We start from the raw sequence: 115,343 nt of genomic DNA, 5'->3' as shown, positions 1-115,343 counted from the left end.
GCTTTGGAGCAAGCGAAAAAAAAGGGTTAAGTTTGTTAAGGATATCAAATTCCCTTTTCATGTCATGTGCTTTAGGCGGTAATGGACCAAAAGGGGGTCTTCTTAAAACAGCCTTCCATTCTCCTATGCTTATTAAGTAGGTTAAATTAGAATATCCAGCTGAAAATGGTTCTATTTGAAGTGGAGCATTACTTTCTACCAGTTTTTTACTGCGGAGGTATGTTTCAAGAACCAGCCAGTTTACCTGATCAACTTGTTGTTTATTTTGAAATTGCTGCTGGTTCATGTGGAACCTCCCTTTCTTTGAATTCTCTTAAGACTTGTTTCGCCACTACCATTCGATGAACTTCGTCTGCTCCGTCATAAATTCGGGCTGCCCTTGCTTCACGATAAAGACCTTCAAGAGGTGTATTTTGCGTTAGTCCATATGTTCCGAGTACCTGAATTGCCCGATCAATAACATTATTCAATACTTGTGCACCATAGAATTTGATTATGGAAATTTCTTTACGTGCTTGGGAACCTTGATCCAATTTCCATGCAGCTTGTAGGGTTAACAGCCTAGACGCTTGGATTTCTGCTTCAGAGTCTGCAATATAATTCTGGATTATTTGCGAGTCTGCAAGTGTCTTTCCTCCATCTTTTTTATTTAATGTGTAGTGAAGCATTTCATTTAATGAACGTCGTGCAACTCCTAACCACCTCATCGCATGTGTGATTCTTCCAGGACCAAGTCGCAGCTGTGCTAATTTAAATCCTTCCCCTCGCTTCCCAAGCATATTTTCTTCAGAGATGCGGCATTCATTAAATCGAACCTCACAGTGTCCTCCTGGATAGTGATCACCCAAAACCGGAACTTCCCGGATTATTTCAAATCCTGGATTATCTGTTTCGACGATGAATAGACTGGTTCGGCGATGCGGTTCTGCCTCTGGGTCTGTTACCACCATAGCGATACAGAATGCCGAGCCAACTGCGCCAGTGGTAAACCATTTATGAGCTTTGATAACCCATTCATTTCCATCTTTAACCGCTGTCCCTTGCAGCGTTCTCGGGTCTGAACCTGACACTTCCGGCTCGGTCATTCCAAAACACGAACGAATATCCCCATTAGCTAAAGGTCTAAGATATTTTTCCTTTTGTTCCGCTGTTGCAGCGTGAAATAATATTTCTCCATTTCCCGCATCCGGGGCCATTGACCCGAAAATATAAGGGCCAATCGGGCTTTGTCCGATTACTTCTGAAAGTAAACCAAGAGATACAAATCCATTTCCCATTCCTCCAAATTCCTTAGGAAGATGCGCGGCCCATAAACCCTTTTCTTTTACGATTTGTTGCAATGGTTTTAATATTTCCGCTGGTAAACCTCTATGTGGAATCATGTATTTCTCATTTGGGAACACATACTTTTTCATAATTTCATTTGCAACATCTATCATTTTTTGTTGTTCTTCGTTTTCCATAAAATTAAACACTTCTTTTTCACTCCTTCTTGAACACATTTTCTTATTTCAAATAATCGTAATAAAAAGCCTGGCCCTTTTATAACTTCACTCGGGTCAGGCCCTTACCAAGGTCCTACTAGTAGAAATATTATGTTTTAATCAATAATTAGTAGATTTACAAATATACGTTTCTAAAAAATTGATCATATCTTTAAATTCCCTGGGATTGATAAATTCTCTTTCCGTCCAACTAATTTTAATCCAATCCACTAATTCTGTTGGACTATTAAAATATTCTCCGCTGGAATCTGATTTCCTTAGCATATACCTTCCATTTTCTTCATCTAAGGTCACTTCACAGGGAAATGCATTATCATAACAACTCAAAAAGAATTCCATCCATATCCCTCCTTGCTCATAGACATAACTTTCAAATTCATACATTTTATTGGTGTTATTCCTTTTTTGTCCCTTACTATTAGTGCCGAATCATTCGTTCTGCCAAGGTATTTCGAATGAAGTTAGAATGGATGCCTAGAAAATGATCCTTTTATTCTCTAGATGATTAAGTAACATTCAAGCCTCCGCTCTTTTTTGATGATACGTCTTTTTTCTCCGGAATAGCCAAACTAACAATTACTCCCGCTAACAATGCTAAAACTAATGTAGCTCCACGAGAGGTAACAATACCCTCAAGAGGTGTATTAATCCATATGATGGTACTAATAAAGCCAGTGAGAAGTGCAGCAATAACTCCAGCACCGGACATACGTTTCCAGAAGAATGTTAAAAGAATGGCGGCGGCAAAACTGTTTCCAACACCTGCCCATGCCCAGCCAATCACCACGTAAATCAACGTTTTAGACATAAGACCGATGACTAAGCCAAATAAACCAACAATTGTTACTGAAAGACGCGAAATCAATAAGAGTTGTTTTTCCGTTAATGTCAGCCCCATAATCTTGTGTAAGATATCTTCACTTATAGAAGTGGATACGACTAATAATTGAGATGAAGCTGTTGACATAATGGCGGCAAGAATACCTGCTAGTAAAATTCCAACTAACCAGCCAGGGAGTAAATCAGTCAACATCATTGGCAGGATCATTTCAACGTTATCCACTTTTCCTGTTCCATACAATGTCAACCCTGTAATCCCAATTAAAAATGCCCCTCCATATGCTAAAACTCCCCAGAGAATCGCAGCATTTCTACCAATTTTCGCATCCTTTTCATTTTTTAACGCCATAAATCTTGCACTAATATGTGGCTGCCCTCCCAAATAACCCAGAGCCCATGAAAAGTTTGTATAAATAAGAAGACCAATTCCTACCCCTGTTAAGCCACCTGTCCAAGAGGACGCACCATTTCCAGCTTGAACAAGTGCTTCACTAATGGATAGGTCTAAAGAACCAATTTTAAACAAGGCAACAATCGGCAAAACAACGAGAGTGACAACCATTAAAATAGCTTGAATGGCATCCGTCCATACAACCGATAAGAAACCTCCTAGACATGAATATACGACGACAACAACTGCGACAATAAGGATTCCTACTATTGGTTTAATACCCATCGTTTGTTCTAAAGTCTGTCCTGTACCGCCAAATTGGGTCCCTACATAAAGAGTAAAGAAAGGAATGATGATTATTGCCCCAATCCCTCTTATTATATTTGCGTGTTTGGGAAATCTAGCTGACAAATAGTCTGGAAGAGTCAGAGCATTATACTTTATTCTCTCCTGCATAAATTTTTTAGCTAAAAATAACCATGAAATAATGATTCCAGCTAACATCCCGATAAACAGCCAAATACTAGACAGCCCGGTTGAAAAAGCAAAGCCCGTAGCTCCAAGCAGTAACCAGGCCGACGCTTCTGTGGATCTTTCTGAAAAAGCCAAGGCCCAACCGGGAATTTTATTACCCCCAAGATGGTAATCATCATATCCCAGCTCTTTACGACTAAAATAGATTCCTATCCCAATCATTGCAATAAAGTAAATAATTAGTTCAATTAGAACAATCATATCCATACCTTCTCGCCCCTTTTCCAAGTTTTCTTCATCGATCAAAAGACTTTTAATTTAAATGGATAGAATCCATAAATTCTAACTATTCATAATAATTTGAATATTTTATTTAGAATTATTGTTTTTTTGCGATTGAAAATCCAACTATGAGGTTTTCACCATGGGGCATTTGTATAAGATGAAACATCTATTTAATAGGAAAACAGATGTTTCATCTTGATTGATTATTGTTTATTCCAATTGGCCGGATATAAAGAAAATAGAAAGGTTCCTCTGGAAACAGCCTCATAAACGATAGGCGTCCCCTTTTCTATGAAAAATGAATCTCCTTCCTTACCTACAATGGTTTCTCCATTAGATTCAATTATTATTTCACCTTCGGTTACATACAATATTTCATCATAACGGACTGTCCAGGGAAATCTACACCTCTCCATCTTTACCATTCCGCCGCCAAGAGTGGGAGAAAGTTCATCTGTTACAAACCGAGCGATTTTCGCCCCGCCAGTTCCGATTGTTCCATCTAATGGTTCAAAAAAATATCCCTTTTCTTCTAATAATTTGACACCCATCAAATTCCTCCTTATTTACCAACCGCCATACGCAACCCAACCACCATCGACATTGTAAATGGAACCCGTTACATAACTCGATTCATCTGATGCTAGAAATAATACAACGTCTGCCACTTCTTTAGTCGTACCAAAACGATTTAATGGTGTACGTCTGATTACATCAGCATCCCCATATCCACCAGCTTCCTGATCAGTTTCATCCAATGGCGTTTTAATATAGGCAGGAGCTACACCATTAACACGAATATTTTTTTCTGCCCATTCTACGGCCAAGACTTTCGTTAACCCATTCATCGCAAACTTTGTTGAACTATATGCGGCTCTCATAGGGACACAAACTTGACCATAAACAGAAGTGATATTAATGATGGATCCCCCATTACCCTGCATATATTTAGCCGCTTCTTGGCAGCCGAAAAAGGTACCAGTCAGATTCGTATCAATAACAGTCCGCCAATCTTCTTCACTTAATTCAATGGAAGGGCCAATCCGGTTGACTCCTGCATTATTTACTAGGACATCTACCCCACCAAACTTCTCAACCGTCTTTTCCATTAGTGCAATAACTGATTGCTTATTGGACATGTCTGCCGCAATAGCATATACGTCGTATCCCTTTTCTTTAAGAGCTGCAGCCGTCTTGTCAGCTCGTTCTTGACTTCTAGAATTCACAACAACTTTGGCACCTTCTTGGGCAAATCGTTCCGCAATTGCTTCCCCAATTCCCATACTTGAACCTGTTACAACACAAACCTTATCTTTTAACCGCAATTTGATCACACTCCAGGCTTATTTTTTAATTAAAGATGGAAACTTGTTTCCGCAACTGTTTCGCCTTCCCAACACTTTCAATTCTTCTTTCTGCAAATAAATCGGCAGCTTTATAAGTCGGTATATTCTCTGTTTTTGAAATATGAATTAAATCGGTCATCGTCTCATAGATTCGATTGACAGCATTGATCCCTCTTTGTTCATTAAATCCACCTGGTTTGATTCGATCTGTATCAAAAATTGTCCCACCGGCATTGGCAATATAATCAGGAGCATAAAGGATACCTAATTCATCTAAGAAATTACCATGCTTCTCTTCAGTTAGCTGGTTATTGGCAGACCCAGCAACAATCGTACATTTTAACTCCTCTATCGAACGATCATTGATAACTTTTCCAAGGGCACAAGGGGAATAAATATCAACATCCAATGCATGAATTTTCTCTACTGACTCTATATTTGTTCCAAACTCGTCGGCTACTTCTTTAACCCTCTTATTATCAATATCTGCAATCGTGATTGTTGCTCCTTCTTGCGCAAGGTATTTAACCAGATGATACCCTACATTTCCAACACCCTGAACCGCAACTCGTACACCATCAAGACTATCCGTTCCAAGTTTCTCCTTAGAGCAAGCTTTTATTGCTTGGTATACACCAAGTGCTGTATAAGGTGAGATTTCTCCCGCACCGCCAAATTCTCGTGGAAGCGTAACAACATAGGGAGTTTCCGACCGAATCGTTTCCATATCTCTTAACGTCGTACCAACATCCTGACCAGTAATATATAACCCATTTAACCGATTGATAAAGCGTCCAAATGCCCTAAACAAAGCCTCACTTTTTTGCTTTTTGGGATCTCCAATTATAACCGCTTTTCCCCCGCCAAGATCCACTCCAGCTGCAGCATATTTATACGTCATACCCTTTCCAAGTCGGAGGGAATCCTCAATTGCGTCCCATTCGTTTTGATAGGTCCACATTCTTAAGCCGCCAGTTGCTGGTCCCAATGTTGTATCATGAATACAAACTACACCCTTCAGACCGGTATCGTTATCATTGAAAAAAAACAGATTTTCATAATTGTATTTTTCTAAGTATTCATAGATTTTACCTTCCATGTCTTCACCCCAAAATTATTGTTATAGTTTGCTAGATTTAAACAATTCTTGCTTTTAAATAGGAAAGTACATCACTTTCGATAATATTTTGTTGCTGGTATCTAGTCGTCTCTTTTTCATTCTGCCAGAGTACCCCAGCGGTAAAAGGATTTTCAGAAAGTAAGGAAACGAACTCTGGGCTTGTTTCCGCCGGACGATCCAGATAGGTAATTTTCTTTTTGTAAAAATCGTATCCCTGTGCTTTGTTAAAAACGACACACGGGCTAAAAACATTAATTAAGGAAAAACCATCATGTTGTATTCCTTTTATAATTAGGTCTTCTAACTGTTTTATGTCACCAGAGAAGCCTTGACCAATGAAAGAAGCTCCTGACGACCATGCTAAAAGCAGCGGATTTATTGGTTGGTCAAGATTCCCCTTGGGTGAAGTTGATGATTCATACCCTAATGGACTGGTTGGTGACGTTTGTCCCTTTGTATTTCCGTATACGGAATTATCCATTACAATATACGTGACAGGTAAATTTCTTCGAGCAGCATGAACTAGGTGTCCTACTCCAATTCCATATCCATCACCGTCACCACCTGCTGCAATCACCGTTAATTCTGGCCTTGAAGATTTAATCCCTAATGCAGTAGGTAAAGTTCGACCATGTGTAGTATGGATAGAATACCCCCCAAAATAATGAGATATTTTCCCACTACAGCCGATCCCTGAAACAAGCACAGAATTTTCTGGTCTAATATTTAATTTTGCTAAGGCACCTTGGATTCCCCTTAATACACCAAAGTCTCCACATCCAGGACACCATGTTGGTGAATTTCCATTTGAAAAATCCTTTGCAGTTAATGATGCTGACATTTTATCCCCCCTAATTTGTCAGATTACTAGTGATCCCGTTTAAAATGGTTAAGACTTCTTCACTAAATTCTTTATCTGTGTAGTGTTCACCATCAAATCTTAGCAGGGAATACACCTCTTTATTTGCTAACCCTGGTTCTAAAATGGTTCGTATTTGAGCTTTGGCATTATACTCTGCGACAACGATTCTTGCAGAATTTTTCAATGCTGCAGTCAATACTTCCTTAGGTAACGGAGCAAGTTGCCGTATTAGCAGCCCTTGATAATCGCCTGGATTGTCTTTAACAAAGTGTTCGATTAATTCTCCCATTGCGCCTGTACCAATAATGGTAATTGGAGCTTTTTCATCACCGACTCTTGTTAATGACCGATTGTAGTTTATGGAGTTCGCCTTATTTAACCTTCTGACATGCAACGTACTTCGAACTTTTTTGAAATCTGGCTCCATTAGTCCTCTTTCATCATGTTCATCCCCACTAGCTACATAAGCTCCACCTTTTACACCTGGAACAGTTCGTAAAGGGGGCGAACCATCTTTTGATTCAAATCTAATATAAGTGCCTTCAATTGGCGTTTCTAATATAGTTGCGCCTCTATCGATTACAACAGATTTGATAGCGCTTTCAATTTTTTCCCATGGAATGGATATTTTTCTAAGTGCAAGATCTAAATCTAAAGCAATAATCACGGGGCATTGATAATATTCTGAGAGGTTTAGTGCTTCTTGAATTGTGACAATACAATCTAAAACACTAGTTGGGGTGAGTAGGATACGGGCAAATTCCCCATGTCCTGCATTCATAAGGTGTAATAAATCACTTTGTTCGGTTTTGGTTGGCATTCCCGTTGATGGTCCTCCACGCTGATTATCTACTAACACCAGAGGAATTTCTGTTGCTGCTGCATAACCTAATCCTTCGGTCATTAAAGCTAAACCTGGTCCACTTGTAGCAACAAAAGTACGTTTACCCGCGTAACTGCATCCTACTGCTGCATGGATTGCCGCAATCTCATCCTCTACCTGGAAGACTCCTCCTCCTAATGGCGGCAGCCACTTTGAAAAGTTCTCCAAGATCTCCGATGCAGGAGTAATAGGGTACCCATAATAATGACGAACTTCTCCAGCAATTGCCCCAAGACATAAGGCATCATTTCCTGAGATAGTTGCATTTTTTATCCCAAGCGGTATCAGGGGCTCCTCGGATAAAATCGTTAATCCCAATTGATAACCTGCTTCAAATAAATCAGTATTTTTCCCTTTTTTAAATTTCCTTTCCACTTCAGAGGTTACCAGTTGATATGGAATTCCTAGATGTCCGCAAATAATCCCTAAAGACCAAACATTAAATCCAAGTTTAGGAGAATTACTTTGATGTTCACTTGGTATATTCCTTACATTTATTGGGCCAAATATCTTTGATTTATCCTTTAATCTAGGTAGATAACGATCCACACCCTCTTGATTCCAAACAACTGCCAAGTCGATGTTTTCTATTCTTGGTGGAGAATCAGTTTCAAATTTATCAGCAATATAAATCTCAAAAGCAGTATTTCCTCCACGAATAATGGTTGAAAAATCTCGCCAATTCCGATGAGTATACCCAAGAGTTTCAATAACTTTTGAAAGGATTTCTCCAGCGGTTTCAATCCCCTGCCCAGTTAATCCAAACAATGCAATACTTTTCAATAAATTCCCTCCCTTTGTTAAGAAAATATCTAGTCGTAATATATAATATCTGATATATTAGATATTAATACCAATAAATTTAATTGTCAATAATTTCTGAATATAAAATATATTTTGTTAACGGAGGGAATGATCATGATAAATGCTGCTTTCGATAACCGAAATTTAAATGAAAAAATTTATTACTTTTTAAGGAATAAAATTGTAAATAATGAATTAACGCCGGGAACAAAAATCGATTATAATGAAATTGCTAACGAGTTGGGAGTCAGTAAAACTCCTGTAAGAGATGCATTGCAACTTCTCTCACAGGATGGTTTAGTGGATGTTAAAAGCAGGTCTGGCACATTTGTAAGTCAGCCCAATGTAAAAGATATCGAGGAAATATATGAAGTTAGAAAAGCACTGGAAAGGCAAGCAATAAAATTATCAATGGCATATATGCCACTGCAAACTTTGGAAAGTATTTACCAAAATGTCTTGGATGTGGATCATGATATCGATACAGGGAACTTCGACTCCTTTTTTCAGTCCGATCGAAATCTCCACAAAACCTTCATAACCTATTCAAAAAACAGCCGCTTAATAAAAATGATGGAATCGCTAGAAGCACAAATAATCTGGATTGGTGTAATAATTGCTCACTCCCAGGAAAGACCCCGCCAGGCAAATAACGAACATAAAGAAATTCTTATTGCGCTTTTAAATTCAGATATTCTATTAGCTCAAAATTTAATGGAGGAACATATCGAAACCATTAAACAAATGACATTGAAGGATTTTATGTAAAAATATATATTATGGGATTAGGTAGTTGTTGATTTAAAGTCTTTCTTTTAAGTAAGATTCCACGTCAGAAACAAAGGACCTTTTTTGAATTTATTAAACTATTAATATTAGGAAAGGGATTAGATTTAAAACGAAATTCTAGCACTTCCAAAAAATGCCGGGCACCCTCCAGTAATTGGATAGTGCCTGACACTTATTTTCCATGAAATGTCCTCTAATAAATAACGATCACTTGTTCATTTCTCTCCGGTTTTGACTGTCCTAAACTTCTAATCCTGCTATTCCGATGCCGCCAGGTCCAGCATGGGTAGATATCATTGCGCCTGCTTGAATCCATTTTACATTTTTGAAACCTGTTTCTTTTGCAATTTCATCCATCCCCTGCTTGATTCTTTCATCAAGTCCGATAGAGTAAAGAAGATAGAGTTGTTCTCTATCAATTTCGTATTGATTTAAATAATCTCGCATGAGCTTTTCTGAAACGATATCCATTTTCCCACGATATTTTTTGGTTGAAACAAGCTTTCCATCAATTAGTTCAATACGCGGCTTTATTTTTAACAAAGCCCCACCGAGATAAGCTAGATTACTAACTCGCCCACCAGCTCTTAAAAATTCTAAACTCCCCGGAACGAAAGCCAGTCTTGATTTAGGAACCTTTGATTCAATCCATGCTACTAATTTAGCAGGATCAATTGAAGATTCATTCTCTAATAAGGTAACCGCATACATCACAATCGCCGTTAATCCACCTGTTACGTTCAAAGCGTCAATTAGAAAAATATCATCCAATTCTTCTGATGCGATGATTGCATTTTGAAAGGAAGAAGATGCCTTTGACGTATAACCAATATGTATGATGATACAATCTGGAAAATCATTTTTTATCTTCTTGAAAAATTCGAGATATTCATGGGAATTTGTAGACGTTGTAGAGGGTATTTTTTTTGTCCGCTCGTAATAGTCATAAATCTCCGTTACAGGTAACGAACCATCTAAATAATCCTGCCCATCCATAATCACATGCATCGGAACGACTTGGACATTATGTTTATCAGCTAATTCTTTTGGTAAATCCGCACCACTCTCTGTCGACAAAATAATTTTTCTCATAAATATCCCCCACTTCTAAATAAAAAGGCGTAATTTTACGTTTTCCACTTTTTGTTCTTCTCTACTATACATCAAAAGGTGGATAGGCTTCACTTATCCAGAAATATATATTAAAAAATAAAGCGCGAGGTGCCTTCCAATAATTGGATAGTGCCTGGCGCTTTTTTTGTAAGATTTGTAGTCTTATTCCTTTTTCTGCCGAAATAAATCAACCGATTTATACCCTTGTGATAAGATATCGACCATTTGTGCTTTTCGTTTTTCTTGTGAGCTCTGTTGTTTTGCAGAAAAGATATAGCGAGCCCAACCTCTTTGATAACCAGGTGTTAATCCCCTAAAAAATTTGAGTTCATTTGGATAATCCGTTAAAACAGCTTCTATATCTTTCACATTATCCTCATAATCGGCTACACACTGACTTGCAGCGGTTGATTTTTTGGTTTTCTTTTTCTCCCGCTTTAAACCAATGATCGTAAACACTTCATCCATACTGACCATCCGCGAAAATTTTAAATCGCTTTTTTCTACATATCCATCTTCGGCCACTTTCATAGCTGGAAAGATTTCATCTCTATGTACAAAGGTTTCATACCGCTTATTCCCTTTTTTTGGATAAGCAAAAAATAGGTATCCTTTTTCAAGTAATTGTTGCTCCTTGATGATGCTATCAGTATATTTCACCATTTCGTCAATCGTTTCTACAAAGATGAAAATAGCATCATGGCCTCCAGATAATGCCTTCTGATATCCATTAAATACATCATAATCACTTGGTTGATTAAGAACGGCCATATTTTTATACTTGTCAAGATTTAATTTGTTGATAATTGTCATAATCTTCTCCTTTACGTTAAGTGCGATTCATTAAAAACCATTATCCTTTGTATGCTTTCTGTAATTCCTCAAGATCAAATTTCTTCATTTTAAGAAATGCTTTCGTTACGCGTTCTAGTTGCTTAGGTGTGCCCTTGCTCATCATCTCATCCATCTCACTTGGCACAATCTGCCAAGATACACCAAACTTATCTTTTAGCCAGCCACATTGCTCTGCTTCAGGAACTGCAGAGAGTTTTTCCCAGTAAAAATCAATCTCTTCTTGTGTGTCGCAGTACACCATAAATGAGATTGCCTCGTTAAAACTGAATTTATGCTCGTGCGCGCTATCCATTGCGGCAAACCACTGATTTTCAAGCATAAAATCAGAGAACATGATCGTTCCTTCTTTGTCAGGTTCCATGCCTTTAGGGTAGCGGGCGATAAGTCCCTGCTTTGCGTTCTTAAATACTGATAAATAAAAACTAATCGCCTCTTCCGCCTTACCGCATTTATCACCGACAAACAAAAGTGATGGCACTATTGCAGGCCGCTCTTCACCTTCTGGATTGGTTAGGATTAACTGCCAGGACAAACCATACTTGTCCTGAATCCAGCCATACATCTCACTGAACGGATACTTACCAAGTGGCATTAACACTGATCCACCTTCGGACAATTTGTTCCAAACCTCATTTAATTTTTCTCCTGCGTCTTTTTCTCGCGATGGGTCAAAATTAACGATGAAAGATACAGACGGATTGATTTTGAAAAAAGGTCCTGCGCTGATTGACACGAACTTCTGCCCCCATAGCTCAAAAGTGATAATCTCGGAGTCGCCAGAGGGTGTATCGTGGATTGTTGTTACATCTGTAATTTTCGAGTCCGGGAATATGGCAGCATAAAACTCGGCTGCTTCTTTTGCCTCCTTGTCATACCATAAATGCGGAACGATTTTTTCATTTGTATTTGACATCGTTATTCCTCCTTTAATTTTCTGAACATTTTTATACGACAAGAATGGACCAAAAAAATACCTGTGAAATAAGTATAATCCAATTGCTCTGTATTATTAGAACAATACTTCACTTGTCTTAAAATTTCTCCCGCTTACTTTTTAAGATTAAACTGTTCTAACGGAATAAGACCAGTCTCATCCTCAATCGGGTTGCAGTCCTGCTTCTTTACACTATTTAAGTGGAAATTCAAAAGGTCAGGATATTCCTCTACTTCTTTTCTCCCCCTTTCACTAATAACATAGGTGCCTCTCTTAATTCTTTCAAACCAGCCATAATAGTTTTTAACTAGAATGGAGGAAGTTTTGTCTCCAGTTCCTAACTGAATTAAGGTTTTCGGAGATAACGGCCCGAAATGCCTTAAGTAACAAGCAATTTGAATACAATTCTCTTTATAAGCTGTCATTATTTTGGTCCGAGTGCTTCCGCCAACATTATAATCTGTACTTCGCCCATTGATTTCCTTCAAAACAGATTCTCTCTTTAACTTGCTTTGACCCCTGCTTTTGCCACGATTTAACGGTGATGGATGGAAGACTATTTCTGTCTTCGCCTGTTTCAATGGATTCGAAACCATAATTAACCCTAACTCAAGCCGTCGAATTAAATGGCATTTATCAGCCCACCGTCTAGAATTTAAGCGATACTTTGGTTTTGGGATTGCAATATATACTTGATCCGTTATACGCTGTCGTTTGGCAGCTTGTATGAGCAAATCAACGCTTAACGATAGTTTTAATTCAATCACAACTAATTCCTCAGCTTTAACAGCAACGATATCACAATCTTTTACTTCACCGTAAACCTCATAACCTTCCATTACAAAAAATGTTTGAATTGGTTTATATAAATCCATCTCTTGCAGCTTTTTTGTATCCGTCATTACACCATCACCATCCAATTCAAACCAACACACTTCCCAAAAATCGTTTTTAGAACCGATGAACTAGATTTTATAAATAAAATGTAACCTATAATTTGTTCTTGGAAAAGGATGTTCTTCTAATAAATTAATAAAATTTACTAATATAGATACATTGATCACGGATAAAGAGCCACCTCCTATATTTTTAGAAAAATCAGACGTTTAAATTGAAATCGTTACATTTAACAATTCAAATCGATAAAGGATAGATAAGGAAGTATTAAAAATAAGGAAAAGAGGTTAGAGAATGGTACGTGTTGGAGTGGTTGGTACAAATTGGATAACAGAACAATTGCTACATGCCGCAAAACGAGTTAAAAACTTTGAACTAACAGCCGTTTATTCCAGAACGAGTGAACGGGCAAATGAATTTGCAAATAAGTATAATGTTGAAAACATTTTTACGAATCTTGAAGAAATGGCCTCAAGTTCAATAATTGATGCGGTATATATCGCTACACCGAACTCCTATCATGCAAACCAAGCGATATTATTTTTAAAGAACCGCAAACATGTTTTATGTGAAAAACCTTTAGCAGCAAATGCAACAGAAGTAAAGAAAATGATTGAAACTGCAAAATTAAATAATATGTTATTAATGGAGGCCATGAAATCGACACTTCTTCCTAACTTTTAAATCATCCAAAACAATCTACACAAAAAATTGGCCAAATTCGAAAATTTTTTTCAAGCTATTGTCAGTATTCATCGCGTTACGATAAATATAAAGAAGGAATTGTACTAAATGCTTTTAATCCAATTTATGCAAACGGATCATTGATGGACCTTGGTACATATTGTATATATCCATTAATAGCATTGTTTGGAGAACCACTTGATATAAAAGCAACTAGTATTATGTTGGATTCAGGTGTTGATGGTGAAGGTAATGTGCTACTTAAAAATGAAGATTAAGAAGCAGTCGTTATGTATTCAAAAATTAGTAATTCTTACTTACCTAGTGAAATCCAAGGTGAAAATGGCTGCATGATTATAGATAAATTGCACACACCAGAACAAGTAGAGATCCGTTATAATGATGGTTCTATTGAACAATTAACAGTTGAACAACCGTATCCTGTAATGTATTACGAAGTAAAAGAATTTTTAGATTTAATCGAAAATGGAGAAACAGAGTCTTCAATAAACTCTTATAATAATTCATATAAAACAATGAATGTGATGGATAGAATAAGAGAACATATGGTCTTAATTATCCAAATGATAATCAGGGTAAATCTGATCTTATTTAAAAATGACAGGATGATGAAATGATGTTTGGTGGGTATGAATACGGTATTAAACCGGACTCATGACTGTCTTAAATTCTCTTCTTATTGGTATTGTATTAAGCGTCTATCGTAATGCTTATTATAATCTCTCCTCGTAAATTTGTTGCAATTGGACAAAATAGATGACGGGGCAGTGCGGCTAACACAATAGCACTGCCCTCATTTGAGGAATTAAATAAGAGAATTGAAGATTATATCCATTATTATAATAACAAACGGATAAAGCAAAAATCGGGAGCCATCGTGTTTTATCCCCCATAAAAACTCTTGGATGAACACAAACAAATCCCTTCCTTTTCAGATAAGCTTATTAAATGCTCTAAACATTCATTTTCTAAATTTTAACATATTGTTTTATCTATGGTTTAAATATCTGTGAATTTATTGAACTAACAAAGGCATTCGAGCCTTCGTACTTTAATCTAAAAGCCCATTCCCTATGTATTCAAAAGTATCTTTATTTGCATAAACAATCATATTATTTGGAACTGATTTACTTTTAGTAGGAAAATCAATCAAATACACTTCTTTTCCTTCATATGATTTGTCATCAACTTGAGTCATCATATTTTCATTCAGAGTAATTTTAGAAACCTTACCATCTTTCCAAGTACCATCAATCCATTCTCTTTGTTCTGAAGACAATTGCTTCCAAACTATTTCTCTGACATCATCTTCTTTGATAACCTTATTACCTTGTTCGCTAATATTAACAACACTTTGGTCAACGTTTTTTAAGGCTCCTTTTATTAACATTGATACTCAACAATAAAGTCCCTTTTAGTAAAAGTTCACAATAAATCACGAAATCATTAACTGGACTGCTTCGTCATAACAATAAGAAAAAAAGAGAGTGCCATTACCGCAGCAGTCCCCTTCTTATACTCTAGCCCCCGTTTGTTTAAGTGAAAATGTTCACAATTAGGAATCAATTTTATATCAAAATAGAGCCTTGTTTATTCATTGTTTACTTATCTAATTTTCGAATGTCCTAAGTATAACCACCTGCATCAGAGATAACCTACCTTATGGAGGTGCTAAACATGGGTCGAAAATTTGATCAAAACCTTATAAAATTGCTTTATTTCTTTGGTATTAGTTCCTTTATTTACTTAATTAAAAAACCACTTGCAAAGGACTGGCTCCTAGTTTTCTTTATAAAAAGTTATTATGCATCATTGGTCGATAAACTGGTTGTAAATAAAGGTTATGTTAAATATCCCATCCGATTTCCAAAACAAGTTAAAACAAGTGTGGTGTTTGATTACATAATTTTTCCAATTTCTTGTGTCTTTTATAATCAACTGACTAAGGATTCTCGCATCCTTCAGTGCCTTTTAAAAGTTCTGTATTTCAGTGTACCGATGACTATTACTGAGCTATGGCTAGAAAAAAATACACAGCTTGTTAAATATAAAAAGGGGTGGAATTGGAAAACCACTTTTTATTCGCTTTCTTTTTCCTTTTTATTGGTCAGATTTTCAATGTCTGTTATAAGACGTCTCTTCAATAATAAATACGATTTTTCTTAGATGGAGGTTCTTAATCAACAATAAGAGTAAAAAGGATCAGGCATTTCTTCTTTCTTTCGTATTATAAGTTCAACCAGATATTTCTGGTTGAACATTTTTCTTAGCCACTAGAAAAAAGACCGCAGCAGCAATCATCCTCAGCCATCACAATAAATGAATTTCCCCCACTTTATGAATATTCCAATCCTTTAAGATAATTTACCAATTTTAAAAAAAATTAAAGAATGTTTCCCTCCTATTTATGGAACAATACAATTGATTGTATTAACGAATAAGGAGGTTAATTAGAAATGGATAATCAAAAATTAGCCGATCATGAGTCATTGGATCTACATGAAGTTATTAATTTTAAAACCCTTTGCTTAGCGAAATCAAAACTAATGCAAGGACTGGTATTTGATCATGATTTGAGAGCATTAATGCAAAAAGATGTTGAACAATCCATGCAAGCGCTTGGAGAATTACAGGCAATTTATCAACGTGCACCTTTTGAAGCTCCTGTTCCTCAAAACCGGCCAACACCAATAATAAATTGAAAGGGAGGCAAATTCATTGAACAATGACTATTTAGACCCTATAAACTCGCTACACGTACCAGAGCTAGCAGATACCACATTTGCGATGGATCTACTTCTTCGTGCCAAAGAAGGTGTTCGCAATATTGCTGTCGCATTAACGGAGTCCGCATCACCTGATGTTAGAACCCTCTTACGTAACCATTTAATGCAAGGGATTGCCATGCACCAAGAAATTACAGAACTAATGATTGGTAAAAAATGGTTTCATCCATACGAACTAAGTGAACAATATCAATTAGACCAACTCTCTGCCAACAATACATTGATGATTGGCAAAATGAATCTATTCCCTGTTGAGACCAATAGAAAAGGTATGTTTGACCGGACACCTGATGAACACTAACACTGGAGGATGTAACCAATGAAGGCAGTAACGTATCAAGGTATTAAAAATGTTGTAGTCAAAGAAGTTCCAGATCCAAAGATTGAAAAACCAGATGACATGATTATTAAAGTAACGAGTACTGCTATATGTGGGTCTGATTTACATTTAATTCATGGCATGATTCCTAACCTGCAAGAAAACTATGTTATTGGCCATGAACCAATGGGAATCGTCGAAGAAGTTGGTCCAGGTGTGACTAAGCTAAAAAAGGGAGATCGTGTCATTATTCCTTTTAATATAGCATGCGGTGAATGCTCTTACTGTAAAAACCATTTGGAAAGCCAATGTGATAATTCTAATGATAATGGTGATATGGGTGCCTATTTCGGATATTCTGGTACGACGGGTGGCTATCCAGGTGGGCAAGCTGAATATTTAAGAGTGCCGTTTGCCAACTTTACTCATTTCAAAATTCCAGAGACTTGTGAAGAACCAGACGAAAAGTTAGCAGTTATTGCCGATGCGATGACTACTGGTTTTTGGAGTGTTGACAATGCAGGCGTAAAGGATGGAGATACAGTTATTGTTCTTGGCTGTGGTCCGGTTGGTCTTTTTGCTCAAAAATTCTGTTGGTTAAAAGGGGCAAAGCGAGTCATTGCCGTTGATTATGTCAATTATCGCCTGCAGCACGCAAAGCGCACCAACAAAGTAGAAATTGTTAACTTTGAGGACCATGAGAATGTAGGAAGTTACCTGAAGGAAATCACCAAAGGCGGCGCTGATGTTGTCATTGATGCAGTTGGTATGGACGGTAAAATGACTGATATGGAGTTCCTTGCGAGCGGGATGAAGCTTCAAGGCGGAGCATTAAGTGCGGTTATCATGGCTTCACAAGCAGTGCGTAAAGGCGGGACAATTCAAGTTACTGGCGTTTACGGCGGCAGATATAATGGTTTCCCTCTTGGAGATATTATGCAGCGAAATATCAATATCCGCTCCGGGCAAGCACCTGTGATTCACTATATGCCATATATGTTTGAATTAGTTTCGACCGGAAAAATTGATCCAGGAGATGTCGTGAGTCATGTACTTCCACTTAGTGAAGCAAAGCGGGGCTATGAGATTTTTGACACAAAAATGGATGATTGTATAAAAGTCGTGTTGAAACCTTGAGGAAGGAGGTATAAAAAATGAACTACGCCTTACATGAAGTTCTTGAGGTCCATGAGATGGCTGCATTTAAGACCACTTGTTTGACTAAGTCCAAAACGATGAAAGCGTTAGTTACAGATCAGCAATTAAAAGATATTATGCAGCAAGACATTGATGTATCTACGAGACAATTACAAGAATATGCTTCTATCCTTTCCAACGCTAAGCAGTAAATTAGGAGATGAATGAACATGAATCCAATCATTGAAACTTTAACGGGCATGGACGGACTATCGGATCAAATCGTTGCAATGGATTTATTGATTGCAGCTAAAAGTGGAGTTAGAAATTATGCCATGGCAGTTACGGAAGCAGGAACGCCGGAAATTAAAGAAATGCTCACTCGCCATTTAATGGAAGCTCTTGATATGCAGGAACAAATTTCCGCATATATGGTAGAAAAAGGATGGTACCATGCTTGGGATACAAACGAACAAATCAATTTAGATTTAAATAATATCAATACAGCATTGAACTTACCGCCTCTATACTAATAAAATAGGAGCAGTTTAACATTACCAATCTAAACTGTTCCTAATAAACCATTTATATTTAAAGGAGGGAAATATACAATTTCCCTCCTTTTGTAACGGCCATTTTCTTTTACATTTACAAATTTGAGGTCTTTTCTTTTAGGGTTAGAGCTAAATTAAGCCAATTACGACCTATTGGCTCCATGCTTACCTGTTCAAATTTTACAAAAAAATGAACCAACTATTTTTTATTATCAAATGGTAGGAGCAGGAAATTCATCAATTTTTATACGAAGTAAACTATAAGGTTTCTGTCGTAAGTCTTTTCCATAATGAAATCTAGCCTGCCGATGTAATTGGTTCACAATGACATACAAATATTGATCCGGACCAATTGAAAAAGTATCCGGCCACAAAATTCTCGGATCATGTGCGATTGTTTCCATTATGCCATTCGGCAATATCTTACGGATACTGTTGTTTTCATAGTCTCCAGCATAAACGGTTCCTTTTGCACCTGTGATCATCCCATCAGAAGCACCTTTTTCTCCCCAATACTCCACATGATATAGTAAATCCATGTCCGATATCGTTCTGTCTCTTAGGGCTTCTGTTGAGATCGAGAACAGATGACGACTGGTAAGTGGACAGAAAAATAAAATCTTTCCATCGGGAGAAATCGCTATACCATCAGACGCCAATCTAAAGGGAGAAGCCCCGCCATCTGGATTTCGATTCATCAAAATTTCACCTTCTACTTTCGGTAAAAAATAGGGATCCGGTGAAGTTGAATTTGCTCCATTTAACCGTCTAAACGCGTTTCCATTTTCTAAATCTACGATGATAATTGCTCCTGGTCCTTTGGAAGATGAATCGGTTATATATGCATAACCAGCTTTTCCAACACGAAAATCAAATCGGACATCATTCAGATAAGTTGTGGGCAGGACAACATCTTCTGTAAAGGTATATACTTTTCTTATTGTATTGGTTTTTAAATCAACAGCGACTAGTTTTGCCCCTCCTTTTATTGGTTCAGAAAAATTCGGTGCCGCTGTATCTAATATCCAAAGCGTTCCCCTTCCATCAGCAACTACACTTTGGACACTGATGAAAGTCATTGTGATATTCTCGGGGTTAACCAAATTGGTTTGTAAATTAGGATAAGGCTGCAATTTATCCTCAACAATTTCCGCCACCGTAAATTTAACATCGTCTCCCCATTTCGGAAAGCAAATGAAAAAACGACCGGTTTCTGAAACAGTAACACCTGTAGGCATAGCCCCATAAAATGCATAAACTAGTTCTAAATTACCGAAATATTTTTCACTAGGTAACATATGTTTCATAATATCCTCCTCAAGCATTCAAACTGGATATCTCCTATATATGATTTATATTTTTTCTAGTGCATGTTTCTTAAAAAGTTTTTCTATACGAAAAGATGATTGAATTGATTGTTTTCGAAATTTAATAAGTCTGTCAGAAGAAAGGAAACATTTTAATTTAAAGGTCTCCAGATGAAGTAGAATTCAATTAGCAGGTAGCGAAGTTCAATATTCCCGAATCAACGTTAAGCTGTTATAAATAAAATTTTCATCTTTTTAATGTCTTAATTTTAATCCATTATAAAACTAAAATAATGACCTAATGGATAGGAAAATACATATTACCGAACAAACATAAAAGAGTAAAGCCGTTTTAAAATTCCTCCTAAATTTAATACCGTAAGCACAAAAGAAGATAGCCGCCGCAAATTTGGAACAACTTCGCAAATAAGCATGATTTGAAAAAATTGAACTGCTTAAAATAATTGAAGTAAGGAAAGTTATAGAAATTAATATTTTGAACCACATAGGTTCATTCAGAAACACTTTAATCATAAGTTTTATCCGTTGCATGAGGTTACAGCTCCCCTCAATTAATATTTATTTAAGCATATGTCAATATTTAAAAAGTATCCCCTTTCAGCACCACGTGCATTTGATAGTCGTCCCCCACCTTTCTATATGGTTACTTATCTATTACCTGTCATTTAATATTCCTTATTCACTAAACTGAACCATTAGTAAAATAAAAAAGGCTGCAAAAGCAACCTCATCCTTATTCAACATTTACTACCTATTTACCAATTAAGTCGGTACCATATGAGTTATCTATCGCACACAGCCATTCGCCTTGTGGATTTTTCTTAAACACATATGTCGCCCTTCTATCCATTAAAAATTCGTTATCTTTTTTATCAGCATCAAGTAGGGTTTGGGAAATAACTAATACGGTATCACCAGTTTCTAAAATAATCATTTCTCCCTGTGTTGGTAAAAGGGAATTATTGAAGTAATTTGCAATTGCAATGAATGCTTTTTTTATTTCTTCTCTACCTCGTGCAATCATTCCAGGTTTTACAACTAAAATTGCGTCCTCGGTATAGTAGTTCATCAAAGTATCAAAATCCTCCTGTTTGATTGCAAGGTCGCACTTCTTAATAAAATCTTTCAATTCGTGTTCCATCAAAATACCCCCACCGAGATAACATTATCAATATAAACAAAAACCGGTTAAGCAATTGCTTTTCCTTTAACTTTTTTATACCTATAGTCTCCGTTTACATTAATTATTTGGATATCCATTCATATTGAATATCCGGTAAATTTTCTTCATTTTCGTGTCCTCTACCAAAGATTTCAAATCCATTCTTTTCATAAAATCGTTGTGCGTCTTCATTTACTTCAAATGTATATAATGTTAATCTCCCACTTGATTGTTCTTTTACCTTGTCAAGTAATGTTTGACCTATTCCGATTCCTTGATAATCAATATGAATATAAAGTTGGCTTATTTCCCTTTTAGTATAGGCAATCATTCCAACTACTTTGTCATCAATTAACGCTAAATCTATTTGATACTGCTTAGATAATATAATATTTAAAAAATAAATATGATTTTCAAAGCTATGAATTTCTTTCTGACCAATTGCCCGTTCCTTACTATCTAGCCACATTCCCACTGTCTGTTCAGCATATGTAGGATTATACTGAGTTATTATAAATTTGTGTTGGTTCACTACAATACCTCCTTAAAAGTTGTTTACGAATTTATCTGTTGTTTCCTGTCTTTAAAATTGATGAAATAATACACGCTGTGAGTATCTTATTTTGAAAAAATTTCTTTCTATCTTCTTTCAGTATCCTGCACAGATAGTTCAATACCTACCGTTTTCATTTCTATAATCAAGGCAATAATTCCTCTAAATAACCGGTAAGGAGGAATTATTATGTTATTATCAATAGCCTGGGAACTTTATGAATCGAATAAAAGAATTGAAGGATTCTCTCCCCAGACATTATCAATATTTATCTGATTTTCTCCGCCAACTCTAAAATAATTCCCTCTGGACCACGAACGTAGCATAACTTATAACTTTCTTCATATTGCTGTATCTCACTAAAGATTTCCGTGCCTTTCTTTTTCAATTTTGCAACAATAGCTTCAATATCTTCAACAGCAAAGCAAATATGTCGGATACCCAGCGTATTTGCAAAAGGTTGCTGAATATCTTTTTCATCTGACGGCGTATAAAATTTGACTAGCTCTATCCATGCCTGACCATCTGGCATCCCCAATCCTACACATGCCGTTTTAACATCATGAAGCCCAACTATTCTGTCCAACTGTTCTCCATCCAATTCCCATTCCGCTTGCACTTCAAGTCCTAAATCAAGAAAAAACGCTTTAGCCTCTGAAAGATCATTTACGTTTATACTCACATGATCTATTCTATTGATCTTCATATCTCATACCTCCTATGTTCCTGTTATTTTCAATACCTGTATTCGTGTAAGGTTTGTTTGAAATTCTAATTCGCTTAAAACGGGAAAATATCCTTCTTCAACAAATCTGCCAGTTAGTTCAACAAAAAGTGCATCACTCCTACGGGGAGTAATGCACTCGTATATGAAGAAGAGCTATTCTGTACCTCTAATATGTGTGAAAGGAAAAAAAACAAACTCACTTTGTCCAACAATTTCTTCTTTTGAGAAGAAGCCTAAGCCGTTACGACTATCCTTACTGTATAATCTATTATCACCCATAACAAAAAATTTGTTTTCAGGTACTTTTAACGGTCCAAAGTCTCCGGTTAATTGACTCCCCATTTGTTTAGCTAATTCACGATTTTGTGAAAGATAGGATTCTTTGAAAAGAACACCATTGATAAATAATTTATCATTTTTCATTACAACTGAATCTCCGGGGAGACCAATTATTCTTTTAACATAGTTCTCTTCTTTACCTTTAATAACTACTATTTCTCCTCTTTTAAAACTATCCGTTAAATTTAATTTATTTACGAAGATTTTTTCGTGATTATGTAATGTCGGCTCCATAGATGCACCTTCAACTATGTAAGGAGCAACGAGGAATGTTCTTACGACAAAAGCTACCCCCATTGCAATGAACAATGATTTACCCCAACTCTTCAATTCCTTTTTTGATTTTAAGTTCATTTAACCAACTCCCTAATTTCCTTATAAAAATATTTTGCGTTAATATTTATATTCTTTTCATTGTCTTATTTTTCCTTCTTATTAAACTAAACTGCCCGTTTGTTGAAAAACAAAAAAGCACCTTTTTAACGCAATGCCCTTGGTGTATACCTTTATAGCTGTATTAATGAGGATAAAGCGTGCTTCCTAAACATATAGTGAGTAAAACTACCTCAGCTGGGTAGTATATGTTTAGGATGGTGTGCGTTCATATTTAACATTTTCCCTATTAATAAACGAGGAAGTGAATAGATGAATCACAGTGACGAACGCAATAACTTTGGTGGAAATGTAGAAGAAAGTGGCAACAACCAAGCTGGGAGTAATGCTAATCTAGGTACCAGTGACTTTGGTGAAGCAGTTGGAACTTTTACTGATGCCGTTGCAGGTGCTATGATAGGTGCTCCATTTGGACTAATTGGTACTGTTATAGGCGGTGTTTCAGGCGGTGTTATCGGTAACCAGATGGTGGAGACGGCTGAAGCAGATAACAATACAGCATCCAATAATCCTGATGTGAGTAATAATATTAACCCTATAAATAAGTAGCTATTTTTCATAAGGATTTCAATCAATTTAACAAGAAAATGTAAATTCCCCGTAAACCTCAGATGTTGAAGAACCGCTGCATGGTTGCTAACGGGTGAAATGTCTAGAGGAAGAACTCAATAATGGGTTCTTTTTCTTTTAATATTCTATACACCAAGAACGTTTAACAAAAAAACTCATATTCTTCGTGTTCTTCGCCTAACCTTCCCAGTTACTTGAAAAAGAAAAAGCGATCCTTCGTAATTGAAGTATCGCACCCGTTTGTTTAAGTACATTATTTCACAATCTTTTGTAAAATAAAAATGAGATACCAATTTATGCACCGACATCCTTAAGGTTAAATAACGAACGAAAAGGTGTGTTAATCATGATTAACACACCTTCCTTATAACGTATATGTTTTAGCCATTATTCAAAATCTTTTTGATTACATTTACAAATAAGCTTTTTTCTTCATCTGTTAGATTTTTAATTTGTTGCATTTGGAACCCAATCAAAACTTGGTTCAGTTGTCATTGTTGACATTAAAGGCTGAGTGATTATGCCTTTAATCGGTTATTATAATGAACCAGTCGATCTATTTCGGCCACCATTCTGCGACATTTAATATAATCCCTTTTACGGCGTTTTTCGACTTCCATTCTCACTGAATGATTTTTTCTGTACTCTTCATAACCTACACCATGAGCACTACGCATCGCTTTTTCCATTTCACACGTATAACTTAATTGTAAATCATTGATAACAAATCATTCCTTTCAGTTATTTTCACAAAGTCGAAATGTTCTTTTACGTGGTCTTCATCTTATCATTGAATTCTAAATCAAACAAAGTCGAAAAAACGGTGTATTTCGCTGTATTATGGAATGTCATCCAAACTGGTTCATTTATCACTTTAAATACTTATGATTTTAGCCATTTCCTTCCATATAGCACATTCTCAGACATTATCACGAACAGTGACTGTCACTGTTCGCCTTTAAAAAAATATAAATTTGTCTATAAACTTTAAATAATCTGTACACAGAGTTTACAAGGATTTAATCTTCAGATGATAAAGTTAGTTTACCAACGGATGAGGAGGCAATATAAATGAATGTGCGTGCAGTATTTATTGATATGGATGGTACACTACTAACAGCCTCAAACAACATTTCCCGCCGAAATTTGGAAGCCATTTACAGGCTCATTAATCAAGGCGTTAAGGTTTTTCTAGCTACAGGTCGACACTATGAAGTAACCGCTCCATACCATAAAGAAATTGGATTAACAACTCCAATGATCTGTTTGAATGGTGCCGCTATTCACGAGGCAGAGACAGGAAAAGCTAAACAAATGATTACCGTCCGAGTGAACGAAGACCGATTCCACCACCTAACCGCTGAACATCCTTGTAATGTTATCATTCATACAGCTAATGGGCTTTATTGTAAGGAAACAAATGAAGAAATCGATTATTGGACAAAAGTTGGGCAAATTCCGCCCCGGTATATTGGAGATTTAAGACAGGCCAATTATCTAGATGTTCTTAAATATAGTGTTCGAACAGGTGCACCAAGTTCTGAATTATCCGCTTTGTTTAAAATGGAAGCAGAAGTCATCGATTGGAATGACGGGTTTGAGTTGATTGCTCCTAATGTTTCCAAATGGTCTGCTATCAAGAGCTTACTTACAGAATATCGACTTAGTTCAAATGAAGTCGTCGCCATTGGGGATGGACCCAATGATATAGAGATGCTTCGTAATGTCGGTACTGGTGTGGCAATGGGGAACGCTAGCGAAGCGGTTAAAGTAGCAGCTGATTTTGTTACAGGTCACCACGAAAATGATGGATTAGCGGAGTTTATCGAACGTTATCTTCTTAAATCATATCAATCATATGCGATTTAGTGCTTTTTATAAACACTTTTTCTAATAAAAAAATGGCAGGTATGATTCATACCTGTCATATTTCTTTTTCATTGGATAGTGCCTGACTCTTTTTTCTGGTGCCTTTACATTTAAATAGGTATGTTATGTTTGACTTAATTGACTCGATTAGTTTAATTTTGATATCAAGCCAAATAAAGCTTTATTATTTAATAGTTGTTACGTCTACTGTTTTTGATTTCAGATCAACAGAATTCGGAATAATCCCTTTTTCAAAAGTAAAATCTGCAATATCTTGCCAACCATTACGCACTTTTTCATCGACATTTTCTACTGGGTAAATGGCACCTTGTAATTGTTTTCGCGCTACTGATTCAGCCACACCTTGTGAATCGTCAATTAATTTTACTGCTTGTTCCTTGTCTTTCGCTAAAAGTTCAGCCTCCTCATTTAGACCTTTAAATATTTCATACACTAACTTAGGATGTTTTTTTTAAAAACCATTTCGAACAACATAAATGGTATCATTTTCTGATTCTATGTCTCCTGCATTAATGACTAACTCTGCCTTGTATTTTTCTTGAGCAAGTGCTGTAAATGAACCCCATGTAGCCCAGGCATCTACTTCTCCACTTTCAAATGCAGGTCCCGCTTCAGTTGGAGGAATATAAACATTTTTTACTTCACTAGCATCTAGTCCACCTTTTTCTAGTGCTTTATATAGTAAGTATTCTCCCGTACCACCACGGTTTACAGCTATCTTTTTGCCTTTAAGATCGGAAGGTTTTTTAATACCGGCTACTGGCTTTGCAACAATACCTTGATTACTATAATCGCTTTGTTGTTTTGCAAAGATGTAAATTCTGATGTACCACCTACGAAAGCACTTATTCCGGCTGTAATAGATCCAAGAGTTATATTCGTTATCCTTACTTATCATCTGATTTATTAATATTTATTATAGGCTCTGTTAAAGGTAATTGTTGATATTGATACCTCCTCGAATACTTGTTATAGTCAAAATAAGAACAAGTGTTCATTAAATCTAAACAAAGGGGAATTAGCCACGAACGAATATGTGTTCTTATTTCGAGAGACCGTACAAAAGCAACCTTCTGTAAAGTTGCTGGTATGGGTTCTATTGTGAAAACTAAAGTCGATACTTTAATTGGTGCTAAACCGTCTAACGAAAACGTGCTTGTAACCGATGCTTGGAGAGCTTATAAAACCTACGCAAAAGAAAAAGGCTTAGCGCATTATCAGATTAAATCAGACTTTGGCAAACACGTTATTAAAGGCCTGTATCACATTTTAAATATGGATGGTCTCCATTCTCGTTTGAATGAAATATTGAATATCGGGACAGAAGAATCAATATCTGAATGATAAAAGGAGGAAGAGTTATGTCAAATAACGTAAAACAGAGAAGAATAATTTTAGATTTAGCAGTTACTTTAGATGGTTTTATTGAAGGGAAAAATGGAGAAGTTGATTGGTGCATTATGGACCCTGATATGGGGTTCACTAATTTCTTGAATCAAATTGATACTATTTTATATGGTAGAAAAAGCTACGATTTATGGGGACAATATATTCCAAAAATTGAAGACACTGATACCGAAAAAGAAATTTGGAAATTGGTTCAAAGTAAAGAGAAATATGTTTTTTCCAGAACACAAATAGAGACTGATAATCAAGCAATATTTATAAATGAAAATATTCTTGAAGCAGTAAATAAATTGAAGAATAAGCCTGGTAAAGACATCTGGCTATATGGCGGAGCAAGTCTCATTACAACTTTTATAAATTTAGGACTTGTTGATGAATTTAGATTATCCCTTCACCCTGTTATTTTGGGAGAAGGAAAACCGTTGTTTATTGATATAAAACAGAGGTTGAATTTAAAAATGGTTCATACAAGAACATTCTCTTCTGGCGTTGTGCAACTAATCTATCATTGGAATGGTAATTAATAATATCGTTCATTCCAATAATAAATAGTAATAAATATCATTAGGTAATACTCGATATTAGTTGTCACTTATTCTACTAATGGATATAGTTATTGCAATAAGAATGGGAAACCTTTATATAATGGATTTCCCTTAATCTTATAAAATTTCCAATATTAAATGTTAACAGAGCTTAATTTGTTGCTCTAACATTTGTGCAATAGTAGATTTCCCTAAAGCCATTATGCTTGTTACACTATAATTTCCTTTTCGAAATGTCATGATTATCACCTTCTATAATATAGAATCTTTGTTGCACAAATTAGATAACTACCCTGCCTTGTTATTTAGGGATTTTTTCTATTTCACCACTGCTACAGTAATTACACCGGCCTCGTCTACGATAATAGTAAGTGATGGATGCAAGACCAAGCCCCACTCCCCAAGGGACCCATAGAAGCATAGGCCCTATTGTACCCAAGATATGACTCAGTACAATATTCCCATCTGCAGGCATTAGGTTAAATTTAACCATGATAAAAGAGATGGTAAAGACGAAGCCAGCAGAAGTTACAGCAATCGCTACGAAAGAAGCTGGAATTACCGCTAGCAAGATTGGCTCCCTTTTACCATAAATGAATGGGAACCATCGAGGGAAATCTTCACCCCATTTCTGGATCAAACCTAGCGTAAGAATACCACCAACGATATATAATGATCCGAAAACCCACTCAGTAATATGATGTGTCGGATTGACATTTGAAAAGTCCTTCAAGAGCTTCGCGTCAACTCCAAGGGGGATTCCCAGTGCCCAAGCATAGCGTGTAATTGCGTATGGAATAGGAGCGAGAGCCGCAAAGTAGGTAATCCACCGACTCCATCGTCCTAGAAAAAATGTTTTTCCGTCTGCCCATCCATAATATTCACATGCATGACGTGTTTTTCTTTGATAGACTACAGCAGTAAATCCCCAGCATACCGCTCCTAAAATACAAATGATCTGATTAAGCATCAGCCAGTTAAACTGGAATTTTAATAAAAAAGCATAAGCCATAGCCGCGATCAGGCTGCTATCTGGTACAAAGAGAAGCAAAGCTGCCGCAAATCCCCAGGCATAGATTAGGACAAGCCACCGCGGGAAAACCTTTGCCACCGTCTTCCTCATTGAAAATCCAACCAAAAATGTCCCTTTGAGTTTTAATCTCCAACTCGAAGTACAATTCGTCCTCGTCCATGTCCGGTTTGACACAGTTCTTGAGCTTGTCGGATCTCATGAAGCGGAAATTCCTTTGCAACCGTTGCTTCCACTTCCCCTTCTGCAATCAATTGAGCAATATTTTGAAAAACTTGATCGGGAGCAGGTCCATTACTAAATCGCGCATGAATTCCAAATTGCTTGGCCTTCTCTTCTGAGGGAATATCGACAAGAGATAGAAGTTTTCCTCCACGTTTTACAACAAAATATGAACGTTCAAGTGTTTCTCCTCCAACAGCGTCAAGCACCAAATCCACATCTTGAACCACTTCTTCAAATGGTGTGGTGGTATAATCAATAACGGTATTGACACCTAGGGACTTCACATACTCTACATTTGATGTGGAACAAGTTCCAATCACTTCAGCACCTTTCCATTTAGCCAATTGAACAGCATATGATCCCACACCGCCAGCAGCAGCATGAACCAAGACACGTTGCCCTGATTGCAGATCACCATGTGCGAAAAGCGCTACCCAAGCAGTGGTAGCCCCACCGGATATCGTAGCTGCCTTAGTAAAGGAAAGCTTTTGTGGTTTACTCGCAATCATGTCTACAGAAGTCTTAATATACTCTGCACACGCTCCCTGATTAGCTCTTCCGAAAATGGGCTGTCCTTTCTGAAACTCTGTTACTTCTGAACCTACCTCTTCAATGACTCCAGATACAGCCGATCCAGGTATATAGGGGAACTCCTTGGTATAGATTCCTTTCATCAAACCTTCACGAAAAGCACAATCAACAGGAAGTACACCAACTGTATGAACACGAATCAAAACCTCGTCAGATAATGGCTTTGGAATAGGTAACTGTTCAAGCTTTAGCTCTTCAGGACCCCCATATTGATGAATACGAACAGCTTGCATTATTTGTGTTCCCATAATAGATCCATCTCCTTTTTACGTTTTTTTAACCTACTTCAATTTCATTTATTTTTAATGAAAGAAGGTTTCGGTATTTGCCTTTACGGTCAGACCTTTTCCCACCGTCGGTCTTGTAATATTTTTTCTTTATTTGAGCTAAATCCTACTCACATTCTGTTATGGCATGTCTATTCAGAAAGGATTTCCCAACAATTTATAGTCTTGGTCAATATTATTTAACATAAGTCTATTCAACAAAAAAAGAGCTTATAACAAACTCCTTCAGATCTATCACTTATTGGAAAAATCTCGAACTTTCACCCTAACTTCTCTTTCTTGTTCCTTTTAAATATACTCAGAATGAATTTGTACCATTCATAGAGGTCTATTAACCACTTTTCCATCGTTATTTCTTCACGGTTTCCTTCAACATTTCCGTATTTCATTAATATTGCTTCGTCTGACCGGCCTTTAGCTGAATAACATCACCTGGTTAATTCAGCTGGATCCAAAATCTTTTTATTTTATTGTCTTAAGAATGATGACGTTTGTCCATACCACTGTTGTCTTAAGAAAATATAATAAATGGTAATTATTAGATAACACAAAATAAAACTGGTAAAGCTAAATCCTTTATTACAAAACCAGCAAAGATAGGATGACATGGCTTATGCGAACCATTGTATTTATTGAAACCAACAAATCCGGATCTAGTAGAGAAGCAATAAAAGCTGCAGAAAGACTCGGCTATTTTACGGTGTTATTCACTAATAGACAAAAATTCATTCAGCAAAGAACCGAATTTCCCGAAGTCCATCAAATGATTTTAGTGGATTTATTCAATTATGATGAAATAAGAAAAAACCTCAACCAACTACCACAACAAGGTAAACAAATAAAAGGCATTATGAGTTTTGTACATTCTTACGTTCATGTAGCAGCAGTCTTAGCAGAAGAATTTTGTTCAAGTGTGGTCTCAACTGATTCCATTTTTAAAATGGAAAATAAAGTTTTGACTCGTGAGCTTCTCAAAGGACACCCCAATTCTCCCTATTATGAGCTTTATAATCCAGATGATTATTCCTTAGAGTACTTTATTGACCTAGCCAAGGACTATTTACCTCTGATTGTAAAGTGTCCCACATCTGCCGGTTCAAAAGATGTTATGTTGGCAAATGACGAGAAGCAGTTAGAGCTGGCAATGCAAGAATTACTAAAAAAACATAAACAGATTTTAGTGGAAGAGTATCTAGTAGGACCCCAATATTTAATTGAAGTTTTAGTACACAAGGGAAAAGTTCATATTGTAGCGATCATCGAACAACAGATTACTCTTTTTCAACGATTTATCGTAACCGGATATAGTTTACTGCCAGATATCAATCCAAGAATGTACAATCGTATCTTTAAAGCTGTAAGTTCCATTTTACAAGCTTTTCAGATGAGAAATGGTGCCTGTCACCTTGAAATGCGTATAGTAAATGGCGAATGGAAATTAATTGAGATTAATCCTAGAATCTCAGGCGGAGCGATGAATCGAATTATTGAGGTCGGATATGGAATTAATTTAGTAGAGGAAACCATTCAATTAATGTTAGGAAATGAGCCTTCCCTTACTAAAAAACACAGTAAGTATGTATATGCCCATTATTTAACCGTTGATTCTAAAGGGAAATTAAGTAAGGTAACGGGGAAAGAACACAGCTCTCAATATCCCGGTGTTGAAGAGGTGTATATAAAACCCCGGCAAGGGCAGATCGTACGTCCTCCTTTATCAATGGGAGATCGGTGCGGATACATTTTGGCATCCTCAGATTATAGAGGTGAAGCGCAACGAATTGCCATGCGAGCAGCCAGCGAAATACACTTCTACCTTGACCCCCTTTAACATTTCCAAGTGACAAATTTGATAATCGTTAGCTTTTAATGATTTAAAGAAAACTCGCCGATTGGCGAGCCGTTAGGCGAAGACAGAGGCGTAGTTGCACTTATGCCTGATAGAAAAGTTATACTTTCCTATCGGCGAACAAATCTTTTTAGAAAAAGAATTTGGAGAGGTGAAAAAGAAGTAAAATGACGCTAATTGGCATGCTTCATCATCGTAGAGATCCAAATAATGTAAAGAAAGCATATGCTTATGCCGCAGTCGCAAAAGCAGAAGGTGTAACCTTTTTTTACTTTACCCTCGGGAAAGTGAATATCAAACAGCATAAAATTTTAGGAAAAACTTATGAAAATGGACATTGGATTGACAAGGAATTTCCTTTCCCTGATGTCATTTATAATGCAAGTTATCAAGCGAGTGAGAAAACGAAACATATCTTTGATTATTTGTATGATAGGATTCCGTTTACCAGTCATTCAATTGGGGACAAATTATCGGTATATAACAGAATTAAAAAGGCCAAAAAATTTAAAGATTACCTTATTCCTTTTTATGAATTAACGGACGTTCAGATTTTTTTTGACATGATCAAACGTTATCAAAAAGTGATTATCAAACCGTTATCGGGGCATCAAGGCGGCGGCGTTGTTTTAGTTGAAAAAGATGGTTCCAATCATTACAAAATGAATGTTGCAGGATTAGAATCATCTTTGAATGAAAAACAATTGTTAGACTGGTTATCCCCTAAAATACAAGAACAAGATTACGTCGTTCAACAGTTTATTACGAGTCAAACAACATCTGGTCACGTTTTTGATTTCCGCCTGCATGTACAAAAAAATGGAGAAGGAAAATGGGTGATTACTTCTATCTATCCACGGATCGGGCGTTTAGGGACCATAACTTCTAATATGGGGAGTGGTGGTTATAGTACTTACCTGGATTCCTTTTTAAAAACAGAGTTCGGTGACTCCTGGTATGATATTCAAAGGTATCTTGAACAGTTTGCGATCAGTTTTTCCAATCATTTTGATTCTTTATATGACGATGACTTGGATGAACTGGGAATTGACGTCGGAATTGATGAAAATCAAAAACTATGGCTTTTTGAGGTGAATTGGCGACCAGGTCCGCCTAATATCTATCACCTTGAATTAGATGTGGCCAGAAATACGATTTTGTATGCTAAATATCTAGCGGAAAACAAATAAACATTAGACTGAAAATCATATAAAACACTAAATTCCTTCCATATTTCTTATCCCTTATTTTGTCATCATCATCGTGTCTATATAGTCCCCCAAACATGAAGGCCGCTGTCATGGCGTCCTTTTTTTCTTTCTATCTTTAGATCAAAAAAAGGCAGCTTGCCGCTCATGAACTTCACCTACAATGGGGTTGAGGTTCATTAAAGGAAGCTGCCTTTTTTATGTGAAAGTTTCAACGATTTTAACTTCTTAAATATTCGATGACATCATCTATGTCTGTATCAGTCGCGTTCGTTTTGAAATAAACAATGTCATTTGGGATTAAAAATGAGTCAAAAAACCGCATCATTTCATCTGCATCTGAAAAATGATAAACATGATCTGGATTTACTCCTGCCTCGATAGCTGGTTCCTGAAAATCCTTTGCAATAAACCCTTTGGTAATGAGAATATCGACCCCCAAAGCAGCAATTAACTGTCCTGCCTTTTCGTATTCTTCATCTGCATATTTTCCCAATGAGCACATTCTGCCCAGAACAGCAATTTTTCGTTGGGTTGGCAATGCGATCCGGCTTAATGTTTCTAAGCCTTTTCTTAATGAAGCAGGATTTGACTTCCACGTATCATCCACCAGCGTAATTTGATTTCGTCCTTCCATGATTTCAAAGTGGGATCTCATATGATGATAAGAAGATAATCTCTTTAGAGCATAGCGAATATCCACCCCTAACATGGCCGCTGCGGCTAATGAAGCGACTGCATTATAGACACTATGCTCCCCAAGACCCGGTATATATCCTTTATATTCCCTTTGCTTATATTCCAGCCAAAAAGTCATGCCGGATGAATCATATTTATACTTCTTAATTCTAAAAATAGCATTCTTGTTTTTTCCGAAAGTGATAATCTTTCCCTTAAATTTAGAAGTATCAATAGAGGTGAGATAGGGATCGTCCGAATTTAGGATGAGAATTCCCTCATTGTCCATCCCCTGCATGATTTTTGCCTTTTCTGCTAGATAATCATCAAAGGAGCGAATTTTATCTGTATGATCGACATCTATCATGGTCATAATCCCAATCGTCGGGTAAAAATACTTACAGGACTCCGTCATATCCTCTTTTTTAGATACGGCTGTTTCAAACACTGCCACATCGGTATTTTCATCTATTCCGAGTAAATAAGGAAGGTTGTAATAATCGGCATTTTTGCTGGATATGGTTGCCTGGACATTGTGTGTTTCTTCCAAAATGTGTTTTAGCATTTCTTTCGTCGTAGACTTTCCACATGTTCCCGTAATGGCAACTACTGGAATGTTAAACAGATGCCTGTAATACGAGGTGAATGTAAAGAAACTGTCTTTGAGATCCTTTACCATAATGATTTGCGCAGGATTTAATTTTTCCATTTGAGAAAATGATGAATCTGTAACGATGAATACATTCTTGTAATTCTTGATCCTTTCAACAGGAACCTCTTTATTGTTCCCATGAAAATATAAAGTATGACTGCTAATTTCAGATCTGTCATCCGTGACCGTTTTAATCCGTATTCCTTTTTGCTTTTCATTAGGCTGAATGTTCATGGCTGTTAAAATGTTCTCCAATAATAATGTCTTCAATATGTCCCTCCTGAAGTTCCTTTTTTGAAAAAAGCATCTCCCCCAATATTCCTGTTCAATATGGTAGAAGTGATTGAAACACAATGAATTGTCTAATGTATCATATGATGTGTCCCCTCAAGCTGGTGTGTGATAATTACACAGGTAATTAGCGGAAAATAAATCATTGTTTGTCCTTCTCCTTGCATAAAGATATACAAAGGGGGGATTTTCATTTTTTATACAAATAAAGTAATTAGATATTTAGTTGCCTATGTATTTATTACCTCTGCACTTATGAAATTCATGGGTACCGAGGTATCGAATCATTTTCTTGGATTAGGGCTTCCCTATCCCCACATGATGTTAAAGCTTGTTATTTTAGTAGAATTGGTTTGCGGATTTTTAATTTTAGTTAATATAGCTGTTAAACATGCGGTGGTACCTTTAATTGGGATTATGATCGTAGCCCTTCTTATCACCAAAATCCCATTGATGCACATCGGATTTCTCCAATTCTCTTTTGGTGCTCGCTTAGACATTGTCATGTTAGTGTTGCTCGTTTATCTGTACAAGCGAGATCCTTGCTGAATGTTTTCATGTGCTAAAAAAACGCCAGGCATCTTCCAGTGATTGGATAGTGCCTGACGAAACTCTTGTAGAACTCCCTAATTAAGCAAATTAATTTTAAAAATGCGCTGTTTTTATTAACCACGAAACTATCCTCTAAGGATGAAGGATAGTTTTAGTCAAGTCCTTGAATCCGATCCTGATGGGTATAGACATTGAAGCCGTCTCCCCTAATAAAACCAATTGCCGTAATGCCAAGATCCTCTGCTAAATTTAAGGCGAGATTAGTAGGAGCAGATTTTGATAGGATAATGGCTACACCAATCTTAGCTGCTTTGAGGAGGACTTCTGAGGAAATTCTTCCGCTAAACGCAATGATTTTCTCCTTTAATGGAATTCGATGGATCAGGCAGTAGCCAAAAAGCTTATCCAGTGCATTATGCCTGCCGATATCAGTCCTAGTTATCACGATACCGTCCTTTGTACATAAGGCGGCATTATGGACACCGCCTGTTTTCTGAAAATAAGCGGAACTTTCCTGCAGCTCGCTCATTAAGACATGACATTGGTGTGGTGTAATGGTTAACTTTGTCAAGATGGTCTTAGCTGTCTTCATATCATTATAAAAATAAAATTGCCGCCCTTTTCCGCAACAGGAACCAATGAATCGCTTGGAATGGAACTCTTTTTGAATAGATGGTTTATTTACTAGGTTCACGTACGCGAATCCTTTTTCTTCATCCACCTGAATCGATTGAATATCTTTAAAAACACGAATGATCCCCTCGGAGGCTAAGAAACCCACCACCAATTCTTGAATCTCTGCTGGCGAACAAACGATGGTGGCAAACTCTTCTCCATCCAGAATAATCGTTAAGGCTGATTCCACGGCGATGTCATCCTCTTGTTCGATAAAGGAGTCCCCAGTAAATTTAACAATGTGTTGGCAAGTCATGATTTCGTTTAACACCGTCTTCCCCCCTCTCATCGCTTTTTGAACCTTCGTCTATGAGGTCAAGATTAGTATCAACCATATGAAACATAAACGGGTCTAGCCAACCTCGGTCAAGACCCGTTTAAATAGAATTATAGATGGTGGCCTGGCTGTGCATGCTGTGCCTGGTGCTCCGGCAGCTGGGTTGTCCGTTCCAAATGGCTCGTTTCGCTCCCCATTCCTTTCAAAAATTCAAAGAAAAAGGCAATCGAACGGTTAATTTCAGGGTCCTTTAAGGATCTGACGATATCAAAGTAACCGATCTGGTCTTCATTGTCTTTGCTTTCTGACACTCTGGCAATTCCTGCGTTCAGCTTAAGGAGAATCGGTTCAAGCTGTTTAACATTTAAGGTACCAAGAACGCCAACCATTAACAGCAGATTTTTTAACGTATTGGCTGTTTCTTTCGAGTCCGCCTTTTTAATAAGGATTTGCAGGACCTTGTCGCCCTCGGCAAATAAACCGCTCAAGATAGAAATTATCCCCCGCTCATGCATGTGGTTTACCAAATCAAGTGTATCCAGTAACGCTTGCTTATTTTTTAATAAGGAATCCTCTATTTGCCGTAGATCTTGTTGCCGCTTATCCTCTTCGGATTGCTCGATTCGCTCGATTTTCCTGATTGCTTTAGCCATTCAATCGCTCCCTTTCCTTCACAAGATCACCCGGGAAGACGTAATCCTTTCGGGCCCATTTCTGTTGGACTTGTACACCCATTTGCGGCTGTGGATTTCCGTATCGGAAATTTATTTTTGGCAGAGGATTAATTCCCTCTTCCTGTAAAATTTCCAACTTCACACGAGTATCTTTGTAAGCAGGGGTATCGGTATCCTTATCGGCGGCACTGCTTGTCAGGTAATTGACGGCTCCGTCCCCTGAATCATTCATGGGTAGATACACTTCCTTGCCTTTTACCCGATTGGTAATCGTACATTTCACTTTTACATTACCAAACGGTGAAGTCAGGCGGACAAGCGTTCCGTTCCGCAGTCCTCGTTCCGCTGCAAGCTCCGGTGATACTTCAAGGAAAACCTCCGGTGTTTTTTCCGATATTCCTTTTGATTTATAGGTGAGATTTCCTTCATGAAAATGCTCTAATAAACGGCCGTTGTTCAAATGAAGATCATATTGCTCGCCAAAATCAAGCGGCTTTGTCCATTGCACAGGATAAAACCGGGCTTTTCGATCCGGGAAAGGGAATCCTTCGGTGTAAAGCAATGGCGTATCCGTTCCATCTGGTTTTACCGGCCATTGCAAACTCTTATAACCTTCTAATCTCTCATACGTAACACCGGCATAAATCGGCATCAGCATCGCCGCTTCCTCCATAATTTCACTTGGATGCTTGTAATTCCAGTTTGCCCCAAGCCGGTTTGCCACTAACTGAATGATTTCCCAATCTGGTTTAGAATCGGCAAGCGGTTCAAACACTTGGTACAGCCTTTGAATACGGCGTTCCGTGTTCGTGAACGTTCCTTCTTTTTCAAGACTTGGGCTTGCCGGTAAAACGACATCCGCATATTGGGCAGTCCGAGAAAAAAAGAGATCCTGGACGACAAAAAAGTCGAGTTTTTCGTAGGCGGCATGTACATGGTTAATGTTGGAATCCACTAACCCCATTTCTTCTCCCTTTACATACATGGCTTTTACTGTACCATCGTGTATTCCCTCAATCATCTCGTGATTATTTATGCCGACTTCGGATGGAAGTTTAACGCCCCAGGCTTGTTCAAATTTTGCCAGTACTTCAGGGTTCTCGACACGCTGGTATCCCGGAAAGTTATCCGGCGCGCTGCCCATATCGCCTGCACCTTGAACGTTATTATGTCCCCGAAGCGGGTATGCCCCGGAACCTGGCCGTGCGTAGTTTCCCGTTACCAACAACAGGTTTGAAATCGCTGTACTTGTGTCACTGCCGCCCAGATGCTGGGTAACACCCATCGCCCAAAGAATGGCCGTGCCATCTGCATCACGAATCATTTCGGCAATTTGAATGAGGGTCTCCTTAGATAGACCCGTTGCCGCTTCTGCATAACCTAATGTATAGGGAGAAAGGCTTTCTCTATATTCAGCGAATCCATTTACATTCTTTTCAATAAACTCTTCGTCCGCCCAGCCCATATCAATAATGTATTTGGTCACAGCAGAGAGCCAAACCAAATCGGACCCCGCGTTTGGATGAATGAACAGGTCGGCACGAGCCGCCATCTCATTCTCACGTAAATCTGCGACAATTAATTTTTGTCCATTGAGTTTATGAGCGCGCTTGACCCTTGTAGCTAGAACAGGGTGGGCTTCCGATGTATTGGAACCCACGATGATGACAAGGCCTGCTTTGGCGATCTCCTTAATCGAACCAGCATCACCGCCGTAGCCAACCGTTCTGTGCAGTCCAACCGTTGCCGGCGTCTGACAATAGCGCGAACAGTTATCCACGTTGTTTGTACCAATGATCTGCCGGGCCAATTTTTGCATCAAAAAGGATTCTTCATTTGTACATTTAGAGGAAGTAATAAAGCCCATCGATTGCGGCCCATACTGGCTGCGAATCTCACGGAAGCGTTTCGCGATGAGATCAAGGGCCTCCTCCCATTCCGCTTCACGAAAGCTTTCGCCTTCCCGGATCAGCGGCTTCGTTAACCGTTCTTTACTATTGACAAAATCCCAGCCGAATTTCCCTTTCACACAAGTGGAAATTCCATTCGCTGGTGCCTCTACGTTTGGTTCAACCTTTAGAATCTCTCGTCCTTTTGTCCAGACATCAAAGCTGCAGCCGACACCACAGAACGTACAGACCGTTTTGGTTCGTTTCACTCTCGCCTCACGCATCGCCGATTCCATATCGGAAACTGTAAGAATCGACCCGTACCCGGTCTCCACTCCTTTGGTCAACTCAATCATCGAACGGAGTGTGCCTTTTTCCACGCCTGTCAGATAACCGGCCTCCCCAAGCATTCCTTTTTCCATCATCGCATTACACGGGCAGACGGTGGAACAATGGCCGCACGACACACAAGAAGATTCGTTAATCGGAACATCGTTATCCCAGATGACCCGCGGATGCTCTCTTTCCCAATCGATTCTCAGCGTTTCTGTCACCTGGACATCTTGGCAGGCCTCGACACAGCGCCCACACAAGATACACTGATCAGGATCATAGCGGTAGAAAGGGTTCGACATATCCGTTTGATATGGTTTCTGCTCCCAAGGAATACTCTGATGATTAATGCGCATTTCCTTAACCGTGTTATGTATTTCACAGCCGCCGTTATTGTAATCACAAACCGTACAATATAATTCATGGTTATGGAGAATCTTGTCCATCGCTGCTGTCTGCGACTTTTTCACAAACGGGTTCATTGTATCGATGCGGTCTCCCTCTTTTAAACGGGTTGAACAGGACCTGACAAGTTCCCCGTTCACTTCAACAATACAAGTGTCACACGTTTCGATCGGTCCAAGGCTGGGATGATAGCACACTTGAGGGACTTCAATCGTACTGTCATTCAGGAATTGCAGGACCGTCTGGCCTTCCTTTGCCTCCACTTCTACTCCGTTGATCATAATGCCTAGGTTCTTTACCAATATGGCTACACCCTTTCTACTTTATTTATTTGTTTAGTACCCCATCTCTCTAAAAATGAAAACCAAATCCTCTGAGTTCTATGAAAAATAAAGTGTAATAGGTGTTTGAAGTCGAAAAACGGGTAAAGAATCAAAAAGGAAAGGACGAAATCTTTATGAAATATATAATTTTAAAAGGCAGGAGTCATATTGGAAAATATGGGTTCAAAAAGGTAGGGACGATCGAGGCTTCTTCCTTAGAGGTCGCGAGTGATCTCGTATTTAAGAAACTTAGAAGAGAGGTGAACAAAAAGAACAGAGAAACATACATACTCATTCCTGACAGCGAGAAAATGAATTTAACCAGTCATCCTATTCTTCCTATAGATGGTGTTCCCTACAGTTTGTTCACGTATTGGGAACCATAACCCCCAAGCAAAGCATAAAAAATGCCAGGCACCCTCCAGTATTGGATAGTACCTGACATTTATTTTACTTATTAATTTTATCTATATATATTTCAACTAAATTAGTTCAAGACCTGTTCCTTTTTCGCTATAGTTTCTTCCTTCACTACTGATAAAGTCGAGTATTTCTCCTGAACAATTAAGATGGAAATAGCAGCAATGATTCCTGGAATAGCAAATGCCAAGAAGTTCATATTCACTGGAAGATTCATTGATAATAGCATTCCTCCCATAAGTGGGCCTGCAATGCCCCCCAAGCGGCCTATTCCCAATGACCATCCTATTCCACTCGAACGCATTTCACTTGGATAATATTGAGAAACATACGCATTGGCGATAATCTGCGTTCCTATCGTAGCAGCTCCGGCAATGGCTACCAGAACTAACAATGCAACCATATTGGCTTTAAATCCTAACAAAAATAAGGATGCTGCTGCCAAAAGATAAAATAAAATTAATACGCTCTTAGGGTTCCACTTATCAGCTAGCCAGCCTCCTCCAATTGCACCAAACATAGCTCCAAAGTTCAATACAAATAAGAACAATAGACTTGATCCAAGTCCATACCCGGCGTTTGCCATAAGTTTTGGTAACCACGTATTCACTCCATAAATCATTAATAAACACATAAAAAATGAAACCCAAAACATTAAGGTACTTAATGCACGTCCTTTTGTAAATAATTTCATAACTGGGCTTCCCTTTTCTTGGTGAGCAACTATTTCAAACTGATCCTCTTGTTTCATCGTAAAAGCAGGATCCACTTTTGTTAACAGTTCTTGCATTGTTTTAGTTTTCTTCTTATTTAATAAAATCGTTGGTGCTTCGGGTAATGATTTATACATAAACGGTAATGCCAGTAAAGGTAGTGCACCTACAAAAAAAACAGATTGCCATCCGAATTGAGGAATGAGAAAAATAGCAATCCCAGCTGCAAACATTCCACCAACAGAATAGCCGCTAAACATTATTGATACTAACGTGCTTTTTAAACTTTTAGGAGAATACTCTGACATGAGTGCTATAGCATTTGGCATCACTCCACCTAGCCCTAAACCTGCTATAAAACGGTAAATTCCAAATTGGGTTGTATTAGTAGAAAGTCCTACGAGAAAAGTAAAAAGACTAAATAAGGCAACACAAAAAATAATTACGTTTTTCCTACCAACCTTATCTGCAAGTGGGCCAAACACTAAGGCACCCAGCATCATACCAATTAAAGCATAACTTCCTAAAGCCCCAGCTTGAGTCGGTGTTAAAGACCATTCTTTCATTAATACCGGAACCACAGAGCCAAACACAACAAGATCATAGGCATCAAACACAATACAAAAAGCACACCAAAATAATACTGAAGCATGAAAGCGGTTGAATTTTGATTCATTAATGACTTTCCCAACATTAATTGAGCTCATATAAATAACTTGCTCCTCTCCACTTAGAAAATAAAAACAAAGGACCATGTAAAGTTACGCTTTATTATGGATTTATGGACACGAATAGTCAGGTATTATATTTTGATAGATTCGTTGTGGAGAATGGCTCTAGTTTGGTGTGGTTTTTCTGGTCTTGGATAGATTTATTGGAATCTTAGAAGTTTTGACAATAAGAACTATTCATCTGTTTCTGTACTATTTATGAACTTAAATTCTACATTGAAGAGAAACCATTCAAATAAAAACATCGTTCTACCTCCAGGACGGTCATTTCTATTTATTTACCTGATAAAATTCTGATGGGATTGGTGCAAATTGTCTCCGATGATAAAGCAACGGGTCTTTTTTTTCTGATTGCATATCAATGACTTCACCAATTAAGATAATATGATCTCCGGCTTCCACGGTTTGAAAGTTTTTACATTGAAGAACAGCATATGCCCCTTCAATGATCGGCAATTGATGATCCGATAATTGCCAGTTACATGTACTAAAGCGATCTACATTTTTACTTGCAAATGTCTTACATAATTCCTGTTGATCACCGGCTAATAAATGAACAGCAAATTTACTGCCTTCTGTAAATGCCTGTAAAGTTGAAACTCTGCGATCGATACTCCAAAGGATAAGTAGAGGATCGATCGAAACAGAAGCGAAGGAATTTACTGTCAGACCAACAGGAACCCCTTTATCATCAACTGTTGTTAAAACTGTAACCCCTGTCGGATAATTCCCCATTATTTCCTTAAATAAAAACTGACTTTCTTCCTTATTCATCTTAACTCCTCCTTCTTTGTAATTCGAATATTCAGAATATAAATTGCGCAATTACTCGGCAAAAATGCTGGACTTCAGACATTTTCCCCCTATCGCCTAAGTTACTCATTAGTGTGCCTTTCGGTTGATTAAATACCAAGAGTTGCCGATATTATGAACCTTTCCATTTCGCTTTAAAATTCTTAGTTTTTTGTAAACAGCAGATCTTATTCGATCTTCTTTCACAGAGGGAGTATTTTTATAAAAATGATTACAAGAGGTAAGTATTTTTTTCGCGCTTGCCCCTGGATGCTGCTCTAGAAAACGAAAGACTGCCTCTTCGACACTCATTATTTTTTTCACCTCATTTTCTGCTTAGACAAGGGAGATAGGCTTCCTCCCTTGTCTGCCCTTTTACGTTAGATCATGGATTCTACTTTGATATTTTGTCCTTCAAAGTTAGGCATTACTTGGGTTGCAAATCGCTCCATAGCTGCCTTTGTTTCCTCATGGGACAGGCCGCCAAAATCGAAATATATAATAACTTCATCAATTCCTGTTTCTTCTATTTCTTTTAACTTCGCTGTGACATAGTTCGCATCACCAACAATAATGCTAGTTTCGCTCAAATCTTCAATTTGCATATTGTTTAGTTTTTCGACAATGTCAACAAAATAACGAATATGTGGTGGAGCCGTTTTTGGGTCACCAGGGAAGGCAGGAACCAACCCTCTAAAATATTTAAGCATCCGCGTTTTCGTACGCACGACTTCTTCTTCAGATTCCGTGACATTTAAGAAAAAGGAACACTTTGCTTGCTTGTTTTCAAAACCATGCTTAGCAGACTCCTCTTTAAACTTATTGACCGCTCCGGCAACGCTTCCAAATACCATCGACGCTGCAAACGGAGCAAAAATAACATTTTCACCCATTTCTGCTGCTTTTAAGACAGACGGTTCACTGAAAGCGGCTACATAAATCGGCGGGTGAGGATCTTGAACAGGTGTAGGCGTTAACTCAATTTCAGGGAATGCATAGTATTTTCCGTTATACGAGATAGAAGGCTGTGTCCACGCCTTTTTAATAATGTCTAACTGCTCAAAAAAGATTTCTCGGCTATCATTGAAGTCTACTTGGAACACATCATATTCCCGCTTATCGTACCCTCTTCCCGCTGAGAAAATCGCTCTTCCATCACTTAATAAATCAAGCAAGGCATATTCTTCGGCCATACGAATTGGGTGACTAGCTGGTAATAAAACCGTAGCTGGCGCAAGTTGAACTTTACTTGTTCTTGCTGCTACATGTGCTAAGAAAACAGATGGAGACGGTAAAACACCTAAAGCACTAAAATGATGCTCCGGTACCCATACTGAGTTAAATCCTAACTCTTCGGCATACACGCACTGTTCAACAAGATCAAGAATCATTTGGTTTGAATTTTTTCTTTCATCTCCATAAATACTTGGGTTATCCGTCAATGTAAAGTAGCCAAATTTCATTTTTATTCCTCCTTTTTGTTAAACTATGGTTAACTGCGTTAACGATAGGTTACTAATTAACAATATATCTGAAAATTAAAACAAGTGTCAACCACTTTTTAGATTTTTCTGTAAATTAAGTTGATTTTTTTTTTAATGATAAAATATAAATACAAGAAAGAAGGAAATGAGGTTTACTATATGAGTACCAACGAGGAAGAAAAAAAAGGGATTCAATCGATTGAAATAGGGTTTTCAATTGTAAAAGTTGTTTCATTAGCAGAGAAAGCATTAACCATAACAGAACTATCCAATTTATGTAATATGCCAAGAAGCCAACTTTATCGGTATCTAATTAGCTTATGCCGGATTGGATTTCTAAAAAAGGGACAGGATTTACGTTACTCATTGGGGAGTGAATTACTTGCTATCGGAGTACACGCGATGGGAAAAGTAGATATTCACCTGAAGGCCCTTCCCTATATAAAAAAGCTAAATAATATATTAGATGAAACTGTAGCACTAGCTATCTGGGTCGAAGAAATAGGCCCTATATTTATCGGCTGGGAAGAAAGTAAAAAACCGATAAATATTAATGTTAAAGTGGGTTCTGTCGCTAAATTGACAACTAGTGCAACAGGAAATGTATTCGCAGCGTTTTATCCTGAAGAAAAAACACGTCATTTAATTAACAAAGAACTGGAAGAAGGTCTGCTATCCGACTCAGCATTTGAGTCAATCTTATCCTTTGTCAAAAAGGAGAATTATGCCTATACAGAATCTTATATACCAGGTATTACCGCAGTAGCGGCTCCTGTGTTTGATCAGAAAGCAGAACTAGTAGCAGCCTTGTGTGTCATTGGATTATCCGAAGCAATCGACATTTCAAAAGGCTCCAAGGTTACAACTGAACTCCTTAAAATTTCACATGAATTATCAGAAGACCTAGGGTATCGATAAACTAGAAAACTATTCTAACACCAAAAGAGTCGGCCAATATGAAAAGGCCGACTCTTGCTTACTAAATTAGAACTATCAATGTTAAATTTATTAAACCTGTCAAGCGGTGGGGTTGTCAGCTTTTTGTTAATCCATATAACGATATTCCCTCAAACTATTTAAAATGGAAATTTCCTGTAATAGTTCTTTGCCAATATTCGTTTCTCTTACCTTTTTTCTCACCAATTCTTTATCTACTACTCTTTTTACAGATAATACATCCGCCCCGTTACACAATACATCATATCTTGAACGAAATTGCTTATGCGCAACCAATTGCATGCCGTAGGAATTATAAAGTAGTGTATACCCCGCTATACCGGTTACAGATTGATATGGTTTTGAGAAACCGCCATCGATGACAATCATTCTTCCATTCGCTTTAATGGGATTCTCTCCCTCAATTTCTTTCACTGGTGTATGGCCGTTGATAATATGACCTTGCTGAGGGTTGAGATCAAATTCAGCAAGGATTTTTTTGCAAATTTCTTCATTCTCACGTAAATAATAGTAAGGGTTCTTTTTCTCCTTATGCGTTTCCTTCTCTTTAATAAAGTACCTTTCAAAGGTGGTCATTGCTCTTTTTCCAAAGAGGGATGAGTATTCTCCGGTCCATAAATACCAAACCATATCTGTTGCCAGGTCATCCGTCATTTCTGGGTGTTCAAAAGAATAGCGTAAATTATATTCAAACGTATCAAGTAATTCACGGCCTGCATACGTTTTATTCTCAATCGTCATTTTTTCCATATTTCCTTCTTCATCTAAAGGAATGCACCCATGAATTAACAAGTTACCGTTATATTTCAAATAAAGGCTGCCTTTTTTCATTAGGAATTTCATATGCCTAGCCAGCTTTTCGGAATGCTGCACAGAAAATAACAATTTTTCTATTACTTGTTCTTCCTCATCTAATAATTGATCAGGCTGCTCTGGATTAACCGTTGCAAAGCAAGTATTTACTAACGGGTAGGTTTTCCCCTGTATGGTTATTTCGTTTTTTTCATAATCAATTTTCTCAAGCAATCGCCTTTCTGACATATTAAAATACGGGCGCCTCTTGATGATCGGGATTTCCAGTTTGAATTGAATCATGGCGATGGCTTGATGAATTTTCGTAATTTGCAATTGTTCATGCTCAGATAGACTTTTATCAGATTGGACCTTAGGTCTAAAAGCTGGATTGTCTTCATAGTACTCTTCCGCTAGATTAAGTAATGGTCTTAGATTGATTCCATATACGTCTTCAATAATATCCAAATTGTTGTATCTGGCACAAATACGAATAATATTTGCCAGACATACCTTTGATCCAGCAAAGGCACCCAGCCATAAGACATCGTGGTTTCCCCATTGAATATCAACCGAATGGTAACCGATTAGTGTTTCCATAATTTTATCGGGCTCGGGTCCACGATCGTAAATATCACCTACTACATGAAGATGGTCGACTACTAGTCTTTGTGTCGTATAAGCAAGACCTATGATCAGTTGATCAGCCTGAGCCAGGGTGATGATCTGCTGGACAATTTTTGAATAATAATCGTCCTTATTGGTGGAATCCTCTTTTTTGTAGAGCAGCTCTTCAATGATATACACAAACTGATTCGGCAAAGCTTTACGTAACTTAGAGCGTGTGTATTTAGAGGAGGCATAAGAAATGAGCTTAATCATTTGCTCTATAATATCTGTATACCACTGGTTTAATACTTGTTCATTACCACAATGACTTTTAATTAACTTGAGTTTTTCCTCTGGGTAATAAATTAATGTGGCAATTTCATTTCTTTCATATTCAGATAAACTATCTTGAAACAGATCATTGATTTTCTCTTTTACCTTCCCTGAACCATTTCTTAATACATGTTGAAAGGCATCATACTCCCCATGTAGATCACTGACAAAATGTTCAGTCCCCTTTGGCAGGTTTAAGATGGATTCAAGATTAATAATTTCTGTTACTACTTTTTCTGCACTATCATATTTCTGGGCCAATAAATCTAGATATTTTGCGTTCAAAGATAAATATCTCCTTTCAAACTTGACTGCCATTAATCATAATGACAAATTTCATTAATACTATTATAAGGGATAAATAAATATATTATATCGTAATATCTTTAACCATAAAACCTATCCTGTATTTTTGCTGTTTGCGAGCTAAAGCGGAAAACACCCTATTGTGGTTCATTATTTTATTAATTTTCAAAAAACTTATAGGAAAAGAATCTATATTGGTATAAAATAATTTAATATTAAGATCATGGCAAGGAGGATTTAAAATGTTTGGGATTTTTAACTTCGAGGTCTTTTTAGTTTCAGCGATATTGTTGAATTTAACTCCTGGTACTGACACCATGTATATTGTGAGTAGAAGTATTTCTCAAGGTAGAATGGCAGGGATTTATTCAGCCCTTGGTATTTCCGCTGGAATTGTGGTTCATACGTTACTAGCTGCATTTGGACTATCCGTTATTTTAACGCAATCCACTTTTTTGTTCAATTTAATCAAAATAGTAGGTGCCATTTATTTAGCTTATTTAGGTATTAAGATGTTAATTTCAAAAAACACAGTGAAAGAACAACAATCATTACCAAAGCTAAGCAATAAAAAGATCTTCCTACAAGGACTGGTAACGAACGTCACTAACCCAAAGGTTGCTTTGTTTTTCCTAGCTTTTCTACCGCAATTTATTCATACTCATGCTGGTGTTTCCAGCCCTATACCGTTTATTATTTTAGGACTGACCTTTACCATGACAGGTGGAATATGGTGTTTAATTACTGCCTATTTTTCCTCCATGGCAACGAATAAACTAAGAGGGAATTCCAAAGTTTCAACTGTTTTAAATAGATTAACAGGAATTGTTTTTATCGCAATGGGAATTAAATTATTAAAAACGAAAGCAGCATCATAAGTATCAAAGAGCATTGAATTCAATGCTCTTTTTTTGTCCAATAATATAAAAACTGTTAGACCTGATAAATAGATAAGGCATTTAAGGACTTGACTTGGAGCCTCCGTGGGTACGATTTGAATTGAAAGGCTGATGCAGTTGTTTCATCATGCAGCCAATCCTATCATACCCACCCTCCAAATAAAGTCCTATGTTTGTTAAGGGTGAAAACTATAAATATTTACTGAAGATAATAAGTAAACAAAGTTAGAAAATATGCTGTTTTTGTTTCGTTATTTACGATGAATACGGTCAAAGATCATACTAAATATAAGTTCACTGTCTAGTAAACTCTTTCCCTTTCCTGAAAACGGATATAAAAAGCAGTTCCTTCACTGTTTGATTCCAGATCGAGAACGGCACGATGACGTTCGGCGACACTATAGCAGATGGGCAGACCCAAGCCAGTCCCATAATCTTTGGTAGTGAAAAACGGCGTCCCAATCATTTCGAGCAGCTCAGGTTCGATGCCGCAGCCTTGATCTTCGATTTCTAACACTACATCCTGCTCCTCAAGATAAGTCTTAATTGTCAATTCCCCGCCAGCAGCCATCGACTCAAGGCCATTCAAGGAAAGATTAAGAATCAGCTGGCTAATTTCTTTTTCATCAAGCTCAAGCCTCGGGACTTCCGATAACATCAGGGTGACCGTTTTATCCGCCAGCAGCGCTTCTGCCTTGATTAATGGGTAGAGTCCCTCAATAATCGGATTCAGGTACTGCCACTTCTTATTGGATTGCTTGTTTTTCGCTAAATTGAGAAATTCGGAAATAATCGAATTAGCCCGGTCCAATTCAGACAGCATTAAATCAATATATTGGTTAGATAGATTGTCGTTGCTTTTTTTCGATAGCTCCAAAAAGCCCTTGACGGTAGTCATCGGATTCCTGATTTCATGCGCAATCCCTGCCGCCATTTCGCCAATTAAATTGAGGCGGTCCAGGCGCGCCATTTTCGCTTCCAATTGTTCAAGTTCGGTTACATCGGTAATCACACTGAGAACACAACTTTCCCCATTCACCCCTATGATTTCTGTAGCCAATATGCCCTGCCGCTTCACTCCTGATTTGGTTTGGTAATGAATCTTTTCATTTTGCAGGGATTCTTTGTAACCAACAGGTAAAACCTCCTGCTGCCGGCCGATGACTTCCTCGGCGGTATAACCGGTAAATTTCAGCCAGCTTGCATTGACGTCCAAGTATCTGTCGTCTGTCAGCGAACGAATTTCAATTAGGCACGGGCTGGATTGAAAAATTTTATAAAAATGCTCCTTCGACAGGCGCAGGTCTTCAGCAAATTGTTTCCGGACGTCAATTTCCTTTCGCAGTTCTTCTTCAAATTGCTTGCGGACCTCGATTTCTTTGCGGAGCTTTTCGTTGGCAATGACAAGTTCATTCGTCCGCTCTTCCACCAGCCGCTCAAGAAGCTCGTATTGCTGCTTCCGCTCGGTAATATCGCGCAGCGAACAAACGTAGAAATGCTCATCATGGATAACAGCCTCACCGATTTGCAGCTCGACAGGAAAGTGGCGTTCATTTTTATGCTTAGCAACAGCCTCAAGCATTTTTCCTACGCAAGATCCAATGGAATCCCACATTGTTGCAAAAAGATCCGCCATTTTAAGTCCTAAAAATTCCTCTACCGAATAGCCAAATAAACTTTGGCCTGCTGAATTGACCGATATAACTGTCCCTTCCCGGTCAAATGTAATAATCGTGTCAATAAGCGTTTCCCCTATCACTCGGGCCAGTTCTTCATTTTTTTGTAAATCAAGGGTAGTCTTGTTCAGCTTGGCGTTCACATCAAGAAGCTCCTGCTGCCGCAGCATTTCCTTCCGATCATGGTTTTGATGGATTTTAACAAACTCCTGAACCTTTAACTGTAACGTCTCCGGATGAAACGGCTTAAAGATATAATCAACCGCCCCCAAGTTATACCCCTTTAGGACATGCTCGGTCGTTTGACTGATGGCCGTAATAAAAATAATCGGAACAAACTTTGATTTTCCCCGCGCCTTAATCAATTTTGCGGTTTCAAAGCCGTTCAGTCCAGGCATCTGTACATCTAACAAAATCACGGCAAAATTCTCCTTCAGCACGCATTTCAACGCTTCCTCGCCAGATCCTGCCTTCACTAACCGATAATCCGGCGATGCTAGAACGGCCTCTAATGCGAGCAAATTTTCTGGACGGTCATCGACCATTAAAATATTGACTTGATCCACAGATGGGGGATTATGGATGGACTTTACGGTAGAGTTTCTCATTTGAATCGACTTCCTCATAGTAATTTGCGATATCGGTAAACAGGATTCCCTCCTTACTTCCCAAGCCAAGGAATCCCGAAGCTGATAGACTTTCATGCAGCAGGTGCAGCACACGGTTTTGCAGCGATTTATTAAAATAAATCATGACATTACGGCAAATGATGACATGAAATTCATTAAACGATTGGTCTGTAACTAAATTATGCTGAGCAAACACTACATTTTCCGTAAGAAAAGGGTGGAATGCGGCGCTTGACTCCCGGGCTACATAGTATTCGGAAAAAGCACTCGTCCCGCCTGCCTCTAGGTAGTTTTTCGTATAATTTTTCATTTTGTATAAGGGAATCATCGCTTTTCTTGCCTGCTCCAGGACTGCCTCGCCCATATCGGTGGCGTAGAGTCTTGTTTTTTCATAAAGGCCTTCCTCGTGCAGTAGAATCGCCATCGACAAGACCTCTTCACCCGTCGCACAGCCGACATGCCAAATCCGAATCCTGGGATAGTTGCGCAGGAGCGGAACAACCTTTGTCCGAAACGCTAAAAAAAACGACGGATCGCGGAACATTTCCGTTACATTAATAGAAAAATCGTAAAATAACCTGCGCATCATCAGCGGGTCGTAGAAAACTTTTTGCTGGAGGTCCGAAATGCCTTCCAACTTCTCCGTTCGGATTCGATATTCAATCCGACGCATTACAAAAGGGGCGGCATAATTGCGGAAATCAAATCCATATAAACGATAAATCCCCTCGAGGAGCAGATTCATTTCGATCTTTTCAATTTCACGCTTGTCGAATGATATTAATTTTTCCATCTATAAATAAACCTTCCTTATCGATATAGCCAAACTCGCATAATGGAAATAAGCTGCTCTATATAAACGGGTTTGCTAATATAATCAGATGCTCCGGCTTCGATGCATTTTTTGCGGTCACTTTTCATTGCCTTCGCGGTAAGGGCAATGATTGGAAGATTCGTATATTCAGGCATCTGGCGGATAGCAGTAATCGCCTCAAACCCATCCATTTCCGGCATCATAATGTCCATCAACACAAGGTCAATATCTGGATTTTCTTGCAGAACATCGATTCCTTCCCTGCCATTTTCCGCAAACACCACTTCGACAAAATGGCTTTCAAGCGCTGTGGTTAAAGCAAAAATATTGCGCATATCGTCATCGACAATTAGGATTTTCATCCCTTCAAGCGACTCTCTTTCGTTAATGTCCGGCTGTGGTTCTTCAACCGTAACAGCTGCCTCAAGAGTTGCTGGTTCAATTGGTAAACCAGGGATATATAATGTAAACGTACTGCCTTCGCCGACTGTACTGTCAACCGTCAGATAGCCCCCTAAAAGCTGGGCCAATTCACGGCTAATTGAAAGCCCCAAGCCTGTGCCTCCATATTTACGGCTCGTCGTCCCATCGGCTTGTTGAAAGGCCTCAAAAATTAACTTTTGTTTCTCTTGTGAAATGCCAATCCCTGTATCCTTTACCGAAAAAGCAATCAGGGTTTCGACCTGATTCTTTCCCTTTTCCTCCGAAAAAACAGTTTGCTGCGTTTTCTCAATCTGCAGCAAAATCCTGCCCTTCTCCGTAAATTTGAAGGCATTTGACAGCAAATTGATAAGAATTTGCTGGAGCCGCTGGGGATCGGTATGGATTAGATCTGGCAAAAATGGGTCAAGCAGAATGGAAAAGTTTAGTCTCTTTTGCCGTGCCAGCGGGGAAAATTGTGACTCGAGTGATGCCTTTATTTCTTGAATCTCTGTTTTCTCCAGTAAAATCTCCATCTTCCCGGCCTCAATTTTAGAAATATCAAGGATATCATTGATTAACCGCAGCAGGTCATGACCAGAGGAGAGAATGGTTTTTGCATATTCAACCTGCTTTGACGTTAGGTTATCACCGATGTTTTCTGAAAGCATTTGTGAAAGAATCAACAAGCTATTTAACGGTGTCCGCAGCTCGTGTGACATATTGGCAAGAAACTCGGATTTATATTGTGAACTCATCATTAATTGCTGCGCTTTCTCCTCGAGCATATTTTTAATTTTTTCAAGTTCATGCGTCTTTTGCTCCGAGCTTTTGAACTGCTCCTCAAGCTGTTCATTAACGGTCCGTAATTCTTCCTGCTGCAATTGCATCTCTTCCGACTGACTTTGCAGCTCTTCGGTAAGGGTTTGCGATTCCTGCAGCAATTTTTCCACCTGCATATGCCTTGAGATACTCTTTATATTGATGCCGAGATGGCTCACGACTTCCTTAAGCAGCATCTGTTCAAGCCGAGTAAATGGTTTAAATGAAGCGAGTTCAATGACTGCAAGCACTTCACCCTGATATTCAGCAGGAATGACAAGGATACTGTTCGGGTGAGCTTCGCCACTGCCGGATGAAATTTTTATATAATTCTCGGGAATGTCATCAAGCGAAATCGGCCGCCTATCAAGAGCACATTGACCAACAAGCCCTTCGCCAACTCGGAAACTCTCCCGCCCAACCGGTTCATCCTGGTAGGCATATGACCCATATTTTTGAAAAACGCTGTTTTCCTTCATATAAATAATCCCGTAGCTTGCCCCGACAATCGGCGTCAACTTTGTAATAAAAAGCTGTGATAATTCTTTAAGGTGGTTAATGCCAAGGTACATCGTGGCGATTTCGGCAATATTTGTATTTAACCAGCTTTGTTCCTCAGCGGCATTTTTTAATTCTTTTTCTTGTTTATTACGTTCCTCAAGCACCTGTGCCATTTCATTATAGGCAATTGAGATCTGTCCCATTTCATCCTTCGTTTTTACCTTGATCCGCGGCAGACGGTCCCCTTTGTCAAAAGCACCCTTTGTGAACACAGACATAACTTCGTTTAAATTTTTGGTCATACCCCTTAAAATAAAGAAAGAAATCGCCGCGGCCAAAATAAGAACGACAATACCAAAGCCAAAAATAAATTTGATGGCGGTGGAAGTGGTAGTGTTTGCCAGCTTAAATTCGCTTTGGATTCCATCCTCCTGAATGGTCTGCAAATAGGTGGAATCCTTTGTCATTTTATTAATGACATCCCACGTATCATACCAGAATAGCTTCCTTGCTTCTTCCTCCTTGTTTTGTTCCATCAATTCATTGGTCCTTGTCTCCAAGTGACGAAGTTGGAGGATTAACGATTGTAAATCAACAATGACTTTCTGCGACTTTTCTCGTTTGTCGAGCATACGGAGAGACTCAATGGCATGATTTGCGTCCAAGATACTTTGTTCCTTATGGTCTTGAAATTCTTTTAACAGGTCAGCCGGCGGATTCGCCAATATGCCCTTGGAATCACTGCGATACCATTGGAGGGAATCTTGTATCTTGTAGACAGTCTTTTCCAGTTCGTAGTTGTGAATGGCACGCTTCATATTCGTGTTCAACTGATTCATCAGCATGATTAAGAACAACTGAGAAGCTATAAACAGGAAAATCAGTAAGCCAAACCCTAAATACAATTTTGTTTTAAATTTCATAATTATTTTTTCACCGCTCTGCTAAGTATGTTTATCGTGAAACGCCGTTTCATTTTTATATTCTCTAGTTTACTATTAACTCATAGAAAATTACTAGATTAATAATCAGACTTTTCAAACATGTTTTAGCAAATTCTTTCGACAAAACTTGCAAAAGAATTTTGTTTGAGTATAGAGTTTGGCGTTCCGCCGTTCCGTTTGGAACCTTGCCGATAGTAACCGCCCGCTGCTCTACCAAAAACCGAATTGAAATCAATCCTTTTCGGCAAAATAAAAAACACTCACAAACATTGATATATCAACATAGTGAGTGTTTTATCGTTTTCCATTGTAGTAAGCCGGCGTGCCATAACCTGGGCATCTTCACCAGTTGTCCTGCTTTTCGGGCAGTTAGGGTCTTTCATTCGTTAAAAGTTTTCTTTTAAAAGGGTGAAAGTTTTAAGAAGTTCGCTTTCATTAATCGCTATTCTATTTGTTAAATCTTCCGTTCTTAAAACAAATTAAACTATCAATATTTCTCAATGTCTAGTAGGAAATCGACTTTTTTATTTTGTCTTGTTCAAGTAAAGCACCTTTTACTTTAAATACAATCCTTCACATTGTCTTTGATCAGTTGTATTTGAATCATTTTAAGGTCAAAAATTATTGGGTCCGAAAGGATTTTCTGGTGGATATTCCTCTAACTTCTCGGCTATTCTTTCATCAGGTGAAGTCGCCCCAGATTTTTTGTCAAAATAAATCGCTATTGCGGCCAAAATAATGATAGGTGTAAATGTATAAATCCAAATCATCATAATACCTCCAAACTATCCAACGAATTACTTATATTATATTAAAAATTGTAAATATTTTCGCATAATTTTTGGAATTCTTTAACTTTTTCTATTTGCTTTTTGTTCAACTTTAATACATCAAATGTTATTAGTGTTGTTAAAAGAAACATAATTTTCCTTTTCTTGTTAACCTGCCATGTTAGTTGAATAAGAAAAGGGATCGCCCAAACAATCCCTTTCTGAACTCAAGCCCCCAGTTAAATTAAGTGTAGAGTTTCATAATCTTTAACTGCTACCATGTTGTTAATAGCACTAAACAGAGCTTTTACTGACGAGGTCATAATATCAGTGTCAATTCCGCAGCCCCAATATACAGCTCCATTCTTTGCAGTAATTCCTACATAAGATACTGCGTTTGATCCTGAGCCAATTTCTAACGCATGCTCTTTATAGACCAAATCTGTATAGTCGATACCTAGTTTGGTTTGAAGAGCGTTGCTGATAGCATCCAATCTTCCATTCCCCACACCAGAAAATTCATGTTCTTCATTATTCATCCGGATCGATACAATCGTTTCGTAATGACCATTTTGAGTGTATTTGTAACGGATAAATTCGACTGGGGTGTTAATATTCACATATTCGCTGATGAAAATGTCATAGATTTCATTCGGCGTAAGTTCCTTGTGCTTATAATCTGACACATTTTTCACACTATATCCGAAGCTCTCACGCATTTCAGAAGGTAGATCAATTCCATATTTTTGCTGAAGGATATAACCGATTCCTCCCTTTCCGGATTGACTGTTAATTCGGATGATATCTCCTTCATATTCTCTTCCAATATCCATAGGATCAATTAATAGATAAGGTACAGCCCAATACTGCCGTTCTTTTTCCTCGCGCCACTTAAAACCTTTGGCAATGGCATCTTGATGGGAACCTGAAAATGCAGTAAAGACAAGTTCACCGCCATATGGATGTCTTTCGTGAACCTTCATTCTTGTTAATTTTTCATATTTGGAAATAATGACAGGGATATTTTCAAAATTCAGCTTTGGATCTACCCCGTGTGAAAACATGTTTAATGCAAGCGTTACGATGTCCACGTTGCCAGTTCTTTCTCCGTTTCCAAACAATGTTCCTTCAACTCTTTGTGCTCCGGCAAGCATTCCTAGCTCGGCATCTGCTACTCCAGTTCCTCTGTCATTGTGTGGATGAAGTGATAGAATTACATTATCTCGATAGCTTAGATTGTCACTCATATACTCAATTTGACTTGCGTAAACGTGAGGCATGGACATTGATACAGTAGCAGGCAGGTTGATAATTACCTTGTTATCAGCTGTTGGCTGCCAAATATCAAGTACCTTTTTGCAAATTTCAAGCGCAAATTCCACTTCTGTACCTGTGAAGCTTTCAGGAGAATACTGAAATTGGAAATTCCCTTCGGTTTCACCGGCATATTTCTTAAGCATTTTTGCTCCAGTTACAGCAATTTCGATAATTTCTTCCTTGGATTTTCTAAATACTTGCTCACGCTGTGCCATAGATGTGGAATTGTACAAGTGCACCACTGCTTTATTCGCACCCTGTAACGCTTCAAATGTTTTTTGGATAATATGTTCTCTTGACTGTGTCAAAACTTGAATTGTCACGTCATCCGGAATCAAATTTTCTTCAATTAATGTGCGTAAAAAAGCAAATTCGGTTACCGAAGCAGCTGGAAAACCTACTTCGATTTCCTTGAAACCTACTTGTAAAAGCAACTGAAAATATTCTAACTTTTCCTCTAGACTCATCGGGACGACCAAAGCCTGATTTCCATCGCGAAGATCGACACTACACCAGGTAGGAGCTTCTGTAATATACTCCTTCTCTGTCCATTTCAAGCTTTGCACTGGGGGCATAAAGTAACCTCTAGAATATTTATCGATATTTTTCATCTTGACTCCCACCTTTTCATATATAATTTTTAGTTTATTTACAAATAAAAAAGCCCCGTCTCTAAAAAAATAGAGACGAGGCATTGCTCGCGGTACCACTCTAATTGATTAATTATAATAAAATTAACCCACTCATATTCGGTGGCCATCACCACCTATCTTCTTAACGGTAGAAAACCGACATCCCCTACTGATTATGTTCAGGGAGTAGCTCTTGGATGAGTTCAAAGGTTATAACTACCGATTCTCACCGACCATCGGCTCTCTGACAAGTTTATAATTCCTTTTACTATTTCCAATCTTTGCTTATTATTATTTAATTTAATACGATAATATATCGATAAACTCGAATTGTCAATATTAATTAAACGAAAATAAAGATTATTATGAATTTATAACACTTAGAGGGATTTCTAGTTTTCTAATTTGGATTAAAAGCCTTCAAATATATAACGTCATGTGTAAAGCCTCTGCAATACATAAAACTCTTCTCCAGAAAAAAATCTTTGGGGGAATTACTGATAAACAATCTTTGCTTTCTAATTCTTAGATGTTCTCAAACAACGCAATGAGAATACTAGCTTAGATTTTAGACAATTGGTTGGATTGTTTCACTTTCTTCTGCATCGAATGGAGTGTTTCTCTGCCAAAAAATGCATCCGCTTTACTTTTTATTTCTTTTAGCATTACATCATTTTCAGCTAATGTTTCTCTAATTCTTTGAGTAAGTTGTAAGGCAGCCTGCCCCGTTATTTGTTGGGCTACCCTTTCAAGGAGCACCTTGGTATCAACCGAATATTTTTCTGCAAAACTATGACACATTACCATATTCATCCGAAGTTCCTCACGATATTCAATTGTAAATGCCCTCCTAATACACCCTCTTATACCAGCGTATCCATATGAAATCTCTGACGCCGCTCTGTAAAATAGGACTTTGCCATCTGCATGACTTGATTCTGGATGTAAGCGAAATTCAGTTATTAATGACATTAGTTTTCGTACGGTTGGTTTTGCAGCATCCATTGAATTCCACCATTCCAGCAATCTCCGTCTCTCGTCCATATCCATTCCTAATGGCATATTTTGCACGTTTCTAGCTCCCCTCAGAGTCGTGGAATTGCTTGGATATTTTCGATACGTGAATGTATCTCGTGCCATTTATCCCCTAATAACTCTTGACTTAATCTGATAGCCTCCCTAATCATTTCACCAATTTGTTTGTTCAAATATCGGCTTTGCTCTACTAAATAGTAAACTTCAGGTGCTGCCCCTTTTACTGCCATTTCAAAATTTGGATGTAATTGTTTTTCACTAATTCTTAATGTATCGAGTTCAAAAACAAGCATTTCATTTGCTAGGGGAATAGATTCTCCTATTCGTAGTCGATAAATGGTTCCCTGTATTGAATCAAATCCATAACCAATATCAGCAACTGATGCATGGTAAGGATTAAGGCCAGGGTTCGTTCTCAAAGAAGGAATAGATCGAAAACCAGTGGTAATAGAGCATACCACCTCTTTTGCAGCCATTCCTCTTTCCATTACTTCATAGATGGCTTGAAGATATGAATCCCTTTGATAGAAGTAATCCTCTTTAAACGTATATGTCATAAATGTATTCTCCTAATAAAACATGACCAGGTAGCTGTGTCTGAAATGGCATAGCATATCCCCTCCCAGGGCTCTCCTCTAATATATGATATTTGCTCCATTTTAGGTTTATGTTATGGACAGGAGTGGATTTTAATATGAATTTCGTCAAAAAAAAAATCTAGATACCTAATTATTTTCCTCAAAAGTTTTTAAATTAAATGAAGGTTATTCCTAAAATCAGAGGAAAACGCTGCCCATAACTTATCTTCAAACGTATATTTAGCCATACAAAAACTGCACCTCAACTGTTAGATTTGTGTCTAACAATTTCGGTGCAGTTCATTTCTGGCCTGTGACTGGCACTTGTTTTATTTATTCATGATCGTTATTGAAAAATTATACCCACTGAATTGAATCGAACTCCCCATGTGGATGGTTTTGCAATTTGTATCTTTTATATTCATACTCTAACCTTGATAGCGGTAATTCGTACAGCGGTTTGTCCTCTTTCTTAAATACATTAAAAAAAATTAGCTTATTGATAAGTTTTTGTCTCTTCTTTTCCACGTTATTTTTCATAAGAAACACTCCCCCAAATTTATATGCTTTATTTCTTTTTCTTTAAGAAAGATTTAACCGTTCTATTTATCAATCTAAGAAATTTTCATTTGGTTCGCTTTTATATTGTTGTTAAATTTATTATAAACATATTATTCCTACCTGTAAAGTATGAATTGATTTTAAATGAAAGAAAAGAAGAAAAAAGGGCTTATTAACCGATTATTCTTCAATACTGGCAGTGGAGGGATTGGATCTAATTTTTCAATGTTTTTCCCCTAGATTGTAAAATCAGGGTCAGTCCCCCGGCGCATTAAAGCTTTAGCATACTAGGGAACTGACTCACTGGCCTTATGAGAAAATCACAAAACTCTAATTCAGATACTAGTAAGCCGCTTCTTCCTAACAATTTATAGTTTATTACAAGACCCCTTTTCTAGTTATTTTTCAGATGACATACCAGGTCTTCAGCACTTTCGAGGACTTGTTCGTTCGTTAAGACGCGCACTCCCTGTGTCGTAAAAGTGGGCAAGAACCGCATGCCGGTCAAGTTGGCTGTTGCCTGAAAGGGTTTGGTTAACTCGCTTATGCTGAAGTGATTGTATCCGCCAGCTTGATAAGCTTCTTCAGGTCCACCTGTTGAAATTACTAACATAAACTCTTTGCCGCGTAATTTCGTTCCTTCTGACCCATAAGCCCAACCGTAAGTAAGAACTAAATCCTGCCATTGTTTTAACAAAGCGGGTGAACTATACCAGTAGAATGGGAATTGCAAAACGATACGATCATGTTCCAATAGTAGCTGCTGTTCTTTTTCCACATCAATCTCAAACGTTGGGTAATGTGCATATAGATTATGGACCGTAACATTTTCTTCTTGTTGAAGACGGTTCATCCACGTTCTATTTACCTTCGATTGTTCCAAATTTGGATGGGCTATAATAACTAATGTTTTCATCATGATCACCTTTCAATTGTTTGTACACGTAAACAAAAATCATTAAAAGGTATTTCAGTAGAAGAAATACCTTTATTTATATTTTGATTAAGCTTCTATTAAGGAAGGTTGAAGAACGTAATTTACATATGCTTTTGCATTTTCTTCAACTTGTTCATCTGTGACATGCGTAACACCATTCAGCACAAATAACGGCATAAAACGGGTACCTATGAGGTTGCTTGTTTGTTGTAAAGGCGTTGTTAAAGTCTCCATGGTAAAATGGTTATAGCCAGTAACCTGATAGGAATTTTCTGGTCCAAAGGTTGAAATCGCAAGACCTAATTCTTTACCATGGAGCTTGTCGCCGCCTTCGCCATATGCCCAGCCGTAGGAGAGCACTTCATCCTGCCATTGTTTTAACAAAGAAGGCGTGCTGTACCAGTAGAATGGAAATTGAAGAATAATACGATCATGTGATTCTAATAGGCTTTGTTCGTGTGCTACGTTTATTTTTCCGTCTGGATATGCTTGATAAAGAGTATGAATCGTAATTTCTTCGTGTTTTTTTAATTCCTGCATCCAAGTGAGGTTAATTCGAGATTGTTCCAAATTAGGGTGGGTAATAATTACAAGAGTTTTCATTAGTAAGTCTCCTTTTGTCTTTTTCTTTTCTAGTTTGGATTACACATATTGTTTCATTAAGAGAATTTTTACATTTGTACATACAAATGATGTTACAAAAAAATTTTACTTTTCTTCATACAAAATTTCTGTTTCAGTTTGATTTTCGTACATACTATAAAACGTATTTGCAATATTTTCAGGTGAGAAATAGGTTCTTTCTTGGACAAACCCTTTAATCGTTAATGTTCCAACATAAATTCCTTTAGGGCTCAATTCTTGGTGCAAGCTGTAGGCTAAATTGCGAATACCTGCTTTACCAACCGCTAATGAAGCATAGTCAGCATAGGGATGAAGAGCTAATCCTCCGCCCGTTAATAAAATTGTTCCATTTTTCATATGGGGAATCACTTCTTTTACACTGGTAAGAGCTCCAGCGACACTGATTTTAAAATCTTCCACTAATTGACCCACGCTTAATGTTGTTGGTTTGCCTGGTCTTCCTGCAGCAGCATTATATAAGAGTACATCAATTTTTCCATAAGTTTTAATTACCGCATCAATGGCTGTTTTTAAAGATTCTACTGAAGATGCATCCCCTGGAAAGCCTTTTGCGGTAATCCCATCATTGTTAAGTTCATTTTCATATTTCTGTAATGATTTCATATTGCGGGAAATCAAGGCAACATTGAAGCCTTCTTTTCCGAATTTCCTTGCTGTATTTAAGCTAATACCTGGTCCAGCACCGACAATTAGCAATATTTTTTCTGACATAATTAAGCCTCCTATATATTTGTATATACAAATGAAGGGTTAAAAAAATTACAGTTCTCTTTCTAACTTATTGCTCGCTTCATGAAGAGTTTTACTTAAATCTTTACTGAACTCACGTCCTAAGATTTCGGAATAGCTGTTAAACAATTCTTTTAAAGAAACCCGAAACTCCAGGTACACCTTTTCTCCTTCTTCAGTTAAAGAAATCAGTGTTTGTTTTCCATCCATTTTCCTGGTGACCAGGTTTAATTTTTCAAGTTTATCAATAAACCTCGTACTTGTGGAAGGTGCAATAGATAACTTCTGACATAGTTCCTTCTGTGTGATTTCCGGATGGAACTTCACAACCATTATCATGTAATGATATGAAGGAGCAAGGTCACCAAAATCAAATGTCTTTTCGGTTAATTTTGTTATATTTCGAGCAAACCGACTAGCTGTAAAGTAAAGACAATGTATTAATACCTGTTCTTCTTCATTCATGTAATCAATCCTTTTTTTCATTTGCATATACAAATTAACACGATATTACCTTAAGGTCAACTAAATCGTATTTCTTGTTTTTATCACATCATATATGCGTGCGGACTGCCAGCTTATGCTTTACAGCCCAAAATGTTGTTTGGCGAGTGCTTTGAATTTTACGTAATCAATGGACTCTTTAGTAAGAACTCTGTCAGCCCATTGGGTAAATGTGGTATCTGTTAAGGTTATATTTCCGTTCTGAGTAATTCATGTGATTAATGGATGTTTGTTAAATGAAGATTTCGGATGTTCGGCAATTATGGTTTGTATGGCATTCAAATCCGCTGCATCATCAATTGAATTCCTAGAATCAAAAACATAGCCAATTTTCCAATCTCTATCTTGATGTTTTAGTTTCATTTCCAAACAATAGTCCCCATATTCATGATTAACTTTTTTAATTCGAAACTCCCCATTATCAGTAAAAATAGTCTCACCGGATAACGGAACGGGTTTTAACGGTAAATTCCCACCAAAGCCCGTATCAATTAAATACATTTGATCATCGTGTTTTAGAAGCACCGTTACGTGCGTTCTTCCAAGTTGATTGTACTTCCCCGCAGCATGATTATAAACGACACCGTCTGTTAAGACTGCGTTAAATCCATTTTCTTTTAGGTAGAAATACAAAAGCGAATTTAATTCATAACAAAGGCCGCCTTCCTTTCTTTCTACTATTTTGTTTATTAAATAGGGTCAGACCCCCAGTGCGTTAAAGCGTTAACACGTCGGGGGTCTGACCCTTGAGATTTGTTTATTTATATACTAATATCCCGCCGTTGGAAAAATACGAAAGTCAGGATCATGAAAATAGCATAATAAACTGCCAGAATTGCCAGTGATATCGGCAGTGTAATGTCTCCCAAAATCTTATCCTGCAACGCATAAATGGTTAAATCGAGATGCGGAAAAATTAAATATTTTGCCCATTCATATTTTTCTGCCAGAAACACAATTAATCCGCCAAGCGTGGAAGAGATAAACAGGACAAAGATTCCAATTCCTACCGCCAATGCCTGACTTTTAAATAAAGTAGAGAGCATAAAGGCAATGGCCGTTATAACCAACAAACTCGGAAGGTAGTAGGCAATCTTAAGGAAGAACTGCGGGCCGACTTCTGCTTCCTTCTGCCCGTCTATAGCCATCTCAAAGATTTTCGCTGTAAAGTCACCATTACCAAATATAATCAAACCAACAAGATATCCAGCAGTAATAAGTGTCGCTACAAGAATAAGCGAATAGATCATTAATGATAGATATTTGGACATGAGAATCGCCCATCTCTGATGCGGTCTAATTAACAGCTGCTTAATCGTTCCGTCTGCAAATTCAGAGGACACACTGGCACTACAAACAATCACCGCCAGCAAAGTCACCAAAGTCGTCATGCCGTATACAACATTATTCATAAAATGCCAGTTACTAAATGCATTGGGATTAATGTTTTCATCCAGATATTTCTGCTTTTGTTGAATTTCATTAGTAATAAACCGTTTTTCTTGATCAGGTGCCGTTTTTGCATTCTCTTGTAACTCAGCAATCTCAGCCTTCATACCAACCTGCCAATTCGGATCTGGTTCACCTGATACTTTATGGGAGATAATCCCCCCCACAATGACTGCGAGTACTAAGATGATCAGATATATCCAGCTGGATTTTTTTTGAAACATTTTCATAAGTTCATTTCGAATTAAGGCAATCATTGCATTACACCTCCACTCTCCTTTACTTCTTTGTTGGTTATTTTTAAGAAACGGTCTTCGAGCGAAACGGTTACCCTGCTGATGCCATATACATCAATATCGTTTGAAATTAATAGCTTATTAATGGCACTTATCGTAGCTTTTTCTACATTGGCTGAGAATTGGTCGTCTGCAAGAACCTTGAAATGGGTATCTTCAAATTGTCCTTTCAGCACATCAACAGCTTTTTGGCTGCTGCTTACCTCAAAAATAACTTCCGTCTTTTCGTCTTCCTCCATCGTTTCTTTCATGGAAGATATATGTATTAGTTTACCCTTTTCAATAATAGCAAAACGATCACACATCAGCTGCATTTCAGCTAAAAGATGGGAGGATACCAGAACCGAAATTCCTTCCTGTGCGAGGGTGTGTAAGTAATCTCTAAAATCTCTAATTCCTTGAGGATCCAATCCATTTGTAGGCTCATCGAGAATTAACAGTGACGGGTTATGTAATAACGCCTGAGCTACCCCTAGCCTTTGCCTCATTCCAAGTGAATAGGTCTTAACCTTTTGGTAAATGGCATCTTCCAATTTTACTAATCTAGCAACTTCCATAATCCGCTCATCTGACACTTCTTTAATGGCCATATTCGCATAATGCTTTAAATTCTTGTACCCACTCATATACTTGTAAAATTCCGGATTTTCAACAATCGCCCCAATTTCACTCATTGTCTCTTTAAATTGTCTATCAAGATTATGGTCATTTACACGAACTTCTCCATCTGTCCGCTTGATCAAGCTGACAATCATACGGATAATAGTTGTTTTCCCTGCTCCATTGGGACCCAAAAGGCCAAATATTTCGCCCTTTTTTATACTGAAGCTTACATCATCTACTATCTTCTTATTGCCTATGACCTTCGTTAACGATTGTACTTCTAAAGTATTTACCGCCATACCTTCCTCCTCTTTCTTTTAAAAATGATATCTCTATAACAACTTACCTTCAACACTTCCTAACAGTATATACGAATAATGAAACAAACAGTTTCAAATTTACATTAACTTTAAATTTTTAATAACTTCAACTAGAAATGTTCCTGCAAACCTTGAATAGTCATTAAGATTAACAGGAACTGTTTTTATTGCAATGGGAATCAAATTATATAAAATGAAACCAGCAGATTAAGTATCATAAGCATTCAATTCAATGCTTTTTTTTGCCAAAAAAAAATAAAAAGCTATCCTGCTGTTGGATAGCTTCAAATAAATTGTATTAGATTTTAAGTTTGATCTTATAGTTAACCGGTACTTCAGTCACGTTCCAGATTTGACTTGTGACTAACACTTGTTTTTTCATATTCGTGGCTGTTTCCTCAATTGAACTGAATAGAATCGAACTCCCCATGTGGATGGTTTTGCAATTTGTATCTTTTATATTCATATTCTAACCTTGATAGTGGTAAGTCGTATAGCGGTTTGTCCTCTTTCTTATATACATTAAACATTATTCCTACCTGTAAAGTATGAATTGGAAAAGAGGAATAAAGGGCCGATAAATCGGTTTTTTTTCAATCTTACCATTGAAGGGATTGAACGAATGGTGCTGTTTAGTGGAATAAGGATGTGAATGTAGAAATAATTTAAAAAATGTTATAATAAAAAATATTGTAACAATATAGAAAAATGAATCTGTTTAAATTAGGGATTATAGAAAGATTAATATTAAAACATAGGTGGCGAAGAGAAATTATGGGGAAATTAAATTATTCAATTGTGGATGTTTTTTCACAAGGAAAATATACAGGCAATCAACTTGCGGTTTTTAAGAATGCTGAAAACATTTCGGATCATAAAATGCAACAAATAGCCAAGGAGATTAATTTTTCAGAAACTACTTTTATTTTATCAGATACAAAAAAAGATAATGGTTATGATGTTCGTATTTTTACTCCCAATGAGGAGGTTCCCTTTGCTGGACACCCCACTTTAGGAACTGCCTATATTATTCAAAATGAAATATTAAGGGAACCAATCGAAAAAATGATTTTAAATTTTAAAGCTGGACAGATTCCCGTAGCGTTCGATAAAACAGAACAGATACTATGGATGGAACAAAATAAACCAACATTTGGTCGTATTTTAGATACAAATAAGGTTTCTGATGTTTTAAATATAGATAAAGTATACATAGATGATAGATTTCCTATACAGGAGGTTTCAACAGGACTTCCTGTGATTATCGTCCCTTTAAAATCTTTAGAAGCAGTAAAAAAAGTTAGAATAAATAAAGAAAAATACTTTAAGTTAATTGACAATACTGATGCAAAAGCAATTATGGTCTTTTCTACTGAAACATATCATTCAGAAAATGATTTAAACGTTCGAGACTTTGCAGATTATTTTGGTATTCCTGAAGACGCAGCTACAGGAAGTGCTAATGGATGTTTAGCTTCTTATTTAATTAAATATCGATATTTTGAAAAAAGTGAAATAACTATTCGTGTAGAACAAGGGTATGAAATTAAAAGACCATCTTTATTGTTTTTAAAGGCACGTGAAGAAAACGGGGAAATTAAAGTAAATGTAGGAGGAAAAGTAGAAAAAATTGCTCAGGGTGAATGGTTTCTATAATAAAAAATTTTCCTTTTTCATCTTTGGGTGCGATTCTTCAAGATGACTGCCGCTTTTTCTTATTCTAACAATTAGATTGTGAAATATTATACTAATCTAAAATAAAGGAGAACGGACATGCTCACACAAGTAAAAAAAGGTGCGAGAGTGGATATCACCAAAAACCAAATACATTTAACAAAAATAGTCGTTGAGATCGGTTGGGAAACAACGGCACCACTTGATATTGATTCTTCTATTTTTATGGTTGGTTCAGACGGCAAATGTCTAAATGATGAATCGATTATTTTTTATGGCAATTCTAGCTCTGCCGATGGATCTATTCATCATTCGGTTCATAATCATCCCGGAAAAAATAGTGAACAGTTTCAGATTAATTTAAAAATGGTCTCACCCGTAACCGATAAACTAGTCTTAACCTTGACCATTTACGATGGTGAAAAGAGTGGAGATAATTTTTCCCAAATGGTTAACGCTTATGTGAAAATAATGGATGCTGATTCTCAACAAGAGATTTTGCTGTATCCGTTAGATCAATATCACATTGAAAACACGCTCGTCCTTGCCGATATTTATCGAAAAAATGGAGAGTGGAAATTTTCCACAAATACTGGTGGTTTCGCAGGCGGGCTTGCTTCCCTTTGTCAGCATTTCGGGCTTGAAATAGAGAATGAATCAGAATCTATTGCGCAAATTGAGAGCACTAACAACCCTTTACCTCCAGTTGAAGAAAAGATCATACATAAGAATCCTTCACCAACACTGGAAGCTCCGATAAAATTAGAAAAAGTCACCTTAAAAAAACCAGGTGATTCCATCTCGTTTCGAAAAGCAAAAAAAATTGAAAATATTCATGTTAATTTAACCTGGACAAAAGGCGTTGATTTAGATCTTCATGCCTTTTACCTCACAAAGCAAGGAACATTTGGACACATCTTTTTTGGGAATAAAGGAAAATTGACAAACTCCCCCTATATTGCACTCGATAAGGATTCCGGAGTCGGTAATTCTGCTGGGAACAATCAAGAAAATTTGGTCATCAAAACACTCGAAGATGTTGAAAAGATCATTATTGCTACGAACATTTTTAGATTTTTGGGTTTTCTCAAAAAGGAAGATAATTTTGCAAAATATGATGGCAGAGTTTTCATAAAAACGAACAACGGTGATGACATTAAAGTTCCCCTTACCTCCACCATCACTGGTCGATGGTGCATCATTACAAAAATTGATATTTCTAATCCGACAGACCCGAAAGTAATTAATATAAATCATGTTCAATCTTCCGAACCAACGGTAAACGATTTGTAAGAAAAGAAAGTGGCAGGTACCACCCTTATAGTGAGGTGACCCCGAAAAGTTAGAGTTTTATATTAAGCAGCTAATTGGCTGGTATAGATTCGGTATTGAACCGGACTCATGCCTGCCAATTTTTGATTTATACGCTTATTATTAAAATAATGCATATATTCTTCAATTTTCTTTTTTAATTTCTCCTTTTTTCCTTAAGAAGCTTTATTGAAGACAGTTCCCGCATCCACTCGCCAAGTTTTGTCCTCAAGAAGCCTTATTAAAGACAGTACCATCATCCACTCGCCGAGTTTTGTCCTCAAGAAGCCTTATTAAAGACAGTACCATCATCCACTCGCCAAGTTTTGTCCTCAAGAAGCTTTATTGAAGACAGTTCCCGCATCCACTCGCCAAGTTTTGTCCTCAAGAAGCTTTATTAAAGACAGTTCCTCCATCCACTCGCCAAGTTTTGTCCTCAAGAAGCTTTATTACCATTAATTTAAATTGTTCGCTGTATTTAGCCATAAAAATACACCCCGAAAGTCAGATTTAACTCTAACTTTTGGGGTGCAATACATAGTTGGATGGTGCCTGCCACATTTATCTTTACAGCCCAAAATGTTGCTTTGCGAGCTCTGTGAATTTTACTCGATCAATGGGCTCTTTAGTAAGAACTCCGTCAGCCCATTGGGTAAATGTTGTATCTGTTAAGGTTATATTTCCGTTCTGGGTAAGACGAGTGATTAATGGATGTTTGTTAAATGAAGATTTCGGATGTTCGGCAATTATGGTTTGGATCGCATTCAAATTTGCTGCATCATCTAATGAATTCCTAGAATCAAAAGCATAGCCAATTTTCCAATCCGTATCTTTATGTTTTAGTTTCATTTCTAAACAATAGTCCCCATATTCATGATTTACTTTTTTAATTCGAAACTCCCCATTATTAGAAGATATGGTCTCACCGGATAACGGAACTGGTTTTAAAGGCAAATTCCCACCAAAGCCCGTGTCAATTAAATACATTTGTTCATCATGTTGTAGAAGCATTGTTACATGTGTTCTTCCAAGTTGATGGTACTCCCCCGCAGCATGATTATAAACGACACCGTCAGTTAAGGCTGCGTTAAACCCATTTTCTTTTAGGTAAAAATAGAAAAGTGGATTTAATTCATAACAAAGGCCGCCTTCCTTTCTTTCTACTACTTTGTTTATTAAGTTTTCTTTTGTTATCTTTCGCGTTTTGTTTTCAATGACAGCTAAATTTTCAAACGGAATGGTTTGTGCTGTTTTTTCAAGTATATCAGCTAATTTTTCAAACGTAATGAGTTGGTTATTAGGTATACCGATTCGTTTATGAAAGAAAGGCGTCAGCTTTTGCATTTATACTCCTCCAAGCCCTTTTCATGCTTTATTTTGGAAAATTATTTCTATTTATCTAATAATTAATTACGGTTTTCACTATTCCTCTTCTTTCAATTCTACCATTATTATAAAATATTCAACATAAATTCCTCCGTCTTTTACTCTACATATTTTTTTCTCAAAGATATAGAAAAGCCCCCTGTTTGGTAAATGGTTTTAGTCAATCCCATTATGCCCAATTCGGGGGTTTTTCTATTTTTTATGCAGATTATAGCAATCTTCCATTTATTAGAATCTGTTTTTCAGTTGTCTCGGACGGTCCCTGTGGTATTTCAAAATCTATACTTATTAAACGCAGGTAAACGATTGAATTTGTCTTAGGCTTATTCCGAAATGGACCCACCTAGAACCAGTCCAGCGATACCCTGAGACAGAGTGTCGACCAATAAATGTTGGATAAAACCAGAATTGTTCACGACCTCTAAGCCATACATATGTGTATCTGTGTAAACAACTTATCATACTGCCAGGGTCCACCGCATACGTTCCTGCTTGATGTGTCTGTTGAGGAACAATAGATGGCGGTGGTGATGTTGGTGGTCCAGGCTCCAAATCTTGACCAGGGGGTGCAGACGGAGGTTGATGCCCTCCAAATTGTCTTCCATCAAGTATTGAATGGCTATAATCCATTCCTGAGTATGGTAACGAATGTATATAAGTTTCCTGATTATATGGATTGTTATAATATTGAGGTACATGGCTAGGATACATAAAATTACACTCCTTACTATTTTAATTTCATATTATCCTATTCTTTAGTTATTAACCTATAAACTTGTTCACAATAAAATGTGTATTTACCTATAAAACCTGATTAGTCTTTTTGACTAAGTGGCTGGTACCTTTTTAAATGGAATTTTATGTCTCTAAAACGAACTGGCGAACAGTGACAGTCACTGTTCGCCAGTTCGTTATTATATAAAGCTTAGCTTTGATCAAATATATCTAACAAGACATTATTACCAGGTAGGATTAATGGGTGTATTAATTGTATTATGTGCTTCCAAAATTTCTGCTGCATCCAATATCGTATCTTCACGGAACCTTCGTCCCAGTAATTGAACACCAACTGGAAGTCCATTTTCAACTGAAGTCGGAACAGACACTGCTGGGAATCCCAGCATCGGAATGGCCATCATTGACCACTGCGCAGCCATGACGGTTCTCATTCTTTCAACACTTGCAATATCGGCATCCTGTTCAAACGCTTGCTCAGCTGACACAGGCATTAATAGAATCGGATACTTAACTAAAATTTGCTGGAGTTCAGCGATAAGCGTGCCTCTCCGAGCGTAGCCATTCATATATTCTGTTAAACCCGGGGCTGGTCCCCACCATTCTTCCGCTACTGCATAGTAATGTTTTGCCGCCGTTTTCATTCCAATGTCCCCTACTTCATCCACTAACGGCATAATTTGACGGAATTCTTCCATACACAATAAATACCAGAGTTTATAAGCTTCCTCAAATAAAGCAATATCGACCTCTTCTACAATATAGCCCGCATCAGTTAACCTTGCAGCAGCCTGATTAAGTGCTTTATCTACTGCATCGACTGGATTGGCCACATTTATCCCTTTTAGAAGACCAACTCGTATCGGTCTTTGAAGAGCTTCTCCAATTAATGGCACAGAAGCATGAATAGCGTCACGTGGGTCAAAAGGAACAAAAGCCTGAATTGCTAATCTTAAATCCTCAACACTCCTTGCTAAAGGACCTTGAGTAAGCATGGTCTGTACTGACAATGGCTGATCCTGGTCGACTGGTCCATACCAACTGGGTATTCGTCCCATTGTTGGACGAAGGCCAAAAATCCCACTTGCATATGCTGGATAACGGACAGAACCACCGATATCATTACCATGTGCAATCGGCATCATCCCCGATGCGACAGCAACTGCGGCCCCTCCACTTGATCCACCAGGTGTTTTTGATTGATCCCAAGGATTTAACGTAAGTCCGTGCAAATCATTATTAGTAAACCACCGATACGAAAAAGCAGGTGAATTATTTCTTCCAACAAAAATCGCCCCTGCCTTTCGTAAGTTAGCTACGTGCGGAGCATCTTCGGCCGCCATATTTTCTTTAAAAGCCACGACCCCATTTGTAGTCGCCTTTCCTTTAACATCACTATTAATTTTAATTGACATAGGTACTCCATGGAGAGGACCAAGTTTTTCACCGGCAGCAACTGCTTGGTCAGCCCGCTCAGCCTCTAGTAATGCTTCTTCTGCATAAACGTCAACTAATGCATTTAATTTGGGATTAACTTCATCGATCCGGTCTAATGAACTTTGAACGATTTCACGTGCTGAAACCTTTCTAGCTTTGATTGCCCTTACCATCTCAGCAGCTGTCCACTGCCACAGTTCGCTTTTCTGCCCTCTTTCTAACTCGATTTTCGGAAAAACAGACTTTTCATTCATTTTCGTTCCTCCTCTTATACGGTAACAATCACTTAATAATTTATTGTTCGCAACAATTATCCAAATATTTTAATTATTGTGAATTAATGTTATTCTATATAATAAATGAATAAAAGTCTATTACAGGAATGAGTTATATTTTATGAATAAGGTACTAAAAGAAGTACCTTTAAACTAAGGAAAGGTGGAATGGAATGGCAACTTCGCAACTGAATTTATCGAAACTGGATTGTGAACGTATAACAAGATTACTATTTAATTTATCTACCAGTTTTAAGAAAGGTTCTGATGAATTGCAGCATCTGCTAGCCGAGTATTTTGGCTATCATTCATCCATTTTGTGGAAAGCTGACCAAAAAGGAAACTTATCTGATCCAATCAACCATCATATTAGTGATTATTTAGTAGAGGATTATTTAACCTATTTTCACAATCATGATTATTTACATCCTAAAAATCATTTACATGTATATCCGAAAGAAATTGCCCTTAGATTGGAAGATGTAATCGAACTAGAACACTACGAAGCTTCCGATTATTATCAAGAGTTTATGAAGAAACACAAATACTATCATGAAATGGTGATTACGTTTAATTCTCGTAACCAATTTAATGGTGTCCTTGGTATAGCTAAAGCTAAGTCACAAGGAGAATTTTACGAGAAAGACCGCCATATCTTTCGGACACTTGCACCAATCATATCGAATTTATTATATTTAGAGCGAGAATACGAAGTACAACGAAAAGAGAAAGACATGTTAGAAGCCTTTGCTGATAAAAATAATACGGGGTTTATTTTACTTGATCGAAATTATAAAGTTATCTATATGAACCCGGCAGCATTGAGAGTTTTTAAAGAAACCTCTCTATATAAAAATATAGAATGCTTTATCCAGGACATTTCCTATGGACTTAGAAATCCTTTTAATAGTTCTTCCTTGCTGCATTTGCAAGGGTATAACATTAGAGTTATTTCACATCAAGAACTATTTATATCTAGGGAAAGCCGTTTTGCTGTGATCATTGAAGAAGATCAAGCTAAAATTCCGGTGAATGATGATCAATATTTAGATAAATTAACTAAGCGGGAAAATGAAGTTTGCTTTTTTTTAAAAAAGGGGTGCACGTATAAGGAGATTTCCGAAAAATTATTTATAAGTATACATACAGTTAACAAGCATATTAAAAACATTTATCAAAAAATGGGAGTCAATAGTCGGGCTTCATTACATGCAAAATTACTAAATTTCAATGTAGAGAGCACTGAATGAACTTAGCAAATAAAGTGCCAGGCGCCCTCCAGTAATTGGCAAGTGCCTGGCGGCAATTCAGTAGGGTTTGATGAAAGGGTTTGATATAGAATATTTTTTCGATAATGGCTTAGGATATATATCCGACCGAACTTACGGCCCTTTCAAAAAAACTTGGTTCCTGAAGACGATTATGCCAAACGATCGAAAGATTTCCTACCATGGGTTCTGGAATTCTTCTCATTAATCTTACGGACCGACCATCATCCTCATCGAAAATCGTCACTTCTGTTTGGATAGAACCCCTTTTATGTTTCAGTGTGACAACATATGGACCTGGTGCTGGAATTGTGTAATAGGGTTGGATCGTTAATCTCTCCCCATCATATTCACCATCCACTTCATATGGACTCCCAAGTAGAAATGGTAAATCCTCTATATTCCCACTTAGTAGTTTTTCCCGAATACAAGAAGAACTAATTTTCTCTCCTTGGAACTCCATATTTTCTACTTTCGTTACATCAATCCTACCGTTAGAATCACTTTTTAACCGATCCATATGACCTGTTCCCTTATGTCCGTATGAATAATCAAAACCAGCGACAACATGGACAACACCCAGATTGATTAAGTATTGGGAGACAAATTCAACGGGAAGAAGAGAAGAAAATTCTTTATTAAATTCAACAATATAAAATGTATCTACACCTAGATTTCGAAATCTCTCTTCTTTTTTAGAAAGCGGCATTAAATAGGAAACCTGTTTTTTTCCATTAGAAATAACGGTTTTTGGATGTGGAAAGAAACTCATTACGGAAAGGGTAAGATTTTTTCTTTGGGCAATTTGTGCAGCCGTTTTAATTACTTCCCTGTGCCCTAAGTGAATCCCGTCAAAAAACCCTAAAGCCACTACACATGGTTTTGCTTTTTCCTGCCAATCCATCAAATTGTTTTGGTTTAAGTAGATTGTTTCCATGTTGTCCCCTTTCCGTTCTAAGAGATTCCCCATACTGCATGGGCTACTAAGTCCAATAGTGTGAACTCTTTTTTTTCAGCACATCCTTCCTAACAATCCTTCACCATGTTGACATTAATTTTGAATCGGCTACAATTAACTGGACAAAAAATAAGGGAAAGTAGTGGTCCTTTTTCCCTTGCTTTTTGAAAGGCTTCCCTTATCACTTCTTGATGTCCAAGGTGAACACCATCAAAAAAACAAGTGCCATGACATTCGTTTTAGCTTTTTGTTGCCATTCAGCCAAATTTTCACGGTTTAAATAGATGGTTTGCATGCTATCACCTTTCTTTCCTTATTTGCTGTGAAGTTATTAAACTAGCGTTTTTGATAGTTTACATTCAAATCCTTGAACATTTTTTCTACAAGTTCTAAACATTGTCTATTATCGTAATTTCTATATTGTGTTTCTACTCTTAAGAATAATGGGTCACCTGCGTAAAATCTTTCATATAACTCATGTCGGGAACCGAAAGCGGATACTGCAATGTCCGCTGCAATTTTGTAAATTTGCATTTTTTCTTCTGCATTTACATCAGATCCTCGATAATACCTTTGAATAAGTTCCTTTAAAGGACTATCCATTATATTCATAGATGCAGGCTGATACATTAATCCTCCTGCCAAAATCTGCTGTATAATCTCTCTTACTCTCGGATACCATCTATTACCAGAATTTCTGATTGCATTTAGAGGTCTATAATCAGGATAATAGAACCCATCTTTTGTTTGGAGTGCATTTGATTCTGATGCCTCAAGTGCTGCTTTCGTGAGCTCAATATAAGTGGTAATTTCACCAATCATATCTGCAACATGCGGGAATTGATTTGTTTTTACCATTTCCGTCGCTTTCATTGCGACACCAGCAACAAACTGAAGTTTTGTTAATAATCTAGTGGATGTTTGATGTCCAGTGTAGAAGGTACTAAATCCACGTATACCTGCAACTTGATGGATATCCTTATAAATAAATACACGTTCCCAAGGGACTAATACGTCATCAAAAATGAGTACTCCATCCAGTTCATCAAATTGGCTCGATAATGGATTATCCATTTTATCATTTATAGCGTATGGCTCCCTTGCAATACATTTTAAACCTGGTGTTGACATTGGAATGGCAAAAGATATAGCATATTTTAGTTCTTCTTCCACTGGTTTTTGATGTGCCTGCGGTAATGGCAGCAAAGGAAAAACCAACACTTCATCGGCATAGGGACCAGCTGTTGCCAGCATTTTTGCGCCACGGACGATAATTCCTTCTTCTGTTTCCTTTACAACACCTAAATAAGTAAATTCATCCGGTTGTTTGGAAGCAGATTGTGTACGATCTACCTGTGGGTTAATTAATACATGTGTTAAAAATAGATCATGATCCCGAACATATTCAAAATAGTTACGTACATTATCTGCATATTCTCCAAAATAATCTGCGTTAATATACCATCCTAATAACATAGCACTCATAAAGTCACTTGATCTTCCCATATAACCATAAGAGGTTTCAGCCCATGATCGATGCATTTTTCTTCTAATCTTTAACTCTTCTATTGATCTTGGTACCATAAACTGAGTACTTGTTATCTCACCTGTAGCTGGTTCAGTATATAACATATGATCTTTTTTAGAAGGGTCCCATTGTAAATCATAAATATTCGCTGCTGAACGAACAACTGGAGCAATTACAGGATGGATAGTGGGATCCTTTACCAGCTCATTTCCAAACCATGTTTCGGGAGGATTTTTTTTCAAACGTTCAATATAATCATTTCCTTTAATTGCTGTCATGTAACCCCGCCTATTTAAAGAAAGTTTGTTTTTTTGTAACCGTTAGCATTTACTGGTACTATTCTTTAAAAAAGTCACTCACCAATTTATTAACGATTTCCGGCTGGTCTGTTTGACATTGATGCCCACATTCATCGATATATTCAAACTCGATATTTGGAAGGACTTTCTCTAATGCATAACCCATCTCTACAGGTGCAAATGTATCGTTTTTACCCCAAATAAATTTACCAGGTACCTTTAGCTTTGGAAGGGAATCCGCTAAGCTAAAACGGTCCCATAGTTTCGGTTTTTTACGCATCAATTCCTGGTATGAAACAAATGAATCTGCAGATTCTTTTATACCTGGTAGAATAGAAGCTTCATAGCGGTATTTCACTATATCGTCTGATACTTTTGATTTATCATAGCTAATAGCTTCTAAGAAATTACGCATGCCTTCCTCTGTGTAATCATACGGCCTCATCTTTTGGAAAATTTGATCCTTCCTTAAATCAGGTAGTTCCACTCCTAACGAATGCGCCATCGTAGCACTGCCAATATATATAGCTTTTTTAACCCGTTCAGGATGATCAATGGCATATTTTGCTGCTACATATGCACCCTGGGAATTTCCAATTACATAAACCTCGTCTAAACAAAGGGCATCAATAAAGTCCCGGATATGATCTACTAAACTCTGATGTCCTCTTGTCGGCCAAGCATGTGGTCTCGCATCTGTCCATCCCATAGATAACTGGTCCGGAGCTATCGCACGAAAGCCTTCTTCTGCTAAGTGCGGCAGCATATAACGCCATCCTGCACCACCTGAAGAACCTGGACCACCGCCATGTAATAGGATAACTGCAGGGCCTTCTGTTCCTGACCAAGCATAATGTGTTCTTATTCCGTTTGCCAGCACCCAGCCGTCATATATTCCGTTTCCTAATTTCATGATTTTTTTCCCCCACTTCTGTTAATATTTTTATTTAAATCAATGTTTTACTTTCGAATTTAGGATGGCTCCAATACTCTACAAATTCAGTGAATTCCTTTTGGTCAAATGGATATACCACAACTTCCCAGTCAGCATCATTAGGAATTTTCCTATGTCCATAGCCTATTTCCACATCACCTTCCAGGCCCGGAATTCGTGTATAAATCTCCATTGTTTTACAATTCCCATGACGATTTGGGCCACGAACATCTTTACCTAATGATTTCGCTCTATAATACATTTTCATTAGGTCATCCATTGTTTCCACTTCAAACATGACATGGCGGAAGCTTCTAGTAACTTCTTTCATTGCCGACATCGCTAAATTATGATGATTTTCGCTGCAGCGAGTAAATACGATATTTTCCCCAACCCAATCGGAAATATGGAAACCTAATACTTCCTCATAAAACTCCACATTTTTTTTAAAATATTCCTCTTTTACAGCCAGTGTAACATGGACCATATCCATAACATCTATAATTCCCCTGTTTTTCAATTGAGGTTGCGTGACGTATGGGCCATAAGCAATTTCCACTCGATATCCTGCCGGGTCATAAAAGTATAAACATTGTTTTACTTTTTTGGTTTTGGACTCTTCCGGTGATAGAATCGTATAATCTGTATTTGATTCGTCGAGCCTTTTGGCTACTTTTAAGAAATCTATACGATTAAAAACTTCCCAAGTAATGGTTCTTATTCCCGGTGCATCTGCTGAATAAATAGCAAGACGATGATGATATTTGTCTAAAGAAACAAATAGTTGCCCATCTTCCCCTTCTGAAATTTCCCAGTCAAACAATTCATGAAAAAAATTAGCTGTTTCCTTTGGTTCTGGCGAAAACAATTCTAAATATAATAACCGCCTAATTGCTCTCATTTCATTCTCCTCCTTTTACTATTTTGGATGGTTAACTACAGTTTTTTCTTACTGAATGAGTTTTCATCTGCGCATTTGTTCTTTTAGTGAACAATATGTTCACTATTAGAACAAAGTATCAACAAGTTGCTTATGGTTTTTAGTATATCACCATTTTTTAAATTTTCAAGCAATTTAAACGATAAATACTCCTCTGAATCCTAGCACAATTCATACCTTCAACATCTAAAAAATAACATATCCTTGTCTTTTTGCTTTTTTTTAATGTATAATTCACATAATGATTCAGATAATTCTAAATAAGGGGTGACTTTCATGAGAGAAGTCAACATGAAGCCCACAAAATCGATCGATAAGGCTATTAAAATATTAAATTGTTTTTCATATGGTAAACAGTTTTTAAACATTAATGAAATCTCCAAAATGATCAATATTCCTAAATCAACCACCTATCGTCTCCTTTGTACTTTAGAATCTTACAAATTCATTTATTATAATCCAACAGATTTATCCTATTGCCTTGGTATTAAAATGTTGGAATATGGTGCCATAGTATTAGAGCGATCCAAAATTATCCCAATTGCCAGACCGTTTATTGTTGATCTAAATCAAAAAACTGGTTTTTCCGTAAACCTTACTGTTAAAGAAGAGGATCAATTACTATATATTGATAAATCTGAGAGCTTTATTGCTCTTCACTACTCCACTACAGTTGGTAGATCAAGAGACCTTCATTATAGTTCACCTGGTAAAGTGTTTATGGCAGATCTAGATGAAAAAACAGTGCGTGAGATTTTATCTTGCTCCCCTTTAAAGAAATATACGGACTTTTCTATTACTAATATCGAAGAGTTCCTCCTAGAATTAAAAAAGGTAAAAGAGCAAGGTTATGCCATCGATGACAATGAGTCCATTCTAAACGCATTAGCAGTATCAGCACCTATTAGAAATGCACATAACCAGATAGTAGCAGTAATCACAGCTGTTGGGCCACAACAATTAATAATGGATTATCCACTTTCTAAATTAATTAATCAGGTTAGAGACTGTGCATGCCAAGTATCACTGAAATTCACTTAATATTCCTACATAAAACGAATCTCCATCATTTGAAATGATGGAGATTTTATTTTATAGAATTGTTTGACTTTTCTGTTAACTGTAGAGTAAAATAACACTGTAGTCAAAAATATGAGTTAGTCAAATCACATTGTGAGGTGGAGAGTTAATGTTAAATACAGTTGATAACAATCATTTACTTGTAGAAAATGCACGGTCGTTTGTTCCCCTTTTACGTGAGCGAGGTAAAGTAACGGATGAAATACGAAGAATTCCTGAAGATTCCATAACTGAGTTAAAAAATAGTGGACTTTTTAAATTACTTCGTCCAAAAATGTATGGCGGGCTTCAAACGAACATGCGAACCTTTGCGGATGTTATTACAGAAATCTCCCGTGGATGTGCATCTACCGGATGGATATTATCTCTTTGTAACATTCGTGATCTTATGATTTCTGAATCATTTTCCGAAAAAACTCATCAAGAGATATTTAACTCAACGAATGATGTTATATTTGCTGGAGTTTTTAGACCTAGAAAATGTATTGTGGAACGAGTGGAAAATGGTTATATCATCAAAGAAGGACATTGGATGTTCTGCTCCGGATCCCTTCATGCCACATGGGGTTACTTTGGAATGCCACTGGTAGATGAAAATGGTAACGAGACCGACCTTGGATTAATTACGATACCGTTTGACCAATTGGAGATCATTGATGATTGGTATACATTAGGTTTACGCGGAACCGGCAGCAACAGTATTATTGCAAAAGATATCTTTGTACCTGATCATCGTGTCGTATCCTTCACAAAAACAACCCAAGGCCATTTTGAATCCGCACATCTTAGAGATATTCCTCTTTATAATATAGCTTTAGCTCCTGCTCTTCATTTATCATTAGGTCTTCCGGGGCTCGGAATCGCGCAATCAGCCTTAGAAACATTTTTGGAAAAACTGCCTTACAGAAAGGTAGTAAATTTAGGGGTAACAAATCAAAAGGATGCTGCCATAACTCATTTACAGGTTGGTGAAGCGTCATTGAAAATAGACACGGCCATAATGCATTTTTATCGTGTTGCTGATTCTTTGGATGAATGGGCAAAAAGTGGTGAATTTATGGATGTCCAAACAAGAATGAGATGTGCTGCCGATATAGGTTATGCTAATCAACAATGTAAAGAAGCTATCGATATCTTATTAGAGACTTCAGGTGGTTCATACGTATATGATAGAGACCCTTTCCAAAGAGTTTTCAGAGATTTTTCAACCATGTATGTACACAGATCTATTTCACCTACAAGCTTTAAAGAAAATTACGGACGCTTACTAAGCGGAATAGATCTACACGCTGATGCTCTCATTTAACAAATCCAAAATACAATTAGTGGAATAAAACCAAAATAGGCTGTCTCATTGGGATCTTCCCATCGAGACAGCCTAAAAATTGATTCATCTTTAAAATAATTTAGATGAGACTCCAGCATTGAAATACAAGTTTTTGGATATCTTCTCATTGGTACTCAATAATTCTTTTAGAATTTCTTCTTTTTTCCTAAAGATTCTACTTCGAGGGCCACCGACACTGACAGATGCAATAATTGAACCATTTGCATCTAATATAGGTGCAGCGAAGCCCACTAGTCCTTCCTCTGCTTCTTCATCATCGAAACCATACCCACGTTCTCTTGTAAGTTGAAGGTGTTTTATTAATTCTTCCTTATCAGTAATTGTATGATCCGTCAACTTTTTTAGAGGAACCATTTTAAAATAACGATTGATATAATTTTCATTTTGAAAACTAAGGAACACTTTACCCGATGGTGTGCAATAAAGTGGAACTACTTTTCCAACATATGCTGCCGAAAACATCGTTTCCTTCGCTTCAAATTTGTCAATAATAATGGTAGAATGTTCTCCTAAAACACTAAGAAGGATATTTTCATTCAACTTATCCCTTAATTCTTCCAAATAAGGCCTTACAATATCTTTAATTCCTATTCTTTGTAATACCAATGCAGAAAGTTGAACCAACTTTAATCCAAGGCGATATTTTCCTGTTTCTTCATCTAAGTCTAGTATTCCTTTATGTCTTAGTGTATATAAAAGACGAAATAAAGTAGTACGATTCAAATGAATCTTTTCTCCAATTTCTTGTGCCGATAATGGATAATCCTGATCTTCAAATGCATAGATAACATCAATTCCATTGGATAAAGTTTGTAATAAATACGGATCCTTTTCCATAAAACATCCCTCTCACCGAATTATGCATGATAATATTTGAATATATAGAGTTTTTCAATATTTTAGGTTAAGTATAGCCCATCTATTACTTGTTTTCAAATTGAATCAAGTCAACAATTAATATAATAAAAAACGGTATTCCAGGTTTTAAAAGACGTTCGAATTCTGTTATAGTATTGTAAACTAGGATTATTCTATAACGTACAAAACTATAATATTATCAATAATTTAATGGATGGTATCTATAATAAAGAGGTGAATTGATGGAGCTTCGACTTCTAGAATATTTTATGGCGGTATGTGAAAGCTTACATTTTACAAAAGCTGCAGAAAAATTAAGAATTAGTCAGCCTACCCTGAGCCAACAGATTAAACTTTTAGAGGATCGACTTGGCACCCCTCTTTTTGAGAGATCAGGGAAAAAAGTTTTCATCACACAAGCAGGAAACTGCCTATTGGAACACTGTGAGCGAATTTTCTTTGAATTGGATCAAGCCATCATAAGACTTAAAGAAATTAAAGGTCTTCAGCGCGGGAAATTAACGATTGGATGTTCGGGTAGCCATTTATTAACTTCTGCAGTCATTTCTTTTAATAGTAAATACCCCGAAATAGAGCTATCTATCTTAGAACTTACTACAGAAGAAACGATTGAGGGGCTTTTGCATAATCAGTTGGACATTGGCGTCATATTTTTAAATGTACATAACGAGCAACTTGAAAGTATTCCGCTATTCACCGAAGAATTTTATCTCGTTGTTCCGCATGACCATGAACTGTCTGAGCGATCAATGATAAATTTAGAAGAACTACAGGCAATACAATTCGTTTTTTTGCCAAAAAAATATATAATCCGGCAATTTATTGATCAAACATGCCAAAATACAGGATTCTCTTTACACCCAAAAATCGAGCTTACCTCCGTGGATTCATTACTCCAAATGGTACGAATGAATAAAGTAGCTAGTATTTTTCCAAAATCATATCTGGCAAGTATAAACGACCCTGCAATCAAACAAATACCAATCGCTGACCCAATCCCACAAAAACAGGTTGGCATTGTCTATCGTAAAAATGCTTTTATGGATACCACGATGGACACTTTTATCAAACATATGATTGAAAATTACAAAACAGATAATAAAAAGACGTAAGCGAGGTTGACCTGCTTTCGTCTTTTTATTTGAATCTTTTAAATTATTTATGATTAAAATTTTTCAATAATTTATACTAAAATGAGAGACATAATATAATAGGTTCTTCTGATAGAATTAGAGTGATTTCATGTACGAACACAACTAAAAAGAGGAAGTCTTCATCGAGACTTCCTCTTTTTGACGCTTCATTTTATTTAAAGATTTGAAAAGTAAACTGACGAAACTTAACTTCTTATTGGTTCTTCATTTACAAGTTGTGCAACATTTCCCTCATTTTTTTTCTTCCGCATGACCGCTAGTACTAAGAGGATGGCGCCCACAACATATAAAACAACTACTGCCAATACACCATTATTAAAGCCAGCACGAAGGTTTTCCCCAGCAATACCAACCAAATACCCAGTAAAAATTGGGGAGATGATCCCTGCTATACTACTGATTGCAAGAGCAATTCCTGATATTGTACCAACCAATTTGTGGGGTGCAATAGAAGTGTAAATACTAGAGAGAAACGGAACAATACAATTATTCATCGATAATCCGATTGTCAGAAATATAATTGCCAGAACTGGAGCATGTACCATCGCTGTGAGCCCATAACCAATAGCGCCAATAGCTAAAGCAGTTACGATACTTCTCACATATGATTTATTTAAGTTATTTGTCTTTTTAAAGGAACTGTCTGTTACCTTTCCGACAATTATAGAAATAATCGCAGCCGTAATCCCAATTCCGGCAAATACTAGGCCCATCACTTTTGGCTCGAGCCCGACTATCTTTGTCAAGTAAGTCGGCGCCCAAACTGCTACCCAGGCGTTAATCCACATCGAAATGAAGCTTGCAAAGAAAAGAGAAAGCACGAATGGAGTGAAAATAATTTTTCCAATGTCCTTAAATCGAACGTCAGATTTGGCTTCTGTTGAAGAAGAATTAATCTCCACCGGTTTCTTAGGTTGTTCTCTGAAAAATAAGAAGACAATGCCCCAAATTAAGCTAAGGACGCCAAGTAGGGCAAATGAATGCCGCCATCCATTAGATAGGATGAACGGAACTAAAACGGGAGCAGTTAAATATGAGCCAAAGATGACACCGGACCCCATGATCGCATAGACAGTACCACGTGTTCCTGCGGCAAACCATTTAGCCAGATGTGTGATGGCAAGCCCATAAGTACCTCCCTCAAAGAATCCCAGCATGACACGAATAATGATTAGACCGGTAACACTATGAACAAAATAGGCGGATACTAAAGAAACAGTCCAGCCCAATGCGATCACAATAAGTAAAAACTTTGTTTTAAATCGATAGGTCAAGCTAGCTAATAGAATACTGCCTATCGCGTAAGTAAAATAAAAACTGCTGCCAACTGCTCCGAATTGCTCAAAATTTAAATGCAATTCTTTCATTATTGGTTCCGCGGCTAACCCTAGTATTGCTTTATCGGCATAGTTTATTAAATAAAGAATAAAAATCATTCCTAATACTAACCAACGCATAAAAACCCTCCCCTATTATATATAACTTAAATTTCCTCTAATTAAATTAACCGTTTCCATTGAATCAATTCGAATTACCAGGTGGACCATTTGCAATCTTTGGAGCTCCATCAAAGGTTACCAACTGCTGAAGATTATATTTCAATTGTTGGACCCGTTTCACTATCTCACCACACTTTCCTATTTTTTCAGCAAGGTAAGCCCTTACATTTTTAGAGTAGAAACTGATCCTAATCTAAAAAATACTATTCACCTGCGAATTGATCCCATTTCATTTGAAAGTAGTTTTACGCTTTTAGTATTCGGAATATTCCGCATATTCATATTCTAATCTTCTATTTACTAGTCGACAATACAAAGTTATCTATCGTGTTAATAGTTAAAAACTATAAATATTGATAGAACTGTTGCGACGTTCAATTGATGGTGCTTTTCAAGGCGCGTTCCTCCCTTTGGAATATAAAAAAGACACACTAGTCTCCAATTGGAAATGGAGACTAGTTTTTAATAATCAATCAATCGATCATTATTGTGTGCATCCAGGTCAGTCTTTGCACTTTCCGTGTTAACAAAAGAGCCATTAGAAACGTAACTCCGGCACCCTAGGTCCGATATCCGCCAGAACTGACGGCCATTTCATATAAACCAGCTTCTTGAAGACGATGATGCCAAACGATGGAAAGATTCCCTGCCATCTGTTTCGGAATTCTTCTTGTTAATCTTACAAATCGGCTATCACCCTCTTCTAAAATAGTTACTTCTGTTTGGATAGAACTCCTTTTGTGTTTCAGTGTGACAACGTATGAACCTGGTGCTGGGAGGGTGTAATAGGGTTGGATCGTTAATCTCTCCCCATCCCAATCACCTTCCAGTTCATATGGAGTGCCTAGTAGAAATGGTAATTCCTCTATATTCCCACTTAGCAGTCTTTCCCGAATACAAGTAGAACTAATTTTTTCTCCTTTATACTCCATTTTTTCAACTTTCGTTACACCAATTCTCCCATTAGAATCGCTTTTTAACCGATCAATATGACCCTTCCCCATATAGCCGTATGAAAAATCAAAACCAGCCACTACATGGACAACACCAAGATTTAATAAATATTGGGAGATAAATTCAACAGGAAGAAGAGAAGAAAATTGTTTTTCAAATTCAACAAGATAAAATGTATCTACTCCTAGATCACGAAATCTTTCTTCTTTTTTAGAAAGCGGTATTAAATAAGATACCTGTTTTTTCCCATTAGAAATAACGGTTTTTGGATGTGGAAAGAAACTCATTACGGAAAGAGGGAGCTTTCTCCTTTTGGCAATTTGTGCAGCCGTTTTAATTACTTCCCTATGTCCTAAGTGAATCCCGTCAAAAAAACCTAAAGCCACTACACTTGGTTTTGCTTTATGCTGCCAATCCATCAAATTGTCTCTGTTTAAGTAGATTGTTTCCATTGCTTCCCCTTTCCACCCATTCATATGTAAATGATGTTCTTCATTATACATAACTATTTAACTTGGCTTTTACGTTTTTTTCCTGGCTATTCACCACTTTATTTTTTTGCTTGCCAAGATCAATAACGCCATTTGCACTTTTTATTTGGCAGCGGATAATATCGCCATCCTTGAGGTATTTGTTACCCTCCAGTTGCTTTGCCACCAGCGTTTCCAGCTTTTGCTGATAAGGGACTGACAAATTTGAAAGCATGGCATTCACCTCTGGTGTTAGGTTCAAAGCTACACCTCCGCCAGTACCAGTAACAATTAAATCCCCAATAGATAAATCAAAAGCTTCTGAAAGCTCGGATATTGTTTCGGCAGGTTTATAAAGCAGCTGGCTGGAGTTTGCCGATTGCCTCCGTTCTTCATTGACCCAAAGATCTAGCTGCAAGTCGTGAATAAGTGGCAGCTCTTCTTTGTCAAGCAGGTACAGAAACGGGCCGGTGGGACAAAATGTCCGATAGCTTTTTCCTTTTAACCATTGTCCTTGAGGAAGTTGAACATCCCTTGCTGAAACATCATTGACAATCACAAGTCCAGCAATATATTGATGGAGATTATCATCCGTTAATTCTGCAGGTTCTGAGATATCCGCTCCGATTACGAGTCCAAGTTCAATTTCATAATCCAACAGTTTAACGTGTTCTGGACGAATAATTTCACTATTGGCTCCGCACAGAGAACTATCCGCTTTACTAAATATCATGTTAAATGGCGGTTTTGCTGCTTCCACCCCAGTCTCGGTGCGATGAGTAGAATAATTTACACCCTGACAAATAATTCTTGCCGGTTTTGTGACCGGACTTAAGATATTCACACTATTTAAGGGAATCGTTTCAGCATCACCAGCTGCATTCAACCTTTCAGCTTCTTCTTTTCCATTTTTCAAAAAATCAGCCAACGTGTTATATGAATCTCTTAGTACGAGAATCCGATCACCTGACACAACCCCCCATTGCTCTTTTTGTTCTCTTTCAAATCTTACGACTTTTATCCCCATCTTTTTGACTCCTTTCAATGCAAAATAAATTGTTATAAGAAAGACTCCTTACACTTTCATACAAGGAGTCTCCATCTTTTAAACGAGTGTTATTTACTTTTCAGCAAGTCTTGCGGGCAGTTACGTTCACTTTACTTGTAAATATAATTTTTCTATCAACAAACCTTGCACCATTTTATCGTACAACAGCCTTTTCTTCAGTTAAAGCACGATAACGTCCGCTGTAAAAAATGAGAGGCTCAGCATCCTCCAAATGAATATCCATAACACGGCCGATAAATAATGTATGGTCACCTTCAATATGTTCGGCAGAAACTTCACAGGCAATCTGGGCCACAGCACCATATAAAACCGGCTTTCCGTCGAGACTGTCGAATACTACTTCACGAGGCTCTTTTATTTGTCCAGCGAAAATCATCGAAAGCTCCTGCTGGTCCGCTGCTAGAATATTCACTGAAAATGATTGGCTTTGTTTAATTTTCTCTAGAATTTTAGCATTCTCACCAATCGAGATAACAACCAGCTTTGGGCTTAGAGATACTGACATGAAAGCATTGGCAGTCATGCCATGTACATCACCCTTAACTTCTGTGGCAATTACGGTAACTCCGGTAGCAAATTTCCCCATAGCAGTTCGAAATTGACGATCATCCATTTTAAAACCCCCAATCTACTATTCTACTTATGCCTCAATAGTTGACTCCCTTATTTTTCAACCCTTAATTTCTTACTCCTGTATCTAGTTCTACTGCACCAACTCTAAGGGTGCGTTCATTTTCTCTGTTTCTAGTTCTATCTCCCCAATAAGTGGATCCGTATTTCATATATTCATCCCAACTCCAACTAACCGGTTCCCAATCAGGTTCGAAAATCAAATAGCCATTCGAGAATACTTCCACTCTCATGCCACTTCCCGGATCCAAAACATAGATAAACATCGCTTGGGAAATCCCGTGTTTTCCAGGACCAATGAATTCAATTTCATGTTCACATAAAATATCCGCAGCACGTAGGATATCTTGGGCATTATCCAACCAATAGGCCATATGATGTAACTCCGCGGAAGAAGCAGCTTTTGGGTTAGACATGACTGCAATATCATGAACAAGAGGCGTTACGCTCATCCAACCGGCCACTTGTTTGTTATCTGGATCTAGAAGATATTCCCGCAGTTTAAATCCAAGCTTTTCATGCAGATAATTCGTAATTAATTGATTATCCATATTGGTTAAGAGGTTAACATGGTCGATTCGGCGCGGAGACAATCCTTTTCTCCAGGCTTTATATGGCTGGTTTTTAAGAGTGGCCTTCCGACTTTTTTCAATTCCAGGTTTCTCCATATCGAAATATAATTCTAACTGATGGCCACTAGGTAATTGGAAACGAATCGCTTCCCCTTGGCCAACTTCCTCGCCAGCAGTAATCCAGTTTACCTCTGTACCGGCATCTTGTAGTAATTGAGCAAAATGGCCTAAATCCTCTCTTCTTTTTGTTTTAAATGCAATATGGTCTACATAAGAAGTTTCTCCTGCTGTGATGGAGAGGGTATGATGTTCAAAATCCCCCCATGCACGTAAATAGTGGGTTCCACCGATTTCACGAGTTTCTTCTAGGCCGATCACATCTTTGAAAAACCAAAGAGATTTTTCCAAATCTTCTGATATCAATGCAACATGCCCTAATTTTGCTATTTCAGGCGCATATATAAATTTTTCCATAACCCTATCACACCTCTTTTTTTAGGCTGTGTTAAACTGACTGTTGATTTGCGCTCCAATCAGCATCGATACAGAATCAACCATGTCTTTACACAGCCTTTTTTTATAAAACATATTTATCCTACCAAAAATGGTCATCAAGATTATCCTTGGATATTTGTTTCAAATCCAAATAAATGTCTGCCATACCCGTCAATTCCATCTTCATATAATGAAGTAATATGTGTACCAACAGCGATTAAATCACGAGTGAACATTTCAACAGGATGCCCTTTTAAAAGAGCATGGCCGCCAAGGGTTAATAAGCATTTCACCCCAATATGAACACACTTATCGATTATGGATGCTCTCATCGCCTTATATTTAGCACCTTCATAAGGACCGCCTTGGTCATTTTCCATCATGGCAATATACTCTTTCATCATTAATCTGGCATGATCCATTTCCAAACTTAACTCAGCAAGAACCCGTTGGCTTGTAGGAGACTCTTTTTCTTTTACTCCTGTAAAACGAATCCGACCGGCAGTGTGTTTCTTAAACTCTTCTATTACGCGTTCTGCGCCGCCAATAGCCATTGCTGCAAAACCAACATAGAATCCTGGATAGAAAGGAGTGTCATAGTATAAATAATTTGAATCATAGTCTGCTTCAGGCGGCTGGCTGCATGTTGCGATTTTATGGAATCGTAAAATCGCTTCTCGTTTAACAAAAACGTTATCAACAATCAGCGTATGGCTGCCTGAACCGCGCAATCCCATCGAATCCCAGTCTTTGATAATCGTACAATCGGAAACCTTTAGACAAATCCCCACACGTTCCTGTTTGTCGGAGTCGTCAAATTGCATAAAGGCACCGACTCCAACCCAGTCACTATAGGAGATACCGCTTACAAATTTGTATTTACCAGAGATTAAATAACCGCCATCGACTTCTTCCACTTTCCCAACCGGTGCAAATACATCGGCAACAAGACCGCCTTGGGAAACCACTTCATCACGTAATGGTTTTGGAAGATAAGAAACCCAAGCATTATGCAAGCTAAAAAAATAAGCAAGCCATGCACTAGATAAATTATAATTACCGACAGTTCTTACGAAATCGACATATGTCGTCCAGTCGATTTGGGGATAGCTATATTCCTTTGGAAGGAGTAACCGGTGAATTTGTTCTTCTCTCATCACATTGACCACATTCGCTGAGACCGTTGCATTTTTATCAGCCAGTAATGCCTCTGCTTCGGCAATTTTCCCAATCTTTCTTGCTTTCATTATAATTTCTTCATATAAATCATTTTTCTTAACTACATCTAACATGTCATCATACCTTTCCAAAAATTTAACTTTGCCTATTTCTTGAAAAAGTCAATCGTAAATTGATTAACAAACTCTGGTTGATCTGTTTGGCATTGGTGTCCACAATCTTCTATATAGGTAAATTCAATATTAGGTAGCATTTCTTCTAGATTGTAAGCCCTTTCAATCGGCGCTAATGTATCATCTTTTCCCCATAGAAACTTTGTAGGTACTTTTAAATTCGGCAGTGAATCCTTAATGCAATAGCGATCCCATAGCTTAAGATCGTTATTCATCTGCTTTAGATATTTATCAAATGCCTGGTTGGATTCCTTGTACCCTTCTCGAGTGGTTGCTTGATGGCGGTATTGGATTAATTCTTCTGATACGGCAGCCGAGTTTCTTAGGTAACTATTAGAAGTAAGAAATCTTCTCATCGCTTCTTCGGTATAATCGTAGCCGATTACCTCTAAAAATGATTTCGTTCTACTCGGATCCGGCTCAGGCTGCATCGCTTGATAAATGGTATTACTTCCAATTAAAATCACTTTCTTTACTCGATCTGGATGATCGATGGCCAATTTTGCTGCAAGGTAAGCCCCTTGTGAATTTCCAATCAAGTATGCTTCGTCCAAACAGAGTGCGTCCATGAAATCTTTTATGTGATCGACTAAGCTCTGGTGGCCTCTAGTAGGCCAGGCATGTGGACGTGTATCCGTATATCCCATCGATATCTGATCAGGAGCAAATGCCCGGAATCCAGCTTCTTCCAATGCTGGCAGCATATAGCGCCATCCTGCAGCACCTGAAGCACCAGGTCCTGCTCCATGGAGCATAATCACAGCAGGACCTTCTGTTCCAGCCCATGAATAATGGGTCTTAACCCCATTTGCTAGCACCCAGCCATCATAAAAATCATCACTTAGTTTTATCATTAATTAAGCCTCCTCTTTTTGCTTTGTAATTATATAATACTTTTAAATATTCTGAATTTTAATATTATTTTTTACGGAAAACTTGCAGAAAGACCATAAAGTTTATTGGATTTCATTATTACTACGTTTATTATGCTAGTAATAAAAAAGGACCCAGGAAATAAGTAATTGTGTAAGGTCCCTTTTTTGGCTATTGAAAGAATATTTGTGAATGCATATCCATTTAACAAAAAGCTTAATTTTTTACACCTTAGAAGTACAATTGAAGTGCTGTTGAATCTCGGCTATCCATTGACCAAAATACTCATATGAATCTATCTCTAACCCAGCATCATAGAGTGCATGAACTGCCTTCGATTGAAGTCTATCATTTGGTATCTCAACCACTTTGGCATAATTAGCTAGACAATCTACCCATTTTTCGCGATGCTCTACATCGCTTAATGGATTGGCTTTTGTACCAGGTGCATGCCATACCTGTTTCCCGATTATTTTCCCACTCGTTGTTTTTATTTGTATTTCGACTGGCAAATTTTCAATTTCTTGACCTGTTTTAGTTTCTCCTTCCATCTCTGAAACCTTAATGAGTGGAAGCATTTTTTGGATTTCAGGCCGAATTACTTGCTGATTTTTAAAACTGCTCAGTTTGATAAAGCCATCAGCGACTGCTGCTAGTGCTGTATATTCTGCACTAAATTTTCCTTGTAATCCTGTTACCGGCCGTGAATGAACGAGTGGCAATAATCCTCCTGGAGGTGCTGTTAAAGAGATTTCCTCCACATCTCCCAGATGAATATTATGTTCAGTTGAAATCGCCAGCACTCCATGAATAAATCGGTGTGTAGCATAACAACATGGAAACTTTTTCACGGCAATCCCTGTCTCCAATAGATCGTACGGCTCTCCAAAACGAATCGTTTCGACTAGTTCTTTCAAACTGTCAGTGTTCTCTCCGCCAGTAAAAGCATGCAAAAAGCCTCTTGACTCAAATATTTCACGATTACCGGTGAACCCATGTTTAGCCAGAGTAACAGCCTGAATACCTTGTGATGCTGCCAAACCAACGTGAAAAGACTTTGTCATCGTACCAAAATTTTTCTGCAGACCACCTGACATTGAAGCAGAAATAGCAATGGCATTCGAACATTCTTCCTCATTTAAACCGTAAAGATAACTACAAGCGGCAGCGGCTCCTATCGTTCCTAATGTAGCGGTGGAGTGCCAGCCAAGTTGATAATGTTTTAAATCCACTAACTGACCCAGCCGAATCATGACTTCTGTCCCAATCGCATAGGCAGTTATTACCTCTTTACCAGAGCTTCTTATTTTTTCAGAAAGTGGAATAACGGCAGCGAGGATAGGAGCACTTGGATGAATGATCACACTTGGAGCGGCATCATCAAAATCAAGAACATGCGACGCGGTACCATTAATAATGGCGGCATTTTCTACATTGGTCTTAAATGTCTCCCCCCAAAGGGAGGAGCCATTTGGATCATTGGTTTCTGTTGAATATACTTTCTTCACGGTTTCAACTGCAGGCTCTTTCCAACCAGCTAGACTGACGCCGACTGTATCAAGGGTTGCTAATTTAGCGAGTTTCACTAAATCAGGTGGCAACTGACTATATTTTGTTTTCGTAATAAATTGAGTTATTTTATCCATCAGTTTATTCGACATTTTTCCTTTTCCACCTTTACCTAGTTCATTTGCTTCTTTTTCACTCTATTAAAAGGATCTTGGCATTTTTAATACGTGCTGGCCAACATAACTTAAAATTAAATTGTTAGAAACAGGAGCATTTCTAGCTAAACGAGATTCCTTCCATTTTCTTTCAATATGATATTCTTTTGCAACAGAATAGCCTCCAAAGGTAGTCATCGCTGCTTCACCCGCTTCCCAAGCAGCTTCAGTACAAAGATACTTAGCCATATTAGCCTCAGCACCACAATGAAGCCCCTTATCAAACTTTGCAGCTGCTTTATGCATCATGACTTCACCAGCCATAACATTGGTATAGGCTTTAGCAATTGGGAATTGAATCCCCTGATTTTGACCAATTGGACGGTCAAAGACAATCCGCTCTTTGGCATAACGGGCAGCCTTCTCAACAAAGTATTTTCCATCTCCTACCGCTTGGGCAGAGGCTAAAATCCGCTCAGCGTTCAGACCATCCAGAATACAATACAATCCATTTCCTTCTTCACCAACTAAAGCATCTGCCGGCACTTCCAGATCATTAATATAGAGTACATTTGTTTCGTGGTGAACCATCGTTTCAATTGGAGTTGCGACAATCGCATCGCCAATATTTCGGGTATCGATTAAAAATAAGCTCAATCCCTTCGTCTTCTTGTCAACCTTGTCAAGTGGTGTCGTTCTTGTTAATAGTAAGATCATATCTGAATGCTGATAGCGGGATGTGAAAATTTTCTGGCCATTAATGATATAGCGATCGCCTTTTTTCTCAGCAAATGTCTTAATTTTGGTCGTATCTGAGCCAGCATCTGGTTCTGTCACACCCATTGATTGTAATCTTAATGATCCATTTGCAATCTGTGGCAGATATTTTCTCTTCTGTTCTTCACTGCCGTGTCTTAATAAAGCACCCATCGTGTACATTTGAGCATGACAAGCAGTACCTGCACCGCCAGAGCGGTTCACTTCTTCCAAAATGATCGCGGCTTCAGATAAACCTAGACCTGCACCACCATATTCTTCAGGAATAAGTGCAGATAACCAGCCTGCTTTAACCATGGCATCAACAAATTCTTCCGGGTAAACTCCTGCAGCATCACATTTTCTCCAATATTCTTCATCATACCTAGCACATATCTCTCCAACCCCGTGTCTAATATCTTCTTGTAATTCGCTGTATTCAAAATCCATTCTTTCCACCTCATTTTTATTATTTAATCTATTTGGTTCATAAACTGTACCTATTTGATTTAATAAATGGTCTAATTATTTCGTGATATGCTGGCCTTCATTTAATACTGTCAATGCTATTCTTTTTTTGAAATACCATTTTAATAGCGGGAGCACAATGATAAGAATGACTAGCAATCTTGTGAGCTGAAGTGCACTGACGATAGATGGATCCGCTCCCACAGCTCCAGCTGTTAATACCATTTCGATGAAACCACCAGGTATTAAACATAGAATCGATGTTTCAAGATTCAGTCCTGTCGCTAAAGCTAATAACACACCTAATCCAAAAGAAATTGCTATTAATAGAAGCGTCACACCAAAATAAACACCATAGTATTTTCCAACTGACTTCAAGGCCGATAAGGAGATATTTTGCCCTAATCCGATTCCGACTGCTACTTGACCAACAATAAGGATGATGGGAGGGACATTTGTCAGATTGATAGGACTTATATTCATCACAGCTGTCATCACTAGCGGTACAATCAAAATCCCTGCTGGAATTTTTTTTCGGAAAAGAACTCCCAAAATAGCTGGAATGATAAACCAAATGTAGCTCCAACCACCTAGAACGAAATTCCCCATATCGGCCATGTTATTTGGTAACACATTTTGCTGTTTGAAAAAATAAATAACGACACTTGGGACGATGAAAACTACTGTTATTAATCTGATGGTCTGGAATACTAAAACAAATGACGATTTTGCTTGAAGGTTTTCGCTCGCTAATACCATTTCGGGTAATCCACCAGGCATAGACCCAAACACACTTGTAATTTGGTCAATATCCACCCACTTTGTTATGATTGAACTGATACAAAAACTCAAAAAGATGAGAATAAAATTTGCGACTAGAAATGGAGTTAAATATGGCCCGATGGTCAGGAAAGTACCGATGGTGAAATATAAGCCAAAATGGATACCAAGGATAATTGAGCCTCCATTTTTTAAAGCAAGCGGCCACTCTAGTTTCTTTCGTGTAATTCCATTCCAAATGATAATCGAGGCTAATGAGCCGATGACCCAAGGTAAAGGGAGAGCAGCCAAGTAAAATACCTGGCCTCCTAAATATCCAATCATTGCGGTCTTAAAAATACTTAGAAGGCTTGCTCTCATTTCCAGGACCTCAATTCATTTTGATTAATAAGGGAACAAACGTGGTTCGCGCATGACAGAAATCCATTTTACCGTCGTAAATTCTTCTAGTGCATATTCTCCGTTAAAACGACCAAGACCAGAAGCCTTTTCTCCGCCAAAAGGAATGTGCGGTTCGTCATTGACCGTTTGATCATTGACATGAACCATTCCTGTATGGATTTGTTGAGCCACTTGCACTCCTCTTTCCACAGAGCTAGTGAAAACAGAACCAGTTAATCCATGAACGGTATCATTTGCAATCTCAATTGCTTTTGCTTCACCATCGACCGGAATAATAACGGCAACAGGACCAAAAATTTCTGACTGTGCAATTTCCATGTCATTTGTTACATCCGTTAAAATATATGGTGTCATCAAATTCCCTTCAACATAACCTTCCAGTTCAAGGCGAGCCCCATCTGATACTGCTCTGTCTATTAATCTTCTAATACCATCTACTTGACTACGTTCAATTAGTGGACCAATATCTGTTTCAGGATCCATTGGATCTCCAGATTTTAATCTACCTACTTTTTCCTTAAATACGTTTACAAACTGAGGATACACTTTCCGATCGACAATAATACGATTAATCGCCATACAAATTTGACCCTGGTGCGTATATTTACCAAAAACAGCAGCTGAGGCAGCCTTATTAATGTCAGCGTCATCTAAAACAATAAATGCAGCATTACCACCTAATTCAAGGGCTGTTTTCTTTAATTTTCCACCTGCCAAGGCTCCAATTCTTTCCCCAACTTCAGTAGACCCTGTAAATGAAATCATTCTTGGAATTGGATGCTCAACAAAATAATCACCAATTTCACTACCTGCCCCAACCACAACATTCAGTAACCCTTTTGGAATTCCTGCTTCTTCAAAGATTTCAGCAATGATCAGACCACCGGTAATGTACGTTAGAGTTGCCGGTTTTAAGACAACGCCATTTCCAGTTGCAAGTGCAGATACCACTGAACGCATGGTTAAATGAAACGGAAAATTCCATGGGGAGATGACCCCTACAACACCTAACGGTAACCGAGTAAGCCTGTTTTCCTTACCAGGAATAATGGATGGAAGAATCTCATCCTGCATCCGCATTGGATAGGTAGCTGCTTCTCTCATAAAACCAGCGCCAATTCCTAGTAACTCTAGTTGGCTCTTAAAATGTGTTCCTCCAGCTTCCTTAATAAGAAGGTGAACAAATTCATCTTGACGTCTTTCCATAACCGCAATGGCATTCTCAATAAGTTTCGATTTTTCAATAGCAGGTACGTTTACCCATTCCTTTTGCACCGTTTGGGCTGCTTGATAGGCTTCATCAATATCTGCTCTGCTTGCAAACCGGATTTCCGCAATTTTTTCCCCATTGTAAGGATTAATTTGGGTGTGGGTTTTACTGCTGGACCCTTCCCTCCATTTTCCATTGATGTACATTTTGTTCCATCTTAAATTTTCCATTTACAATCCCCCTAAATTTTTTATTATTAAAGCTAGATTTATGATTAAATGTAACTCTAATAGCCTTTTTGGATCTCAGCATATAGCTTTTGAAATGTTACAATGATTTTTCCACAATCTCTGCTATATCCAACGTACTTACTTGTTCTTCCTTCTCTGCTGCTTTCACACCATCACTCATCATCGTTAAGCAATATGGACAATTGCTGCCGATTGCAGTCGGATTAAGGCTGAGTGCCTGTTCACTGCGTTCCACATTCACACGTTTCCCTGCTTTCTCTTCTACCCACATCATTCCCCCGCCGGCTCCGCAGCACATAGCATTTTCCCTATTGCGCTCCATCTCCAGCACAGATATTCCGGGAATTGACTGAAGGATTTTTCGGGGAATATCAAATATATTATTATATCTTCCCAAATAGCAGGAATCGTGGTAGGCAATGGCTTCTCTAACTTCTTTGACTGGTTGGATCTGTTTTGTCTCAATTAAATTCCAGATAAGTTCTGTGTGGTGATAGACTTCTGCTTCTAATCCAAATTCAGGATATTCATTTTTAAAGGAGTTATAAGTGTGCGGACAGATTGTAACAATTTTATTTACACCATAGTTCTGGAATGTTTCAATGTTTTGGGCACACAATTCCTGGAATAAGTACTCATTTCCTAATCGGCGGGATGTATCCCCTGAATTCATTTCCTCATTTCCGAGAATGGCAAAGTTAACCCCTGCCTTATGCATAATATTGGCTAATGCTCTGGCAATCTTCTGGCTCCGCATGTCATATGAACCCATGGAACCTACCCAGAATAAAACATCGAAGGTTTCTTTTTCTTGAACCGTCTTAACAATCTCTTCCATGCCTTCACGCCATTTCGTGCGGTCATTGCGATTAAGGCCCCAAGGATTACTCTGTCTCTCGATATTCTGCATGTAGCGGGAAACATCACTAGGCATTTCCCCCTGTGTCATCACTAAATAACGCCGCAAATCAATAATTTTATCCACATGCTCGTTCATAACCGGACATTGGTCTTCACAATTACGGCAGGTCGTACATGCCCAAAGTTCTTCTTCGGTAATAACATCCCCGATTAGATTTTCAGAAGGGGCTGCTAAACCTGCAGCTATTTGATTGGCTGTTGTACCACTAAAGGAAAGAGCCGGCATCCATGGGGAACGCGATGTAATTGAAGCTCCCTTTTCAGTCAAATGATCTCTCAACTTGGTAATTAACTCCATTGGAGAAAGCATTTTTCCCGTTCCGGAAGCAGGACACATATTTGTGCATCGTCCACATTCTGCGCAAGCGTATAAGTCAATCAACTGTCGCTGGGTGAAATCTTCTATTTTTCCTACTCCAAATTCCTCGGCATCTTCGTCCTCAAAATCTATTTTTCTCAGTTTGCCAACAGGTCCGATCTTTTTGAAAAAGATATTAAACATGGCAAACAGTTCATGCAATTGTTTAGACTGTGGAACGAATACCATAAATGATAATACCGTTAACAGATGAACCCACCAAAAAATGTAAAATAATACAGTTCCCATCGTTGGACCAATACCTGAAAACACCGTTGCAATGATTCCAGAGAATGGGGCAAATACATAGTCAGGCTCCGACCCTAGCATGACGTTTTCAAAACCAAGTGTTAGAAGGATCGAAACAGTTAGCGTCGTCAGAGCGATAATGACAATGGCTGCTTTTTTATTTCTTTTCCATTGTAATCGCTTTAATTTTTCAACATATCGGCGGTAAAAAGCATAAATCACACCGCACAACATGAGAAACGTCGTCCACTCCTGCAAGAAGCTGAAGTATTTATGGGCCTGACCGAAAGGAAATTCGAAGCCGATAAAAAAACCCTTAAGAATTATTTCGATAAGTCCTACTTGAATGATAAAGAAACCGTAGAACAATACAAAATGCATCAGACCACTTTTCTTATCTTTAAACAATTTTCTTTGTCCAAATCCATTCACCAGCACTGCATTTATACGCTCTTTTAGATGTAACTCAAAATCTACTTTCTTGCCGAGCTTTACAAATAAATATCGAGAATAAACGATATGGATAAATAAATACATCGCATAAGCTGTAACTGTCAAAAACGCGATAAAATTAATAAGGGAAAACATATCATACTCCTTAATATCTATTGAATTAAAAATTTAGTAGGAAGAAGGGAAACCTTTCCCCTCTTACTATTTACTTAGACGGCTGCACCTTCTAATGCTTTTTTAAATTCTTCTGTCAATAGCGGTACTACTTCAAAAAGATCTCCTACGATACCATAATCTGCCACATTAAAAATTGGAGCTTCAGGGTCCTTATTAATCGCAACAATAAACTTAGAGCTCGACATCCCAGCTAAATGCTGAATGGCACCTGATATTCCGCAGGCAATATATAAGTCCGGCGTAACTACTTTTCCTGTCTGTCCTATCTGCATGGCATAATCACAATAGTTTGCGTCACAGGCTCCGCGAGAAGCACCGACACCAGCACCTAATACACTAGCAAGTTCTTTCAGCGGATCAAATCCATCGGCACTTTTTACACCTCTTCCTCCAGAAACGATGATCTTTGCCTCTGTTAAATCCACTCCATCAGATGCTTTTTTCACCACTTCCTTGACAATCATCCGCAGATCCGTAATCTCTGCTGAAAAGGAGGTCAGTTCAGCATTTCGTTTTGTATCGGGTTCTTCCATTTGAATGTTATTTGGACGAATGGTCGCAAATACCGTGCTGTCCGTTGTCTTTTTCTTTTGAAAGGCTTTTCCGGAATAAATGGGACGAGTAAAGACAATCTCATTATCCTCAAGAACCAGATTGGTTGCATCAGAAATCAATCCGATACCCAGCCTTGCTGCCACTCGAGGCGCTAAATCCTTCCCGATTGCTGTATGGCCCATAAAGATGACATCAGGATTGGTAGCTTGAATGACTTGCATGAAAGCTTGCATGTAGGCACTAGGAGTATATTGATCCAACTGCTGATTATCCAAAATGTAAACAATGTCTGCCCCATATTGCCCCAAAACCGAGGCCTGTAAAGGAGCTTTGCTGCCAAGTACTGCCGCAATAATTTCCCCATCTTGCGAAATCCGTTTTGCAGCAGCTAACGCTTCAAAGGAAACATTTCGGATATTTCCATCTCTCATTTCGGTCAAAACTAATACCTTTTTACTCATGTTCATATCCCCCTTATATTACTTTTGCTTCCTGACGGAGAAGCTGTACCAATTCTTTTGTTTGTTCTTGTATTTCACCCTTCAGAATTTTGCCCGCTTCTTTATTGGCTGGCAAATACTGATCTAGATTGATTGTCCTCGCTTGAATCTCTGCTGGATTTATTCCTAAATCAGAGGCACTTACATGCTCAATCGGCTTCTTTTTTGCTTTCATAATACCTGGAAGAGATGGATAACGAGGTTCATTCAATCCTTGTTGTGCCGTTACCACTAATGGAAGGGAAGCTTCAATGATTTCCGTGTTTCCTTCTGCATCTCTTTCCAAGATTGCCTTTCCTGATTCAATCGTTAATTTGGTCACGGTCCCAACATGGTCAATTTTTAATTCTTCCGCCAAACGTTGGGCAACTTGACCTGATCCATTATCTATTGACATATTCCCACCCAAAATGAGATCAAAAGGTCTGTTCTTTATAATTGCGGCCAAAACTTTGGAAGTCGTATATTCATCTCCAAACAGTGATTCATCATCGACAATGATTGCTTTATCCGCACCCATTGCGATGGCTGTCCGTAAAGATGCTTCCACCCTTGATGGTCCAATCGAAATGACGGTGACTTCTCCGCCACATTTTTCTTTAAGTGCTACAGCTTCCTCAATGGCATATTCATCATAAGGATTTATTATGAACTTCGCTCCGGCTTCGGAAATCTGTCCACTTTTTACTACTATTTTTTCTTCGGTATCAAATGTTTGTTTCATAATCACAACAATATTCACGACTTTTGCCTCCTTTAACGGTATTTACAACCTAACATTTCTTATAATTTGATTGTGTTATCATTTGATTAAATTGTATAATAATTTTATAAATAATGAAAATTCAGTTATTTAATGCTAACCATAAATATTTTTTATGGATTCTTCTCAAATAAAGTTGAAAGGAGTTACCATGCAGGAAAAAGACTGGTTAATCTTAAAAACACTCTACGAAGAAAAAAACATAACAAAGGCTGCTGAACGACTCTACATAACCCAGCCTGCTCTTACTTATCGGCTCCAGGCAATTGAGCAGGAATTCGATGCTAAAATTGTAAACAGAGGTAAAAAGGGGATTGAATTTACGATGGAAGGGGAATATGTCTATCGCTATGCAGAAAAGATGATTGTAGAGTTTCGCAATGTGAAAGAGACGTTGAAAAATATGGATAATAAGATTCAAGGGAAATTACGATTAGCTGTTTCTACCAGCTTTGCTATTTATCCCCTGCCAATGATCTTAAAGGATTTTCTTTCTCTTTATCCCGATGTCGAAGTAAACCTGATCACGGGTTGGAGTTCAGAAATGGTTCAACTCGTCAATAAGGAAGAAGCTCACATTGGGATCATTCGCGGCGAGCATTATTGGTCGGAAGCAAAACAGGTCATAAGCGAAGAACCACTTATTGTCGCTTCAAAACAAAAAATTACTTTGGATCAATTACCCTCTTTACCGCGCATTAATTGTAATGCCGAGTATAATTTAAAACAAACCATTAATAATTGGTGGGATCAGCACTTTACAGTCCCTCCACTTGTGACAATGGAGGTTAATCAACTCGAAATATGCAAGAATATGGTTTCGCAAGGTCTTGGTTATGCGATATTCCCAAGCTTAGCTATCGTTGAAAATGAGGATATTTATAAATTAAAATTGCTAGATAAAGATAATACACCCATTATTCGAAAAACCTCTATCATTTATCGCTATGAGGCTATGAAAACATCCGTTATTAAAGCATTTATCGATTTTATTAATATCAGAGGACCTCAGTTGTGAAAGTATTGGTCAGAAACATAAATAACCCATTGTCTGAAATCCAGGAGAAGCCAGGCTTCTTTCTCCCCTTTCCTGACAATGGGCCTTTTTATTGTAGAATAGAACATACACACGAAGAATTAATACTTTTTCATTACTGATTCTCTTACAAAATACCAATTGCTATATCCGGGAATAACCAAACTAAGGCCAATGCCAGAATAACGATTACAATCGAAGGTACCGCACCCCTTATTATCCGTTCCATAGATTCTTCCGGTACAAGCGTTTTTAAAGCAAATAAATTCATTCCAACTGGAGGTGTAATAACCGCAAGTTCCATGTTTATCATCATCAGGATTCCAAACCAGACTGGATCATACCCTAATGTCATAATAATCGGGAAAAAGATCGGAGTTGTGATCAATAAGATTGATACCACCTCCAGGAAAAATCCCATTACAAGCCAAATGAGGTTCATAGCAAGCAGTACGACCCAAGGGGATACATCCAAACCTGCAATCCAACTTCCCAAGAAATCAGAAAGTCCTACCAGTGTTAATGCGGATCCGAATACAAGAGCTCCAACTACAATGGTAAGCAGCATAGCTGTTGTTTTCGCTGATTCGATAAGAATTCCGGGAAGTTGTTTAAATGATAAACTCCTATGAAAAACCACAGATAGAATAAGTGCATAAACCACCCCCACTGCTGCAGCCTCTGTAGGGGAGTATATTCCTGCGTATATACCGCCGAGGACAATTATTGGAAGTAATAGGTCTGGAATCGCTTTCATAACTTCACCAAAACTAGCTTTTGTGGATGATTCTTCTATTTTGATGGCTTTTGGAGCTTTAAAAGCTACCCAAACTCCGAGGAAACCCGCAATAAGAAGGCCCGGCACCACTCCTGCCATAAATAATTTACTAGGTGAGACCCCTGTTATGGAGGCATATAAGATTAATCCCATACTCGGGGGAATTAACATACCTAACGAACCTCCGACAGCAGATAAACCATACGTAAGAGTCTTATTATAATTTTGTTTTCTCATTTCCGGGATTGCAATTTTACCAATCGTAAGGACCGACGTCATACTGGAACCTACAATTGCTGCGAAAAAAGTATATGCTGCGACAGTTGCCACTCCCGTTCCCCCACGAATGCGCCCAATCCATGAATTCACAAGGTGGAAAATACGTTCCCCTCCTTTCCCCTGATAGAGTATTTCACCCATTAAAACGTATAGAGGAATTGCAACAAAAACAAATTCAGAAAGGGTTTTATTCAGCGTTAGAGGTACTTGAATCATAAATTGAGACCCTACGCTAAGAATTGTGACAAGACCGGATAGGCCTAATGTAAAACCAATGGGAACACCGATGATTAAACAAAGGAATAGAACTGCGAATAAGATAATTATGGACGTAACAGAAATCAAGCTATCCACTCCTTAATGATAATTTTCTTGCGTGATACTAATCATTGAACTGATAGCCGCCATAATCAGGAGGATGCCGCTAGCCAGGATGAATGAGTATGGTATCCATAAAGGTGTTGCTAACAATGTAGGTGCTTTAGATCCTAATCTAAAGGCATTTTCTGTAAAATTAAATCCATAAATAACCAGAATGATTGAATATGGAATTGTTAAAAAGACAGTAACTAACTCTAATATTTTTCTTTTTGTCCCTTTTAATTTTTCGATTAAAAAGGTAACTCGGATGTGTTTTTTTTCAATTAATAATATCCCCATTGAAAAAAAGGCGATAAATTGCAGCATATAACTAGATAGCTCATATGACCAGATGGTCGGAGAATTGAAGATATATCTTGAAATAATTTCATAAAAAACAGCAAAGGATAGAACAGCCATAAGGAAAGCTGCAACATATATGCAAAATCGATTCACTCCATTTATTACCTTGACGATATAAATCATATATACTAATGACGCCCCTTTCCATTCTCAAATACAGTTGAGTATCCAGGGGGGGCACTGGTTTCCCAACCCCCGAATCCCCAAAAATTACTTTGCTGGATTTTCTTTATTTGCTTTTTGAACTGCATCCATTAGTGGTTGTGCTTTATCACTTGTTTTTAGGAAGTTTTTGTATAAATCTTTTGTAGATTCTTTCCAAAGTTCAAATTCTTCTGGATTTGGTTTATGCAACTTTACTCCCAATTCCTGCATTTTATCCTTATACTTTTTATCATCTGCTTTGGCTTTTTCTCTTGATGCATCAGTTGCGGTTTTGCCAGCTTTGAGAATTGCTTCTTTCACGTCATTGGGAAGACCATTCCACCATTTTAAATTCGCACCAGCTGGGAAAGTCGTCTGAATCGTATTCATATCGGTACCATATTTTGTTACCTCATAAAAACTTCGATCAATAACGGATGAAGCTCCTGTCGTATAACCATCAATCATACCTCTTTCCATTGCCTGAAAAACTTCCTGGGAACTCATCGTCACCGGGGCAGCCCCCATCCCCTCTAACCATTCGGTTATTGCCTGGCCAACTGATCTGACCTTTAAATTTTTCAGATCACTTGGAACCTTAATAGGTTTATTACCATAAACATCACCTGTTCCATACTTAGCCCAGCCGATTAATTTGATATTCAAGTTTTCAAAATCTTGACTAATTAGGTTACCATACTCCCCATCAATTGCGGCAGCCTCTGCTTCCCATGAATCAAATAAAAACGGTAAATCAAAGGATGCTAAAAGTGGCGCAGATGAACTGGCTACTAGGCCAGCATTCATCCCTCCAATTTCTACTCCCCCTTGACTTATTGCATCACCCATTTGCGTGTCATTATAGAGTTGACCATCAGAAAAGGTCTGAGCCTTTATTTTTATGGAAGTATTTTCGGTATTTTTTTCAATTTCTTTTGCAAGAGTTTCAAAAAATACACCTACCGCATGCTCCTTTTGTAAGTTATAAGCAATTCGAATATTCATCTGGTCTTGTTTTTTACCACCCGAACCAGCGGAAGAAGGCTCAGCTGATTGGCTGCTACATCCTGATAAAAGTAAGCCGGACATAAGTACTCCCAGCAACCCCTTTTTTAAATTCAATCCCATCAAATTCCCTCCCTTTTAATGTTCAACACATCTTGCCATTCTCGATGACAAATAAAAAGTATTTGGTAACTCTCAAATAGAAATAATTCTACGGATGCGCTTTCATTTTTTCGGAATTTTAATAGAAAGACTCTACACTCCATTGGGACATATTTGTTGATGGTTTATCTAGAAATCACCTAACTACGATATTAGCGATTTTTCCAGTTTGGTTTTCTTTTTTCATTAAAGGCGGCAACGCCCTCTAATCGATCCTCCGTAGGAACGACAACATTATAAGCCGCTAAATCCAGTGCATATCCTGTATGAAAATCGACTTCAGCTCCTCGGCTAACACAGGTCTTTGCTAGTTTTACAGAGATTGGTGCACTATTCACAATTTCTTGTGCAACTTCCAATGCAACTTCAAGTGCTTGTCCTTTTGCAACCACACGATTGACCATTCCCCACTCATAGGCAAGATCTGCATCAAATAAACGGCCGGTATAAATCAACTCCTTTGCCCGACGCATACCAACAGCCCTCGAAAGATTTTGTAATCCTCCGGCACCCGGTAAAATTCCTCTCGTTACTTCCGCAAGCCCAAACTTAGCTGTTTCTGATGCAATGATAAAGTCAGCCATCAGGGCCACTTCGCAGCCGCCACCGATTGCAAATCCTTCTACTGCCGCTATGACAGGTACAGGAAACTCCTTAATTGCTAGCGCCTTATCTTCAATCAAATGATGCTGCTTCTTCCAGTCCTCATCACTCATTCCATTTCTTTCCTTCAAATCACCTCCGGCAGAGAATGCCTTTTCACCTGCTCCAGTAATCACCACACATCTTAATTTAGTGTTGTATGCCTGCTCACGAAACAGCTCCAATGCCTCTTTGATTAACTGCGTGTTCATTGAGTTCATTGCGTTCGGTCGATTGAGGGTCACAACCAAAATCTCTTCATTTCCCCCTCGAAACTCTGCTTTAATCATTTCCAGTTTGTTTAATTCCGTTTGCATAATAGTCACTCCTTATAAAACTGTTTTACTTTTTAAAAGTAATCCACCACTGCGTAAATGCCCCGGCAGATTACGGCCTACAATGTTCTCAGCTAATTCTACACATTCTAAAAGCGCTTCAAGGTTGATTCCCGTCTCAATTCCGAGACCTTCACAAAGGAACACCAAATCCTCGGTGGAGATATTTCCGGCTGCTCCTTTAACAGCTGCAAACGGACAACCGCCAAGGCCGCCTATCGCCGATTCAAATTCAGTTACACCCTCTTGAAGTGCTGCGTAAGCATTAGCCATCCCAAGCCCGCGGGTATCATGCAGATGTAAAATAATATCTAGTTCCGGCCACTCGTTTTTAATCGCAAACAGCGTGCGCTTGATTTGTTCCGGATTGGCCCAGCCCATCGTATCACAAAGCTTCAGCTTTCTTAGTGTTTCTCCGTTTTTCTCTAGAGCTATTTTCCCTTTTCGGAGAACATTCATCACCTGCTCTATGGAGATAACTCCTTCAAAATTACAGCCAAACGTGGCCATTAATGCAATTTGGTCAACAGGGATACTAACTTCACGATATGCCTCTACCCAAGCTGAAATCGCTCCTAGCAATTCATCTGTTGTTTTATTGGTATTTCTCTTGGCAAACCTGTTGCTTGCGGATAAAGAAATAACACCGTCAATGTTAACGTTTGCCTGGATTGCTCGGTGCAGTCCTTTCACATTTAGATAAACCGTTCGATAGGCCACATTTGGAACTCTATCAATTTTAGAAAGCACTTCTTCCGCATCCGCCATATTCGGAACCCATTTTGGATGAACGAAAGATGTGACTTCGATACTTGTTAGACCGGTTTGATTGATCTTATTCACAAACTTTACTTTGTCTTCTGTTAAAACAGGCTGATCCTCTATTTGAAATCCTTCGCGAGGACCAACCTCATAAACCACGACTTTTTTAGGCAATTCCATTGGCCTACCTCCTTACTTTATCGACGATATCAATAACTTTATCTTCCAACAGCTGGTTGATTTCCTCATCTGTATAACCTAGTTGCTTCAATATCTCCTCACTATGTTCACCTAACAATGGTGGGATATTTTGAAGCACACTTCGTTCATTATTAATGGCGAACGGAATGTCAACAATTTTATAATCGTCCACTCTGCTGTGTTCAACCGTCTTGATTAATCCTAGAGTATTAACTTGTTCATCTGTAACGACTTTGTCAAGAGAATTGATGGGACTGCAAGGAACCCCCCCTTGACGAAGCATATGGATCAAAACATCGACTGAATATTTCTGCGTTTCTATTTCAAGCAGATCATGCAATTCATAACGATTTTTCACTCGTTCACTATTTATTGAAAACCTAGAGTCTACAGGGATTTCGTTAATTTCCAACACATGACATAGCTTTTCAAATAAGCGGTTATTCCCTGCAGCAATCATCACCCAGCCGTCTTCTGCCTTGAAGGCTTCGTATGGAGCAATTAACGGCATGGCTGTTCCTAGTTTCTGAGGCACTTTCCCCGTTTCCATATAAGTAGATAATTGTAAGCTACCCCATGTGACACCTGTTTCTAGTAAACTGTTAGAAACCTTGCTGCCCTCCCCTGTTGTATTTCGTTTATGCAAGGCAGCCAAAATACCCATCGTCAGCCACATTCCAGATCCCATATCATTGATTGATACTCCAACACGAGCTGGATCATCACCGGGGTTCCCTGTCACACTCATGATTCCTGTATATGCCTGAATAAGCGGGTCATAACCAGGGAGCGTCTTCATTGGACCGATTTCACCAAAAGCACTAATCGAACCATATATAATAGAAGGATTTAGTTCAGCAATCTTTTCGTAACCCAGTCCTTTCTTTTCTGCTGTTGTCGGCTTCATACTATGAACGAGAATATCCACTTTCTTTGCCAGTTCGTAGATCAATTTAATTCCTTTCGGATTTCCCAAATCAATAGAGACACTTTTTTTATTTCGATTGACCGACATAAAGGCTGCTGATTCACCAGGTCTGGCACCTTCACCACCCCAATGCCTTGTATCATCACCATCACCAGGTTTTTCAACCTTAATCACGGTTGCCCCTAAATCCCCCAATAATTGGGTACAAAATGGTCCAGCTATGTTTTGTGTCAAGTCTAAGACAGTAATGCCTGAAAGGATAGCTGACATTATTTTTCCTCCTCGTATTGCGTTTTTTCAATCTACACCTAATGATATTGATAGTTTCATGTTAACCTAATATTTCGAATATTTTAAATAAGTAATTTATACAATCCCCATAAATTATTTTTATTATCAATAGTACGGGTTACATCTTTTGCTGTGATACATCTGGAACACGTATATCCAAAACGACAGATTTACCGATTCTTTTTACAACCTCTAATCCGTGACGAAATGCATCTTTTACTTCTGATGGTTTTTCAACCTTTATTGGATAAGCTCCACCTGCAGCTTCTGCTACCTTGGCATAGTCTGCCGGCTTATCAAAATTGACCCAGAACTGATCGGTTTGATTGGCAATTCCATTTGGATGAACACCGAGGGTCGACATTCTAGGTGCTCCCCAACCTCTATTATTGAAGATGACAGTTAAAAATGGAGCATTGTATTTTCTAGACATCCAATGGACTGGTGTTGGATTGCTAAACATGTAGGTGCCGTCGCCGGTGAGGCTGATTACGGTCTTATCTGGTGCCGCCAATTTTGCACCAATGGCTGCTCCCCCGTTCCAGCCTAAAGCACTGGCACCGCTTGCATAATAAGTACCTGGTTTGTTGCGGCCTAAATGTTTACATACATTTTCATAATTCGTAATGGCTTCATTTAATACAATGGTATCTTCATCAATCACTTCACGCAGGCAAGCAAGCAAATAGGCCGGTGTAATCGTGTCAGGATCTTTTAACTCTTCTTGATTTCTCCATTCGTTTCTTTGTTTTTGGTGGATTTGTGAAATTTCGTGATACCGTCTGTTTACCGTTTCTTCATCAATCTTCTCTTGCTCCAGCCATGCATTCAATTGTTGAAGTGCTGTTAATGAATCTGCTTTAATAAAGCTCTCGGACGGAATGTACCATAGAGGTGTCCGTTCTTTTAAAGGATCGACATCAATGTAATAGATTTTACTATCCTTCGATGGCTTATTGATTAACGGAATCCAAGGCACATCACTATCTAAGATTAAAATCAGGTCTGCTTCTGCTAGGATGTCATTTTGTTTCGGCGTATTCCATTGATATCCTACATGCATCGGATGGTCAGCCGGAAAATTCAAATAATTCGGCGCAGATTCAATGACAGGAATGGCTAGCTTTTCACTAAGGTTGACTAATTTTCTGACCGCCTCTTTGTTACGACCTAAGAATGAAGTAACGATAAGCGGTTTTTTGGCTTGAAGCAAGGCCTTGCCGATTTCTTCAATTTTTTTGGGATGAACAGCGCTTGGCGCTATCGGACCCCATCTTGTTGGATCAATCGAAACTGGTTCAACTTCTTCTTCCAAAACTTCTCTGGCACCCATTAAATAAACCGGCCCTTGCGGTTCACTTTGGGCAATTTGCAGTGCCCGGTGAACCATTTGCTTTGCATTTTTACCTGTTTTTATTTCATTGTTATATTTCATATATTCACGGACAATCCCACGCTGGTCCGATACATCTTGTAACCAATGGATAAATTCATTCCTGCTTCCAACCATTTCTCCTTCTTGTGTAAATGGAGAGGCACCTGCAAAAACGAGCACTGGGATTTTCCCTACCGCTGCATTATGAATCGCTCCACCCAAATTTTGGGTTCCACACTCCACATGAACAAACACAGCTTGCGGCTTTCCGCTTACCTGAGCATATCCATGGGCAGCACTCAATGCGACAAACTCATGGGGGCATACGATAATTTCTGGCATTTCCTTGTCATCTACTTTTGCCTGTGCCCAGCTTTCGATAATTGCTGGGTGATCACTTCCCAAATTGGCGAAGATATAGGAAACACCAGCTTCCTCTAATGCTTCTACTAATGCACTCGCCCCTGTATATTTACTCCGATACTCTTTTTCTTTTATTTCTTGATTTACCAAAAGTGTTGGATCTATTTGTAAGACCATAAAAATTCCCCTCTCCATTTGCTAAATTTGTTTCTATGGTTTAATTTTTTAAAAATTTGTATAATTCAATTAACTGTAATTTAAATATATATAGCATCTAACTATTTATCAATACCATATTATTTATGATTTCAATAGATGACATCTATTAAAAAGGGGTGCAATAATGGAGAAAGTGTTTCCCTATTTACCGAGGAACTTTTTTTAATCGTCTCAAATACTCATGAACTGGTCGAACGATCAAGGTAAAATTTCAGGAACTGCAAGAAATTCCGTTGGTTTTTTTGCCAATAAATTTTTAATACGTCAATTCATCGATGAAATTTGTCAAAATAATGGTTTCGCACTACGTCCAATCATTGTACTTAATACTCTTGTTGCTTTGAAGCAAATGGTAAGTATTAATAGGGTAGCAAGCATCATGCCTAAGTCATACCTAAAAAGCTTCTACAATTCTAAAAAAATCAAACAAATACCAATCGTTGACCCGATCCCACAAAAATCGGTTGGAATCGTTTATCGAAAAATGCTTTTATGGATACAACTACGAACACATTTATCAAACATTTGATTGAGACTTATAAACAATATGGGTAAAAAAACTGCAGCAGAAAGAGCGAGGAATTGTCAATTATCAACGATTCCACGCTCTTAATGTTGCATTTTTTATGTAATAAATCGTATAAATAAATAAATTTTATTGTATTTTCAGATGGTTATACCCGAAAGAGTTATTGGAGGATTTCAGGCTGTGAACCGCTTCAAAATGCAATTAGAATAAAAACGCTCATTAATTGGGGTCTAAAAGACATTAACCAATTATACGAGCGTCAATACTTAAGTTATTGAACCGACGTATACGGAACCGTACGTACGGTGGTGTGAGAGGTCGGGAGTTAATTGCTCCCTCCTACTCGATTATTACCTATTTTTATAGATTATCTTAGTATCTCTTAAACCAAATCCTCCCCTTTTAGCAATTAAGAGGAACTATAGTGATGATCCAAATGTAAACTCTTTCATTTTATGAAAGTGACCTGTTAAATATTTCAACAACCGCAAGAACCCATCTTCCTATAGAAGATCTATAGAGTTATATTTAATTTTTTTGCTAGAAAGGGTTCTAACCCTCCAATTTCTACCATTTCAATTAAATGCTCAGGTAATTTTGTCCCTTTATATTCAGTTCCTTGTGTATGATTAAAAATCTTTCCGGCCACTAAATTAATTTCAATGATATCTCCCTCTTGAATATATGAAGTATCAGACATATCTAGTACAGGAAGACCGAGATTCATGGCATTACGATAGAATATTCTAGCAAATGAATTGGCAATAATTGCACTAATCCCAAGATGTTTTAAGATTCTCGGTGCTGTTTCACGACTAGACCCTGAGCCAAAGTTGTTTCCGGCTACTAAAATATCACCCGGTCGAATTTTCTTATAAAATTCCGTATCAATTGCTTCCATTGCATGTTCAGCTTGTAGTTCAATTGGTTGACCTATATATTGTCCTGGAGAAATTATATCAGTGTTAATGTTGTCTCCATATTTCCAAACCCTACCTTTAATAATAGCGGACATTTACATAACCTCCTTAAACAGATACTTACGAGGATCTGCAATTTTACCTTCGATGGCAGTTGCTGCTACAGTAGCTGGAGATCCTAAATAGACTTCACTCTTTGGACTACCCATTCGACCTTTAAAATTTCTATTTGAAGATGACATTACCACTTCACCTTCACCTAGAACGCCACTGGTAAAACCACCACATGCTCCACAAGAAGGCATATTGATAATACAACCTGCTTCAGTCAAAATATCAAGTATTCCTTCTTTACTCGCTTGCATCCATACATACTGAGAGGCAGGTACAACTAAGCAGCGAATATTTTTAGAGACTTTATTACCTTTTAGAATATTTGCGGCGATCCGAAGATCCTCTAACCGACCATTTGTACACGAACCTAAATAGACTTGATGTACCTGGGTCCCTTCTACTGATGAAACAGGATGAACATTATCAACATTGTGTGGACATGCGACTTGAGGCACTAATTCAGAAGCATCATAATGCAAGGTCCGAATATATGTAGCATCAGGGTCAGATGTAATCATATCGATTGGATCGGTTACTCCTTTTGATCTCAAGAATTCTACTACTTTTTCATCTGGTTCAATCAGGCCAGTTTTCGCCCCTGCTTCTACCGCCATATTCGATAGAACCAATCTTTCATCGATCGATAGCTCATTGATTGTATTTCCAGAAAATTCAAGAGCTTGATAGGTTGCACCTGCGTGCCCAATATCTTTGATTGTTTTCAGAACGATATCCTTTGACGAGACACCATCAGGCAGTTTCCCATCCCACACAACTTTAATCGTTTCTGGAACTTTCAGCCAAGTCTCACCTGTGACAAGAACTCCAATCATTTCTGTAGAACCAATCCCTGTGGCAAACGCTCCTAATCCACCTGCCATACAAGTATGTGAATCAGTTCCAAGAATCAGTCTCCCCGGACGAACATGACCATGCTCAATAATCACCTGGTGACAAGGTCCTTCGAATTCATAGTAATAGGGGAGATCAAATTCTCGTGACCAGTCTCTCGTCATTTTTAAAATATTTGCTTGCTGAATCGTCGCTGGGGGTGTACAGTGATCGGAAACGACGACGACTTTTTCCTTATCAAATAATTGACCCCCTAATCGACGAAAACCCTTATCAACTAGCCATGGACCTAATAAATCGTGCATCATGGCAATATCTACTTTCACCGTAACGATTTCCCCAGCCTTCACTTTTGACTGACCGGATGCTTTAGCCAGGATTTTTTCTGACATTGTCATACCCATTCTATATCAACCCCCTGAATAATTGATTGTATTTTCTTAATTCTTTATCGATGATTTCTCTTCAACGTTTCCAATGATACCCTTGCTTGTTAATTCTTTATATTCGTCTCTACCCAATATTTTGGTGAGTACCTCTTCATTATGCTGACCAACCTTAGGTCCAACCCAATCAATCGTTCCAGGGGTTTCACTTAACTTAGGTACAATTCCAGGAACCTTTAATGTCCCTATTTCTTCCACTTTAATCTCACGAATCATTCCTCTTGCATGATAATGAGGATCATTGACAATATCTTCAATGGAATAAATCGAACCGGCAGGAACTTTTGCTTCATCCAATATGCTTAATACCTTTTCAAGATCCATGCTTTTAGTCCAATCTTCAATGGTTGAATCGAGGAAATCTGCATGATCTGACCTTAACGCGTTATTCTGATAACGTGAGTCTTCAGCCAACTCAGGCTGTCCGATTGTCTGCATTAACCGTTTAAAAATTCCATCCCCATTTGCCCCGATAACCACGTATTTTCCATCTTTACAGAGATACGTATTAGAAGGAGTGATTCCAGGCAATCTACTTCCTGAACGTTCTCGAATAACGCCCGCTCGATCATACTCAGGCAGCATACTTTCCATAACACTAAAGACGGATTCATACAGAGCTACGTCAACAAATTGTCCAATCCCAGTCCCCTTTACATCACGATGGTATATTGCCATCATGGCTCCAATCACTGCATATAGTGATGAAATCGAATCCCCAATACTTACCCCTACTCTCGTTGGTGGTCGATCGGGATCACCTGTTAAATACCGTAATCCACCCATTGCTTCCCCTATAGAACCAAATCCAGGTTTATCTTTGTAGGGACCATCTTGGCCATACCCACTTATCCGGATCATAATGATTTTTGGGTTAATTCTTTTTAAATCTTCATATCCGATTCCCCACTTTTCCAACGTACCAGGACGGAAATTTTCTATAATAATATCAATCTCACTAGCTAGTTTACGGATGATTTCTTGCCCTTCTGGTTCCCTAAGGTCTATTGAAACTGACTTCTTGTTTCTCCCTTGAACATACCACCATAAACTCGTTCCATTTTCAATAATTCTCCATTTTCTAAGTGCATCACCTTCCTTAGGATTTTCTACCTTAAGGACTTCAGCCCCAAATTCAGCAAAAAGACGTCCCGCAGATGGTCCAGCGATTAATTGTCCTAATTCTAACACCCGTAATCCTTCTAATGCTTTTGGCTTCATGATTAACCTCCTTATTTCTATGTTTGGTTTAATTCATTTATTTCATTAAATTCGGTATTCCCATCGTAAGAGACGGTACATAGGTAATAAGAAATAAAATGACGATTGAAATTACAAGGAACGGCATTAAGGATCTTGTTAGAGATTCTAACTTGATTTTTGTAATGGACGAAGCAATAAACAAACAAGTACCTACAGGTGGAGTAATTAATCCAATTGTTAGATTTATACATAAAATTACCCCGAAGTGAACGGGATCGAAAAAAATAACTTTTCTATGAAAATGTATTTCATTGAAAAGTTAAAACATTCTAAATACTACTCTGTTAAAATATTAGCTGTTTTTAATCGTACTTTGATATTTGCGTGCATGTCCGTATAACCATTCTACTGCACTATAATCATCATCATTACGGTCGCTGAACACTTTATTTCGCAAAATTAATGTAGCAGGATCACATGCGTGCATCATATTTCCAAATAATCGAGCTCCCGTTTGTACTTTTGATGTTCTCTCTGTACGCTCTTTTTCATAATATAAAAAGGCTTTCGTCACATCCTGATCGTTACTGATTACTTGTTCAATCATACGATCCGCATCTTCAATCGCTTGACAGGCTCCTTGGGCTAAGTATTGGTACATCGGATGAGCCGCATCTCCTAACAAAGTGACTCTACCTTTTGTCCACTGAGATATTGGTTCTCGATCATACATTGCCCATCTTACATCTTTATTTAAGAAACTTAATCCTCTTTTAATTAGTTCGCAACATGGTGCAAAGGCTTCCTCAAGCTCTTTTGGTGTTCCCCAGTCATCCGAATCTTTTTTATAATTTTTACTTTTAAATACAGCCACTTGGTTCAATAGTTTAGATGATCGAACAGGATATTGAATAAAATGTAAGTCTGGGCCCATCCAAATGTAAAGTTCATCTAAATTGACGAAATCGTTTACCTTTTCTATTGGTACAGTCCCGCGATAAGCGACAAAGTGATCGCTCACAGGCTCATCTACCGTAATAAATTTTCTCACTTCAGATTTGATTCCATCCGCACCTATTACGGCATCGGCTTGATATGATGTCCCATCCTGACAAATAGCAGTAGCACTTTGTTCATCAGTCTCTACTGAAATGACTCTTTTTTTCGTTAGTAGTGTAATGTTGGGTTGGCTCTGACAGGCTATTAGTAATTCATTTAACAAATCTGAGCGATGTGCCACAATATATGGATATCCAAATTGCTCTATAAAAGAGGGACCTAAATCCAATATGGACAAAGTCTCAGCAGAAATGGCATCTTTGATGATAATCCTTTTTGGTAATACAGATAATTTTTTTAGATTGACGTAAATCCCAAGTTTATCTAACACAGCTAATGCATTCGGACCTAATTGGATTCCAGCTCCCACTTCGGAAAATTCTTGCGCTCTTTCAAGAACGGTAACATCCATTCCTTCTTGTGAAGCTCTCAGAGCTAATGCAAGGCCTCCAATCCCTCCACCTGCTACTAATAAGGTGGTTCTATTCTTATAAACCATAAATCATCTCTCCCTTTTATATACTCATGCTTCGGAGTTTTATGGTAATATAGGTGTGAATATTTTCGTGATTTCTTGATAACCATCATTTAACTCCAATACTTCTTCTCTCTCAAAATCAAAAACTTCCATTATAGGTAAATCGTTAGTAGAAAATAAAATAGCTTCTTCAGTAGCCGAAGTATTGACATGTTCATGCCATACCCATGATGGGAGCGCAAAAAAGTCTCCTTCTTTCCATTCAAATTTTTCCCCATTCATCACGGTATAACCTTCACCTTTAAAGACATGATAGACATTCGTGTGTACATGTCGATGAGCTTTCCCTTTAAAACCTACTGGAAGTTTTTGCATTCTTGCACCAATCCGATTATTGGCATCTTTTCCCGTTGAAGGGTTGATATATTCAATGGCATATCCGTCATATGGATCTGGAGTAAACTCACTCAATCCGTCTAATCCTTTTTTTGTAAGATCAAATTTATACCGACCAAGTGGAGCGATGCTAGGTTTACGATCAGATATAGGTCGGATCATTCCTCCCTGATATCGCTTGGTACTATAATCATCAGGCACTTTTAACTTTTGTTGTTTTTCTGGATAAAACTCTGTAAAACACACATTCATAAACACAGTAAAGGGTACATCTAGACAATCCATCCAATAAACCGTTTCCTTGCCTAAGTTGGCATGGTCATGCCATGTACCAGAAGGTGTAATTAAGTAATCTCCTGGCTCAAAGGACATCTTTTCACCATCTACACGACCTTCTCCGCCCTTCCCTTTCATAATAAACCGTAGCGCTGTCGTCGTATGACGGTGTGCGGGTGCTATTTCACCTGGTTTGACAGCTTGTACTGCAGCATAGAGCGTTTGTGTAGCACCACCCCAACCAACTGGATCCAAGTCCTTCATACCTGGATTTATTAAAAATACTGCCCTTCTATCCGCACCCCCTCCTTCTCCTACTTCTAGAAGCTGCTCTGCTTCTTGCAAATAGCTCTCGATTAATTCTCTTTTCCATAAATAAGGAATGGGTTTCGCTTTAGGTTCAATAGTATTAAGTTGATGAATAGACGACCATAATGGTCCTAAGTTGGCTTTTTCCATCTTTTCATGAAATTCTTTTAAAGATTGATTGATAATCATAATTTTCACTTCTCGCTTTCATTATTTATTATCTACACTTACAGAAAACTCTCCAATTCGATCAATCTGAATTCGTACGGTATCCCCTTTCTCAATCGGACCCACTCCTTCAGGTGTACCCGTTGTGAGGATATCTCCTGGTTCCAATGTCATAACGGCAGAGGCAGCTTCAAAAAATTTATAACAGTCATAAATTAAATCTTTCGTATTTGCAGATTGACGTAATTCTTCATTCACCCACAAATTAATATCTAATTCATTTGGATTCCCGATCTCATCAGTGGTTACAATCCATGGACCTATTGGGGTAAAGGTATCAAATGATTTTCTCCATGGTCGATCTTCTTTTCCCCGTACAGTAATATCCATTAAAGCAAAATATCCAAAAATATATTTATGTGCTTCCGACGCAGGTATATCCTTTGCTTTTTTTCCTACTACAAAAGCAATTTCTGATTCATGATCTGTCCTTCTATTCTTAAATGGAAGTTTAATAGTATCATTCGGTCCAATAATCGAAGATGGCGCTTTCAAAAAGAAGCCTAAATTTTCAATCGTATACTCAGCATTATTAAACTGCTGATTCATTTCATCTTGATGTAGGTAGTAATTCACTGGGGCAGCCACAATTTTTCCTGGCTTTGGTATCGGTGCTTTTAAATCTACATCCGATACAGAATAACTGTTAACGGTACTGAGTTTATTTTCTATTAGTGGTTTACTATCTTCGAAGCTTTCAATCAATTCAATCAGAGATTCTTGAGGTTTGTTTTCATTCCAAGCTACGACATGACTAATATCGTAAATGACATCATTTTTTACTATACCTAGTCTGTTGTTATTAAATAAGGCTATTTTCACTGAATTACCCTCCTTATCTCATTCTGCGAGATATACATCTCATACTATAAAATAAACATAACAAAATTAAAATCTTGAGTCAATACTTTTTCTGAAAATTCTATATTTTAAGATTAATTTATATAATTTGAAATATATGCTATAATTTTTTGTTAATAGGTAACTCTGAAG

The 115,343-nt window shown here is 37.8% G+C and carries 114 protein-coding genes, 1 pseudogene and 1 other annotated feature (1 of these 116 only partly in view); of the genes and pseudogenes, 29 read left to right on the top strand and 86 right to left on the bottom strand.

What is annotated here, in order from left to right; translation table 11 throughout:
• The 9 genes from AC3ANL_RS12765 to AC3ANL_RS12725 all read right to left on the bottom strand — a co-directional run.
• Positions 1-286 carry the 5' end (the start) of a phosphotransferase family protein gene (locus AC3ANL_RS12765; protein ID WP_488329573.1) on the bottom strand. 773 nt of this gene lie to the left of the window's left edge, so only the first 286 of its 1,059 coding nucleotides appear in the window; it begins with the start codon at positions 284-286; the stop codon falls past the left edge of the window.
• The gene (locus tag AC3ANL_RS12760) at positions 261-1,475 is read right to left on the bottom strand and encodes an acyl-CoA dehydrogenase family protein (protein ID WP_488329572.1); all 1,215 of its coding nucleotides are present in this window, start codon (positions 1,473-1,475) and stop codon (positions 261-263) included. Before AC3ANL_RS12760 ends, AC3ANL_RS12765 begins: the two co-directional genes overlap by 26 nt.
• 129 nt (positions 1,476-1,604) lie before the next feature.
• Positions 1,605-1,844 (bottom strand): hypothetical protein, encoded by a 240-nt coding sequence (locus AC3ANL_RS12755; protein ID WP_488329571.1) that lies wholly within the window; start codon positions 1,842-1,844, stop codon positions 1,605-1,607.
• Positions 1,845-2,010: 166 nt separating this feature from the next.
• Positions 2,011-3,477: a sodium/proline symporter gene (locus AC3ANL_RS12750; protein ID WP_488329570.1), complete on the bottom strand. Its 1,467-nt coding sequence runs from the start codon at positions 3,475-3,477 to the stop codon at positions 2,011-2,013.
• 221 nt (positions 3,478-3,698) lie between these two features.
• Complete coding sequence (locus AC3ANL_RS12745; RefSeq protein WP_488329569.1) at positions 3,699-4,046, bottom strand: cupin domain-containing protein; 348 nt, start codon at positions 4,044-4,046, stop codon at positions 3,699-3,701.
• A gap of 15 nt (positions 4,047-4,061) precedes the next feature.
• A complete protein-coding gene (locus AC3ANL_RS12740; protein WP_488329568.1) occupies positions 4,062-4,820 on the bottom strand; it encodes an SDR family NAD(P)-dependent oxidoreductase in 759 nt (252 codons plus the stop codon).
• A 25-nt stretch (positions 4,821-4,845) separates the two neighbouring features.
• Complete coding sequence (locus AC3ANL_RS12735) at positions 4,846-5,940, bottom strand: Glu/Leu/Phe/Val family dehydrogenase (RefSeq protein ID WP_488329567.1); 1,095 nt, start codon at positions 5,938-5,940, stop codon at positions 4,846-4,848.
• A 37-nt stretch (positions 5,941-5,977) separates the two neighbouring features.
• Positions 5,978-6,802: a thiamine pyrophosphate-dependent enzyme gene (locus AC3ANL_RS12730; protein WP_488329566.1), complete on the bottom strand. Its 825-nt coding sequence runs from the start codon at positions 6,800-6,802 to the stop codon at positions 5,978-5,980.
• Between the two features lie 10 nt (positions 6,803-6,812).
• Positions 6,813-8,489 (bottom strand): 2-oxoacid:acceptor oxidoreductase family protein, encoded by a 1,677-nt coding sequence (locus AC3ANL_RS12725; RefSeq protein WP_488329565.1) that lies wholly within the window; start codon positions 8,487-8,489, stop codon positions 6,813-6,815.
• A gap of 135 nt (positions 8,490-8,624) precedes the next feature.
• On the opposite strand from AC3ANL_RS12725, the gene AC3ANL_RS12720 reads away from it, so the two are divergent.
• Complete coding sequence (locus tag AC3ANL_RS12720) at positions 8,625-9,278, top strand: GntR family transcriptional regulator (protein WP_488329564.1); 654 nt, start codon at positions 8,625-8,627, stop codon at positions 9,276-9,278.
• A gap of 261 nt (positions 9,279-9,539) precedes the next feature.
• On the opposite strand, the gene AC3ANL_RS12715 is transcribed toward AC3ANL_RS12720, so the two are convergent.
• The 4 genes from AC3ANL_RS12715 to AC3ANL_RS12700 form a co-directional block, all read right to left on the bottom strand.
• Positions 9,540-10,391 (bottom strand): DegV family protein, encoded by an 852-nt coding sequence (locus AC3ANL_RS12715; protein ID WP_488329563.1) that lies wholly within the window; start codon positions 10,389-10,391, stop codon positions 9,540-9,542.
• Between the two features lie 183 nt (positions 10,392-10,574).
• Entirely contained in the window at positions 10,575-11,225 is a 651-nt protein-coding gene (locus AC3ANL_RS12710; protein ID WP_488329562.1) for a YdeI/OmpD-associated family protein, read from the bottom strand.
• A gap of 40 nt (positions 11,226-11,265) precedes the next feature.
• A complete protein-coding gene (locus tag AC3ANL_RS12705) occupies positions 11,266-12,180 on the bottom strand; it encodes a VOC family protein (protein WP_488329561.1) in 915 nt (304 codons plus the stop codon).
• A gap of 134 nt (positions 12,181-12,314) precedes the next feature.
• A complete protein-coding gene (locus AC3ANL_RS12700) occupies positions 12,315-13,103 on the bottom strand; it encodes a DUF2161 domain-containing phosphodiesterase (RefSeq protein ID WP_488329560.1) in 789 nt (262 codons plus the stop codon).
• A 289-nt stretch (positions 13,104-13,392) separates the two neighbouring features.
• Here AC3ANL_RS12700 and AC3ANL_RS12695 point away from each other — a divergent pair, with 289 nt between their 5' ends.
• The 3 genes from AC3ANL_RS12695 to AC3ANL_RS12685 all read left to right on the top strand — a co-directional run bounded on the left by AC3ANL_RS12695 (position 13,393) and on the right by AC3ANL_RS12685 (position 14,698).
• On the top strand, positions 13,393-13,782 hold the full coding sequence (locus AC3ANL_RS12695) for a Gfo/Idh/MocA family protein (RefSeq protein ID WP_488329559.1): 390 nt from the start codon (positions 13,393-13,395) through the stop codon (positions 13,780-13,782).
• Positions 13,783-14,072: 290 nt separating this feature from the next.
• Positions 14,073-14,420 (top strand): hypothetical protein, encoded by a 348-nt coding sequence (locus AC3ANL_RS12690; protein WP_488329558.1) that lies wholly within the window; start codon positions 14,073-14,075, stop codon positions 14,418-14,420.
• A gap of 164 nt (positions 14,421-14,584) precedes the next feature.
• On the top strand, positions 14,585-14,698 hold the full coding sequence (locus tag AC3ANL_RS12685; protein WP_488329719.1) for an IS3 family transposase: 114 nt from the start codon (positions 14,585-14,587) through the stop codon (positions 14,696-14,698).
• A 156-nt stretch (positions 14,699-14,854) separates the two neighbouring features.
• On the opposite strand, the gene AC3ANL_RS12680 is transcribed toward AC3ANL_RS12685, so the two are convergent.
• Positions 14,855-15,193, bottom strand: coding sequence for a hypothetical protein (locus tag AC3ANL_RS12680; RefSeq protein ID WP_488329557.1), 339 nt, complete (start codon positions 15,191-15,193; stop codon positions 14,855-14,857).
• Between the two features lie 272 nt (positions 15,194-15,465).
• Between AC3ANL_RS12680 and AC3ANL_RS12675 the strand changes: the two genes are divergently transcribed.
• The 6 genes from AC3ANL_RS12675 to AC3ANL_RS12650 all read left to right on the top strand — a co-directional run bounded on the left by AC3ANL_RS12675 (position 15,466) and on the right by AC3ANL_RS12650 (position 18,578).
• Positions 15,466-15,969 carry a CBO0543 family protein gene (locus tag AC3ANL_RS12675; RefSeq protein WP_488329556.1) on the top strand — a complete coding sequence of 168 codons (504 nt, stop codon included), beginning with the start codon at positions 15,466-15,468 and terminating at the stop codon, positions 15,967-15,969.
• 290 nt (positions 15,970-16,259) lie between these two features.
• A complete protein-coding gene (locus AC3ANL_RS12670) occupies positions 16,260-16,505 on the top strand; it encodes a spore gernimation protein GerQ (protein WP_066255762.1) in 246 nt (81 codons plus the stop codon).
• A 16-nt stretch (positions 16,506-16,521) separates the two neighbouring features.
• Complete coding sequence (locus AC3ANL_RS12665; RefSeq protein WP_488329555.1) at positions 16,522-16,890, top strand: spore coat protein; 369 nt, start codon at positions 16,522-16,524, stop codon at positions 16,888-16,890.
• An 18-nt stretch (positions 16,891-16,908) separates the two neighbouring features.
• Positions 16,909-18,045, top strand: a complete 1,137-nt coding sequence (locus AC3ANL_RS12660; protein ID WP_488329554.1) for a zinc-dependent alcohol dehydrogenase — start codon at positions 16,909-16,911, stop codon at positions 18,043-18,045.
• 17 nt (positions 18,046-18,062) lie between these two features.
• Positions 18,063-18,257, top strand: coding sequence for a hypothetical protein (locus AC3ANL_RS12655; RefSeq protein WP_488329553.1), 195 nt, complete (start codon positions 18,063-18,065; stop codon positions 18,255-18,257).
• 18 nt (positions 18,258-18,275) lie between these two features.
• Positions 18,276-18,578 carry a spore coat protein gene (locus tag AC3ANL_RS12650; protein ID WP_488329552.1) on the top strand — a complete coding sequence of 101 codons (303 nt, stop codon included), beginning with the start codon at positions 18,276-18,278 and terminating at the stop codon, positions 18,576-18,578.
• Positions 18,579-18,811: 233 nt separating this feature from the next.
• Here AC3ANL_RS12650 and AC3ANL_RS12645 read toward each other — a convergent pair whose 3' ends face one another.
• The 5 genes from AC3ANL_RS12645 to lepB all read right to left on the bottom strand — a co-directional run bounded on the left by AC3ANL_RS12645 (position 18,812) and on the right by lepB (position 23,062).
• Positions 18,812-19,906, bottom strand: coding sequence for an L-dopachrome tautomerase-related protein (locus AC3ANL_RS12645; RefSeq protein WP_488329551.1), 1,095 nt, complete (start codon positions 19,904-19,906; stop codon positions 18,812-18,814).
• A gap of 772 nt (positions 19,907-20,678) precedes the next feature.
• Positions 20,679-21,068, bottom strand: coding sequence for a YybH family protein (locus AC3ANL_RS12640; RefSeq protein WP_488329550.1), 390 nt, complete (start codon positions 21,066-21,068; stop codon positions 20,679-20,681).
• A 103-nt stretch (positions 21,069-21,171) separates the two neighbouring features.
• Positions 21,172-21,621 (bottom strand): GNAT family N-acetyltransferase, encoded by a 450-nt coding sequence (locus AC3ANL_RS12635; RefSeq protein ID WP_488329549.1) that lies wholly within the window; start codon positions 21,619-21,621, stop codon positions 21,172-21,174.
• Between the two features lie 289 nt (positions 21,622-21,910).
• Positions 21,911-22,348 carry a VOC family protein gene (locus tag AC3ANL_RS12630; protein WP_488329548.1) on the bottom strand — a complete coding sequence of 146 codons (438 nt, stop codon included), beginning with the start codon at positions 22,346-22,348 and terminating at the stop codon, positions 21,911-21,913.
• Between the two features lie 174 nt (positions 22,349-22,522).
• Positions 22,523-23,062: a signal peptidase I gene (gene lepB / locus AC3ANL_RS12625; protein ID WP_488329547.1), complete on the bottom strand. Its 540-nt coding sequence runs from the start codon at positions 23,060-23,062 to the stop codon at positions 22,523-22,525.
• A 291-nt stretch (positions 23,063-23,353) separates the two neighbouring features.
• On the opposite strand from lepB, the gene AC3ANL_RS12620 reads away from it, so the two are divergent.
• Positions 23,354-23,650, top strand: coding sequence for a hypothetical protein (locus AC3ANL_RS12620; protein ID WP_488329546.1), 297 nt, complete (start codon positions 23,354-23,356; stop codon positions 23,648-23,650).
• Positions 23,651-24,189: 539 nt separating this feature from the next.
• On the opposite strand, the gene AC3ANL_RS12615 is transcribed toward AC3ANL_RS12620, so the two are convergent.
• Positions 24,190-24,348: a YuzK family famiily protein gene (locus AC3ANL_RS12615; protein ID WP_488329545.1), complete on the bottom strand. Its 159-nt coding sequence runs from the start codon at positions 24,346-24,348 to the stop codon at positions 24,190-24,192.
• Between the two features lie 394 nt (positions 24,349-24,742).
• On the opposite strand from AC3ANL_RS12615, the gene AC3ANL_RS12610 reads away from it, so the two are divergent.
• Entirely contained in the window at positions 24,743-25,540 is a 798-nt protein-coding gene (locus AC3ANL_RS12610) for an HAD family hydrolase (protein WP_488329544.1), read from the top strand.
• A gap of 184 nt (positions 25,541-25,724) precedes the next feature.
• Here AC3ANL_RS12610 and AC3ANL_RS12605 read toward each other — a convergent pair whose 3' ends face one another.
• The gene (locus AC3ANL_RS12605) at positions 25,725-25,994 is read right to left on the bottom strand and encodes a hypothetical protein (RefSeq protein ID WP_488329543.1); all 270 of its coding nucleotides are present in this window, start codon (positions 25,992-25,994) and stop codon (positions 25,725-25,727) included.
• An 18-nt stretch (positions 25,995-26,012) separates the two neighbouring features.
• The gene (locus AC3ANL_RS12600; RefSeq protein WP_488329542.1) at positions 26,013-26,459 is read right to left on the bottom strand and encodes an NrtA/SsuA/CpmA family ABC transporter substrate-binding protein; all 447 of its coding nucleotides are present in this window, start codon (positions 26,457-26,459) and stop codon (positions 26,013-26,015) included.
• Between the two features lie 101 nt (positions 26,460-26,560).
• Here AC3ANL_RS12600 and AC3ANL_RS12595 point away from each other — a divergent pair.
• Both AC3ANL_RS12595 and AC3ANL_RS12590 read left to right on the top strand, forming a co-directional pair.
• Positions 26,561-26,866 (top strand): annotated as a pseudogene (locus AC3ANL_RS12595) (IS1595 family transposase); the annotation flags it as partial.
• 56 nt (positions 26,867-26,922) lie between these two features.
• Positions 26,923-27,492 (top strand): dihydrofolate reductase family protein, encoded by a 570-nt coding sequence (locus AC3ANL_RS12590; RefSeq protein ID WP_488329541.1) that lies wholly within the window; start codon positions 26,923-26,925, stop codon positions 27,490-27,492.
• A gap of 322 nt (positions 27,493-27,814) precedes the next feature.
• Here AC3ANL_RS12590 and AC3ANL_RS12585 read toward each other — a convergent pair whose 3' ends face one another.
• Together AC3ANL_RS12585 and AC3ANL_RS12580 are read right to left on the bottom strand one after the other, a co-directional pair.
• Positions 27,815-28,624, bottom strand: coding sequence for a hypothetical protein (locus tag AC3ANL_RS12585; protein WP_488329540.1), 810 nt, complete (start codon positions 28,622-28,624; stop codon positions 27,815-27,817).
• 44 nt (positions 28,625-28,668) lie between these two features.
• Complete coding sequence (locus tag AC3ANL_RS12580; RefSeq protein WP_488329539.1) at positions 28,669-29,607, bottom strand: NADP-dependent oxidoreductase; 939 nt, start codon at positions 29,605-29,607, stop codon at positions 28,669-28,671.
• A gap of 652 nt (positions 29,608-30,259) precedes the next feature.
• On the opposite strand from AC3ANL_RS12580, the gene AC3ANL_RS12575 reads away from it, so the two are divergent.
• Positions 30,260-31,477 (top strand): ATP-grasp domain-containing protein, encoded by a 1,218-nt coding sequence (locus tag AC3ANL_RS12575; RefSeq protein WP_488329538.1) that lies wholly within the window; start codon positions 30,260-30,262, stop codon positions 31,475-31,477.
• Between the two features lie 185 nt (positions 31,478-31,662).
• Positions 31,663-32,685 (top strand): YheC/YheD family endospore coat-associated protein, encoded by a 1,023-nt coding sequence (locus AC3ANL_RS12570; RefSeq protein WP_488329537.1) that lies wholly within the window; start codon positions 31,663-31,665, stop codon positions 32,683-32,685.
• 238 nt (positions 32,686-32,923) lie between these two features.
• On the opposite strand, the gene AC3ANL_RS12565 is transcribed toward AC3ANL_RS12570, so the two are convergent.
• A complete protein-coding gene (locus AC3ANL_RS12565) occupies positions 32,924-34,303 on the bottom strand; it encodes a Mur ligase family protein (RefSeq protein ID WP_488329536.1) in 1,380 nt (459 codons plus the stop codon).
• Positions 34,304-34,579: 276 nt separating this feature from the next.
• Between AC3ANL_RS12565 and AC3ANL_RS12560 the strand changes: the two genes are divergently transcribed.
• Positions 34,580-34,873, top strand: coding sequence for a DoxX family protein (locus AC3ANL_RS12560; protein WP_488329535.1), 294 nt, complete (start codon positions 34,580-34,582; stop codon positions 34,871-34,873).
• Positions 34,874-35,027: 154 nt separating this feature from the next.
• Here AC3ANL_RS12560 and fdhD read toward each other — a convergent pair whose 3' ends face one another.
• The 3 genes from fdhD to fdhF form a co-directional block, all read right to left on the bottom strand.
• Positions 35,028-35,822: a formate dehydrogenase accessory sulfurtransferase FdhD gene (gene fdhD / locus AC3ANL_RS12555; protein ID WP_488329534.1), complete on the bottom strand. Its 795-nt coding sequence runs from the start codon at positions 35,820-35,822 to the stop codon at positions 35,028-35,030.
• Positions 35,823-35,938: 116 nt separating this feature from the next.
• Positions 35,939-36,481 carry a helical membrane plugin domain-containing protein gene (locus AC3ANL_RS12550; RefSeq protein ID WP_488329533.1) on the bottom strand — a complete coding sequence of 181 codons (543 nt, stop codon included), beginning with the start codon at positions 36,479-36,481 and terminating at the stop codon, positions 35,939-35,941.
• Complete coding sequence (fdhF, locus tag AC3ANL_RS12545; RefSeq protein ID WP_488329718.1) at positions 36,474-39,410, bottom strand: formate dehydrogenase subunit alpha; 2,937 nt, start codon at positions 39,408-39,410, stop codon at positions 36,474-36,476. The genes AC3ANL_RS12550 and fdhF overlap by 8 nt, the downstream gene beginning before the upstream one ends.
• A 176-nt stretch (positions 39,411-39,586) precedes the next feature.
• Between fdhF and AC3ANL_RS12540 the strand changes: the two genes are divergently transcribed.
• Complete coding sequence (locus AC3ANL_RS12540) at positions 39,587-39,838, top strand: hypothetical protein (RefSeq protein ID WP_488329532.1); 252 nt, start codon at positions 39,587-39,589, stop codon at positions 39,836-39,838.
• Positions 39,839-39,939: 101 nt separating this feature from the next.
• Here AC3ANL_RS12540 and AC3ANL_RS12535 read toward each other — a convergent pair whose 3' ends face one another.
• From AC3ANL_RS12535 to AC3ANL_RS12520, 4 genes are all read right to left on the bottom strand, one after another.
• Positions 39,940-41,292 (bottom strand): MFS transporter, encoded by a 1,353-nt coding sequence (locus AC3ANL_RS12535; protein WP_488329531.1) that lies wholly within the window; start codon positions 41,290-41,292, stop codon positions 39,940-39,942.
• 294 nt (positions 41,293-41,586) lie between these two features.
• Positions 41,587-42,090: a flavin reductase family protein gene (locus AC3ANL_RS12530; RefSeq protein WP_488329530.1), complete on the bottom strand. Its 504-nt coding sequence runs from the start codon at positions 42,088-42,090 to the stop codon at positions 41,587-41,589.
• Between the two features lie 108 nt (positions 42,091-42,198).
• The gene (locus AC3ANL_RS12525; protein WP_488329529.1) at positions 42,199-42,420 is read right to left on the bottom strand and encodes a hypothetical protein; all 222 of its coding nucleotides are present in this window, start codon (positions 42,418-42,420) and stop codon (positions 42,199-42,201) included.
• Between the two features lie 68 nt (positions 42,421-42,488).
• The gene (locus AC3ANL_RS12520; protein ID WP_488329528.1) at positions 42,489-43,571 is read right to left on the bottom strand and encodes an LLM class flavin-dependent oxidoreductase; all 1,083 of its coding nucleotides are present in this window, start codon (positions 43,569-43,571) and stop codon (positions 42,489-42,491) included.
• Positions 43,572-43,751: 180 nt separating this feature from the next.
• Between AC3ANL_RS12520 and AC3ANL_RS12515 the strand changes: the two genes are divergently transcribed.
• Positions 43,752-44,510 (top strand): IclR family transcriptional regulator, encoded by a 759-nt coding sequence (locus AC3ANL_RS12515; RefSeq protein ID WP_488329527.1) that lies wholly within the window; start codon positions 43,752-43,754, stop codon positions 44,508-44,510.
• A 126-nt stretch (positions 44,511-44,636) separates the two neighbouring features.
• On the opposite strand, the gene AC3ANL_RS12510 is transcribed toward AC3ANL_RS12515, so the two are convergent.
• On the bottom strand, positions 44,637-46,568 hold the full coding sequence (locus tag AC3ANL_RS12510) for a fructose-1,6-bisphosphatase (protein ID WP_488329526.1): 1,932 nt from the start codon (positions 46,566-46,568) through the stop codon (positions 44,637-44,639).
• Positions 46,569-46,831: 263 nt separating this feature from the next.
• Between AC3ANL_RS12510 and AC3ANL_RS12505 the strand changes: the two genes are divergently transcribed.
• The gene (locus AC3ANL_RS12505; RefSeq protein WP_488329525.1) at positions 46,832-47,467 is read left to right on the top strand and encodes a LysE family translocator; all 636 of its coding nucleotides are present in this window, start codon (positions 46,832-46,834) and stop codon (positions 47,465-47,467) included.
• 322 nt (positions 47,468-47,789) lie between these two features.
• Here the strand turns inward: AC3ANL_RS12505 and AC3ANL_RS12500 are convergent, their stop codons facing one another.
• From AC3ANL_RS12500 to AC3ANL_RS12425, 16 genes are all read right to left on the bottom strand, one after another.
• Complete coding sequence (locus AC3ANL_RS12500) at positions 47,790-49,772, bottom strand: PAS domain S-box protein (protein ID WP_488329524.1); 1,983 nt, start codon at positions 49,770-49,772, stop codon at positions 47,790-47,792.
• A complete protein-coding gene (locus AC3ANL_RS12495) occupies positions 49,741-50,586 on the bottom strand; it encodes a CheR family methyltransferase (protein WP_488329523.1) in 846 nt (281 codons plus the stop codon). The genes AC3ANL_RS12500 and AC3ANL_RS12495 overlap by 32 nt, the downstream gene beginning before the upstream one ends.
• Positions 50,587-50,603: 17 nt before the next feature.
• Positions 50,604-53,273: a response regulator gene (locus tag AC3ANL_RS12490; protein WP_488329522.1), complete on the bottom strand. Its 2,670-nt coding sequence runs from the start codon at positions 53,271-53,273 to the stop codon at positions 50,604-50,606.
• A 635-nt stretch (positions 53,274-53,908) separates the two neighbouring features.
• Positions 53,909-54,067, bottom strand: a complete 159-nt coding sequence (locus tag AC3ANL_RS12485) for a hypothetical protein (protein WP_488329521.1) — start codon at positions 54,065-54,067, stop codon at positions 53,909-53,911.
• Between the two features lie 236 nt (positions 54,068-54,303).
• Entirely contained in the window at positions 54,304-55,992 is a 1,689-nt protein-coding gene (locus AC3ANL_RS12480) for a 2-isopropylmalate synthase (protein ID WP_488329520.1), read from the bottom strand.
• A gap of 68 nt (positions 55,993-56,060) precedes the next feature.
• Positions 56,061-56,304: a binding site (T-box leader), on the bottom strand.
• 270 nt (positions 56,305-56,574) lie between these two features.
• A complete protein-coding gene (locus AC3ANL_RS12475) occupies positions 56,575-57,075 on the bottom strand; it encodes a hypothetical protein (RefSeq protein WP_488329717.1) in 501 nt (166 codons plus the stop codon).
• Positions 57,076-57,098: 23 nt separating this feature from the next.
• Positions 57,099-57,605, bottom strand: coding sequence for a hypothetical protein (locus AC3ANL_RS12470; protein ID WP_488329519.1), 507 nt, complete (start codon positions 57,603-57,605; stop codon positions 57,099-57,101).
• A gap of 378 nt (positions 57,606-57,983) precedes the next feature.
• Positions 57,984-58,166, bottom strand: coding sequence for a Fur-regulated basic protein FbpA (locus AC3ANL_RS12465; protein WP_488329518.1), 183 nt, complete (start codon positions 58,164-58,166; stop codon positions 57,984-57,986).
• 415 nt (positions 58,167-58,581) lie between these two features.
• Positions 58,582-59,103: an NAD(P)H-dependent oxidoreductase gene (locus AC3ANL_RS12460; protein ID WP_488329716.1), complete on the bottom strand. Its 522-nt coding sequence runs from the start codon at positions 59,101-59,103 to the stop codon at positions 58,582-58,584.
• Positions 59,104-59,190: 87 nt separating this feature from the next.
• Positions 59,191-59,727 (bottom strand): NAD(P)H-dependent oxidoreductase, encoded by a 537-nt coding sequence (locus tag AC3ANL_RS12455; protein ID WP_488329517.1) that lies wholly within the window; start codon positions 59,725-59,727, stop codon positions 59,191-59,193.
• Positions 59,728-59,832: 105 nt separating this feature from the next.
• A complete protein-coding gene (locus AC3ANL_RS12450) occupies positions 59,833-60,480 on the bottom strand; it encodes an SDR family NAD(P)-dependent oxidoreductase (RefSeq protein ID WP_488329516.1) in 648 nt (215 codons plus the stop codon).
• A 48-nt stretch (positions 60,481-60,528) separates the two neighbouring features.
• Entirely contained in the window at positions 60,529-60,963 is a 435-nt protein-coding gene (locus tag AC3ANL_RS12445; RefSeq protein ID WP_488329515.1) for a MarR family winged helix-turn-helix transcriptional regulator, read from the bottom strand.
• A gap of 249 nt (positions 60,964-61,212) precedes the next feature.
• On the bottom strand, positions 61,213-61,635 hold the full coding sequence (locus tag AC3ANL_RS12440; RefSeq protein ID WP_488329514.1) for an arylamine N-acetyltransferase: 423 nt from the start codon (positions 61,633-61,635) through the stop codon (positions 61,213-61,215).
• 128 nt (positions 61,636-61,763) lie between these two features.
• Positions 61,764-62,708, bottom strand: coding sequence for an ABC transporter permease (locus AC3ANL_RS12435; RefSeq protein WP_488329513.1), 945 nt, complete (start codon positions 62,706-62,708; stop codon positions 61,764-61,766).
• On the bottom strand, positions 62,705-63,649 hold the full coding sequence (locus tag AC3ANL_RS12430) for an ABC transporter ATP-binding protein (RefSeq protein ID WP_488329512.1): 945 nt from the start codon (positions 63,647-63,649) through the stop codon (positions 62,705-62,707). Before AC3ANL_RS12430 ends, AC3ANL_RS12435 begins: the two co-directional genes overlap by 4 nt.
• Before the next feature lie 419 nt (positions 63,650-64,068).
• Positions 64,069-64,200 carry a Fur-regulated basic protein FbpA gene (locus AC3ANL_RS12425; protein WP_488329511.1) on the bottom strand — a complete coding sequence of 44 codons (132 nt, stop codon included), beginning with the start codon at positions 64,198-64,200 and terminating at the stop codon, positions 64,069-64,071.
• Between the two features lie 244 nt (positions 64,201-64,444).
• Between AC3ANL_RS12425 and AC3ANL_RS12420 the strand changes: the two genes are divergently transcribed.
• Both AC3ANL_RS12420 and AC3ANL_RS12415 read left to right on the top strand, forming a co-directional pair.
• Positions 64,445-65,326, top strand: coding sequence for a PhzF family phenazine biosynthesis protein (locus AC3ANL_RS12420; protein WP_488329510.1), 882 nt, complete (start codon positions 64,445-64,447; stop codon positions 65,324-65,326).
• 117 nt (positions 65,327-65,443) lie between these two features.
• Entirely contained in the window at positions 65,444-66,637 is a 1,194-nt protein-coding gene (locus tag AC3ANL_RS12415) for a TerD family protein (RefSeq protein WP_488329509.1), read from the top strand.
• 62 nt (positions 66,638-66,699) lie between these two features.
• Here AC3ANL_RS12415 and AC3ANL_RS12410 read toward each other — a convergent pair whose 3' ends face one another.
• Both AC3ANL_RS12410 and AC3ANL_RS12405 read right to left on the bottom strand, forming a co-directional pair.
• Positions 66,700-66,792 (bottom strand): IS3 family transposase, encoded by a 93-nt coding sequence (locus AC3ANL_RS12410; protein ID WP_488329508.1) that lies wholly within the window; start codon positions 66,790-66,792, stop codon positions 66,700-66,702.
• Positions 66,793-67,222: 430 nt separating this feature from the next.
• Positions 67,223-67,999, bottom strand: a complete 777-nt coding sequence (locus AC3ANL_RS12405; protein ID WP_488329507.1) for an arylamine N-acetyltransferase family protein — start codon at positions 67,997-67,999, stop codon at positions 67,223-67,225.
• 560 nt (positions 68,000-68,559) lie between these two features.
• Here AC3ANL_RS12405 and AC3ANL_RS12400 point away from each other — a divergent pair.
• Positions 68,560-68,745 carry a hypothetical protein gene (locus AC3ANL_RS12400; protein WP_488329506.1) on the top strand — a complete coding sequence of 62 codons (186 nt, stop codon included), beginning with the start codon at positions 68,560-68,562 and terminating at the stop codon, positions 68,743-68,745.
• 255 nt (positions 68,746-69,000) lie between these two features.
• Here AC3ANL_RS12400 and AC3ANL_RS12395 read toward each other — a convergent pair whose 3' ends face one another.
• Positions 69,001-70,467 (bottom strand): amidase family protein, encoded by a 1,467-nt coding sequence (locus AC3ANL_RS12395; RefSeq protein ID WP_488329505.1) that lies wholly within the window; start codon positions 70,465-70,467, stop codon positions 69,001-69,003.
• Between the two features lie 194 nt (positions 70,468-70,661).
• Here AC3ANL_RS12395 and AC3ANL_RS12390 point away from each other — a divergent pair, with 194 nt between their 5' ends.
• A complete protein-coding gene (locus AC3ANL_RS12390; RefSeq protein WP_488329504.1) occupies positions 70,662-71,738 on the top strand; it encodes a helix-turn-helix transcriptional regulator in 1,077 nt (358 codons plus the stop codon).
• A 109-nt stretch (positions 71,739-71,847) separates the two neighbouring features.
• On the opposite strand, the gene AC3ANL_RS12385 is transcribed toward AC3ANL_RS12390, so the two are convergent.
• The 5 genes from AC3ANL_RS12385 to AC3ANL_RS12365 all read right to left on the bottom strand — a co-directional run bounded on the left by AC3ANL_RS12385 (position 71,848) and on the right by AC3ANL_RS12365 (position 76,376).
• A complete protein-coding gene (locus AC3ANL_RS12385; RefSeq protein ID WP_488329503.1) occupies positions 71,848-72,693 on the bottom strand; it encodes an adenylyltransferase/cytidyltransferase family protein in 846 nt (281 codons plus the stop codon).
• 89 nt (positions 72,694-72,782) lie between these two features.
• Complete coding sequence (locus AC3ANL_RS12380; protein ID WP_488329502.1) at positions 72,783-72,899, bottom strand: hypothetical protein; 117 nt, start codon at positions 72,897-72,899, stop codon at positions 72,783-72,785.
• 151 nt (positions 72,900-73,050) lie between these two features.
• Complete coding sequence (locus tag AC3ANL_RS12375; RefSeq protein ID WP_488329501.1) at positions 73,051-74,520, bottom strand: 4-hydroxyphenylacetate 3-hydroxylase family protein; 1,470 nt, start codon at positions 74,518-74,520, stop codon at positions 73,051-73,053.
• 58 nt (positions 74,521-74,578) lie between these two features.
• Positions 74,579-75,454 carry an alpha/beta fold hydrolase gene (locus AC3ANL_RS12370; RefSeq protein WP_488329500.1) on the bottom strand — a complete coding sequence of 292 codons (876 nt, stop codon included), beginning with the start codon at positions 75,452-75,454 and terminating at the stop codon, positions 74,579-74,581.
• 34 nt (positions 75,455-75,488) lie between these two features.
• On the bottom strand, positions 75,489-76,376 hold the full coding sequence (locus AC3ANL_RS12365; protein WP_488329499.1) for a VOC family protein: 888 nt from the start codon (positions 76,374-76,376) through the stop codon (positions 75,489-75,491).
• Between the two features lie 315 nt (positions 76,377-76,691).
• Here AC3ANL_RS12365 and AC3ANL_RS12360 point away from each other — a divergent pair, with 315 nt between their 5' ends.
• Together AC3ANL_RS12360 and AC3ANL_RS12355 are read left to right on the top strand one after the other, a co-directional pair.
• On the top strand, positions 76,692-77,456 hold the full coding sequence (locus AC3ANL_RS12360; protein WP_488329498.1) for an IclR family transcriptional regulator: 765 nt from the start codon (positions 76,692-76,694) through the stop codon (positions 77,454-77,456).
• 148 nt (positions 77,457-77,604) lie between these two features.
• Complete coding sequence (locus AC3ANL_RS12355; protein WP_488329497.1) at positions 77,605-78,801, top strand: acyl-CoA dehydrogenase family protein; 1,197 nt, start codon at positions 77,605-77,607, stop codon at positions 78,799-78,801.
• Positions 78,802-78,891: 90 nt separating this feature from the next.
• On the opposite strand, the gene AC3ANL_RS12350 is transcribed toward AC3ANL_RS12355, so the two are convergent.
• Positions 78,892-79,680, bottom strand: a complete 789-nt coding sequence (locus tag AC3ANL_RS12350) for an IclR family transcriptional regulator (protein WP_488329496.1) — start codon at positions 79,678-79,680, stop codon at positions 78,892-78,894.
• Between the two features lie 263 nt (positions 79,681-79,943).
• Here AC3ANL_RS12350 and AC3ANL_RS12345 point away from each other — a divergent pair, with 263 nt between their 5' ends.
• A complete protein-coding gene (locus AC3ANL_RS12345) occupies positions 79,944-80,834 on the top strand; it encodes a LysR family transcriptional regulator (protein WP_488329715.1) in 891 nt (296 codons plus the stop codon).
• Positions 80,835-81,061: 227 nt separating this feature from the next.
• Here AC3ANL_RS12345 and AC3ANL_RS12340 read toward each other — a convergent pair whose 3' ends face one another.
• The 14 genes from AC3ANL_RS12340 to AC3ANL_RS12275 form a co-directional block, all read right to left on the bottom strand.
• Positions 81,062-82,333, bottom strand: a complete 1,272-nt coding sequence (locus tag AC3ANL_RS12340; RefSeq protein ID WP_488329495.1) for an MFS transporter — start codon at positions 82,331-82,333, stop codon at positions 81,062-81,064.
• Between the two features lie 602 nt (positions 82,334-82,935).
• Positions 82,936-83,781, bottom strand: coding sequence for an FAD synthetase family protein (locus AC3ANL_RS12335; RefSeq protein ID WP_488329494.1), 846 nt, complete (start codon positions 83,779-83,781; stop codon positions 82,936-82,938).
• Between the two features lie 43 nt (positions 83,782-83,824).
• Positions 83,825-84,826 carry a fumarylacetoacetate hydrolase family protein gene (locus AC3ANL_RS12330; protein WP_488329493.1) on the bottom strand — a complete coding sequence of 334 codons (1,002 nt, stop codon included), beginning with the start codon at positions 84,824-84,826 and terminating at the stop codon, positions 83,825-83,827.
• Positions 84,827-85,001: 175 nt separating this feature from the next.
• Positions 85,002-85,481 (bottom strand): flavin reductase family protein, encoded by a 480-nt coding sequence (locus tag AC3ANL_RS12325; RefSeq protein WP_488329492.1) that lies wholly within the window; start codon positions 85,479-85,481, stop codon positions 85,002-85,004.
• 64 nt (positions 85,482-85,545) lie between these two features.
• Complete coding sequence (locus AC3ANL_RS12320; RefSeq protein ID WP_488329491.1) at positions 85,546-86,544, bottom strand: VOC family protein; 999 nt, start codon at positions 86,542-86,544, stop codon at positions 85,546-85,548.
• Between the two features lie 143 nt (positions 86,545-86,687).
• On the bottom strand, positions 86,688-87,857 hold the full coding sequence (locus AC3ANL_RS12315; RefSeq protein ID WP_488329490.1) for an acyl-CoA dehydrogenase family protein: 1,170 nt from the start codon (positions 87,855-87,857) through the stop codon (positions 86,688-86,690).
• Between the two features lie 32 nt (positions 87,858-87,889).
• Positions 87,890-88,771, bottom strand: a complete 882-nt coding sequence (locus AC3ANL_RS12310) for an alpha/beta fold hydrolase (RefSeq protein ID WP_488329489.1) — start codon at positions 88,769-88,771, stop codon at positions 87,890-87,892.
• 243 nt (positions 88,772-89,014) lie between these two features.
• On the bottom strand, positions 89,015-90,451 hold the full coding sequence (locus tag AC3ANL_RS12305; protein WP_488329488.1) for an MmgE/PrpD family protein: 1,437 nt from the start codon (positions 90,449-90,451) through the stop codon (positions 89,015-89,017).
• A 48-nt stretch (positions 90,452-90,499) separates the two neighbouring features.
• Positions 90,500-91,660: an acyl-CoA dehydrogenase family protein gene (locus AC3ANL_RS12300; protein WP_488329487.1), complete on the bottom strand. Its 1,161-nt coding sequence runs from the start codon at positions 91,658-91,660 to the stop codon at positions 90,500-90,502.
• A 75-nt stretch (positions 91,661-91,735) separates the two neighbouring features.
• On the bottom strand, positions 91,736-92,818 hold the full coding sequence (locus AC3ANL_RS12295) for an AbrB family transcriptional regulator (protein ID WP_488329486.1): 1,083 nt from the start codon (positions 92,816-92,818) through the stop codon (positions 91,736-91,738).
• Between the two features lie 24 nt (positions 92,819-92,842).
• The gene (locus AC3ANL_RS12290; protein ID WP_488329485.1) at positions 92,843-94,300 is read right to left on the bottom strand and encodes an aldehyde dehydrogenase family protein; all 1,458 of its coding nucleotides are present in this window, start codon (positions 94,298-94,300) and stop codon (positions 92,843-92,845) included.
• Between the two features lie 97 nt (positions 94,301-94,397).
• Positions 94,398-96,437, bottom strand: a complete 2,040-nt coding sequence (locus tag AC3ANL_RS12285; RefSeq protein ID WP_488329484.1) for a (Fe-S)-binding protein — start codon at positions 96,435-96,437, stop codon at positions 94,398-94,400.
• Positions 96,438-96,511: 74 nt separating this feature from the next.
• Entirely contained in the window at positions 96,512-97,495 is a 984-nt protein-coding gene (locus AC3ANL_RS12280; protein ID WP_488329483.1) for an electron transfer flavoprotein subunit alpha/FixB family protein, read from the bottom strand.
• A 13-nt stretch (positions 97,496-97,508) separates the two neighbouring features.
• Positions 97,509-98,276, bottom strand: coding sequence for an electron transfer flavoprotein subunit beta/FixA family protein (locus AC3ANL_RS12275; RefSeq protein ID WP_488329482.1), 768 nt, complete (start codon positions 98,274-98,276; stop codon positions 97,509-97,511).
• A 172-nt stretch (positions 98,277-98,448) separates the two neighbouring features.
• Here AC3ANL_RS12275 and AC3ANL_RS12270 point away from each other — a divergent pair, with 172 nt between their 5' ends.
• Positions 98,449-99,315 carry a LysR family transcriptional regulator gene (locus tag AC3ANL_RS12270; protein WP_488329481.1) on the top strand — a complete coding sequence of 289 codons (867 nt, stop codon included), beginning with the start codon at positions 98,449-98,451 and terminating at the stop codon, positions 99,313-99,315.
• A gap of 145 nt (positions 99,316-99,460) precedes the next feature.
• Here the strand turns inward: AC3ANL_RS12270 and AC3ANL_RS12265 are convergent, their stop codons facing one another.
• The 7 genes from AC3ANL_RS12265 to AC3ANL_RS12235 form a co-directional block, all read right to left on the bottom strand.
• Complete coding sequence (locus AC3ANL_RS12265) at positions 99,461-100,735, bottom strand: TRAP transporter large permease (RefSeq protein WP_488329480.1); 1,275 nt, start codon at positions 100,733-100,735, stop codon at positions 99,461-99,463.
• 12 nt (positions 100,736-100,747) lie between these two features.
• Entirely contained in the window at positions 100,748-101,236 is a 489-nt protein-coding gene (locus AC3ANL_RS12260; protein ID WP_488329479.1) for a TRAP transporter small permease subunit, read from the bottom strand.
• A gap of 87 nt (positions 101,237-101,323) precedes the next feature.
• Positions 101,324-102,385 (bottom strand): TRAP transporter substrate-binding protein, encoded by a 1,062-nt coding sequence (locus tag AC3ANL_RS12255; protein WP_488329478.1) that lies wholly within the window; start codon positions 102,383-102,385, stop codon positions 101,324-101,326.
• A 191-nt stretch (positions 102,386-102,576) separates the two neighbouring features.
• Entirely contained in the window at positions 102,577-103,383 is an 807-nt protein-coding gene (locus tag AC3ANL_RS12250; RefSeq protein ID WP_488329477.1) for an enoyl-CoA hydratase/isomerase family protein, read from the bottom strand.
• 12 nt (positions 103,384-103,395) lie between these two features.
• Entirely contained in the window at positions 103,396-104,343 is a 948-nt protein-coding gene (locus AC3ANL_RS12245) for a hydroxymethylglutaryl-CoA lyase (protein ID WP_488329476.1), read from the bottom strand.
• Between the two features lie 4 nt (positions 104,344-104,347).
• The gene (locus AC3ANL_RS12240; RefSeq protein WP_488329475.1) at positions 104,348-105,562 is read right to left on the bottom strand and encodes a CaiB/BaiF CoA transferase family protein; all 1,215 of its coding nucleotides are present in this window, start codon (positions 105,560-105,562) and stop codon (positions 104,348-104,350) included.
• Between the two features lie 139 nt (positions 105,563-105,701).
• Complete coding sequence (locus AC3ANL_RS12235) at positions 105,702-107,498, bottom strand: thiamine pyrophosphate-requiring protein (protein ID WP_488329474.1); 1,797 nt, start codon at positions 107,496-107,498, stop codon at positions 105,702-105,704.
• Between the two features lie 223 nt (positions 107,499-107,721).
• Between AC3ANL_RS12235 and AC3ANL_RS12230 the strand changes: the two genes are divergently transcribed.
• On the top strand, positions 107,722-108,069 hold the full coding sequence (locus tag AC3ANL_RS12230) for a LysR family transcriptional regulator substrate-binding protein (RefSeq protein ID WP_488329473.1): 348 nt from the start codon (positions 107,722-107,724) through the stop codon (positions 108,067-108,069).
• A 514-nt stretch (positions 108,070-108,583) separates the two neighbouring features.
• On the opposite strand, the gene AC3ANL_RS12225 is transcribed toward AC3ANL_RS12230, so the two are convergent.
• The 7 genes from AC3ANL_RS12225 to AC3ANL_RS12195 form a co-directional block, all read right to left on the bottom strand.
• Positions 108,584-109,084: a LeuD/DmdB family oxidoreductase small subunit gene (locus AC3ANL_RS12225; protein ID WP_488329472.1), complete on the bottom strand. Its 501-nt coding sequence runs from the start codon at positions 109,082-109,084 to the stop codon at positions 108,584-108,586.
• The gene (locus AC3ANL_RS12220; protein ID WP_488329471.1) at positions 109,085-110,359 is read right to left on the bottom strand and encodes a 3-isopropylmalate dehydratase large subunit; all 1,275 of its coding nucleotides are present in this window, start codon (positions 110,357-110,359) and stop codon (positions 109,085-109,087) included.
• Between the two features lie 36 nt (positions 110,360-110,395).
• Positions 110,396-111,622 carry a CaiB/BaiF CoA transferase family protein gene (locus AC3ANL_RS12215; protein WP_488329470.1) on the bottom strand — a complete coding sequence of 409 codons (1,227 nt, stop codon included), beginning with the start codon at positions 111,620-111,622 and terminating at the stop codon, positions 110,396-110,398.
• A 37-nt stretch (positions 111,623-111,659) separates the two neighbouring features.
• Positions 111,660-111,830, bottom strand: coding sequence for a TRAP transporter large permease subunit (locus AC3ANL_RS12210; protein WP_488329714.1), 171 nt, complete (start codon positions 111,828-111,830; stop codon positions 111,660-111,662).
• Between the two features lie 126 nt (positions 111,831-111,956).
• Positions 111,957-113,162 (bottom strand): FAD-dependent monooxygenase, encoded by a 1,206-nt coding sequence (locus AC3ANL_RS12205; protein WP_488329469.1) that lies wholly within the window; start codon positions 113,160-113,162, stop codon positions 111,957-111,959.
• Positions 113,163-113,201: 39 nt separating this feature from the next.
• On the bottom strand, positions 113,202-114,311 hold the full coding sequence (locus tag AC3ANL_RS12200) for a cupin domain-containing protein (RefSeq protein ID WP_488329468.1): 1,110 nt from the start codon (positions 114,309-114,311) through the stop codon (positions 113,202-113,204).
• Between the two features lie 21 nt (positions 114,312-114,332).
• The gene (locus AC3ANL_RS12195; protein WP_488329467.1) at positions 114,333-115,172 is read right to left on the bottom strand and encodes a fumarylacetoacetate hydrolase family protein; all 840 of its coding nucleotides are present in this window, start codon (positions 115,170-115,172) and stop codon (positions 114,333-114,335) included.
• Positions 115,173-115,343: the final 171 nt, after the last annotated feature.

It is taken from the genome of Neobacillus sp. DHD-1R (assembly GCF_057747995.1).
The sequence above is the reverse complement of the archived record's forward strand: the minus strand, read 5'-3'. Positions and strand labels throughout refer to the sequence as shown.

What these genes read in the sequence shown, in the direction of transcription:
- AC3ANL_RS12290 (WP_488329485.1), bottom strand. Translation starts at nt 94,300, where the DNA reads ATGGAAAATTTAAGATGGAACAAAATGTACATCAATGGAAAATGGAGG.
- AC3ANL_RS12335 (WP_488329494.1), bottom strand. Translation starts at nt 83,781, where the DNA reads ATGGAAACAATCTACTTAAACAGAGACAATTTGATGGATTGGCAGCAT.
- AC3ANL_RS12420 (WP_488329510.1), top strand. Translation starts at nt 64,445, where the DNA reads ATGGGGAAATTAAATTATTCAATTGTGGATGTTTTTTCACAAGGAAAA.
- AC3ANL_RS12450 (WP_488329516.1), bottom strand. Translation starts at nt 60,480, where the DNA reads ATGTCAGAAAAAATATTGCTAATTGTCGGTGCTGGACCAGGTATTAGC.
- AC3ANL_RS12435 (WP_488329513.1), bottom strand. Translation starts at nt 62,708, where the DNA reads ATGATTGCCTTAATTCGAAATGAACTTATGAAAATGTTTCAAAAAAAA.
- AC3ANL_RS12505 (WP_488329525.1), top strand. Translation starts at nt 46,832, where the DNA reads ATGTTTGGGATTTTTAACTTCGAGGTCTTTTTAGTTTCAGCGATATTG.
- AC3ANL_RS12325 (WP_488329492.1), bottom strand. Translation starts at nt 85,481, where the DNA reads ATGGATGATCGTCAATTTCGAACTGCTATGGGGAAATTTGCTACCGGA.
- AC3ANL_RS12345 (WP_488329715.1), top strand. Translation starts at nt 79,944, where the DNA reads ATGGAGCTTCGACTTCTAGAATATTTTATGGCGGTATGTGAAAGCTTA.
- AC3ANL_RS12655 (WP_488329553.1), top strand. Translation starts at nt 18,063, where the DNA reads ATGAACTACGCCTTACATGAAGTTCTTGAGGTCCATGAGATGGCTGCA.
- AC3ANL_RS12315 (WP_488329490.1), bottom strand. Translation starts at nt 87,857, where the DNA reads ATGTTAGATGTAGTTAAGAAAAATGATTTATATGAAGAAATTATAATG.
- AC3ANL_RS12590 (WP_488329541.1), top strand. Translation starts at nt 26,923, where the DNA reads ATGTCAAATAACGTAAAACAGAGAAGAATAATTTTAGATTTAGCAGTT.
- AC3ANL_RS12600 (WP_488329542.1), bottom strand. Translation starts at nt 26,459, where the DNA reads ATGATAAGTAAGGATAACGAATATAACTCTTGGATCTATTACAGCCGG.
- AC3ANL_RS12270 (WP_488329481.1), top strand. Translation starts at nt 98,449, where the DNA reads ATGCAGGAAAAAGACTGGTTAATCTTAAAAACACTCTACGAAGAAAAA.
- AC3ANL_RS12425 (WP_488329511.1), bottom strand. Translation starts at nt 64,200, where the DNA reads ATGTTTAATGTATATAAGAAAGAGGACAAACCGCTATACGACTTACCA.
- AC3ANL_RS12470 (WP_488329519.1), bottom strand. Translation starts at nt 57,605, where the DNA reads ATGACATATACGTTTAAAGAGGATTACTTCTATCAAAGGGATTCATAT.
- AC3ANL_RS12720 (WP_488329564.1), top strand. Translation starts at nt 8,625, where the DNA reads ATGATAAATGCTGCTTTCGATAACCGAAATTTAAATGAAAAAATTTAT.
- AC3ANL_RS12260 (WP_488329479.1), bottom strand. Translation starts at nt 101,236, where the DNA reads ATGATTTATATCGTCAAGGTAATAAATGGAGTGAATCGATTTTGCATA.
- AC3ANL_RS12230 (WP_488329473.1), top strand. Translation starts at nt 107,722, where the DNA reads ATGAACTGGTCGAACGATCAAGGTAAAATTTCAGGAACTGCAAGAAAT.
- fdhF (WP_488329718.1), bottom strand. Translation starts at nt 39,410, where the DNA reads ATGATCAACGGAGTAGAAGTGGAGGCAAAGGAAGGCCAGACGGTCCTG.
- AC3ANL_RS12500 (WP_488329524.1), bottom strand. Translation starts at nt 49,772, where the DNA reads ATGAGAAACTCTACCGTAAAGTCCATCCATAATCCCCCATCTGTGGAT.
- AC3ANL_RS12280 (WP_488329483.1), bottom strand. Translation starts at nt 97,495, where the DNA reads ATGAGTAAAAAGGTATTAGTTTTGACCGAAATGAGAGATGGAAATATC.
- AC3ANL_RS12205 (WP_488329469.1), bottom strand. Translation starts at nt 113,162, where the DNA reads ATGGTTTATAAGAATAGAACCACCTTATTAGTAGCAGGTGGAGGGATT.
- AC3ANL_RS12660 (WP_488329554.1), top strand. Translation starts at nt 16,909, where the DNA reads ATGAAGGCAGTAACGTATCAAGGTATTAAAAATGTTGTAGTCAAAGAA.
- AC3ANL_RS12480 (WP_488329520.1), bottom strand. Translation starts at nt 55,992, where the DNA reads ATGAAAAATATCGATAAATATTCTAGAGGTTACTTTATGCCCCCAGTG.
- AC3ANL_RS12430 (WP_488329512.1), bottom strand. Translation starts at nt 63,649, where the DNA reads ATGGCGGTAAATACTTTAGAAGTACAATCGTTAACGAAGGTCATAGGC.
- AC3ANL_RS12560 (WP_488329535.1), top strand. Translation starts at nt 34,580, where the DNA reads ATGAAATTCATGGGTACCGAGGTATCGAATCATTTTCTTGGATTAGGG.
- AC3ANL_RS12365 (WP_488329499.1), bottom strand. Translation starts at nt 76,376, where the DNA reads ATGAGAGCAATTAGGCGGTTATTATATTTAGAATTGTTTTCGCCAGAA.
- AC3ANL_RS12310 (WP_488329489.1), bottom strand. Translation starts at nt 88,771, where the DNA reads ATGATAAAACTAAGTGATGATTTTTATGATGGCTGGGTGCTAGCAAAT.
- AC3ANL_RS12615 (WP_488329545.1), bottom strand. Translation starts at nt 24,348, where the DNA reads ATGCGTAGTGCTCATGGTGTAGGTTATGAAGAGTACAGAAAAAATCAT.
- AC3ANL_RS12225 (WP_488329472.1), bottom strand. Translation starts at nt 109,084, where the DNA reads ATGTCCGCTATTATTAAAGGTAGGGTTTGGAAATATGGAGACAACATT.
- AC3ANL_RS12715 (WP_488329563.1), bottom strand. Translation starts at nt 10,391, where the DNA reads ATGAGAAAAATTATTTTGTCGACAGAGAGTGGTGCGGATTTACCAAAA.
- AC3ANL_RS12350 (WP_488329496.1), bottom strand. Translation starts at nt 79,680, where the DNA reads ATGGAAAAGGATCCGTATTTATTACAAACTTTATCCAATGGAATTGAT.
- AC3ANL_RS12285 (WP_488329484.1), bottom strand. Translation starts at nt 96,437, where the DNA reads ATGTTTTCCCTTATTAATTTTATCGCGTTTTTGACAGTTACAGCTTAT.
- AC3ANL_RS12620 (WP_488329546.1), top strand. Translation starts at nt 23,354, where the DNA reads ATGAATCACAGTGACGAACGCAATAACTTTGGTGGAAATGTAGAAGAA.
- AC3ANL_RS12305 (WP_488329488.1), bottom strand. Translation starts at nt 90,451, where the DNA reads ATGTCGAATAAACTGATGGATAAAATAACTCAATTTATTACGAAAACA.
- AC3ANL_RS12750 (WP_488329570.1), bottom strand. Translation starts at nt 3,477, where the DNA reads ATGGATATGATTGTTCTAATTGAACTAATTATTTACTTTATTGCAATG.
- AC3ANL_RS12535 (WP_488329531.1), bottom strand. Translation starts at nt 41,292, where the DNA reads ATGAGCTCAATTAATGTTGGGAAAGTCATTAATGAATCAAAATTCAAC.
- AC3ANL_RS12415 (WP_488329509.1), top strand. Translation starts at nt 65,444, where the DNA reads ATGCTCACACAAGTAAAAAAAGGTGCGAGAGTGGATATCACCAAAAAC.
- AC3ANL_RS12630 (WP_488329548.1), bottom strand. Translation starts at nt 22,348, where the DNA reads ATGAAGATCAATAGAATAGATCATGTGAGTATAAACGTAAATGATCTT.
- AC3ANL_RS12295 (WP_488329486.1), bottom strand. Translation starts at nt 92,818, where the DNA reads ATGAGAGCAAGCCTTCTAAGTATTTTTAAGACCGCAATGATTGGATAT.
- AC3ANL_RS12520 (WP_488329528.1), bottom strand. Translation starts at nt 43,571, where the DNA reads ATGAAATTTGGCTACTTTACATTGACGGATAACCCAAGTATTTATGGA.
- AC3ANL_RS12455 (WP_488329517.1), bottom strand. Translation starts at nt 59,727, where the DNA reads ATGAAAACTCTTGTAATTATTACCCACCCTAATTTGGAACAATCTCGA.
- AC3ANL_RS12525 (WP_488329529.1), bottom strand. Translation starts at nt 42,420, where the DNA reads ATGAGTGTCGAAGAGGCAGTCTTTCGTTTTCTAGAGCAGCATCCAGGG.
- AC3ANL_RS12340 (WP_488329495.1), bottom strand. Translation starts at nt 82,333, where the DNA reads ATGCGTTGGTTAGTATTAGGAATGATTTTTATTCTTTATTTAATAAAC.
- AC3ANL_RS12515 (WP_488329527.1), top strand. Translation starts at nt 43,752, where the DNA reads ATGAGTACCAACGAGGAAGAAAAAAAAGGGATTCAATCGATTGAAATA.
- AC3ANL_RS12465 (WP_488329518.1), bottom strand. Translation starts at nt 58,166, where the DNA reads ATGAAAAATAACGTGGAAAAGAAGAGACAAAAACTTATCAATAAGCTA.
- AC3ANL_RS12580 (WP_488329539.1), bottom strand. Translation starts at nt 29,607, where the DNA reads ATGGGAACACAAATAATGCAAGCTGTTCGTATTCATCAATATGGGGGT.
- AC3ANL_RS12370 (WP_488329500.1), bottom strand. Translation starts at nt 75,454, where the DNA reads ATGAAATTAGGAAACGGAATATATGACGGCTGGGTGCTGGCAAACGGA.
- AC3ANL_RS12570 (WP_488329537.1), top strand. Translation starts at nt 31,663, where the DNA reads ATGACGCTAATTGGCATGCTTCATCATCGTAGAGATCCAAATAATGTA.
- AC3ANL_RS12490 (WP_488329522.1), bottom strand. Translation starts at nt 53,273, where the DNA reads ATGAAATTTAAAACAAAATTGTATTTAGGGTTTGGCTTACTGATTTTC.
- AC3ANL_RS12690 (WP_488329558.1), top strand. Translation starts at nt 14,073, where the DNA reads ATGTATTCAAAAATTAGTAATTCTTACTTACCTAGTGAAATCCAAGGT.
- lepB (WP_488329547.1), bottom strand. Translation starts at nt 23,062, where the DNA reads ATGAACTTAAAATCAAAAAAGGAATTGAAGAGTTGGGGTAAATCATTG.
- AC3ANL_RS12400 (WP_488329506.1), top strand. Translation starts at nt 68,560, where the DNA reads ATGGCGGTGGTGATGTTGGTGGTCCAGGCTCCAAATCTTGACCAGGGG.
- AC3ANL_RS12385 (WP_488329503.1), bottom strand. Translation starts at nt 72,693, where the DNA reads ATGGAAACAATCTACTTAAACCAAAACAATTTGATGGATTGGCAGGAA.
- AC3ANL_RS12390 (WP_488329504.1), top strand. Translation starts at nt 70,662, where the DNA reads ATGGCAACTTCGCAACTGAATTTATCGAAACTGGATTGTGAACGTATA.
- AC3ANL_RS12735 (WP_488329567.1), bottom strand. Translation starts at nt 5,940, where the DNA reads ATGGAAGGTAAAATCTATGAATACTTAGAAAAATACAATTATGAAAAT.
- AC3ANL_RS12730 (WP_488329566.1), bottom strand. Translation starts at nt 6,802, where the DNA reads ATGTCAGCATCATTAACTGCAAAGGATTTTTCAAATGGAAATTCACCA.
- AC3ANL_RS12705 (WP_488329561.1), bottom strand. Translation starts at nt 12,180, where the DNA reads ATGTCAAATACAAATGAAAAAATCGTTCCGCATTTATGGTATGACAAG.
- AC3ANL_RS12675 (WP_488329556.1), top strand. Translation starts at nt 15,466, where the DNA reads ATGGAGGTGCTAAACATGGGTCGAAAATTTGATCAAAACCTTATAAAA.
- AC3ANL_RS12330 (WP_488329493.1), bottom strand. Translation starts at nt 84,826, where the DNA reads ATGGGGATAAAAGTCGTAAGATTTGAAAGAGAACAAAAAGAGCAATGG.
- AC3ANL_RS12355 (WP_488329497.1), top strand. Translation starts at nt 77,605, where the DNA reads ATGTTAAATACAGTTGATAACAATCATTTACTTGTAGAAAATGCACGG.
- AC3ANL_RS12405 (WP_488329507.1), bottom strand. Translation starts at nt 67,999, where the DNA reads ATGCAAAAGCTGACGCCTTTCTTTCATAAACGAATCGGTATACCTAAT.
- AC3ANL_RS12240 (WP_488329475.1), bottom strand. Translation starts at nt 105,562, where the DNA reads ATGTCAGCTATCCTTTCAGGCATTACTGTCTTAGACTTGACACAAAAC.
- AC3ANL_RS12495 (WP_488329523.1), bottom strand. Translation starts at nt 50,586, where the DNA reads ATGGAAAAATTAATATCATTCGACAAGCGTGAAATTGAAAAGATCGAA.
- AC3ANL_RS12700 (WP_488329560.1), bottom strand. Translation starts at nt 13,103, where the DNA reads ATGACGGATACAAAAAAGCTGCAAGAGATGGATTTATATAAACCAATT.
- AC3ANL_RS12650 (WP_488329552.1), top strand. Translation starts at nt 18,276, where the DNA reads ATGAATCCAATCATTGAAACTTTAACGGGCATGGACGGACTATCGGAT.
- AC3ANL_RS12360 (WP_488329498.1), top strand. Translation starts at nt 76,692, where the DNA reads ATGAGAGAAGTCAACATGAAGCCCACAAAATCGATCGATAAGGCTATT.
- AC3ANL_RS12375 (WP_488329501.1), bottom strand. Translation starts at nt 74,520, where the DNA reads ATGACAGCAATTAAAGGAAATGATTATATTGAACGTTTGAAAAAAAAT.
- AC3ANL_RS12610 (WP_488329544.1), top strand. Translation starts at nt 24,743, where the DNA reads ATGAATGTGCGTGCAGTATTTATTGATATGGATGGTACACTACTAACA.
- AC3ANL_RS12445 (WP_488329515.1), bottom strand. Translation starts at nt 60,963, where the DNA reads ATGAATGAAGAAGAACAGGTATTAATACATTGTCTTTACTTTACAGCT.
- AC3ANL_RS12680 (WP_488329557.1), bottom strand. Translation starts at nt 15,193, where the DNA reads ATGTTAATAAAAGGAGCCTTAAAAAACGTTGACCAAAGTGTTGTTAAT.
- AC3ANL_RS12245 (WP_488329476.1), bottom strand. Translation starts at nt 104,343, where the DNA reads ATGGAATTGCCTAAAAAAGTCGTGGTTTATGAGGTTGGTCCTCGCGAA.
- AC3ANL_RS12645 (WP_488329551.1), bottom strand. Translation starts at nt 19,906, where the DNA reads ATGAAACATATGTTACCTAGTGAAAAATATTTCGGTAATTTAGAACTA.
- AC3ANL_RS12670 (WP_066255762.1), top strand. Translation starts at nt 16,260, where the DNA reads ATGGATAATCAAAAATTAGCCGATCATGAGTCATTGGATCTACATGAA.
- AC3ANL_RS12300 (WP_488329487.1), bottom strand. Translation starts at nt 91,660, where the DNA reads ATGGATTTTGAATACAGCGAATTACAAGAAGATATTAGACACGGGGTT.
- AC3ANL_RS12320 (WP_488329491.1), bottom strand. Translation starts at nt 86,544, where the DNA reads ATGGAAAAATTTATATATGCGCCTGAAATAGCAAAATTAGGGCATGTT.
- AC3ANL_RS12395 (WP_488329505.1), bottom strand. Translation starts at nt 70,467, where the DNA reads ATGAATGAAAAGTCTGTTTTTCCGAAAATCGAGTTAGAAAGAGGGCAG.
- AC3ANL_RS12745 (WP_488329569.1), bottom strand. Translation starts at nt 4,046, where the DNA reads ATGGGTGTCAAATTATTAGAAGAAAAGGGATATTTTTTTGAACCATTA.
- AC3ANL_RS12235 (WP_488329474.1), bottom strand. Translation starts at nt 107,498, where the DNA reads ATGGTCTTACAAATAGATCCAACACTTTTGGTAAATCAAGAAATAAAA.
- AC3ANL_RS12475 (WP_488329717.1), bottom strand. Translation starts at nt 57,075, where the DNA reads ATGCCATTAGGAATGGATATGGACGAGAGACGGAGATTGCTGGAATGG.
- AC3ANL_RS12410 (WP_488329508.1), bottom strand. Translation starts at nt 66,792, where the DNA reads ATGCATTATTTTAATAATAAGCGTATAAATCAAAAATTGGCAGGCATG.
- AC3ANL_RS12255 (WP_488329478.1), bottom strand. Translation starts at nt 102,385, where the DNA reads ATGGGATTGAATTTAAAAAAGGGGTTGCTGGGAGTACTTATGTCCGGC.
- AC3ANL_RS12530 (WP_488329530.1), bottom strand. Translation starts at nt 42,090, where the DNA reads ATGAATAAGGAAGAAAGTCAGTTTTTATTTAAGGAAATAATGGGGAAT.
- AC3ANL_RS12460 (WP_488329716.1), bottom strand. Translation starts at nt 59,103, where the DNA reads ATGAAAACATTAGTTATTATAGCCCATCCAAATTTGGAACAATCGAAG.
- AC3ANL_RS12710 (WP_488329562.1), bottom strand. Translation starts at nt 11,225, where the DNA reads ATGACAATTATCAACAAATTAAATCTTGACAAGTATAAAAATATGGCC.
- AC3ANL_RS12575 (WP_488329538.1), top strand. Translation starts at nt 30,260, where the DNA reads ATGCGAACCATTGTATTTATTGAAACCAACAAATCCGGATCTAGTAGA.
- AC3ANL_RS12200 (WP_488329468.1), bottom strand. Translation starts at nt 114,311, where the DNA reads ATGATTATCAATCAATCTTTAAAAGAATTTCATGAAAAGATGGAAAAA.
- AC3ANL_RS12695 (WP_488329559.1), top strand. Translation starts at nt 13,393, where the DNA reads ATGGTACGTGTTGGAGTGGTTGGTACAAATTGGATAACAGAACAATTG.
- AC3ANL_RS12215 (WP_488329470.1), bottom strand. Translation starts at nt 111,622, where the DNA reads ATGAAGCCAAAAGCATTAGAAGGATTACGGGTGTTAGAATTAGGACAA.
- AC3ANL_RS12540 (WP_488329532.1), top strand. Translation starts at nt 39,587, where the DNA reads ATGAAATATATAATTTTAAAAGGCAGGAGTCATATTGGAAAATATGGG.
- AC3ANL_RS12250 (WP_488329477.1), bottom strand. Translation starts at nt 103,383, where the DNA reads ATGCAAACGGAATTAAACAAACTGGAAATGATTAAAGCAGAGTTTCGA.
- AC3ANL_RS12755 (WP_488329571.1), bottom strand. Translation starts at nt 1,844, where the DNA reads ATGGAATTCTTTTTGAGTTGTTATGATAATGCATTTCCCTGTGAAGTG.
- AC3ANL_RS12640 (WP_488329550.1), bottom strand. Translation starts at nt 21,068, where the DNA reads ATGGAACACGAATTGAAAGATTTTATTAAGAAGTGCGACCTTGCAATC.
- AC3ANL_RS12220 (WP_488329471.1), bottom strand. Translation starts at nt 110,359, where the DNA reads ATGGGTATGACAATGTCAGAAAAAATCCTGGCTAAAGCATCCGGTCAG.
- AC3ANL_RS12485 (WP_488329521.1), bottom strand. Translation starts at nt 54,067, where the DNA reads ATGATGATTTGGATTTATACATTTACACCTATCATTATTTTGGCCGCA.
- AC3ANL_RS12550 (WP_488329533.1), bottom strand. Translation starts at nt 36,481, where the DNA reads ATGGCTAAAGCAATCAGGAAAATCGAGCGAATCGAGCAATCCGAAGAG.